General features: G+C 29.8%; 105 protein-coding genes, 3 pseudogenes and 1 riboswitch (2 of these 109 running past the window's edge). Of the genes and pseudogenes, 20 read left to right on the plus strand and 88 right to left on the minus strand.

Features of this window, described 5'->3' with window-relative positions; translation table 11 throughout:
• Positions 1-1,787, plus strand: the 3' portion of a protein-coding gene (gene thrS, locus PTZ02_RS16365) for a threonine--tRNA ligase (protein ID WP_274228855.1). It extends 151 nt beyond the left edge of the window; the window shows 1,787 of its 1,938 coding nt (coding positions 152-1,938); its start codon lies beyond the left edge, outside the window; its stop codon occupies positions 1,785-1,787.
• A gap of 41 nt (positions 1,788-1,828) precedes the next feature.
• Here the strand turns inward: thrS and PTZ02_RS16370 are convergent, their stop codons facing one another.
• The 21 genes from PTZ02_RS16370 to PTZ02_RS16470 form a co-directional block, all read right to left on the minus strand.
• Complete coding sequence (locus tag PTZ02_RS16370) at positions 1,829-3,040, minus strand: homoserine dehydrogenase (protein WP_274228856.1); 1,212 nt, start codon at positions 3,038-3,040, stop codon at positions 1,829-1,831.
• Between the two features lie 55 nt (positions 3,041-3,095).
• Positions 3,096-4,373 carry an O-acetylhomoserine aminocarboxypropyltransferase/cysteine synthase family protein gene (locus tag PTZ02_RS16375; RefSeq protein ID WP_274228857.1) on the minus strand — a complete coding sequence of 426 codons (1,278 nt, stop codon included), beginning with the start codon at positions 4,371-4,373 and terminating at the stop codon, positions 3,096-3,098.
• A 158-nt stretch (positions 4,374-4,531) separates the two neighbouring features.
• Positions 4,532-4,667: riboswitch (SAM riboswitch) on the minus strand.
• 91 nt (positions 4,668-4,758) lie between these two features.
• Positions 4,759-5,325, minus strand: a complete 567-nt coding sequence (locus tag PTZ02_RS16380) for a 5-formyltetrahydrofolate cyclo-ligase (protein ID WP_274228858.1) — start codon at positions 5,323-5,325, stop codon at positions 4,759-4,761.
• Between the two features lie 34 nt (positions 5,326-5,359).
• Positions 5,360-6,034: an ABC transporter ATP-binding protein gene (locus PTZ02_RS16385; RefSeq protein WP_274228859.1), complete on the minus strand. Its 675-nt coding sequence runs from the start codon at positions 6,032-6,034 to the stop codon at positions 5,360-5,362.
• Complete coding sequence (locus tag PTZ02_RS16390; protein WP_274228860.1) at positions 6,034-6,786, minus strand: ABC transporter permease; 753 nt, start codon at positions 6,784-6,786, stop codon at positions 6,034-6,036. Before PTZ02_RS16390 ends, PTZ02_RS16385 begins: the two co-directional genes overlap by 1 nt.
• Positions 6,761-7,741 (minus strand): ABC transporter substrate-binding protein, encoded by a 981-nt coding sequence (locus tag PTZ02_RS16395; RefSeq protein WP_274228861.1) that lies wholly within the window; start codon positions 7,739-7,741, stop codon positions 6,761-6,763. Before PTZ02_RS16395 ends, PTZ02_RS16390 begins: the two co-directional genes overlap by 26 nt.
• 206 nt (positions 7,742-7,947) lie before the next feature.
• Positions 7,948-8,136: an EscE/YscE/SsaE family type III secretion system needle protein co-chaperone gene (locus PTZ02_RS16400; RefSeq protein ID WP_274228862.1), complete on the minus strand. Its 189-nt coding sequence runs from the start codon at positions 8,134-8,136 to the stop codon at positions 7,948-7,950.
• Positions 8,137-8,278: 142 nt separating this feature from the next.
• Complete coding sequence (locus tag PTZ02_RS16405; RefSeq protein WP_274228863.1) at positions 8,279-8,548, minus strand: hypothetical protein; 270 nt, start codon at positions 8,546-8,548, stop codon at positions 8,279-8,281.
• A gap of 82 nt (positions 8,549-8,630) precedes the next feature.
• Positions 8,631-9,503: an SDR family oxidoreductase gene (locus PTZ02_RS16410; RefSeq protein WP_274228864.1), complete on the minus strand. Its 873-nt coding sequence runs from the start codon at positions 9,501-9,503 to the stop codon at positions 8,631-8,633.
• A 157-nt stretch (positions 9,504-9,660) separates the two neighbouring features.
• On the minus strand, positions 9,661-9,900 hold the full coding sequence (locus tag PTZ02_RS16415) for an SHOCT domain-containing protein (protein WP_274228865.1): 240 nt from the start codon (positions 9,898-9,900) through the stop codon (positions 9,661-9,663).
• A gap of 89 nt (positions 9,901-9,989) precedes the next feature.
• A complete protein-coding gene (locus PTZ02_RS16420) occupies positions 9,990-10,859 on the minus strand; it encodes a Cof-type HAD-IIB family hydrolase (RefSeq protein ID WP_274228866.1) in 870 nt (289 codons plus the stop codon).
• A gap of 204 nt (positions 10,860-11,063) precedes the next feature.
• Positions 11,064-13,199: a sodium-translocating pyrophosphatase gene (locus PTZ02_RS16425; RefSeq protein WP_274228867.1), complete on the minus strand. Its 2,136-nt coding sequence runs from the start codon at positions 13,197-13,199 to the stop codon at positions 11,064-11,066.
• Between the two features lie 345 nt (positions 13,200-13,544).
• Positions 13,545-14,819: a glutamate-1-semialdehyde 2,1-aminomutase gene (hemL, locus tag PTZ02_RS16430; protein WP_274228868.1), complete on the minus strand. Its 1,275-nt coding sequence runs from the start codon at positions 14,817-14,819 to the stop codon at positions 13,545-13,547.
• 341 nt (positions 14,820-15,160) lie between these two features.
• The gene (locus PTZ02_RS16435) at positions 15,161-16,096 is read right to left on the minus strand and encodes a DUF4097 family beta strand repeat-containing protein (protein WP_274228869.1); all 936 of its coding nucleotides are present in this window, start codon (positions 16,094-16,096) and stop codon (positions 15,161-15,163) included.
• 4 nt (positions 16,097-16,100) lie between these two features.
• Positions 16,101-16,757 carry a permease prefix domain 1-containing protein gene (locus tag PTZ02_RS16440; protein WP_274228870.1) on the minus strand — a complete coding sequence of 219 codons (657 nt, stop codon included), beginning with the start codon at positions 16,755-16,757 and terminating at the stop codon, positions 16,101-16,103.
• Positions 16,750-17,091, minus strand: coding sequence for a PadR family transcriptional regulator (locus tag PTZ02_RS16445; RefSeq protein WP_274228871.1), 342 nt, complete (start codon positions 17,089-17,091; stop codon positions 16,750-16,752). The genes PTZ02_RS16440 and PTZ02_RS16445 overlap by 8 nt, the downstream gene beginning before the upstream one ends.
• A gap of 171 nt (positions 17,092-17,262) precedes the next feature.
• Positions 17,263-17,850, minus strand: a complete 588-nt coding sequence (locus tag PTZ02_RS16450; RefSeq protein WP_274228872.1) for a hydrolase — start codon at positions 17,848-17,850, stop codon at positions 17,263-17,265.
• A 13-nt stretch (positions 17,851-17,863) separates the two neighbouring features.
• The gene (locus tag PTZ02_RS16455) at positions 17,864-19,078 is read right to left on the minus strand and encodes a multidrug efflux MFS transporter (RefSeq protein WP_274228873.1); all 1,215 of its coding nucleotides are present in this window, start codon (positions 19,076-19,078) and stop codon (positions 17,864-17,866) included.
• A 98-nt stretch (positions 19,079-19,176) separates the two neighbouring features.
• A complete protein-coding gene (locus PTZ02_RS16460; RefSeq protein WP_274228874.1) occupies positions 19,177-20,007 on the minus strand; it encodes an AraC family transcriptional regulator in 831 nt (276 codons plus the stop codon).
• Positions 20,008-20,099: 92 nt separating this feature from the next.
• A complete protein-coding gene (locus PTZ02_RS16465) occupies positions 20,100-21,647 on the minus strand; it encodes a DUF4179 domain-containing protein (RefSeq protein WP_274228875.1) in 1,548 nt (515 codons plus the stop codon).
• A gap of 1 nt (position 21,648) precedes the next feature.
• Positions 21,649-22,212: a sigma-70 family RNA polymerase sigma factor gene (locus PTZ02_RS16470; protein ID WP_274228876.1), complete on the minus strand. Its 564-nt coding sequence runs from the start codon at positions 22,210-22,212 to the stop codon at positions 21,649-21,651.
• Between the two features lie 282 nt (positions 22,213-22,494).
• Here PTZ02_RS16470 and PTZ02_RS16475 point away from each other — a divergent pair, with 282 nt between their 5' ends.
• Complete coding sequence (locus PTZ02_RS16475) at positions 22,495-22,836, plus strand: hypothetical protein (RefSeq protein ID WP_274228877.1); 342 nt, start codon at positions 22,495-22,497, stop codon at positions 22,834-22,836.
• A 102-nt stretch (positions 22,837-22,938) separates the two neighbouring features.
• Here the strand turns inward: PTZ02_RS16475 and PTZ02_RS16480 are convergent, their stop codons facing one another.
• The 15 genes from PTZ02_RS16480 to cysC form a co-directional block, all read right to left on the minus strand.
• Complete coding sequence (locus PTZ02_RS16480) at positions 22,939-23,925, minus strand: ketoacyl-ACP synthase III (protein ID WP_274228878.1); 987 nt, start codon at positions 23,923-23,925, stop codon at positions 22,939-22,941.
• 144 nt (positions 23,926-24,069) lie between these two features.
• Positions 24,070-25,038 carry a porphobilinogen synthase gene (hemB, locus tag PTZ02_RS16485; protein ID WP_274228879.1) on the minus strand — a complete coding sequence of 323 codons (969 nt, stop codon included), beginning with the start codon at positions 25,036-25,038 and terminating at the stop codon, positions 24,070-24,072.
• A complete protein-coding gene (gene cobA / locus PTZ02_RS16490) occupies positions 25,035-26,507 on the minus strand; it encodes a uroporphyrinogen-III C-methyltransferase (RefSeq protein ID WP_274228880.1) in 1,473 nt (490 codons plus the stop codon). The genes hemB and cobA overlap by 4 nt, the downstream gene beginning before the upstream one ends.
• Positions 26,508-26,517: 10 nt before the next feature.
• Positions 26,518-27,390 carry a hydroxymethylbilane synthase gene (hemC, locus tag PTZ02_RS16495; RefSeq protein WP_274228881.1) on the minus strand — a complete coding sequence of 291 codons (873 nt, stop codon included), beginning with the start codon at positions 27,388-27,390 and terminating at the stop codon, positions 26,518-26,520.
• Positions 27,387-28,061 carry an NAD(P)-dependent oxidoreductase gene (locus PTZ02_RS16500; RefSeq protein ID WP_274228882.1) on the minus strand — a complete coding sequence of 225 codons (675 nt, stop codon included), beginning with the start codon at positions 28,059-28,061 and terminating at the stop codon, positions 27,387-27,389. Before PTZ02_RS16500 ends, hemC begins: the two co-directional genes overlap by 4 nt.
• The gene (gene hemA, locus PTZ02_RS16505) at positions 28,016-29,221 is read right to left on the minus strand and encodes a glutamyl-tRNA reductase (RefSeq protein ID WP_274228883.1); all 1,206 of its coding nucleotides are present in this window, start codon (positions 29,219-29,221) and stop codon (positions 28,016-28,018) included. The genes PTZ02_RS16500 and hemA overlap by 46 nt, the downstream gene beginning before the upstream one ends.
• A 353-nt stretch (positions 29,222-29,574) precedes the next feature.
• Positions 29,575-31,125 carry a nitrite/sulfite reductase gene (locus PTZ02_RS16510; protein WP_274228884.1) on the minus strand — a complete coding sequence of 517 codons (1,551 nt, stop codon included), beginning with the start codon at positions 31,123-31,125 and terminating at the stop codon, positions 29,575-29,577.
• Positions 31,126-31,271: 146 nt separating this feature from the next.
• Positions 31,272-33,104 carry a GTP-binding protein gene (locus PTZ02_RS16515; RefSeq protein WP_274228885.1) on the minus strand — a complete coding sequence of 611 codons (1,833 nt, stop codon included), beginning with the start codon at positions 33,102-33,104 and terminating at the stop codon, positions 31,272-31,274.
• 15 nt (positions 33,105-33,119) lie between these two features.
• Complete coding sequence (cysD, locus tag PTZ02_RS16520; RefSeq protein WP_274228886.1) at positions 33,120-33,920, minus strand: sulfate adenylyltransferase subunit CysD; 801 nt, start codon at positions 33,918-33,920, stop codon at positions 33,120-33,122.
• Positions 33,921-33,935: 15 nt separating this feature from the next.
• Positions 33,936-34,664, minus strand: coding sequence for an ABC transporter permease (locus tag PTZ02_RS16525; RefSeq protein WP_238884143.1), 729 nt, complete (start codon positions 34,662-34,664; stop codon positions 33,936-33,938).
• Positions 34,642-35,481, minus strand: a complete 840-nt coding sequence (locus PTZ02_RS16530) for an ABC transporter ATP-binding protein (RefSeq protein ID WP_274228888.1) — start codon at positions 35,479-35,481, stop codon at positions 34,642-34,644. Before PTZ02_RS16530 ends, PTZ02_RS16525 begins: the two co-directional genes overlap by 23 nt.
• A 22-nt stretch (positions 35,482-35,503) precedes the next feature.
• Positions 35,504-36,532, minus strand: a complete 1,029-nt coding sequence (locus tag PTZ02_RS16535) for an aliphatic sulfonate ABC transporter substrate-binding protein (RefSeq protein WP_274228889.1) — start codon at positions 36,530-36,532, stop codon at positions 35,504-35,506.
• Between the two features lie 13 nt (positions 36,533-36,545).
• Positions 36,546-36,860 (minus strand): 4Fe-4S dicluster domain-containing protein, encoded by a 315-nt coding sequence (locus PTZ02_RS16540; protein ID WP_274228890.1) that lies wholly within the window; start codon positions 36,858-36,860, stop codon positions 36,546-36,548.
• Positions 36,850-38,532 carry an adenylyl-sulfate reductase subunit alpha gene (locus tag PTZ02_RS16545; RefSeq protein ID WP_274228891.1) on the minus strand — a complete coding sequence of 561 codons (1,683 nt, stop codon included), beginning with the start codon at positions 38,530-38,532 and terminating at the stop codon, positions 36,850-36,852. Before PTZ02_RS16545 ends, PTZ02_RS16540 begins: the two co-directional genes overlap by 11 nt.
• A complete protein-coding gene (cysC, locus tag PTZ02_RS16550; RefSeq protein ID WP_274228892.1) occupies positions 38,522-39,166 on the minus strand; it encodes an adenylyl-sulfate kinase in 645 nt (214 codons plus the stop codon). Before cysC ends, PTZ02_RS16545 begins: the two co-directional genes overlap by 11 nt.
• A gap of 473 nt (positions 39,167-39,639) precedes the next feature.
• Here cysC and PTZ02_RS16555 point away from each other — a divergent pair, with 473 nt between their 5' ends.
• Both PTZ02_RS16555 and PTZ02_RS16560 read left to right on the plus strand, forming a co-directional pair.
• Complete coding sequence (locus tag PTZ02_RS16555; RefSeq protein WP_274228893.1) at positions 39,640-40,671, plus strand: phosphodiester glycosidase family protein; 1,032 nt, start codon at positions 39,640-39,642, stop codon at positions 40,669-40,671.
• A 13-nt stretch (positions 40,672-40,684) separates the two neighbouring features.
• A complete protein-coding gene (locus PTZ02_RS16560) occupies positions 40,685-41,725 on the plus strand; it encodes a hypothetical protein (protein ID WP_274228894.1) in 1,041 nt (346 codons plus the stop codon).
• A 78-nt stretch (positions 41,726-41,803) separates the two neighbouring features.
• Here PTZ02_RS16560 and PTZ02_RS16565 read toward each other — a convergent pair whose 3' ends face one another.
• Positions 41,804-43,051 carry a DUF445 domain-containing protein gene (locus tag PTZ02_RS16565; RefSeq protein ID WP_274228895.1) on the minus strand — a complete coding sequence of 416 codons (1,248 nt, stop codon included), beginning with the start codon at positions 43,049-43,051 and terminating at the stop codon, positions 41,804-41,806.
• Positions 43,052-43,307: 256 nt separating this feature from the next.
• Here PTZ02_RS16565 and PTZ02_RS16570 point away from each other — a divergent pair, with 256 nt between their 5' ends.
• Positions 43,308-44,651 carry an MATE family efflux transporter gene (locus tag PTZ02_RS16570; protein WP_274228896.1) on the plus strand — a complete coding sequence of 448 codons (1,344 nt, stop codon included), beginning with the start codon at positions 43,308-43,310 and terminating at the stop codon, positions 44,649-44,651.
• A 29-nt stretch (positions 44,652-44,680) separates the two neighbouring features.
• On the opposite strand, the gene PTZ02_RS16575 is transcribed toward PTZ02_RS16570, so the two are convergent.
• The 4 genes from PTZ02_RS16575 to PTZ02_RS16590 form a co-directional block, all read right to left on the minus strand.
• Positions 44,681-45,583 carry a TraB/GumN family protein gene (locus PTZ02_RS16575; protein WP_274228897.1) on the minus strand — a complete coding sequence of 301 codons (903 nt, stop codon included), beginning with the start codon at positions 45,581-45,583 and terminating at the stop codon, positions 44,681-44,683.
• A gap of 96 nt (positions 45,584-45,679) precedes the next feature.
• The gene (locus tag PTZ02_RS16580; RefSeq protein WP_274228898.1) at positions 45,680-46,351 is read right to left on the minus strand and encodes a hypothetical protein; all 672 of its coding nucleotides are present in this window, start codon (positions 46,349-46,351) and stop codon (positions 45,680-45,682) included.
• The gene (locus PTZ02_RS16585) at positions 46,344-46,892 is read right to left on the minus strand and encodes a sigma-70 family RNA polymerase sigma factor (RefSeq protein WP_274228899.1); all 549 of its coding nucleotides are present in this window, start codon (positions 46,890-46,892) and stop codon (positions 46,344-46,346) included. Before PTZ02_RS16585 ends, PTZ02_RS16580 begins: the two co-directional genes overlap by 8 nt.
• Positions 46,893-46,926: 34 nt before the next feature.
• A complete protein-coding gene (locus tag PTZ02_RS16590) occupies positions 46,927-47,598 on the minus strand; it encodes a hypothetical protein (RefSeq protein WP_274228900.1) in 672 nt (223 codons plus the stop codon).
• A 167-nt stretch (positions 47,599-47,765) separates the two neighbouring features.
• Here PTZ02_RS16590 and PTZ02_RS16595 point away from each other — a divergent pair, with 167 nt between their 5' ends.
• The gene (locus tag PTZ02_RS16595) at positions 47,766-48,254 is read left to right on the plus strand and encodes a DUF6803 family protein (RefSeq protein WP_274228901.1); all 489 of its coding nucleotides are present in this window, start codon (positions 47,766-47,768) and stop codon (positions 48,252-48,254) included.
• 53 nt (positions 48,255-48,307) lie between these two features.
• Here PTZ02_RS16595 and PTZ02_RS16600 read toward each other — a convergent pair whose 3' ends face one another.
• From PTZ02_RS16600 to PTZ02_RS16610, 3 genes are all read right to left on the minus strand, one after another.
• Complete coding sequence (locus tag PTZ02_RS16600; protein ID WP_274228902.1) at positions 48,308-48,814, minus strand: peptidase M56; 507 nt, start codon at positions 48,812-48,814, stop codon at positions 48,308-48,310.
• A 169-nt stretch (positions 48,815-48,983) separates the two neighbouring features.
• Complete coding sequence (locus PTZ02_RS16605) at positions 48,984-49,223, minus strand: hypothetical protein (RefSeq protein WP_274228903.1); 240 nt, start codon at positions 49,221-49,223, stop codon at positions 48,984-48,986.
• 145 nt (positions 49,224-49,368) lie between these two features.
• The gene (locus PTZ02_RS16610) at positions 49,369-50,754 is read right to left on the minus strand and encodes a hypothetical protein (RefSeq protein WP_274228904.1); all 1,386 of its coding nucleotides are present in this window, start codon (positions 50,752-50,754) and stop codon (positions 49,369-49,371) included.
• A gap of 201 nt (positions 50,755-50,955) precedes the next feature.
• On the opposite strand from PTZ02_RS16610, the gene PTZ02_RS16615 reads away from it, so the two are divergent.
• From PTZ02_RS16615 to PTZ02_RS16630, 4 genes are all read left to right on the plus strand, one after another.
• The gene (locus tag PTZ02_RS16615; RefSeq protein ID WP_274228905.1) at positions 50,956-51,822 is read left to right on the plus strand and encodes an SDR family oxidoreductase; all 867 of its coding nucleotides are present in this window, start codon (positions 50,956-50,958) and stop codon (positions 51,820-51,822) included.
• 141 nt (positions 51,823-51,963) lie between these two features.
• Positions 51,964-53,286, plus strand: a complete 1,323-nt coding sequence (locus PTZ02_RS16620; RefSeq protein ID WP_274228906.1) for a spore germination protein — start codon at positions 51,964-51,966, stop codon at positions 53,284-53,286.
• Positions 53,287-53,312: 26 nt separating this feature from the next.
• Positions 53,313-54,416 (plus strand): GerAB/ArcD/ProY family transporter, encoded by a 1,104-nt coding sequence (locus PTZ02_RS16625; RefSeq protein WP_274228907.1) that lies wholly within the window; start codon positions 53,313-53,315, stop codon positions 54,414-54,416.
• Positions 54,416-55,537: a Ger(x)C family spore germination protein gene (locus tag PTZ02_RS16630; RefSeq protein WP_274228908.1), complete on the plus strand. Its 1,122-nt coding sequence runs from the start codon at positions 54,416-54,418 to the stop codon at positions 55,535-55,537. Before PTZ02_RS16625 ends, PTZ02_RS16630 begins: the two co-directional genes overlap by 1 nt.
• Before the next feature lie 56 nt (positions 55,538-55,593).
• Here the strand turns inward: PTZ02_RS16630 and PTZ02_RS16635 are convergent, their stop codons facing one another.
• The 9 genes from PTZ02_RS16635 to PTZ02_RS16675 all read right to left on the minus strand — a co-directional run bounded on the left by PTZ02_RS16635 (position 55,594) and on the right by PTZ02_RS16675 (position 63,356).
• Positions 55,594-56,178: an undecaprenyl-diphosphatase gene (locus tag PTZ02_RS16635; protein ID WP_274228909.1), complete on the minus strand. Its 585-nt coding sequence runs from the start codon at positions 56,176-56,178 to the stop codon at positions 55,594-55,596.
• A gap of 15 nt (positions 56,179-56,193) precedes the next feature.
• Positions 56,194-56,766, minus strand: coding sequence for a phosphatase PAP2 family protein (locus tag PTZ02_RS16640; protein WP_274228910.1), 573 nt, complete (start codon positions 56,764-56,766; stop codon positions 56,194-56,196).
• Between the two features lie 203 nt (positions 56,767-56,969).
• Complete coding sequence (locus PTZ02_RS16645; RefSeq protein WP_274228911.1) at positions 56,970-57,383, minus strand: EamA family transporter; 414 nt, start codon at positions 57,381-57,383, stop codon at positions 56,970-56,972.
• 27 nt (positions 57,384-57,410) lie between these two features.
• Entirely contained in the window at positions 57,411-58,790 is a 1,380-nt protein-coding gene (locus PTZ02_RS16650) for a sensor histidine kinase (RefSeq protein ID WP_274228912.1), read from the minus strand.
• 2 nt (positions 58,791-58,792) lie between these two features.
• A complete protein-coding gene (locus PTZ02_RS16655) occupies positions 58,793-59,473 on the minus strand; it encodes a response regulator transcription factor (RefSeq protein WP_274228913.1) in 681 nt (226 codons plus the stop codon).
• A 242-nt stretch (positions 59,474-59,715) separates the two neighbouring features.
• Complete coding sequence (locus PTZ02_RS16660) at positions 59,716-60,300, minus strand: class I SAM-dependent methyltransferase (RefSeq protein WP_274228914.1); 585 nt, start codon at positions 60,298-60,300, stop codon at positions 59,716-59,718.
• Positions 60,301-60,416: 116 nt separating this feature from the next.
• Positions 60,417-60,830 (minus strand): Rrf2 family transcriptional regulator, encoded by a 414-nt coding sequence (locus PTZ02_RS16665; protein ID WP_274228915.1) that lies wholly within the window; start codon positions 60,828-60,830, stop codon positions 60,417-60,419.
• 155 nt (positions 60,831-60,985) lie between these two features.
• Entirely contained in the window at positions 60,986-61,924 is a 939-nt protein-coding gene (locus PTZ02_RS16670) for a carbohydrate kinase family protein (protein WP_274228916.1), read from the minus strand.
• Positions 61,917-63,356 (minus strand): glycoside hydrolase family 32 protein, encoded by a 1,440-nt coding sequence (locus PTZ02_RS16675; protein WP_274228917.1) that lies wholly within the window; start codon positions 63,354-63,356, stop codon positions 61,917-61,919. The genes PTZ02_RS16670 and PTZ02_RS16675 overlap by 8 nt, the downstream gene beginning before the upstream one ends.
• Before the next feature lie 176 nt (positions 63,357-63,532).
• On the opposite strand from PTZ02_RS16675, the gene PTZ02_RS16680 reads away from it, so the two are divergent.
• Entirely contained in the window at positions 63,533-63,982 is a 450-nt protein-coding gene (locus tag PTZ02_RS16680; protein WP_274228918.1) for a DUF3888 domain-containing protein, read from the plus strand.
• Positions 63,983-64,009: 27 nt separating this feature from the next.
• On the opposite strand, the gene PTZ02_RS16685 is transcribed toward PTZ02_RS16680, so the two are convergent.
• The 10 genes and pseudogenes from PTZ02_RS16685 to PTZ02_RS16730 form a co-directional block, all read right to left on the minus strand.
• A complete protein-coding gene (locus tag PTZ02_RS16685; RefSeq protein ID WP_274228919.1) occupies positions 64,010-64,513 on the minus strand; it encodes a hypothetical protein in 504 nt (167 codons plus the stop codon).
• Between the two features lie 158 nt (positions 64,514-64,671).
• Complete coding sequence (locus tag PTZ02_RS16690) at positions 64,672-64,827, minus strand: hypothetical protein (protein WP_238884365.1); 156 nt, start codon at positions 64,825-64,827, stop codon at positions 64,672-64,674.
• A 386-nt stretch (positions 64,828-65,213) separates the two neighbouring features.
• Positions 65,214-65,684, minus strand: a pseudogene (locus PTZ02_RS16695) (DUF2971 domain-containing protein); the annotation flags it as partial.
• 12 nt (positions 65,685-65,696) lie between these two features.
• Positions 65,697-66,104 carry a hypothetical protein gene (locus PTZ02_RS16700; protein ID WP_274228920.1) on the minus strand — a complete coding sequence of 136 codons (408 nt, stop codon included), beginning with the start codon at positions 66,102-66,104 and terminating at the stop codon, positions 65,697-65,699.
• A gap of 344 nt (positions 66,105-66,448) precedes the next feature.
• Entirely contained in the window at positions 66,449-68,020 is a 1,572-nt protein-coding gene (locus tag PTZ02_RS16705) for a hypothetical protein (protein WP_274228921.1), read from the minus strand.
• Positions 68,021-68,560: 540 nt separating this feature from the next.
• Positions 68,561-69,415: a restriction endonuclease gene (locus PTZ02_RS16710; protein ID WP_274228922.1), complete on the minus strand. Its 855-nt coding sequence runs from the start codon at positions 69,413-69,415 to the stop codon at positions 68,561-68,563.
• A 329-nt stretch (positions 69,416-69,744) separates the two neighbouring features.
• On the minus strand, positions 69,745-71,610 hold the full coding sequence (locus tag PTZ02_RS16715) for a TnsD family Tn7-like transposition protein (RefSeq protein ID WP_274228923.1): 1,866 nt from the start codon (positions 71,608-71,610) through the stop codon (positions 69,745-69,747).
• Positions 71,611-71,622: 12 nt separating this feature from the next.
• On the minus strand, positions 71,623-73,308 hold the full coding sequence (locus PTZ02_RS16720) for an ATP-binding protein (protein WP_274228924.1): 1,686 nt from the start codon (positions 73,306-73,308) through the stop codon (positions 71,623-71,625).
• Between the two features lie 134 nt (positions 73,309-73,442).
• On the minus strand, positions 73,443-75,569 hold the full coding sequence (locus PTZ02_RS16725) for a hypothetical protein (protein WP_274228925.1): 2,127 nt from the start codon (positions 75,567-75,569) through the stop codon (positions 73,443-73,445).
• A 17-nt stretch (positions 75,570-75,586) separates the two neighbouring features.
• Positions 75,587-76,378 (minus strand): TnsA endonuclease N-terminal domain-containing protein, encoded by a 792-nt coding sequence (locus PTZ02_RS16730; RefSeq protein WP_274228926.1) that lies wholly within the window; start codon positions 76,376-76,378, stop codon positions 75,587-75,589.
• Between the two features lie 377 nt (positions 76,379-76,755).
• On the opposite strand from PTZ02_RS16730, the gene PTZ02_RS16735 reads away from it, so the two are divergent.
• Positions 76,756-78,666, plus strand: a complete 1,911-nt coding sequence (locus tag PTZ02_RS16735) for a TnsD family Tn7-like transposition protein (protein ID WP_274228927.1) — start codon at positions 76,756-76,758, stop codon at positions 78,664-78,666.
• Positions 78,667-78,971: 305 nt separating this feature from the next.
• On the opposite strand, the gene yyaC is transcribed toward PTZ02_RS16735, so the two are convergent.
• The 3 genes from yyaC to PTZ02_RS16750 form a co-directional block, all read right to left on the minus strand.
• Positions 78,972-79,532, minus strand: coding sequence for a spore protease YyaC (yyaC, locus tag PTZ02_RS16740; protein ID WP_274228928.1), 561 nt, complete (start codon positions 79,530-79,532; stop codon positions 78,972-78,974).
• Positions 79,533-79,859: 327 nt separating this feature from the next.
• Entirely contained in the window at positions 79,860-81,539 is a 1,680-nt protein-coding gene (locus PTZ02_RS16745) for a P-loop NTPase fold protein (protein WP_274228929.1), read from the minus strand.
• A gap of 329 nt (positions 81,540-81,868) precedes the next feature.
• The gene (locus tag PTZ02_RS16750; RefSeq protein ID WP_274228930.1) at positions 81,869-82,399 is read right to left on the minus strand and encodes a type II toxin-antitoxin system PemK/MazF family toxin; all 531 of its coding nucleotides are present in this window, start codon (positions 82,397-82,399) and stop codon (positions 81,869-81,871) included.
• A 701-nt stretch (positions 82,400-83,100) separates the two neighbouring features.
• Between PTZ02_RS16750 and PTZ02_RS19715 the strand changes: the two are divergent.
• Positions 83,101-83,214: pseudogene (locus PTZ02_RS19715) on the plus strand (DUF3888 domain-containing protein); the annotation flags it as partial.
• 172 nt (positions 83,215-83,386) lie between these two features.
• Here PTZ02_RS19715 and PTZ02_RS16755 read toward each other — a convergent pair.
• Complete coding sequence (locus tag PTZ02_RS16755; RefSeq protein WP_274228931.1) at positions 83,387-84,427, minus strand: hypothetical protein; 1,041 nt, start codon at positions 84,425-84,427, stop codon at positions 83,387-83,389.
• A 140-nt stretch (positions 84,428-84,567) separates the two neighbouring features.
• Positions 84,568-85,227, minus strand: coding sequence for a hypothetical protein (locus PTZ02_RS16760; RefSeq protein ID WP_274228932.1), 660 nt, complete (start codon positions 85,225-85,227; stop codon positions 84,568-84,570).
• 387 nt (positions 85,228-85,614) lie between these two features.
• Here PTZ02_RS16760 and PTZ02_RS16765 point away from each other — a divergent pair, with 387 nt between their 5' ends.
• Positions 85,615-86,802 (plus strand): helix-turn-helix domain-containing protein, encoded by a 1,188-nt coding sequence (locus tag PTZ02_RS16765; RefSeq protein WP_274228933.1) that lies wholly within the window; start codon positions 85,615-85,617, stop codon positions 86,800-86,802.
• A 1,150-nt stretch (positions 86,803-87,952) separates the two neighbouring features.
• Positions 87,953-88,189 carry a hypothetical protein gene (locus PTZ02_RS16770; RefSeq protein ID WP_274228934.1) on the plus strand — a complete coding sequence of 79 codons (237 nt, stop codon included), beginning with the start codon at positions 87,953-87,955 and terminating at the stop codon, positions 88,187-88,189.
• An 83-nt stretch (positions 88,190-88,272) separates the two neighbouring features.
• On the opposite strand, the pseudogene PTZ02_RS16775 reads toward PTZ02_RS16770, so the two are convergent.
• The 4 genes and pseudogenes from PTZ02_RS16775 to PTZ02_RS16790 all read right to left on the minus strand — a co-directional run.
• Positions 88,273-88,455, minus strand: a pseudogene (locus PTZ02_RS16775) (HU family DNA-binding protein); the annotation flags it as partial.
• 531 nt (positions 88,456-88,986) lie between these two features.
• Positions 88,987-89,643, minus strand: a complete 657-nt coding sequence (locus tag PTZ02_RS16780) for an ABC transporter ATP-binding protein (protein WP_274228935.1) — start codon at positions 89,641-89,643, stop codon at positions 88,987-88,989.
• Positions 89,644-89,709: 66 nt separating this feature from the next.
• Positions 89,710-91,017, minus strand: coding sequence for an ABC transporter permease (locus tag PTZ02_RS16785; RefSeq protein ID WP_274228936.1), 1,308 nt, complete (start codon positions 91,015-91,017; stop codon positions 89,710-89,712).
• A 2-nt stretch (positions 91,018-91,019) separates the two neighbouring features.
• Positions 91,020-92,102 carry an ABC transporter permease gene (locus tag PTZ02_RS16790; RefSeq protein WP_274228937.1) on the minus strand — a complete coding sequence of 361 codons (1,083 nt, stop codon included), beginning with the start codon at positions 92,100-92,102 and terminating at the stop codon, positions 91,020-91,022.
• Between the two features lie 132 nt (positions 92,103-92,234).
• On the opposite strand from PTZ02_RS16790, the gene PTZ02_RS16795 reads away from it, so the two are divergent.
• Both PTZ02_RS16795 and PTZ02_RS16800 read left to right on the plus strand, forming a co-directional pair.
• Positions 92,235-92,633 carry a hypothetical protein gene (locus tag PTZ02_RS16795; protein WP_274228938.1) on the plus strand — a complete coding sequence of 133 codons (399 nt, stop codon included), beginning with the start codon at positions 92,235-92,237 and terminating at the stop codon, positions 92,631-92,633.
• 167 nt (positions 92,634-92,800) lie between these two features.
• Positions 92,801-93,103 (plus strand): hypothetical protein, encoded by a 303-nt coding sequence (locus PTZ02_RS16800; RefSeq protein WP_274228939.1) that lies wholly within the window; start codon positions 92,801-92,803, stop codon positions 93,101-93,103.
• Here the strand turns inward: PTZ02_RS16800 and PTZ02_RS16805 are convergent.
• The 16 genes from PTZ02_RS16805 to msrB form a co-directional block, all read right to left on the minus strand.
• Positions 93,065-93,379 carry a hypothetical protein gene (locus PTZ02_RS16805; RefSeq protein ID WP_274228940.1) on the minus strand — a complete coding sequence of 105 codons (315 nt, stop codon included), beginning with the start codon at positions 93,377-93,379 and terminating at the stop codon, positions 93,065-93,067. The two genes, PTZ02_RS16800 and PTZ02_RS16805, sit on opposite strands and share 39 nt — an antisense overlap.
• Before the next feature lie 203 nt (positions 93,380-93,582).
• Entirely contained in the window at positions 93,583-93,738 is a 156-nt protein-coding gene (locus PTZ02_RS16810) for a hypothetical protein (RefSeq protein WP_274228941.1), read from the minus strand.
• Positions 93,739-93,962: 224 nt separating this feature from the next.
• A complete protein-coding gene (glmS, locus tag PTZ02_RS16815; RefSeq protein ID WP_274228942.1) occupies positions 93,963-95,789 on the minus strand; it encodes a glutamine--fructose-6-phosphate transaminase (isomerizing) in 1,827 nt (608 codons plus the stop codon).
• Between the two features lie 603 nt (positions 95,790-96,392).
• Positions 96,393-97,553 carry a mannitol-1-phosphate 5-dehydrogenase gene (locus tag PTZ02_RS16820; RefSeq protein ID WP_274228943.1) on the minus strand — a complete coding sequence of 387 codons (1,161 nt, stop codon included), beginning with the start codon at positions 97,551-97,553 and terminating at the stop codon, positions 96,393-96,395.
• 1 nt (position 97,554) lies between these two features.
• The gene (locus tag PTZ02_RS16825) at positions 97,555-97,998 is read right to left on the minus strand and encodes a PTS sugar transporter subunit IIA (protein ID WP_202769293.1); all 444 of its coding nucleotides are present in this window, start codon (positions 97,996-97,998) and stop codon (positions 97,555-97,557) included.
• Positions 97,999-100,053 (minus strand): BglG family transcription antiterminator, encoded by a 2,055-nt coding sequence (locus PTZ02_RS16830; protein WP_274228944.1) that lies wholly within the window; start codon positions 100,051-100,053, stop codon positions 97,999-98,001.
• Positions 100,054-100,091: 38 nt separating this feature from the next.
• Entirely contained in the window at positions 100,092-101,495 is a 1,404-nt protein-coding gene (locus tag PTZ02_RS16835) for a PTS mannitol transporter subunit IICB (RefSeq protein WP_274228945.1), read from the minus strand.
• A gap of 442 nt (positions 101,496-101,937) precedes the next feature.
• Positions 101,938-102,945, minus strand: a complete 1,008-nt coding sequence (ilvC, locus tag PTZ02_RS16840) for a ketol-acid reductoisomerase (protein WP_274228946.1) — start codon at positions 102,943-102,945, stop codon at positions 101,938-101,940.
• 19 nt (positions 102,946-102,964) lie between these two features.
• The gene (ilvB, locus tag PTZ02_RS16845; RefSeq protein ID WP_274228947.1) at positions 102,965-104,635 is read right to left on the minus strand and encodes a biosynthetic-type acetolactate synthase large subunit; all 1,671 of its coding nucleotides are present in this window, start codon (positions 104,633-104,635) and stop codon (positions 102,965-102,967) included.
• Between the two features lie 41 nt (positions 104,636-104,676).
• A complete protein-coding gene (gene ilvD / locus PTZ02_RS16850) occupies positions 104,677-106,335 on the minus strand; it encodes a dihydroxy-acid dehydratase (RefSeq protein WP_274228948.1) in 1,659 nt (552 codons plus the stop codon).
• Positions 106,336-106,343: 8 nt separating this feature from the next.
• The gene (leuB, locus tag PTZ02_RS16855) at positions 106,344-107,426 is read right to left on the minus strand and encodes a 3-isopropylmalate dehydrogenase (RefSeq protein WP_274228949.1); all 1,083 of its coding nucleotides are present in this window, start codon (positions 107,424-107,426) and stop codon (positions 106,344-106,346) included.
• A gap of 27 nt (positions 107,427-107,453) precedes the next feature.
• Positions 107,454-107,942, minus strand: a complete 489-nt coding sequence (gene leuD / locus PTZ02_RS16860) for a 3-isopropylmalate dehydratase small subunit (RefSeq protein ID WP_274228950.1) — start codon at positions 107,940-107,942, stop codon at positions 107,454-107,456.
• Positions 107,943-107,955: 13 nt separating this feature from the next.
• A complete protein-coding gene (leuC, locus tag PTZ02_RS16865) occupies positions 107,956-109,218 on the minus strand; it encodes a 3-isopropylmalate dehydratase large subunit (RefSeq protein ID WP_274228951.1) in 1,263 nt (420 codons plus the stop codon).
• Positions 109,219-109,233: 15 nt separating this feature from the next.
• A complete protein-coding gene (gene cimA, locus PTZ02_RS16870; protein WP_274228952.1) occupies positions 109,234-110,826 on the minus strand; it encodes a citramalate synthase in 1,593 nt (530 codons plus the stop codon).
• Between the two features lie 36 nt (positions 110,827-110,862).
• Entirely contained in the window at positions 110,863-111,378 is a 516-nt protein-coding gene (ilvN, locus tag PTZ02_RS16875; protein ID WP_238884352.1) for an acetolactate synthase small subunit, read from the minus strand.
• A gap of 544 nt (positions 111,379-111,922) precedes the next feature.
• Entirely contained in the window at positions 111,923-112,378 is a 456-nt protein-coding gene (msrB, locus tag PTZ02_RS16880) for a peptide-methionine (R)-S-oxide reductase MsrB (protein ID WP_274228953.1), read from the minus strand.
• Between the two features lie 97 nt (positions 112,379-112,475).
• On the opposite strand from msrB, the gene PTZ02_RS16885 reads away from it, so the two are divergent.
• The 3 genes in view from PTZ02_RS16885 to PTZ02_RS16895 are tightly spaced (at most 35 nt apart) and all read left to right on the plus strand, a layout consistent with a single transcriptional unit that may run on beyond the window.
• Positions 112,476-114,005, plus strand: coding sequence for a spore germination protein (locus PTZ02_RS16885; protein ID WP_274228954.1), 1,530 nt, complete (start codon positions 112,476-112,478; stop codon positions 114,003-114,005).
• A 35-nt stretch (positions 114,006-114,040) separates the two neighbouring features.
• Positions 114,041-115,234, plus strand: a complete 1,194-nt coding sequence (locus PTZ02_RS16890; protein ID WP_274228955.1) for a Ger(x)C family spore germination protein — start codon at positions 114,041-114,043, stop codon at positions 115,232-115,234.
• 26 nt (positions 115,235-115,260) lie between these two features.
• On the plus strand, positions 115,261-115,343 hold the 5' end (the start) of the coding sequence (locus PTZ02_RS16895; RefSeq protein ID WP_274228956.1) for a GerAB/ArcD/ProY family transporter. Its footprint extends 1,021 nt past the window's final position; the window shows 83 of its 1,104 coding nt (coding positions 1-83); the start codon lies at positions 115,261-115,263; the stop codon falls past the right edge of the window.

The following is a 115,343-nucleotide window of genomic DNA, read 5'->3' on the forward strand; positions in this document are numbered from 1 at the left end:
TTAATTCAGATTGCGAGCTTTCTATTTGCACATTTGATTCTCAAGAAGGAAAGGCTGCTTTTAGACACACAACATCACACATTTTAGCTCAAGCAGTTAAAAGACTGTATCCTGATGTTAAACTTGCTATAGGTCCTTCAATTGAAAATGGATTCTATTATGATTTTGATAAAGAAAATAATTTCTCTCAAGATGATTTAGATAAAATTGAAAAAGAAATGAGTAAAATAGTAAAAGAAGACTTACAAATTGAGAGATTCGAGCTTCCTAGAGCAGAAGCCTTGAAATTGATGGAAGAAAAAAACGAACCATATAAGGTAGAACTAATAAATGATTTACCAGAAGATTCTATAATTTCTTTCTACAAACAAGGTGAATTTGTAGATTTATGTGCTGGCCCACATTTAATGTCTACTAAGACAATAAAGGCTATAAAAATTCTAAGATCTGCTGGTGCTTACTGGAGAGGCGATGAAAAAAACAAGATGCTTTCTAGAGTATATGGAACATCTTTCACTAAGAAGTCTGATTTAGATGCACATCTTGAAGCACTTGAAGAAGCTAAGAGAAGAGACCATAACAAACTTGGTAGAGAACTTGGTTTATTTACTACTAATGAAAGAGTTGGTCAAGGACTTCCATTATTAATGCCTAAAGGTGCTAAGATAGTTCAAATACTTCAAAGATGGATTGAAGATGAAGAAGAAAAAAGAGGTTATGTATTAACTAAAACACCTCTAATGGCTAAGAGTGACCTTTATAAAGTTTCAGGACACTGGGATCACTACAAAGATGGCATGTTTGTACTTGGTGATGAAGAGAATGATGATGAAGTCTTCGCTTTAAGACCAATGACTTGTCCTTTCCAATATACTATTTACAATGCTGAACAACACAGTTATAGAGACCTTCCTATTAGATATGCTGAAACTTCTACTCTATTTAGAAACGAAGCTTCAGGTGAAATGCATGGTCTAATAAGAGTAAGACAATTCACTTTAGCTGATGGACACTTGATAGTTAGACCTGATCAATTAGAAGAAGAATTTAAAGGTGTTGTAGACTTAATAAAATATGTTATGACTACTTTAGGTATCCAAGATGATATCACTTATAGATTTTCTAAGTGGGATCCAAACAACAAAGAAAAATATATTGATAACCCAACTGCTTGGGAAGAAACTCAAAATATAATGAGAGAGATTCTTAATCATCTTCAAATAGACTATACTGAAGCTGATGACGAAGCTGCTTTCTATGGACCAAAGCTTGATATTCAATTCAAGAACGTTCATGGTAAAGAAGACACTATCATAACTGTACAAATTGACTTTGCTCTAGCAGAAAGATTTGGAATGACTTATGTAGATAAGGATGGAAACAAAAAACTTCCATTTATAATTCACAGAAGTTCAATTGGTTGTTATGAAAGAACTTTAGCTATGTTAATTGAAAAATATGCTGGAGCTCTACCAACTTGGTTATCACCAGTTCAAGCTAAAATACTTCCTATCTCTGATAAATATAACGATTATGCTAATGAAGTAGTTAAAAGTCTAAGAGATAAAGGTATAAGAGTTGAAGCTGATTATAGAGCTGAAAAGATAGGTTATAAAATAAGAGAAGCTAGACTTGAAAGAGCTCCATATATACTAATTGTTGGAGAAAAAGAAGAAGCTAATAAAGAAGTTTCTGTTAGAAGTAGAAAAAATGGAGAAGAGGGTGCTATTTCTTTAGAAGAGTTCAAGGCTAGAATTGTTAAAGAAGTAGAAGAAAAGAGTATTTAATTCCACTATTATAAAAGAAGAGACACAGGTCTCTTCTTTTTTTATGATACTTTTGGAAGTCTGCTATATGAATTTATTTTTCCTTCTTTAATTAATGCATTTAACAGTTTAATAATTTCTATTTCACTTTCTATTTCTAAGTAGAATGCAATTTCATCTTTTTTTTCACCAACTAATTGAGCTTTACTGAACTTGTCTCTAACAGCCTTTATTGCACTCCTCTTATCATTTGTATTCATTCTTATAAGTAGGGATGACTTATCATATATCGTTTCCTTTATAATCACTTCTTCCACATATTTAGTTGGAAGTTCTCCTCTTCCCTTTATTATATCTAAAATATCACTATATACAGCTGATGCAGTAGGTAACATACCTGCACCTTTTCCAATAAAGCTTACATCCCCAACTGCATCTCCATGAAATATAACTCCATTTACTTCATAATTTATTTGTGAGAATAAACTATCCCCATCAATTAGTGCTGGTTCAACTGATGCATATACTTCGTCCTTAACTTTTCTACTGACTGCAATTAGTTTTATCTGATATCCGAGTTCCTTGGCATATATAAAATCCTGCCTTTCCAAGTTTGTTATTCCTTTGGTATTTATATCTTTCCAAGAGATCTTTTTCTTGTAGGCTAAGGTTGATAATATTGCTAATTTTCTAGCTGCATCATATCCCAGAACATCTGACTCTGGATTTGCTTCTGCAAAGCCTTGCTTTTGAGCCTCTCTTAATGCTTTACTATAGCAAAGATTTTCCCTACTCATTTTAGTTAATATAAAATTTGTAGTTCCATTCAGTATACCTGTTATGCTTTTTATTTCATTTCCCTCCAAGGATTCAAGCAAAGGCTTAAGTAAAGGAATACCCCCTCCTACTGAAGCTTCGAATTTTAGATTAACACCCTTTTTTCTTGCAAGGTCAATTAGCTTTCCCCCATACTCTGCTATCAAATCCTTATTTGCCGTTACAACATTTCGCCCTAAGCTTAAAGCCCTTTTCACAAAGTCATATGCTGGATTTATTCCACCCATCACCTCAACAACTATGTCTGTATCTTTGCTAAAAAATTCTTCTATATCCGTTGTTAGTATTTCACTAAATTTTTTATTTTTATGCTTTTCAAAACTTCTCACTAAAATAGACACTACTTCTATATTCTCTAACTTGTCTTTATTATTTTCTAATAATTCAATTAATCCTGTTCCTACCACTCCATATCCTAATAAAGATATCCTAACCATTATAATATAGCCCCTCCGTACAATTACTTGTCTACAATATTAAATTTTATAGTAATTATAGTAAATTTAATGCCTGCTCAAAATCTCTTATTAAATCCTCTGTATCTTCAATACCAACAGAGATTCTCAAAAGATCTGGACTTACTCCACTTGCCTTTTGCTCCTCCTCTGAAAGCTGAGCATGAGTTGTACTTGCTGGGTGTAAAATATAAGTTCTTGCATCACCTAAATTAACAACTAGGGTCGCAATTTCTAAGTTTTTAATAAGCTTCTTCCCTTCTTCTACCCCTCCTTTAATACCAAACGTAAGTACTCCACTTGCTCCACCCTTAAGGTATTTTTGAGCTCTTTCATATTGAGAATTTCCTTCTAAGTATGGATAGTTAACCCAAGAAACCTTTGGATGCTGAGATAGAAATTCAGCTAACTTTAATGCATTTAACGAATGTCTTTCCATTCTTAAGTGTAAAGTCTCTAGTCCTAAATTAGTTAAAAATGCATTAAATGGACTAGGTGCCGCCCCTAAATCTCTTAATAAAGTTACTCTTGCCTTAACTGCATATGCAGCTTTTCCAAAAGCCTCAATATATTTTATACCATGATAACTTGAATCAGGCTCTGTGAATTCCGGAAACTTTCCATTTGCCCAATCAAAATTTCCTCCATCTACAATTATTCCCCCAACTGCAACAGCGTGCCCGTCTGAATATTTAGTTGTAGAGTGAACAACTATATTAGCTCCAAACTCAAATGGATTGCACAAATATGGAGATGGTACTGTATTATCTACAATTAATGGCACCCCAATTTTTTTTGCTACCCTAGAAAACTTATCTAAATCTAATATATTCAAGCCTGGATTCCCTATTATTTCTCCATATATAGCTTTTGTATTTTCTTTAGCTAAGGCTAGTATTTCCTCTTCACTTGCTTCAGGATCTACAAATGTTACATCAATACCAAATTTTCTTAAGTTAATATTGAATAAATTAAATGTTCCCCCATAAAGAGCAGATGTTGATATAATATGATCCCCTGCTTTAGCTATATTGGCTATTGCATAAAATATAGCTGCTTGACCTGAGGAGGTTGCTACAGCTGCAACGCCTCCTTGCAGTGCTGCATACTTTTCTTCGTAGGCAGCTATAGTTGGATTACTTATTCTTGTATAAAGATGTCCTTCTGCTTCTAATCCAAATAATTTTGCAACATGATCTGGATCTCCTTGTTGGTAACTAGTACTTTGAAATATTGGTAAAACCCTTGGTTCACCTGGATTTGGCTTATACCCTCCTTGTACTGCGATTGTTCCCAAGCTAAAATTTTTACTCATTAAAAAAAGCCCCCTTTTTATTATAAGGTGGCCTCTTACCAAACATAAACAGCTATCATCATTACTGCTGCTTATCTTATAGTAAAAAAAGCTATTTCTACTATAAGATAAGTAGAAATAGCTAATAAAGCATAATTATATACGCAAAATTACTCTTTCTCTTATCTATCAGGATAACCAGAATTTAACTAAGAAAATTTCTGTACCTGCAGGATTTAGCACAATTCTAACTTAATGAATGTTAGCTGTTGCTAGGTTTCATAGGGCCAGTCCCTCCACCATTCTTGATAAAAGACCATCGATTATTTAATTAATTATATTATAATGGTAAAAAAATAAAATGCAACTATTTTTTTGAAAAATATTGCATTTCTATATTAAATATTTATAGAGTTTTACAATCAATTATTTCATTCTCTGTAATAATATAATTCACCTTAATATCAAAGCTTTCTTGTGGTAATTCTTCTAAGACTTGAAGCGAAAATGCGAGTACTACTTTAGGAATCTTTAGATCCGTTTTTTCCAAAAACTTATCATAATATCCTCCTCCATATCCTACCCTTTCTCCACTTCTTGTAAATGCTACCCCTGGCATTATTATCAAATCTAACTTTTCATTTAGTTCCTCATTAGATTCTGGTTCTAATATCCCCCAAAATCCAGGTTTTAGTTCACCTATAGATTTAATTCTAATTACCTTCATTTCTTTATTTTTGTTATCAATCTTAGGAACATAAACTCTTTTATTTTTTTCTAAAGCATCTTTGATTAAATTCATTGTTTCAACTTCGTTCCCAAAACCTACAAAAATAAAAATGCTGTTTGATAGATTATACAAATCAAAATTCATTAAAAGTTCTTTAATTTTCACATCATATATTTTTTTTATGCCTGCATCAATTAAATCTCTTTTTTTAATTATATTTTCTCTAATTAATTTTTTCTCCATAACTCAATCCTCATTTTTACGATATTACAGTTTATTAGTCCATTTCAACTATTTCTAGTATTTCTTTTTTAGATATGTTACTATTCACTTTTCTTTTAATTTTAGTTGGTTTATCTGTTAATATATATATTTCGTCTCCAAGCTCTAAACATTCATCTATGTCATGAGTTACAAAAATCACTGTCTTTTTTTCTTCATTTTGTATTGTCTTAAAATCTTTTATAAGTTTATTTTTATTCTTTACATCTATAGTTTTAAATGGCTCATCCATGATAATTATTTCTCCACCGTAAGATAGAGCTCTTGCAAGACTAACTCTTTGTTTCATTCCGCCACTTAGCTCATTAGGATAGAAATTTAAATATTTATCTATACCCATCATTGAAGTGTACTTATATATTAATTCTTTTCTCTCTTCTATTTTATACTTCTTTTTAAGAACAATTTCTATATTATCCTTAGTTTTAAGCCAAGGTATTAATCTATCTTCTTGAAAAACGAAACTTATTTCTTTTTCATCAAAACCAACTACATTTCCCTGGTAATCCTTATCTATCCCTGAAATTATATTTAACAACGTACTTTTCCCACAGCCAGAAGGTCCTAATATACATGTTATCTTCTCTTCTTGAAACTTTATAGAAATATCATCTAGGACACGTAAATCACCAAACTCTTTTATCACGTTTTCCAAATAAAAATCACTCATTAATTAAAAGTCCTCCATCTTTTAGTCATTAGTTTAATTATAGATTCTATAAATAAAACAAAAATAACTAAAATTACTATCCAACTAAAAACTCCTGCAGTATTTAACTGCATTTTTTCCATTTGAATACTTGTTCCTACTCCATAGTTAGGTTGTCCTAGCACTTCACCACCTATAACCATCTTTAAACACAATCCTATCACTGATGAAAGCACCCCAAAAACACTTTTAGCCATACTTGGAATGTAAATATATCTAATACTATCAGTTATTCCTACCTTATACACCTTTGTCATAGAAATTACGCTTTTATCTATACCAACAATCCCTTGAATAACTGCTTCATAGATAACTGGAAATACAACGATTGAAGCAAGTAAAATGGGTGCTTTTTCATTTGTAAGCCAAATTAGAGCAAGTACAATTATTGCCATAGTAGGGACAGTCTCTAAAAGTGCCATGGTAGGTTGTAACATCTCAAGTATTTTCTTATTTAAGGCTGCAATTATTCCTACTATTGAAGCAAAAATTAAAGAAATTACAAATCCCAATATACACCTTTGTAATGTTGCCATTAATGTATAAGCAAATGATTTATCACTAACTATAATCTCTAATGAATCTAGAGTTTCTCTTGGAGAAGGCAATATAATTGCATTGCTTAATATATCGCTAACAATCCACCATACTAATATTAGTAATGCAGTTCCAATTAGCATATATTTTTTATTTTTTATAATATGCATTATCATCTGGTATTTTTTCTCCTATTGTCTTTGGTGCATTTTCCATTAGCACCTTAAAATAAATATTATAATCTTTCTTTAAATCCTCTGCATCTGCAAATTTAATGTTTGCTCTTTTTAATGCTTGAGATAAGTCTTCCTTTTTAACACCAATTCCTAGTTCCTCAACATAATCTCCTAATTCCTTTGGATTTGTATTAGTCCACTCACAGCTTTCTCTGTATAAATCAATAAATTTATCTACTGAAGTTTTATAATCCTTTGCTACTTGATTTTTTATTATTAAAGAACTTTGAGGATATCCATTTTCAGAGGAATTTAACTTTTTCCATTCTTCATTTAAATCAAGTAATATTTTAGTATCTGATTTTTTCTTTAATATTGTTGAAAGCATTGGTTCTGGTACTACTGCAGTCTTAACTTTTCCTGATATAAAATTTGGAGCAAGTTCGGTAGAACCGTTAAGATAATTAAACTTCACATCACTATCTGCATTAATTCCTTTTTCTTTTAAAATATATCTTAATACTATATCTGGAGTAAGTCCTTTACCTATTGTTGTTAACTCTTTACCCCTTAAATCTGAAATATTGTTGATATTGTCATCTGTAATTGCAAAGAATGAACCCCAAGTTCCACCTGCTGCAATTTTATAGCCCAGCTTTTTGTTATAAGCTTGGGCTGCCAAGTTAGATGGAACTATCGCAATATCTGCATCTTCAGATAATATTTTTGAAGTTAAACTATCTGTTGTTTTTTCTATAGTAAATTGAATATTAACATTTTTATCAAGAGTCTTTGTTTCCTTCAAAAGTTTACTCATAGATAAAGCTGGAATTCCATCTGGAACTACCACCTTTAAGGTAACTTGCTCTTTACTTATCTCATTCTTTTTTCCACAAGCTACAAAAGTTGTTGTAGCAACTAATACACTTAATGCAATTAAAATAGCCTTTTTCATCTTTTGTCCTCCTAAAATCAAGACACATAATTCTAATTTATATAAAGTTGTAATTTTTGTACCAAGTTCATTATATCATACTTTTATGAAATATACTGGTAATTAAGTAACTTGTAAACAGAGAAACTTTACTTTACCATATTGATTTAATTATTATAAATTAAAAGAGCATCCTCATTTTTTGAGATGCTCTTCATTATCTACGCTTATGATTCTTTATATGTATTTATTGTATCTTGAGCTTTAGTTAAAGCTCCATCAACTGCATTAAATGTATCTTGTATTTTTGTTCTATTCTCTGGTTTTTCTACACTTTGTAATGCATCTTGTAAACAAGTTCTAGCACTTTGTAAGTCTTTTAAAGAAGATTGAATGTGTTCTTTTGCATTCTTCATTTTTTATCCCTCCGTAAAATAATAATTATGTTGTTAATACAATATTATTATTCTCAAAGAGATGTTAATAATACTATGCAATAATTAGTTATTCTTATATAAAATGAAGGTGTGAAATTTCTTCACACCTTCTAAAGTATCACTATTTACCTGCTAATTTCCCATTTGGACCCTTGGCCTTCTTAATAAAATATATAGCAGCTTTTATTACTCCAATTGCTATAAGTAAAATTCCTGCTCCAGCAGCAACAGATAAAGAATCTTTATTCATACCTTTTCCGCCGTAATATACAATAATACCCAAACATATCCATAGAAGAGCTGGCGCTTTAGTTTTTGAATTATCGGGTTTCTCTTCTTTTACTACCTCTTCATTAGCACGTTCTTTTTTTGTTCTACTTTTTTTACCCATGTTTTACCCCCATCTAATAGACATAATCTTCATCAAGATTATTATATCATAGCAAATTAGAAGTAAATATGAGTTTTAAAAATTATTTTTTTAGTATAAGACTATAGTCTTTCAAACATTGATTTATACCCTCAATAGTGGATGAAAAAATTAATCCATGTTCTTTTGCTTTCCTTGTATCTAATCTAACATCTCTTGGTGAATCTTTATACTTTTCTACATCTTCTACTAATACTTCATCTATTCTATTTTCTAAACCCATTTCCTTTAATATATGCTTAACTACTTCATATCTGCTTAGATTATTTTCACTTCCCAAGTGGTAAGTACCATAAGGAATCTTAAATAACTTATTAATATTCTCTAACATTTCATCAACATAAGTCATACCTCTAAATTCTCTTGGGGAAGCATATATTTTATCCCCTTTTAATAAGCTTGTTACAGTTTCCCAAATTATATTAGATGCCATATTTCTTTTTTTATCTGGCATTCCCATAAGCCAAGTAAATCTTACAATCCATAATTCATCTAGAATCTCTTTTAGTAGCCCTTCTGCTTCAAGCTTATTTTGCCCATATACAGTATCCGGAATTGCTTTATGCTCTTCGCTATATGGACCTGCTTCTGGATTTCCATTAAATACTTGTTCTGAACTTATAAATACTAATTTTGCTCCAACTTCTTTACACGCTTTTCCTACATTTATAGCTCCTTCAACATTTATCTTATGAGCTTTTTCAGGATGTTTATTACAAAAATCTGTAACTGCAATAGCAGCAGCATGTATTACATAATTTGGTCTTTCTTTCTTAAATAATTCAAATACTTTCTCTTCGTCTGTTATATCTAATTCATCTATATCTGGAGATAAAATATTGTATTGATCTTTAAACCTTTCAGCAAATCTACTTGCAAAGAATCCTGTTCCTCCAGTTAATAAAATCTTTTCCATTGTATCCCTCCATTTTATTATCATTTATTATTGTTTATTATTGTTTAATATTATTTTATTACGAATTCTCTTCTTTTTCAATACTATTTTTAAAATAAAAATAGATTTTAGATAAAATTATCTTTATCTAAAACCTACTCAATTACTCATACTTATTTTATTTTTTTCTTATAAGTTCTGATTTTCTAAGATATTCTTCCTCAGATATTTCACCTTTAGCTAGTCTTTCCTTAAGTATATTAAGAGAACTCTCCTCTGTATCCTTTATAAAATTATTTTTATTGATCATTCTAATAACAAAATAAATAGCCAATGCAACGAGTATCAAACATATTATCATGAAAATCCATCCCATATGAAATCCACCCATTATAATTCTTCCATCATATCGCCCCATTATTTTCACCGTCCTTTATATTAATTGTATATATAATTATAATAAACCGATATGAAAATATTATGAATTATTATCTTATAAGTTCTTCTCTATTTTGTACTATTTAATATAAACTTATCTATAACTTGTGCAACTCCATGTTCATCATTTGATACTGTTACGAAATTTGCTTGTTCTTTTAGTTCATCTATGGCATTCCCCATCGCTACTCCTAGTCCAGCAGCCTTTATCATTCCTAAATCATTTAGATTATCTCCTATTGCAATAATTTCTTTAGGATTCACACCAAGCTTTTCTCCTAATTGTTCAAGTGCTGACCCCTTGTCCACACTTTTGTGCACAAACTCTAAATTATTTTTATATGATGAAGTGATGCTTATATCCTCTATTTTACCAATCTTCTCTTTAATTATATCAAGTTTTTCTGCACTAGAAGACTTTACTTCCATTTTACATACCTTCAAGTTATTAACTTTTATGTAGTCTATTATATCTTCTACAATAAGACTATTACCATAAGTATGCTTTTTCATATCCTCTACTATTTTAGCTATTTCATCCTTATCACTAGAATATTGCTCTGCCAGATTTATAAAGTCTTTTTGGTGATTTCCTAAAGGCTTACATAATGTTTCATTGCTAGTATATATTTGATATAATATGTCTTCCTCTTCAAAAATTTTTATTGCTTCGCATACACTATCAAATTCTATATAATTTTCACAAATCATATTAAAATTTTCATTATATATTTGGGCACCATTTAATGCTACTGCATAACAATTAAAATTATGTTCTTGAACAAATGGCTTTATTAGTTTATATGGTCTTCCAGAAACTATTCCAAAATGAACGCCTTTTTCCTGTGCCTTTTTTACTGCTTTTATGTTTTCTTCAGATAATTCATGCTCTGAATTAAGAAAAGTACCATCCATATCAGTTAAAATTAATTTATACATTCCAATTCCCCTTTTTCTTCAATTAAGTATATACTAATTATAAATTAAAATTGCTTTTTTGATTTTCTTAATATGAAAAGATTGTAAAAAAATCATAAAAACTATAGATTTTCTAAAGAGTAAAAGGATTGAAATAACTCATAGACTTTTAAAAAATCATAAAGTGAGTTTACTTCAATCCTTTAATCATTCCCCTAAGAAATCTTAACTAAATAAAGCTACGAAAACTAATGTTATTGTACTAATTAGCTTAATTAATACATGAAGTGATGGACCTGCTGTATCCTTAAATGGATCTCCCACTGTATCTCCTACAACACTTGCTTTATGAGCCTCCGACTTCTTTCCTCCAAAACTTCCTAATTCTATATATTTCTTTGCATTATCCCACGCACCACCTGCATTATTTAAAAACAATGCCATTACCACACCTGCTATGGTGCTTATCATTAAGAAGCCACCTGCTGCTTCTTTTCCAAGTAAAACACCCACTAGTACTGGAGTTGTTATTACTAGTATTCCTGGAAGGACCATTTCCTTAAGAGCTCCTTTTGTAACTATATCAACACAACTAGCATAATCAGGTTTAGATTTACCTTCCATAATTCCAGGAATCTCTTTAAATTGCCTTCTTACCTCTACTATAATGTATTGAGCTGCTCTTCCAACTGCTCTAATAGCTGTTGAGCTAAATAGAAATACTAACATAACTCCTATAAAACCAGCTATAAATACTTCTGGTTTACCAATATCAATTGAATACCATGATTCTAATGGTTGTCCTAATATGCTTTTCACTTGATCTAAATAGGCTGAGAATAGTAAAAAGGTAGCTAATGCAGCTGATCCTACAGCATAACCTTTAGTTAATGCCTTTGTAGTGTTACCACAAGCATCTAATCTATCTGTTACTAGTCTTACCTCTTCTGAAGCTCCTGACATTTCTGCAATACCTCCAGCATTATCAGTTATAGGTCCAAAGGTATCCATTGCAAGAATAAATGCACAGGTTGATAACATCCCCATTGTTGCAATAGCAGTTCCATACAATCCAGCATTAGGAATATTACCAAGAGCTGCATTGCCAAGTTTATAAGAAATAAAAATAGCAATGGATATAAATATTACAGGCAATGCTGTTGATTCCATCCCCATAGATATACCAGTTATAATATTTGTAGCTGGACCAGTTTCACAGGATTTTGCTATTTCTTTTACTGGTCTATTATTTACTGATGTATAGTAGTTAGTCAATAGAACAAATGCATAGCCTAAAATTATTCCTGTTACTGCACATCCATAAAGCATCCAAGTGTTAACCTCACTTCCATCTGGAAGAGTTCCAGTTAACATATATTTTACGTTAAAGATTAGGAATATAAGAACTATTATAGTGGTTATTCCATAACCTTTATTAAGTTCCTTCATTGGATCTTCATCCTCATTCTTAACTTTTACAAAAGCTATTCCCACTATGGACGCAATTATCCCTAATGCACGTGCTACAAGAGGAAACAATATTCCCTTAACTCCAAATATAGGATATAGCGCTACCCCTAGTATCATAGCTCCAACATTTTCTGCGGCTGTTGATTCAAATAAATCTGCACCTCTGCCTGCGCAGTCACCAACATTATCTCCAACTAAATCTGCTATAACAGCTGGATTTCTTGGATCATCTTCTGGAATTCCAGCTTCAACCTTACCTACTAAATCTGCTCCTACGTCAGCAGCCTTTGTATAAATTCCTCCACCTAATTGTGCAAATAACGCAACTAATGAAGCTCCAAATCCAAAACCAACTATGAGTGATGGAGCCTCTTTTATTAGAGTATCATTACCTGATGCTCCTCCAAATAATAAAAATAGTGTTGAAACTCCAAATAACGATAAGGTAGTTACAGCTAGTCCAGTAATTGCACCACCTCTAAATGCTATTTGTAGAGCTTTATTTAACCCTTTCCTTGCACCCTCTGCTGTTCTTACATTACAATTAACAGTCATATACATGCCTATATAGCCAGATATAGCTGAACATAATGCACCCATAACAAATGCTACTCCAGTATGCCATGCTATGCTGGTAGCATCACTGCTTCCCTTTGATAAATTAGCAAAGTAATTGGCTCCTGTAATTATAATAAGAACTATTATAGCTATTATAGCAATAGTTTTATATTGTCTCTTTAAAAAAGCCATTGCTCCTTCTTTAATAGCATTAGATATCTCTTGCATTTTAGGGTTTCCTTTTTCTTGGCTAAAAATGTACTTAGACAGAAAAATAATGGCTAGTACTGCAATTAGTGTTACCCCATAAATTATGCCGAAATAGATAGTCATGTTTAACATCCCCTTTAAATAAGATTACTTCTTTGAAGTTATTTTTATAAATACAAAAAGATACTTCATTCTAGCTCTCAAAGCAACCTTACGCAGAGGAAATGTGGAGGAGGTGTTCAAAAGACATGATGAAATATATTTATGTATTTTTTATTTATAAGATTTTAACCTGGAAGTTAAAACCCTATATACTAATTTATTATTAAAATATTAAAATATTAATAAATTAACAAAAGATGAACCCAATAGTTAATACACCTACTTTTTACGTAGGCTAATTCACTATAGATTCATCTTCATTCGTACTTAAATATACTTCATTAGTTGTTTTATACTAACTTATTTTTATCCCTCAAAACTCTTAAATGCTTCTATAAATTTATCTATATCTTCACTTGAATGCTTTGCTGAAAGAAATAATGCTTCAAACTGTGAAGGTGGCATATTTATACCTTTTTTTATCATGTGAATAAAATATCTTTTAAATCTATCATTATCACAATTCTTAACATCAGCATAACTCTCTACAGTTTCTTGCTCAGTAAAGAATATAGTAAACATTCCTCCAGCTCTATTTATAACTACTGGTATTTTATTTTCTTTAGATGCTTCTTTTATACCCTGCTCTAATCTATCTCCGATTTCTTCAATATGCTTATATATCATCGGATTTTCATATAATTTCTTTAAAGTTGTTAATCCTGCGGCCATTACTATTGGATTACCAGACATAGTTCCAGCTTGATAAACTGGGCCAATTGGAGATAACATTTGCATTATTTCTTTTTTGCCGCCATAGGCACCAGAAGGAAGTCCCCCTCCCATTATTTTTGCATAAGTAACAAGATCCGGTTTGATATCAAAAAGACTTTGCGCACCTTTATATGCTACCCTAAATCCACTCATTACCTCATCAAAAATCAGCAAAGCCCCATGTTTATCACAAAGAACTCTTAATTCTCTCAAAAATTCTTCTTTTGCTACAATTACTCCCATATTGCCAGCAACAGGCTCTATAATAACTGCGGCTATATTATCCCCTTGTTCCTCAAAAATCTTTCTTATACTTTCGATATTGTTATATTCTGCAACCAATGTATTTTCTACAGTTTCGTTTGGTATTCCAGCACTCCCTGCTATTCCTGCAGTTAAAACTCCTGATCCAGCTTCAACTAAAAAACCTTCAAAATGACCATGATAACAACCTGAAAATTTCAAAATTTTATTTTTTCTTGTATATCCTCTTGCTAGTTTTACAGCACTCATGGTAGCCTCAGTACCTGAGTTAACCATTCTTATCATTTCAACATTATCAACTGTCTCACATATAAATTTTGATAACTCTAATTCAAGTCTTGTTGGCGCACCAAATGCTATTGCATTGCAAGCTGTTTTGGAAATAGCCTCTACTACATCTTCATCGCAATGACCTAAGATAAGTGGACCCCATGCTAAAACAAAATCTATAAATTCATTGCCTTCTTCATCATATATGCGTACACCTTTACCTTGCTTTATAATTGGTGGATTCATATCAAACCCATTATAAGCTCTTACTGGGCTATTTACTCCACCAGGCATATATCTTTTAGATGCTTCAAATATTTCGTTATTATTCATAATCTTTAGTGAATCAGATTTCTAAAAGGTTTTAAGTTCAACTAATAACTTATTCATGCCTGAAAATGTCCAGAAACCTACATTTTCAAACAAGTATAAGTTAAGTTTCCTATAAAAAACCTATATAATCCACTCACTAAATTCACCGCCTTCCTAAAATATAAGTCACAATATTTCTTAGCCATATGCCTCTCATTAATTACCATAATAATTATATCACTTGTAAATTTATTAATACCACCTTTTCTTATATTGTTATTTTAACTTTAAGTAGCATTATTTTAGTTTTTCAAAAAGATAACCTCAAAATACTTAAATTTTGAGGTTATTTACAAAAACTATTAATCAATCGAAATATTTATATCACCTGAGGAAGTATCTACTTTTAATTGTTTGTAAGGATCACTTCCTACCTTTGCCGTTGCCTGATTTCTTTTTTTATTACTATAACTTAAATCAAAGTTTGATTTTATATCTCCAGAAGTACATTTCCCCTCAAAAGAGAAACTCATTTCCTTTGGCATATTGACCTTAACATCTCCTGAGGTTGCTGTAATATCAGACTTATCATTTATATCTTTATAACCTACTTTAATGTCCCCAGATGAGGCTTCAATATTTCCAGAACCTGAAAGGGAAGATATTCTTATATCACCTGATGAAACATTTATATCATAGCTTTTTCCTATAAGACTATTGACATCAATATCACCTGATGAAGCCTCTAAATCTACTTTATCAGCCTTTATTTCACTATTGCATTTAAACTCTCCTGAACTTTGACTAAAGGATACTTCTTTAAGATTTATATCATCATTTACTATTATATCTCCAGAAGAAGATTCTACTGAAAGATTGCCACTGTACTTCTTAGGAACATAAACTTCTACTTCGGATCCAAAATTTCCAAAACCAAATATAAAAAATTTAAGATGATTTCCTCCTTTTTTTATATTTATAGTATCTCCATTTTTCTCCATTGTGAATTTTTCTTCTTCCTTCAAAGTTCCATAAGCTTTTTGAACAACTTTTATATCATCCTCATCAGTAGTATAAATTGATATATCGTCACTTGAAAAATCTACATTTACTTTTTTAGCATCTTGCAGAGACATTTCTTTTGTTTGTTGAACTTTTCTATCACCACTATGGAATACGATCATTCTGTAAAAGTTACCCTTTCCTCCAGCAACTATTCCAAATATAAGTGCCCCTGTAAGTGTTATAGCAATTATTCCCCATATAATTATGCTTATTACTTTTAATTTCTTCTCCATATTATCACTCCTTTAATTGAAAACTTAGAGTGATAATTCTTTCTATTGCAGCTCCTACAATAAATATAATCCAAGAGAACGCCCATGCATTAAAAACAAAACTTATTAGTAAATATATTGCTACTATCAAAGTCCAAACTATTGACTTTATTGACTGCATAACTCCATTTTTCTTTCTATTAGTTGATTTCCATTCTTTAAACTCTTCAACCATTGTATTATCTTCTTTAATATATTTAGGCTTTGACATTGCATTATAGATTATTAGTCCAGTTGCTACAGCATCTATAGTAAGCATTAAAGATACAGATATAGCATCATTTATTCCCAAAAGCTCATTACATATTAGAAGAACAACTACACTCATAATATATAGTCCTACAGAAACAGATATTATAAGCGCAGACTTTTGTCTTTCCTTCCTCATTTCTTCATAATTAAAAACATCATTTTGCTTTAAACCTCTTATCAATTCCTCTACATCGCCAACACCAGACATAGCAGAATTTATAGCTTCATTTTCACTCTTTCCTTGCTCAATTAAATCATTATATCTGTCTATTAAGTTAGCTAAAACTTCTTCTTTTAATTCATATGCTCTATTTGTTCTAGGGGCATCTTGAAAGAGTTCCTCCACCCTTTCTCTTAATTTTTCATACATTTTTCTTACCTCCATTAATCAAACTATCAATTAATTGCTTGGATTCATTCCAATCCGTACGATTTTGTTCTAACGCTGCTAACCCTAATTTAGTTATGGAATAGTATCTTCTTCTCGCTCCAGTTGTTTGGTCTCCCCAATATGAAGTTATTAATGATGACTGTTCCAACCTTCTGAATGCTGAATAAAGAGTTGCCTCTTTTAATTCATATTTATTATTTGTTTTCTCTTGAATAGACTTATTTATTTCATAACCATAGCTGTCTTTTTCCTCTAAATGAGCTAATATAATACTTTCTGTATGTCCTCTTATTATATCTGAAGTAATAGACATACCCTCACCTCTTTATCTAAAATTTTACTTTTGTTACTTTTTATTCTGTACTTATATCATAACTACATATACCTCGCCTGTCAAGGTATATTTGAAATAAAAGTATATAATTTTCAAAAAAAATAAATAGCCTACACATTCTACTGTATAGGCTATCTACAAACGCTTCGTTTATTTAACTAAATTTATAATTTCTCTTGTATTTCTGACCTTCCCTATTCTTGGAAAGATATATTTACATACATAATCATGCTCTTCTTTACTTATAGCTGTCATTGCATCTTCGGCAAAGACTTGATTATATCCTCTTTGGAATGCTTCTCTTGCAGTAGTATCTACTCCTATTCCAGTTGATATACCGCACAATACGATTGTATCTATTCCTCTTCTCCTTAATTGCAAATCAAGATCTGTTCCGTAAAACGCTCCCCATTGTCTTTTGGTAACTAAATACGTATCATTAATATCTGCTAACTCTGGGACAATCATATCCCACCCTTCACTGTGCTTAACTGCACTTCCTTGCATATCTGTTTTGGGCTTTAACATGTCCTTCCCATCTAAAGTTGAAACTCTTACTAGTACTACAAATCCATCCCTCTCTTTAAATGCTTTTGCTAACTTTACTGCATTACTAACAACAATTCCCCCGGTATGTGGTTTAAGTTCTCTATTTGTAATTCCATTTTGAAGATCTATTACAACCAATGCTGTTGATTTTAGATTAATAAATTCATTTTCAGCTTTATCTTTTTCCACTTTTTACGTCCCCCTATACTGCTTGGCTTTTTATAACTGATTTTGTCTCAAACCTTTTAAATACTTTCTTATATACCCACAATGCATTTATTAATAGTAGAGTACTCGTAACAAAGAATACATATTTAATTCCCATTAGTGAAGCTACCTGCCCTCCTAATATAGATCCGCAAAATACTCCTAAATATTGAGCTGACATATTAAATCCAAATACTCTTCCTGTTATGAAATCTGGTGTTATTTTTTTTACGAATGCATTAATAGATGGATTTAAACCTGCTGTAGCTAAACCTAAAATAAATCTTAATGCCATAAGCTGCCATGGACTCTTAACGAATGCTTGTGGTATAAATACTACACCTGCAACTATAAGGGCTATTAACATTACTTTTTGAGATCCGATTTTATCTGAAAGTTTACCAAGCCTTGGTGCTGCTAAAACACTAGCTAACCCAGATGCAGAAAATGTTGCTCCTGAGATTAATGCAACATGAGCAGAATTTCTAGATAACTGCGTAACGTATACTGTTACTATTGGCTCTATTGAATAGAGAGCTAATTGAAGTATAAATGAAGTTATAAACATTGTTATAATTAAACTGCTATTTGGAATACTTGCCCACACTTCTTTCATAGTAAGTGTTTTTTCTTTAGAGGGGGTGAAATCTTCTTTTACAAAAAATAGTGTTGTAATAAAAGCTATCATCATTAATCCTCCAGTTATATAAAACACCCATTGAGTTCCAAGTATTTCTTCCACATATCCTCCTAGCATCGGCCCAAGTAATGAACCTGAAACAGATGCCGTAGAAAGAGTTCCCAGTGCCCATCCTGCATGTTTTTTATCAGTTTGGGTTGCTATTAAAGTAGTACATGCGGTGCTATACCCAGTGATTACCCCTTGCAGTAATCTTAAGCCTATCAATTCATATACATTGTGTACAAAACCCATACTAAATATTACAATTGACATTCCAAGACTCGCACGTAGTAACATTGGTTTTCTTCCGTACTTATCTGCTGCCTTTCCCCATATTGGTGAAAAAATAGCTGATATTATAAATGTAACTCCAAATGCAATCCCAGATAATTGTTCTATAAATTCTACATTATTAATACCTAGATGTTTTATGTATATCGGCAATACTGGTGCTATCTGACTCATGCCTATTGCAGTTGCAAACATACCTACCCAACAAACAACTAAATTTTTTCTCCAAAGATTCATATAATATAATCCTTTCTATGTATAGTTCTTCAAATCATTGATGTGATGATTATATTATAATTATAAGATCACTACCCCTGATATCTCCATGCATTATATTAGACTCCATGGACATTTTTGCTATAAAATTCTGATGGACTTATTCCTTCTATTCTTTTAAAAATTCTGCTAAAGTAGAATTCATCTTTAAAACCTAAAACTTCTGCCACTTCCTTAACTTTTTTATCCCCATCTATAATAAGCTCTTTAGCCTTATCGATCTTCATCTTATTAAAAAATTCTATTATAGAATAACCTGTAATTTCTTTAAAGGATCTTGATAAATATGTAGGCGACAGTTTAACTAATTCTGATAATTCATTAAGTGTTACCTTTCTTTTTATGTTTTCATTTAGATAAGAAATTATATTATTAACTTTTAAAGCAGTAGAATAATTAGATTTCTTTCTCTTTATATTTTTTAATATTTCATATAATAACTCTTGCAATATTGTCTTTGATGCAAATTCATATCCCAATAATTTTTCATCCCAAAGACTAGTTAATTTTCTAAATAAAATATCTATAGTATAATAATCCATTAATTTTTCCATTGAATTTAGAGGGAGTAACTCATCACTCCCCTTAGTTACCCAAGCATCTTCTGAATAACTTAGTTCTACATAGTTGAAATGAACAGATAAAAAGCACATTGGCAATTTCTCATCTACCTCTATAGTGTGTGTCATGCTAGGATTAAAATAAAACAACATCCCCTTTTCAATTCTATATCTTTTATCCTCTATAGAAATATAACCTTTTCCACCATTCACTAGCAAAAGCTCATGATGATTGATTCTTCTAGTTAGCTTTTTCGAGAAATCTTTTTTCTCATCCACAAATCTATGGTTACAATAATGTATATTGAAATATAAATTATTTAACTTCATATAATTCACCTCTTTATTAAATACCTTTATTATATAAAAAAATACATATAATCTGAATATATTTATATCCAAACTATATGTATTAAATAAAACTAATTGAGATTTATTTTAATTGAATCCTTTAAATCCACCTCATAGAAACTATCATATTTAGGTACTGCAAGATATGCATCATCAGAAATTATCCCTTTAAAAGTATAATTATTTCCACTAACTGAATAATTTTTTAATCCTCTATCTGGTTTCTTAAATTCTTCTGGATCTCTTTTAACTTCAGATAATTCAAACTCCTTTTTCTTATCAGTTAAATTATTAATCAAGTATCCATATCTCTCTTTATCTTTCACCACGAAAATATTATTTCTATGAATTATATCTAAGCCTTTAAATGAAATATTTATCTTTGTATACTTATCACTTTTATGAATTGAATTAATTACAATAGCACTACCTTTTCCTTGAGGTATTTCTTTACCTATCTTTAAGTCTCCTATCTTAATCCACTCATAATCATTTATATCATAATTAATTATATCCTTCTTTTGAAGTATTGGAACTATGGTTATTGAGCTCGGAATTTCCTTTGGAGCTGTGAATCTAGTATATCTTTTATATACATCTTTTCCATTACTATTCTCTTCATGTAAAACTCTCTCTACTTCTGGGAACAACTCTTCTCCCTTATCTGTTACAAATACATAATTATATAATAGGCTTGTTGATTTTTCTCCCATTATTTTATCCTTCCACTTTCCTTTTTCCGTTACCATTGTATTTTCAATCGTAGTTCCAAATGGAGAAATAATAATCTTATCTAAATTCAATTTCATATTGTCTTGTATTTTTAATGTCCCTGCATTATCTATTCTTGTCGTTTTTGCTATAAGTTGATCCTTTGAAGCACTAAACTTAAAACTCCAATTTCCTTGTGTCTTCCCTATACTATCTATATTAAATTCTATATTTACTTTTTTATCTATTTGATAATTAGATAAATCCCATCTAGCTAGTCCAACATATTCCCCATATTCCTGTAAAGCATCTTCCGATGTTCCTCCTAATTTATTGGGTATTTCTCCAGTAGATATTAGTTCATCATCATAAATTTTATAATCTTTATTAACATTTTCTTTTTCTAGCAACTTTTGATTTCCGTTTATCTGTACTCCATTGATTGTCAATGTTGCTTTATCTATCACATTAGATGCGTCAAAGCTCTTATTACTTTTAAGTTTGTAGTTTAGATATAAATAATTCCCATCATATACTGCAGAATTAAGTGTAATAGCAATTCCTTTATCTTCTGACTCTATGTTAAGATTTTCTTTATATTTTGAGTACTCAGGATTAATGAAAGTTGAATTTTCTTCTAAGAAATTAAGAACCGTCCCTACCACTGGCATACTCTTTGCTAAAGCTGGATTTTCAATCATAAAAATCGAACCTATTACCATTGCAAGCCCAACAGCAACTGGTATTTTCCCCAACTTAAGTTCTCTTTTAAATTTAAAATTATCTTCTGATTTTCTGAAATTCCTAATTAATCTTTTCTTCGTCATATCTGATATATTTGCATCAATTGCTTCGTATTTCTCCACATCCATATCTACTTCATTAAAAAATTCATATAAATCATTCATTTTAAATAACCTCCACATAAGAATCTTTTAATTTCCTTCTTAAAACCTTCATACTTCTACTTAGATGTGTATTTACATTTCCTCTAGTAAGTCCTAATTCATTTGCTATCTCTTCCACTGACATCTCTCTAAAATATTTTTTCAAAAATATATTTTTGTCTAATTCGCTTAATTTATTTATGTGAGTTAGTATTTCATCCTTAAATTCCTTCAAAATCAATCGTTCTTCTACATACTCATTCCCTACTATATTTAAATCATCAATATTATCTAACAATCTTAATCTTGCTTTTTTTCTACTATAATCAATAGACTTATGCCTTGCTATAGCACAAATCCAATTTTTGAATTTCTGTTCATCGCCAAAAAACTTATCTATATTTCTCCATATGGATAAAAAAATATCATTTAAACATTCCTCAATATAGTCACCATCTCCATAACTACCAAGCACAGAGTAAACTACTTTATTAAGTAAGTTACTGTATTTCTCTATTGCCAAGTCCATTGCCTTAGAATTTTTTCTTCTTAGTTCTTCTACAATATCTTCACTCTTAAGCTTCATACAATCCTCCCATAAATAAAATTCAAAACTTCTTTTATAAATTTTTTCATTATATATATTAGAACGATATAAATATCCTTATAATTACATATTTATTATTATTTTTTATTATTTTAGTAACCACAAAGTCACAAAATACTATGTTAAATCAATACTATATTTATATTAAATATTTTATCTAAATTTATATATATATTTGTAATATTATGAAAATTATTGTAAAATATTTAATGTAGGGACAAACCTACTATTAATATTTATTAAGTAAAGGGGAATGAATCAATGAGTAACAAATTTAATTTCAAAGCTGACAGCTCAAGCAAAACTTTATTTATTAATGTAAGAGGATCATTTACAGAGGAAGACGGCAAGGCTTATATAGCAGAATATCTTAATCAAGTAAAAGCTATAGATGCAAAATCATATAAGCTATTTCTTGATTGCACAGAATTAAATGTAACTTCTCAAGATTTAGCTGCTATGCTTCAAGGCTGCTTCGAAATGTATAAAAATGATGGTTTTAGCAGTGTTCAAGCAAAAATCGTTAATAATGCAGTTTTAAAAATGCAACTTAATAGACTTGCTAAAAACGTTGGACTATCAAACTTCGAAGTCGTTTCTTAGTTTAAAACTCAGTACATAACTTTTTATAATAAAGCCTTTTATGCCAAAAAACTCACAATGCCTCTTACTTATTTCAAAGGCATTGTGAGTTTTTTGGTTAAACTAGTATTTAAGCATTATAGCACAGGTTGTCCAATTAGTTCCCACAGACCATAAACAAACATTATCCCCTCTCTGTATAGTTCCACTTTTAATTCCTTCATACAAAGCTATAAAAGGACTGCTTGTACCAGTGTATCCATATTTATTTCCAATGTATATATATTTACTCAGGTCTTCCCCCATTGCCTGCGAACAAGATGTTATTATCGGAAATGCAAATTGTGAGAAGCAATATGCTTTTATATCTTCTATCTTCATATTATGTCTATCTAATAACTTGTGTACACTTTCATTCGCAAACTCTCCTATGAAACTTCCATCAAAAGGAGTCCAATGTAATTGTCTATCGTAAACTGAGCTATCATATATTTTAGACAATCCGCAAGCAGGGAATTTTACTAAATCCCACTCTTCTGAATTAGTCTTGTATACACTATCAATAAAACCTGACTCTTCATCAGTTTTTTCTATAACCATAGCACATGCTCCATCTCCAAAAACAGGGTATGTCATCTCATCATCTTTTCTGCAGTGTATGGATGTATAATCGGCTCCTATTATTAAAGCTCTCTTTGTATGTTTATTATTTTGCAAATATCTTGCTGCATTATCGAAAGCCACAAGCATTCCAACACAGTTAGTATTACTATCTGTGCACATAGCCTCATCTTTTCCTTCTATATACTTATGAACTATAAGTGCTTGAGTTGGGAATGAATATTCTGGCATCTGGCTAGAAAAAATGATGCAATCTATATCTTTCCCTATAATTCCAGCTGACCTCAATGCCTTTTTTGCTGCTTCAATCCCCATAGTTAGGGTATTTTCCTTATCATTTTCAATTAAATACCTCTTTTCCTTACCAAAAGCCTTCAACATTCCAGCTATATCTTTGTCATATTTTTTGAAATGTTCTATAAAGAACTCATTTCCTACAACATTCTCTGGATGATAAACTTCTATAGATTTAATTTTTACATTATTCATAATGCACCTCCATTTTTTTAGTTGCGTAATATTATTATATTAAAATTTTAATTAAAAATCCATATATAACCAGATAATTTGTAATATTTTCTTATATAAAACAAAATCCCCCATACCTTACAAGGTATGGGGGTATTAATTTCTTTATTTATTATTTATCCACTTACTAGCTTCTATCGCATAATATGTTATTATTATGTCTGATCCAGCTCTTTTCATTGATAATAGCATCTCTAATGCAGATCTTTTTTCATCTAACCAGCCCATTTTAGCTGCTGCTTTTATCATGGCATATTCACCGCTTACATTATATGCTGCTATAGGGTAATTAAAGGTATCTCTCGCCTTTCTTATTACGTCCAAGTAAGATAAGGCAGGCTTAACCATTACTATGTCTGCCCCTTCTTCTATATCCTGTTCAATTTCTCTCATAGCTTCGTTTAGGTTACCAGGATCCATTTGATAAGTTTTTCTATCTCCAAATTCTGGCGCTGAATTAGCTGCTTCTCTAAAAGGTCCATAGAATGCTGAACAATATTTAGCTGAATAAGCCATTATTGGTATGTGCTTAAATCCACCTTTATCTAAAGCTTCTCTAATTGTTGCAATTCTTCCATCCATCATATCTGAAGGCGCTATCATATCTGCTCCAGCTTTAGCATGTGATAAGGATATCCTTGCTAAATATTCAAGAGTTTCATCATTTTCAACATCACCATTTCTTATAATTCCGCAATGTCCATGGCTTGTATATTCACACATACAAACATCAGTTATAACTAAAATACTATTATTTAATTCTTTAATTTTCCTAATAGCTTTTTGTACTATTCCATCATCATCATATGCTGAACTTCCACATTCATCTTTATGATCTGGTATACCAAAAATCATAATTCCTCTTACTTTAGCCTCTTCTATCTCATTAACTAATTCATCTAACTTATCAATTGAGTAATGAAAGTTTCCTGGTAGGGAACTAATTTCTTTTTTAATATTTTCTCCTTCTACCACAAAAATTGGATATATAAAATCATTAGAAGACAGACTATTTTCTCTTACTAAATCTCTTATTGTTTCACTTGCTCTTAATCTTCTTCCTCTTTTAATCACTTCATTTTCCTCCATACTTCAGTTATTTTATTCAACAGCCCGTCTTGACTATGCTCTTCACAAACTAATGCATCTATTTCTTTTTCCTTAAGAGCCTCAAGTGTTACTGGTCCAATTGCAATACATATTTTCTTCTTTATCTCATTAACATCCATCATTTTAATAAGATTATTCACCGTAGTTGGACTCGTAAATAACACTATATCTACTTCTTCAAAAGCCTTTATATTCTTCATATCCCCTTGTACTGTTTCATAAATTCCTACCTTATCTACATGAAGTCCTAATTTACTTATTTCCTCAGAAAGATAATCCTTTGCTTGCACAGAACCTGGTATAAGCACCTTTTCATTAGGCTTTAAGTCTTTTTCCATCACCTTAAATAACCCTTCGCTTAAAAAATCCTTGGCAATTCTATCAGGAAACACGCCTCTTTCTTTTAATGCTTTTGAGGTAGCCTTACCTAATACGCTAAAGCTAGCTTTTATGTTTCTTAGGTCATACTCTCTGTTTCTTAAATAATCAAAGAAATAGTTCACTGCATTTACAGAAGTGAGTACAATATGATCATATTCTTTTAATTGATCCTTATATTGGTCTAAATTATAGGACATGTCCTTAAATTCAATAGAATTTAATTCTGTTACCTCTGCCCCTAAATCTTTTAGCTCATTTTTAATTTTAGTTGCTTGCTCCTTTGATCTAGTAACACATATATTTGCCCCAAAAAGAGGTAACTTCTCATACCAATTTAGCTCATCATTTAACTTAACAACTTCTCCAACTACAATTATGCATGGAGACTTTAATCCAGCTTCTACAGTCTTCTCATAAATATCTTCAAGGGTTCCAACAACTTTCTTTTGTTTGGATGACGTTCCCCTCATTATTACAGCTGTCGGTGTTTGAGCTGCTTTACCATTTTGAACAAGATTATGAACAATATTATTTAGATTTTCTAGTCCCATTAAAAATACTAAAGTACCATTTTCTTTAGCTAAACTACTCCAATTAATTTTCAGTGTGTTAGCTGACATACCAGTAATAACATGGAAACTTTGAGACATCCCTCTTTGAGTTATAGGTATTCCTCCATAGCCTAGCACTGATATTGCAGATGTAACACCTGGTATTACTTGAAACTCAATACCTTCTTTTATAAGTTCTAAAGCTTCTTCTCCGCCACGCCCAAAAACATATGGATCTCCGCCTTTTATTCTTCCAACAATATGCCCTTCTTTAGCTAACTTAACCAACATGCTATTAATCTCATCTTGAGTTTTATAATGACATCCTGGCTCCTTACCACAATAATAAACTTCACAATCTTTATTTAAGAAGTTTAAAATATTACTTCCTACGAGTCTATCATAAAGTACCGCAGTACATTCTTCTAACTTTCTTTTTCCTTTTAGAGTAATTAATTCTTCATCTCCAGGCCCAGCCCCTATTAAATATACTTTTCCCATTTTGTCCTCCTTAGCCTAATAGAATTTTTTTAGCTAATTCTTCTCCAAGTCTTATATTTTCTTCCTTATGCCCTAAAATATCCTTTTTAACTATTTTCCCATTTACCTCATAGGTTCCAATCAAATATAATTCATTACCATTAATCTTTCCGTAAGCTCCTATTAGAGAATGACATCCTCCATTAAGGGTTCTCATAAAGCTTCTTTCTGCTTCAACTTCACATCTTACTTCCTTATTATCTAATTCCTTAAATAAATGTTTCTTATCGCTGTTTACAAGTGTTTCAATTCCTAATGCTCCTTGACCTACTGCTGGCAAAAAAGTTTCTGCATCAAAATAATTAGTCACTATATCATCAATACCTAAGCGTTTAAGCCCTGCTGCAGCTAAGATAATTCCATCAAGCTTTTCCTTATGCATCTTCTCAATTCTTGTTTGCACATTGCCTCTTAATGGTAGTATTTCTATATCACTTCTTAAAGCTTTTAATTGAGCTGCTCTTCTAATGCTACTCGTTCCTATTCTAGCTCCTTTTTTCAAATGCTTAAATTCAACTCCATCACTTGAAATAAATGCATCACGCACATCTTCTCTTTCCGGAATAGCAACTATTTCAAAAGCATCTCCTAATGCAAAAGGTACATCCTTCATACTATGAACTGCAGCATGAGCACTTAAGTCCAATAGAGCAAGTTCTATTTCCTTAGTAAATACACCTTTTCCACCTATTTTATCTAAAGTTACATCTAATCTTTTATCGCCTTCTGTAACTATTAACAGCTTTTCACCTAAAATATTATGCTTCTCTTTTATTAGTTCCAAAATCTTATCTGCTTGAGCCTGCGCTAACATACTCTTTCTTGTAGCTATAATTAAACTCATATCAAATCCTCCAGTAACTTACATATTATTTCTTGTGGAAAAAATAATAGAAGCACCTCTTTTCCTAATTTTTTTTGCCACATATATCTAAAATCTTCTGTAGCTATAAAGTCTATTATTTCTCTTTTATAACTTGTTAATTCCTTTGCTCTTTCCCTTATTTTATTTATTACTCTAATAAATTCATCATACTCAGATATATTATCTTTGAATGCTTCTTTAAGCATTAACGCTGCTTTAGGATTCCCGCCTTTTGTATTTAGGGCGAAGGATATATTTTTGAGCGTTCCTTGCACTGGCATAGCCGCCATTCCATTTCTATAATTTCTACAATCAATATATATTTTACTTAATATATCACAATCATTTGCTATTCTCTCAGCCACTTCATTATCATCAACTGCAATAACAATTATATGTTTATCTATAATAAACTCCTTGTTATATTCTCCCCTAGTAAGCACTACCCCTTTATTTTTAAGGCTATTTACTTCATCCGAAAAATCTTTTGATAAAATTTGCACTTTACATCCAGATTCAATAAAGCTTTTTCCTTTAATGAATGATGCTTTTCCTGCTCCTATTATCCCAACTTTTAGTTTCTCTGTTAATAAGGAAATAAACATTAATTCTGGACATTCATAAATATCTTCTCTATTATTCTGAGACATTCTTCCTCACATCCTTTAAGCTTCTCCTCTTTTAAAACTTCAATAGCTCTATTTACATAGAAATCAGAAGTGCTTTTAATAAGTTTGCTTGCAAGCTCCTTATGATTTTTTGTGCTAAATTTATTGTTATAAGTTGTTATTCTATCACTTGCTACCTGATTTCCAGCTTCTTTTAGTTTCTTTATATATGGTGTTATCTGTCTTAATGAGTACCACTCACTAAATTCCCCTATATGCTTCTCGATAACATATCTTTTTGACTCCATTCTCTCTTTTCTAAGCTGCTTATTTTCTTCATCTATAAGACCAATTTTATCAATGTCATAAAGTTCACTATTTCCTCTTAGCCCTATACTTTCATCAATATCTCTTGGAATAGCTAAATCAAATAACAAGTACTCCTTATCCCTATCTAATTCATGTTCCTTTAATACAGTATGAGGTGCAGAAGTACAACTTATTACACATTCCACTTCCGTAAGCTTATAATTTTTTTCCTGAAAGTTAATAACTTCAACTCTTGAGTCTTCTATATCTAAAACTGAATTTTTATCTCTTACAACTATGTAAAGTTTCTCTATATTATGTGAAAGAATATATTTCACAGCTAATGAACCCATATCTCCATAACCAATTACCATAAATCTTTTCACACCTTGATCCATCGCTTTATTAACTGCAATTGATGAATATGATACTGGGATTTCATATAACTTTGTTTCATTTTTAAATTCCTTTCCACAAGTAATAGCTTGTTGAAATAATCTTTGAAGTGGTCCATTTATACTTTTTATTTCTAATGCCATTTCATAAGCATCCCTAATCTGTCCTAATATCTGATCTTCTCCCACTATTTTAGAATGAAATCCACTGGCTAACTCCATAATATGTTTAGTTACTTTCTCATCTTTTATATGAAAGATATATTTTTTAAGTTCTCTCTCCCAATTTAGGCTATTAAATAATATATCTATTATCTCTTTTTCTGTATTATCACAATTAAAGTATATTTCAGTTCTATTACAAGTACTAATTATTACTACTTCATTTAAAAATTCTCTAAGTTTCAACATTTCTTCTTTTAGTTTCTTACTTCTTATATTAAATTTTTCTCTTATCTCCTGAGATACATTTTTAGAAATTCCTAATAACTGAATCATCTGATACTCCTTGCCAAATATATATAATGCAAAAATCATATTACATCTCATGGTCCAACTCTTAGTTGAAACGTCTAAAAGCTTAACAGTGACATGTAAATTCTTTAATGCATTATATATATTATAGAAATTTAATTTCTGTCAAACCTTTTATACTTAATTTTATATCAACTGTATCAAATTTAAAAGTTTATCCTTTTTATTTCCATGAGAAATATAGGGTTTTTGATAGGAAACTTAACTTATACTTGTTTGATATCCGGCATGAATAAGATAATAGTTGAACTTAAAACCCTATATTATAAATTCTTCGTAAAGAGTAAAAAGGCCTGCCAAGCAAGCCTTCCTATTGATTATACTGAATATTTTTCAAATATCCCATTAAGTTCTTCTTCTCTATTTTCTAACCATGCATAGAAATCTAAGTTACCACCATCTATTTTCTTTGCAATATCTAATAAAAAGTTCGGAACTTCTTTTTCTGGTATATCTCCATAATACTTGCCTAATTTAGTTTTTCCTACACCTAGCGCTCCACCTATATGCACCTCAAAAACGTTAAGTGATTCATTATCTACTCTTTTTAATTTTCCTGAAAATCCGATTTCCCCTATCTCATGAACTCCACATGAATTAAGACATCCAGATATATGAACACTTGGCAGAATATCTTTAGTAATTCCTTCTTTTCTAAAAGTATCTATTATCTCTTTTAAAGTACCTTGTCCGTTTAATGCTCCTATTTGACAAGTAGGAACTCCAATACAAGCAACTGATTGTTCTATTCTACTTTCACCGCCAACTCCTTGAGTTAATTTAAGGACTTTTTCAGCTTCAGCTGAATTTAAATTTCTAATAAATACGCCTTCTGTCATAGATAATCTTACTTGAACTTCTTCTATATTTTCTATTTCATCTATAAGTGCTTTTAATGTTTCTCTTTTTAATTGTCCTCCTATCGGATGGAAGTATACACTATATAGCCCCTTCTGTTTTTGAGGGAAAAGTCTAGGATGTTCTATATTACTTTCTTGTCCCACTTTATTCCCCTCAATAGCTTCTACATTTAGATCTAAACTTTCTTCTTTTTTAACTTCAGCTAAATGGTGTTTATAACATTTTATAAACTCATCTTCACCCATTCTATCTAATATATATCTTATACGAGCTTTTGCAGGATTATTATAATCTCCCTCTGCAATAAATAATCTAGTTATTGCTTCTACATGATATAAAACATCCTTTGGATGGGCTAATTCTTCTGCCAAAACAGCAAGCTTAGAATTTCTTCCAATTCCTCCACCAATATATACATTAAAATATTCTCTTCCATCCTTATTAACTGCAATAAACCCTTGATCTACAACTGTAGCATGTGATAAATCTTCATTATTATTAGAAAATGAAACTTTCAATTTTCTTGGAAGTTTGTATGAGTTTATTTTTCTAAGAAAATGCTTATTTACTGCAAGAGCATAGGGAGTTACGTCAAAGCTTTCTCCTATTTCAACTCCTGATAAAGGTGAAATCGCCACATTTCTTGGGAAATTTCCACCTGCACCTCTAGTGTAAATGTCATTTTCCAATGCTTCCTTCATAATTTCACAAATTTCATCAATATTTAATCCATGTAATTGTATTGCTTGTCTAGTAGTAAGATGAATTGTAGGCAACTTATACTTTTCCGAAAAATTATATATTAATTTAAGCTCATCTTTTGAAATCACACCTGATGGAGTTCTAAGCCTTATCATAAACTCATCACCTTTTCGATGAGCATATACACCCATTCCACCTGAGGCTTTTTTAAATGCAGACTTAGTAATCTCGCCATTTAGATATTTGTGTCCTACTTTATTAAACTCAACTATTTCCTCTAAAAGAACTTTCTTCAACTCTTCCATATATATCACCTCTATCTAATTTCCTTTTCAATTATAAAGTATACTTCTCTTAAAACAATAAGTAAAATTAATATTATAAATGATAATAATTAATAATCTTAATTATTTACACGCTAAAAGTTATGCGCCTATATGGCGCATAACTTCTATAGCTTTAAGACTTCCAATATAGCTTGAGCCTTTTTATCTGAGTTAAATTCTGCATCATCTATATATAATGAAAGTGTTGGATAATCAGATTTCTCATATAAATATTCTTTTACACTTTCACCTTTAAATGCATTTGGATTTCTCTTTTCACATATTTCAGAGGATGCTTCAACAAATATTTCAGTATAGCTTTCTTTTCCTATTATATCCTTTGCATATTCCCTATCTTCTTTAAATCTGCTTACTGCAGAAACTATAGTTATAGTTCCGCTATCCGCAAAAAGATTGGCAACTTCAGCAATTCTCCTCGTTTGTTCATATGCATCTTGTCTTTCAAAGGATAAGTCTGAGCTTAAACCAAATCTTATATTTGATGAATCCAGATAATAAACCTTTTTGCCTAAATCAAACAACTTCTTTTCAAGTTTTACAGCTATTTCATTCTTACCACAACCAGGTAGTCCAGATAACCATATTACTTTTCCTTTTTGATTAAGTTTTTCTTCTCTTTCTTTTCTAGTAACAAGTCTCTTTCTAATTGCAAGATTATTAGTCTTAAGTTCTTTTATTTCCCTTCTTAAAGAATCTTCAACTCCTGATATAATTCCACCACCGCTTATATCAAAGCCATCTATAATTACAAATCTTCCTGTAGCTTGCAACTTAGAAAACTCATCAAAACTTATTGCATGCTTTGTTTTTAATGTAACTTCAGCTACATCATTCTTATTTATTATAGACAAATCTTTTTTACTCTCTAATGTTGCAGCATCTATCACCTTATTTATAGAAAGTACTTCAAACTCTACTTCCTCAGTAGCTAACTTAAGCTTATATTTTTTATTTGCGTACAAAGGTTGTTTTCCAAGCCAAAATATATTAGCATTAAATACATTTGATACTATTACAGGCTCATCCTTATGACAGATTATTTCTCCTCTTTTATTAAAGAACTCATCTTCAACTGTTATACCTACAGACATCCCTGCTGTAACTACATCTGTTTTATCTTTTTCTTGCCAGAATTCTATAGTTTTAACTTTAGTTGTTTTTCCGCTAGGATATATTGTTATTTCGTCACCAGCTTTTAGTGTTCCAGCCTCAATTCTTCCTGCTATTATTCTTCTAGAGTCAAACTTATATACATCTTGAATAGGGAACCTAAGTGGCTTGGACTCAATACCTTTTTCCTTTTCGATTATATCCATTTCTTCAAGGATAGCATTACCTTTGTACCAAGATAACTTTTTAGATCTTGTAACTATATTTTCTCCATGAAAAGCTGAAATAGGAATATATTTCTCTGGATAAATATTAAGGTTATTTAAGAATTCATTGAACTGTACTTGAATCTCATTAAATCTTTCCTCAGAATAATCCACTAAGTCCATTTTATTTACGGCAACATATACCTTTTTAATTCCTAATAGTGAAAGTATATATCCATGTCTTTTAGATTGTTCTTGTATCCCTTCCTTAGCATCTACCACTAAAATTGCTGCCTCAGCACTAGCTGCTCCTGATATCATATTCTTTAAAAATTCCTTATGTCCAGGTGCATCAATAATTACATAATCCCTTTTCTTTGTAAAAAATTGAATCATTGTAATATCTATTGTGATACCTTGCTTTTGTTCTTCCTCAAAAGCATCCAAAAGATATGCATATTCAAAAGACTTTCCTTTCTCTGCTGATATCCTTTTTACTTTTTCAATAGCCCCAGATGGAAGAGAATCTGTATCATAAAGTAATCTTCCAATAAGAGTTGATTTACCATGATCTACGTGTCCAACAACAACTATATTTAAATTATCCCTTGTATTACTCACTTTACTTCCTCCATCCTACATATATCCAGATTTTCTTAGTTTTTGTAATGCATGAGCATCTTCTTGATCCTGTGCTCTACCTGATCTTTCTGTTTCTTTAGTATTCTTAAGCTCTTCTATAATCTCATCAATAGTTGTTGCATTAGATTCTATAGGCTTTGTACATGGCGCACATCCCAAGCTTCTATACCTCTTACCATCTTTTGCAAAATACAAATCAATTAGTGGAATATTTTCTCTTTTTATATACTCCCACACATCAATTTCAGTCCAGTTTAATATTGGATGAACTCTTATATGATTTCCCTTCTTGAAATCTGTTTTAAATTGATCCCATAGTTCTGGAGCCTGGTCTGTATAATCCCATTCTGATTCTGCATTTCTTTCACTAAATATTCTTTCCTTAGATCTTGAACCTTCCTCATCTCTTCTAACCCCTACTATAAGACCATCAAATTCTTCTCTTTTTGTAATTTCATTAAGTGCATCTGTTTTTAGAGCTTTACAACAAACTAATCTACCTTGTTCTGGTCCCATGCCTTCCTCTATCGCCTTATGGTTTGTATTAACTATTAAGTTTAGATTATAATCCTTAGCCACCTTGTCTCTAAACTCAATCATTTCTGGAATTTTATATTTTGTATCAACATGTATTAATGGAAATGGACAGTTTCCGAAAAATGCTTTTTGCGCTAACCATAACATTACTGTAGAATCTTTTCCTATAGACCAAAGCATTCCTAATTTTCCCAGGTGCTTGTAGGCCTCTCTTAATATATAAATACTTTCTGCCTCTAATCTGTCTAAATGATCCATTTTATTGCCCCCTCTTTATTTGCTTTCTAAACCACATCTATATCTTATGTTTTCTTCTAGTTTACCGAAGATAAACTTATCAAAGGTAAGTCCAAGTACAATGATTACCACCATAACGGCCATAACTTGACTTATATCGGCTAAATCTCTTCCAACCATAAGCACTTGTCCTAACCCTTTTGTCGCTGACAGCATTTCACCTGCCATTAACCCCCTCCATGCGAAGGACCATCCTTGTTTCATTCCTGCTACTATTGATGGAAGAGCAGATGGAATAACAACATTCCAATATAATTTAAAGCCCTTAGCCCCCATGGTGCTTGCAGCCTTAACATAGATAGGATTAACATTTTTAATACCAGCTTCTGTTGCCATTGCAATTGCAAATATTGATCCAACTGCTATAACAAATATAATAGATTTTTCATTTAAACCAAACCAAAGTATAGCAAATGGTAACCAGCAAATACTTGGTAAGGTTTGAAGTCCCAATATCAATGCACTAAAGTTCTCATCTAAATATTTATACCTTACTATCAGCAGTCCAAGTGCAAGTCCAATAATTAGTGAAACTAAATATCCCTCTATTAACCTTTTCAAGCTAACTACAACGGCAATTCCTAATGTGTTATCCTTAATCAAACTCCAAATTGACTTTATTACATCTATTGGAGATGGGAAGGTGTATGGTTTCCATATGTGTAGTGTATCTACCCCTACTTTATAAACCAGCTCCCAAATCATTATCAAGCCTATATAAAACAGAACTTTCTTTAATACTCCAATCACTATCGTACTCTGCTTTTGCAACCTTCTCCACCTCCTCTTTAAGAACACTCATTATCTCTGATGTTATTTTTGCAACATCTACATTTCCTTCTTCTCTAGGTCTACCTAATTGTATTTTAAACTCCTTTTTAACTTTGCCTGGATTTGCTCCCATAACTATAACTCTATCTCCTAAAAGAACAGCTTCTTCCACATTATGAGTAACAAAAATTATTGTTTTTTTAGTTTCCCACCAAATTTTTTGAAGTTGAAGTCTAAGAATACTTTTAGTCTGACTATCTAAAGCTGAAAATGGTTCATCCATTAAAAGCACTTCAGAATCAAGTGTAAGAGCCCTAGCTAAAGCTACTCTCTGTCTCATTCCTCCTGATAACTGATGTATATATGAATCTTGAAATTTACTCAAATGAACCATTTTTATATATTTTAGAGCTTTTTCTCTTCTTTCTTCCTTAGGAACCCCAGCTATTTTCATACCAAATTCCACATTATCTCTAACCTTAAGCCATGGAAATAGTGCAGATTCTTGGAACATTACTGCTCTATCTACTCCAACACCTTTAATTTCTTGGTCATTTAAAATAACCTTCCCATCCGTAGGTTTCTCAAGTCCCGCAATAATATTAAGCAGAGTTGATTTTCCACAACCTGATGGTCCTAAAAGACATATGAATTCTCCTTTTTTAAAAGAAAGATTAATATCTTGCAAGGTATGAGTTTCACTACTCTTAGAAATAAATTTTTTGCTTACTGCTTCAATTTTTAAACTCACCTTTTCACCCCATTCTCCCCACTTATTTAATTTCTTCTTTTCCTTTTTCTTCTAATACTTTATTTAGTATTGTTAAATCAAACAATCCAGTATCTGCTGGTTTTTCTTTTATAAAGCCTGCATTTAGTGATAAATCTATCATCTCTTTTGTAGCCTCAGTTTCTGGACTATTTGTTACTGTAATTCTCTTAAATGAAGTATCAAGAATATCCTTGGATATTGGTTTTTTAGTTAAAGCTTCAATTTCTTTATTTGCGATGTTTCCAGCTTCACTTTGATTTGCATTTATATAATCTGTAAGTTCAACGTGAGTTTTAAGGAACTTTTCAACTACGTCTGGATGATCTTGAAGAAATTCTTTTCTTGCAATCACAACTGCTGTTGGATATTTTCCCTCTCTCCAGATCTGATTATAATCTAATACTAAATTTGCTCCTGATTCCTTCTCTAACCTAGCTCCCCAAGGTTCTGGAACTAAAGCTGCATCTATTTCACCTTTCTCGATTAATGTCTTAATATCAGGATTCTCGGCTTGTACTATTTCTACTGTTCCACCTTTAGTTTTATCTTTTAATCCAGCTTCTTGCATAAGATATCTTAAGCTTAAATCTTGAGTATTACCAAATTGAGGTATAGCTACTTTCTTACCATCCAAATCCTTAACTGATTTTATTGATGTTCCTTTTCTTGAAACAAGAACAGCTCCCGCATCAGTGGAACCTGCTATAATAACAACATCCCCTTTTGATTTAGTAAATCCATTAATAGCTGGTCCCGGTCCTATATAGCCTAAGTCTAATTCTCCTGCAAGGAATGCTTCAATCTCTGATGAACCAGCATTAAATTGCTTCCAATCAATGCTTATCCCATCTCCTAATGCTTTTTGATAATCACCTCTGTTTTTCCCTACTAAAGCTTGCGAATGTGTTAAATTTGGGAAAAAACCAACTCTTACTGTTTTAAGCTCCTCATTCTTTTTGGAGCTGCAGCCTGCTAAAACTCCTATTGTTAATATTGCGCTTAAAACAAGTCCTAAACCCCTTTTCTTCATTTTTATATCCCCCTTAATATTTATTTGACTCTTTTCTATTGGTTGTTATTACGGTTTCTTTACCTTCCTTATCGATAATATGCCAATTCAAATCTTCTTTTTTTTGCTTAACAAATAGATAAGCACCTTTTCCCCCAATATCTTCGCCTAGAAAATAATGAATTGCATTTACTGGGCATTCTTTAAGACAGGCAGTACAACCCCAACAATCTTTTTCATACTTTATATAAGATTTACCTTCTTCATTTTTATAAATAAGATTTCCAGGACAAACTTCTAAGCACTTTCCACAAGCAATGCACTTATCTTTATCAATTTTAATGCTCATAATTTTCATCCTTTCCAACCAAATCTCTTAAAATAACTTTTACTTTTCCATGTTCATATACTGAATTTACATACTTAAGCCAGTTTTCATCATCCTTTTCTGGGAAATCTACATTTTCTTCATAACATTTCCATCTTGTTTCTTTTCTTGCACGCAAATGCTCTATTACCACCCTAGCAACACCAAGCCTATCTATGATTTCATGTATGAATAATAGTTCATGTGCATCATTTGCTCTTAATTTTTTAGCTTTCTTTGAAAGAATATCTATTTTATCTCTTGCAATTTCGAGACCTTCTTGGGAATACCTATAGTACTTTGAAATCCCACCAGCATACTCATCCATAACTGACTGCATTTCATTCTCTAATTCTTCTGTTGTGTATTCACCTGCTTCATTAGTAAAAAACTGATTCACTTCATTCAGTTTCTCATTTATCTCTTCTTCGTTAGGCTCGACATTATTTAAGTTTTTAATAAATTCAAGTGCTGTTTCAGTAGCAATTTCTCCCTCAGCAAAGCACCCTGTAACATATTTTTTCGGGCTTCCTCCTGCAACATCACCAGCAGCAAATAATCCTTCTAAAGTTGTCCTTCTTTTAGTATCAACCCAATAGCCACTAGCTGTATGTCCACCTACAATGTATGGCTCTGTCCCCTCTATTTCAACATTTTCAGTGGAGGGAGATGTATTATTTTCTATCCACTTCAATGTTTGACTAGGTGCCATATTTAAATATGCTTTTAATAAATCTTGTTCTTGCTCTTTTGATATTCCCTCAGTTTTTAAATAGCATGGCCCAAGTCCATGTATATTTTCCATTAAAGTTGAGTGTAATCTATTTATGGTAGTTGCCTTTCCATATTTTTTTACATATTGCTCTCCTGCTTTATTTACTTGAGGTGTTCTTATTCCTTGAGCAATTGTTCCAGTTGGAGCTATTGTATCTTTGCATCTAAGCGCTATGAATCTCATTTCAAAAGTTGTCATTTCTGCTCCTGCTCTAATTCCCATAGCATATCCGGCTCCAGTATTAAATGGACTGTACCACATTTTATGTCTAGAAAAACCTGGGTTATTAGGCTTGTATATCCCTGCTGCACCACCAGTTGTACATATAACTGCTTTCGAATATATGCTATAAAACACTTTCTCTTTAATAGAAAAGCCGTATGCTCCTATTACTCTATTATCCCTAACTATATAATCAATAATATTTAATCCATTTATTACTTTTATATTTTCTCTTTTATTTACAGCATCTGCTAATATAGGCTTTATATTTTCTCCGTTTATTTTTATACTTCTTTTTCCCCTCGACTGATACTTTCCCTCTTCATTTTTTAATATAGTAAGTCCAGCATCCTCTATATCTTTGGTTACACTATTTAGCCTTTCAGCAATTGTGTATACTAAGTCTTCTCTTATTACTCCGCTAAATTCCTCTTTAACATATTCTAAAAAAGACTCAGGAGTTTCCCCTTCTGTAATATAAGCATTTAATGCATTTACACCAGCTGCTAGGCATCCACTTCTTTTTATATTTGCTTTTTCTGCAATAACGATGTTTATATTTTTATCTTCACTTGCTTTTATCCCGGCAAATGCTCCTGCTGCTCCCCCACCTATAATTAAAATATCTGTTTTAACGATCTTACTATTAAGCCTCATTTCTTCCTCCAGCTAGATAACCTATTATCTTATCAACACATTCTTCTATAGAATTCAGGTGGGTGGATACAGTTATTTCTGGGTTTTGGGGTATTTCATATATGGAATCAATTCCTGTGAAATCCTTTATTTTCCCTGCTCTTGCTTTCTTATATAATCCCTTAGGATCTCTTTCTTCACAAATTTCTAAAGGACAGTCAATGTATACTTCTATAAAATCTTTATCTATAAGTTCTCTAACTCTTTCTCTATCCTCATTAAATGGTGAAACAAAGGTTGCAATGGTTATTATACCTGCATCAACAAAAAGCTTTGATATTTCACCAATTCTTCTTATATTCTCTATCCTATCTTCATTAGAAAAGCCTAAATCTTTATTTAGCCCATGTCTTACATTATCTCCATCTAGGGTATAAGTAAGTTTTCCTAAATCATGTAGTTTTTTTTCTAAGACAGAAGCAACAGTGGATTTTCCTGAACCAGATAGTCCCGTAAACCAGATAAGTTTCCCTTGCTGATTAAGCAATTCTTCTCTATCTCTTCGCGTCACATTCATGTCGTGCCAAACTACATTTGATGATTTAATCTTTTCTTCATTGAATATTTTCAGTGCCCCATTTACCTTAATATTCATTAGTATCCCCCTTATTTATATTTTACCTATTGGAATACTATGAATTATATATCTAAAATACCACTTTGTCACTATACTATCTACAAATATAACAATTTGTCATTTATACCCTTTCATCAATTATCAAACACATCCCTTTAACTCCAGTATTCCCATTAGAAAACATATAAATATCTTAATTTACGATTTCATTATTTTACATGCATAAAATTATCTATTTATCATTCTTATAATTAGTGAAATTTATTTGCCTATCATTATCTAATTACATAACGATAAATAAAAGGTATAATATTTAGTGATATGTCCTAAGAACTTTTTTCCATATGTAATATGATTTTTGCATTATATGTAATAAAGAAATAATAAAATAGTAATCAATTTTTAAAACTTTTTATACGAAAATAAGTTAGAATTGTATTTATATGGTTTATGTAATGTAATATTTCTAGAAATAAACAGGAGAGTGGCTAATGACAACTAATACGAATCTAAAAATGAAAAAGAAACGTAGGAACAAAAAGAAGAAATCTCCATGGAAAAGACTCTTTTTTCTTATAGCATTTACTTTATTATTCACAATTGTTACAGGTCCTTTTATTTTACTTTATGGCCCTTTTAACAATGCAAAAAAAATATATGTTGGCTCTGCTATGAATACCTTAAGTCATCAATACTTAGCTACAGCCTTTTTATCTCAAGATAAAATAAATGAAATACTTTCTTCAAGTGATGATTCAACTGATAATATGCCCGCAAATGCATCAGTTGTAAATGTAAATAAAAAGGCTGATGATTCTATCGAGAGATACGATTTTGAAGGTAAGAGATTTAAAGGATATATGCTTGTAATTAACGATCCACATAGAGTTAAGGTTGCTTACACAGGTAGTCTAAATAAGCAAGGGGAAACTACTTCTCAAATGGCCGAGAAAAATGATGCTGTTGCTGCAATTAATGGTGGTGCTTTTATTGATCAATCCAGTACAGTATCAAGTTCCGGAAATGGAGGTACTCCAACTGGATTAATAATGTCTGATGGAAAAATCATTTTTTCAGACTTAAAATCTAATTCTACTAAATCAGTATGTATGGCAATAACTGAAGACGGCACACTACTTGCTGGAGAATATTCAATTAATGATTTAAAAAACAAGCATACAAGGGAAGCTCTATCTTTTGGTCCTGTTTTAGTTTCTGGAGGAAAAGCCCTCCCCCTATCAGGCAAAAATGCTTCTCAGGGTATGGCACCAAGAACAGCAATTGGACAAAGAGCAGACGGTTCTATTGTAATGGTAGTAACAGACGGTAGAAGTATACTAGATGGAATGGGAGCTACTATGAATGAACTTCAGAAAATTATGCTTAATGAAGGCAAATGTGTTACTGCTATAAATCTAGATGGTGGTAAATCTGCTACTATGTATTTAAACGGAGAAATTATCAATACCTTATCAAATGGTTTAGGTGAAAGATCAATAGTTTCTTCAATTATTGTAAAGTAAAGGAGAAGAAGCTATGAAAAGAAATATTAAAGCTTTATTGGCATGTGCAGTGTTATCACTAATTCTTCAATTTATAGTCCTTATTTGGCTTGATAAATTCTATCTTAAGGAAAATGCCAATGTTAATGTAAAGGAAGTTAGTGTAAACAAACCACAAGAGCAGCCTGAAAAGAACGTTGATTTACCTAATGACATGAGCACTCTGCAAGTATCCTATAATGGTAAATTCTTAGCATACATAAAAGATTCAGAACTTAAAATCATTAATTCATCTACTGGGGAAGAAAAAAGTTTTACCAATGAAAATCAAGATGAAATATCATATTTCACTTGGCTTCCAGATAGAAATATTATGTTAGTATCAAAAAAAGAACGTACTAACAAAGGTAAAATGTTTACCCTATATAATTATGACGCTGAAAAGAATGATGCACAAAAAATTTCTGATATAGCTGCTGCTCAAACTGGTAGTAAAATTAATTCTATTAAAGCATCTACAATTACTGGCGTTACGTATATTGAAATCAAAAGTAGTTCTAATAAAGCATCTGTCTATAGAATGGATATAAATCAGACTTCTTCAAAGAAAATAGATCTTCAAAGTTCTTCTTTAACAGGTATATTTGTTGTACCAAGAGAAGAAAGACTTATTTATCAAGATCTTAATGGGAAGATATACCTGACTCAACCTAAAGCTAGTTTAACTATTTCACATGGAATAAAAACCAAAGTTCTAGGGATCGATAATGATAGTACTGTATATTTAGGAGAAGTAAATAATGGAAAAATTGTTAAAGTCCTCTACGGATCATTAAATAGTAAGAATACTTCTCAGTGGGAATCTAAAGAATTAACTACTGCTGCAGATGAAAAAGATATTTATATTACCAGTTCTGGAAAAATATTAATTAACTATAGTAGTAGTAATACTCTATTAGATTTAAAGGAAAATAAGAAAATGAACTATGAAGGTACCTTTATTTCCGTCTACAATAAAGGAATAACTACTTCAATAGACGATAAATATCATAAAACAGATTTTTCAAAACTATAAATTAAAACTAATCTGAATAAAAAAACCTTCTACCCTAAAAAGTAGAAGGTTTTTATTTACTATATTCTATTATAAATTTTAAATTGCTAACTTTATAAGGCCTAATGCTATTCCTATAATAAATCCGCATATAGCTCCATTAACCCTGATCCATTGCAAGTCATTTCCTACTTTATCTTCTATAAGTTCAATTAAGGTTTCTGTCTCTAATTTTTCTATGTTTTCCTTAACTAGCTTACCAATCTTACTATGATTTTTGTCTGCAAAACTCACAATTTGCTCTTGAATATATGTTTCTATCTTATTTATCAATTCCTTATTTTCTAAAAGATTAGCTAACATATTATCTATTAGTGGCAATAGTTCTTCTTCAATATACTCCACATCACTGAAATAATTTAAAACTGAATTTATTGTAGTTTCTATTTGTTCTTGCATAAATTCATTAAATCTACTGCTTTCAGTTATATTCACCTTTATATTATCTACTGCTGTAATAAGTTCTTCATTATCCTTTCCATTCACGATACTTTTTCTTATGGATTCAAGAATCATGAGTCTACTTCTATTATCCTTCTCTTCTAAGTCATTTAATATAAGTACAATACAATCCTGTATTATCTTACCTACTTTTTCTTCTCCAAGTGCTCCAATTGCTGCACTAATTGTATATTTCATTAATGGGTTAATTTCTATTTTACCAATAGCTGAAATTGCAGAACTTCCAATTTCATTCTTTATGCTCTCTTTCTTAACTTCAATTTTTATTCTTTCAACTAATACATCTAAAACCTTTTGTTCATAATTATTTTCTAGACATGCATTAGAAAGAAGTTCTATCAAGCTTTTAGTATCTACTTCATTTATCTTTTCACTAATCATTTTATTTAGATATATTGCTACTTTATCACTTGGAATTGAATCAGCTATATTTTTAGTTATATTTATTACTCCTGATTTTACATTATCAGAATACAAATTTTTTCTTAATAAATTCAAAGTCTTTGAAACAATTTCTAGTTTGCTTACCTTATCTATTATACTTGATTTATTTAAAAGATCATTTTCTACTATTGAAACCAATGAATTAGTTATTCTATCACGATTTTGCGGTAATATAGCTGTATGTGGAATATGAATTCCTAAAGGATATCTAAATAAGGCTGTTACTGCAAACCAGTCAGCAAGTCCTCCTACAAGACCTGCTTCAAAACCACTTTGAAGCAGTACAATGGCTGTACTATTTCCCGAAATCATTGTAGCTATAAAGCCTATTAACATAATTATTAACGATATTGATGCCATTTGATTTGTTTTTGCTTTCATAATCTAATACCTCTTAAACTTTTGTAATTTACTTTAGATGAATCGCTATTCATCTAAACATAATTTAAATTATAGCACAAAGAAAATAAATTTTTAATATTTATAGTTATATAACAAGTTTAGCTCCTTCATTTAACTAAGTGATGTTTTTCCCTGATTATTTACATGGCAGTAAGGTTGATTATATTTTCCTTTATTATATAATTGATTTATGCGTAAGAATAAACAATAAAGGAACTCATTAACAGGTGATGAAATGAAATGGATACGAAAAGACGTTATTAACTTAACTATCCCCATACTTATGGAACAATTATTTGTTATGTCAATGGGAATGATAAACACTATGATGGCAGGTCATATAGGCAAAGAAGCAGTTTCGGCAATTGGTATGGTTGATTCTATCAACAATATTTTTATTGCTTTTTTTTCAGCTTTGGCTGTTGGAGGAATGGTTGTTGTTGCACAATTTGTTGGACAAGGCAATATAAAAAAAGCAAATGCATCTATGAAACAAGCTTTATATTCTGGTCTTCTAATATCATTTCTAATAACTATAACCATGTTTATTTTTAAAGGCTTATTGGTTAAACTACTCTTTGGTGCTGCTGAGCAAGAAGTTATTAACTCCGCAGATATATATCTATCTATTACTCTATTAACTTACCCACTAATCACTACTGATCTTATTGCAAATGGAATACTTAGAGGTGCCGGTGACACCAAAACACCTATGAAAATTACGATATTTATGAATATATTAAATGTATTTTTCACTTTTACATTCATTAATATAATCAAGTTAGGAATTGTAGGAGCTGCACTTGGAATTGCTTTAGCTAGAACTATTGGTGCACTAATAATCCTAGGTGTACTGCTTAGAGGATCAAGCATATTAAAATTAACTGAGATTAAAAAATTCAAGTTTGATAAAGAACTTTTAAGACCAATCTTCTCAGTTGGACTACCTGCAAGTGTTGAATCACTACTATTTAATGGTGGTAAATTAATTACCCAAATCTTTATAGTTGATATGGGTACAATTGCTATTGCATCTAATGCTATAACGAGTTCCATTGGCGGAATGCTTAATATCCCGGGAAATGCTTTTTGTACAGCTGCTACAGCTCTTGTTGGACAACATATGGGAAGAGGCGAAACTAAAGAAGCTCAAAATACTTTAAATTACATTACTAAGCTATCAACTGTTTCTTTAATTATATTATCCTTAGCATTTTTACCATTCGCAGGGGTTTTCCCAAGACTATATACAAGTAATGCTGATATAATTAAACTAACAGCTCATGCGTGTATTTTATATGTAATATTTATACCAGTTTGGTCTATATCCTTTGTACTTCCTTCAGGTTTAAAGGGAGCTGGAGACGCAAAATATACAATGATGACCTCTATGATCGGTATGTGGGTTTTTAGAATAACTCTTGGCTATATACTAGGAAATATTCTCCACTTCGGTCTTATAGGTGTATGGATGGGAATGTTTATTGATTGGTCAATTAGAGGATGCTTATACTTAATCAGATTTAGAAAAGGTAAGTGGAAAGAAAAAGTTGTAATTAAAAGAGCCATTGCTAAATAAAAAGAAGGGATATGGAAAATCCCTTCTTTTTATTCTAATCTTGTAACAGTATACCCTTTATTTTTTAATAATGTTACAAGTCCATCTTCACCAACTACATGTTCTGCTCCTACCACGATAAAATATTTATCATTAGTTTTTAAGAACTCTTCTATCTTGGTCTCCATGTTTAGATTTCTTTGAGTAACTGCAGCATTATAATAATCCCTAAACATTTTATCTCCAGATTTCACTTCATCATTCATCTTTTCAACATATTCTGTATCCCCATTTACTACAGCTGTATACAAATCATGAAGCTGCTTTTTAGTTTCTGATAGCTTAGTAAGTTTCATTAAGCTCTCATTTTGAAATTCATCATCACCAAAACTAATTGCTTTATATTGTGTATCAAAATCTTCTAGGGAAACAATTGCCTTATTATCACTTTTTGCTCTTGTTATAAATATCATATCAAGCCCATTATCAGCTTTAAATCCAGAGGCTGAGTATTGCAATGCTGATATTGTTGTTTCAAGTGCCCAAGGTTTAAGTTTAGATATTTCTCCATTATATTTTGCACCGACCTCTTCTAAAAGTTTTGTAGCATATTCTTTAGTTTCTGGTTTTAAGTGCTTGTCTAAATTATCTCCATCATTATAACGGGATTCTTTTGAGAGAATATCACTTATCCCTGGGTCCGTAATATCTATTTCTACTCCTAATTTATTGGATTCTTTATATGCACTTTCAACTTTATCTGAAAACTTAATTTTATCATTTCCAAGATGTATTGAACCTCCAATGTATAAGTATTTACCATCCTTTTCTACCTTGTAGAATATTCCCTTCACTTCTTTCAGTTGATCAGTTTGTTTACCACAGCCAAAGGCAATGCCAGCAAATAATACTATACAAGTAAAAACAGATATCAAGCGAATTACTCTTTTCATTTTATTCCCTCTCTCACAAATATTTCTTACATACCCTATACTTATTATTCTCCCGAAACTGTAATTATCTGTCACTGCTTTTAAAATTTTAGATTTTCACCTAAACATATTTAAGGTATCCCTACAGTACGAGAAAGTGCCATATATAAAAGAAGCCAGAAAAATTATCATGAAAATTATAAATATAATCCTTTCTGATTTACTCATTCTAGTTTTTTTATATTCTTCAATAGCAACCCCTTTTTCATCTCTTAAATACCTTATTATTTCTAAAAAAATCTTCTCGTTTTCCTCTCCATATGGGCTAGGCTTTACTATATTTATTTCATCAAATTTTAATCCTATGGTCTTATATCTTTCCCATGTATCCACTAAACCTACTAAATCACTTATTTCATAAATACACTCTTCTAAAATGTTATAATAAAGACCTAACTTAAACATGTATATTCTCTCATCAGTTACGAATAGCCCTAAATATACTATTCGATCAGGCGCCATCAAACCTCCAACATATTTCTTGTCTTGCATGTAGCTCTGAAGTGCTATCATCTTATATTTTATAATTTCAGACTTGTCTAACTTAGACTTTACTATTTGCTCTAATTCAATATAGGCTATTTTTCTTAATACCTTGTCATTCTTAACTTTATATATATTTTCACCTATGGTTTCTTTCGTCTCTATTGCTTTATACTCTAAGTCTTTTATTTCTTCCTCTGAATAGTAGTTAAGATTTAATAATTCAAGTAGTTCCCTATCATTCATTTATCTCACCTACTATCTTCTGAATCTTCTTTTTTGCTCTAGATATCCTGGTGTAAATATACTCTTCAGAATACCCTAAAGACTCTCCAATTTCCTTTATTGGAACTCCGTCAAGATATCTTTTAATAATTATAAGCTTGTCCTTCTCCTCTAAATTGCTTAGCAATTCATTTATAAGCTCGATATTTTCAATTCTTTCTAATTCATGATTTTCTTCATTACTTACTTCATCCATATATTCAATATTACTAGAATGTCTTAAATTTTTTCTTTTAATATCTAATGCCTTATATTTTGTTACAGATATTAGCCATGATTTAAAACTTCCCTTTTCCTTATTAAAACAATCTATATTAAACCAAATTGCTGTAAATACATCATTATAACATTCTTCTATGCACTCTTTTTCATGAGCTTCTTTCAAAATATTCTTAGCGATATAATAAACCAAGTTACCGTATATATTCATTAGCTTACTTAAGCATTCTTTATCTTTTCTTAAAATACCCTTTATAAGCTTTTCTTCATTTACATTATCCATATTACCCTCCACATGAATTCTTGCTTAAATAGTTTCACCACTTTAAAATATCCAAGACAACTTTAATATTATCAATAATAATTCCTAACATTGCACCAACAGCAATTAGCCCCATTATTATTAAGAACAACCCTATCTTCTCATCCTTATATGGTTTAAATTCTGCATTAGTTTTTTCCCTTAAATACTTTATCATTTCAATTAATATCTTTTCATTTTCTTCTCCGTATGGCCTTGCTATAATATCAATACCTACATTAAATTTAAAGCCAATACTTGAGCACTTCTCCCATAAATCTATAAAGCTTTCAATATCACTTATCTCCTTAACATATACTTCTTCTAATAAGTTATAAGTACTATCCATCTTAAACACAAATATTCTTATATCTGTTACGAATAGTCCTAAATATATTGTATTTCTTGCTCCCATGCCTCCAATATCTGTTATAAATATTTCTTTTTGTCTATAACTTTGAAGTGCTATCATCTTATATTTAATTTCCTCATTATCCTTTAATAGCGACTTAACTTTTCTCTCTAATTCTATAAATGTTATTTTTCTTAATACCTTATCATTTTTTACATAATATAAATCCTCACCTATGCTATTTTTAGCTTCAATTGCCTTATTCTCTAAATCATTTATCTCTTCTTCAGAGTAGCTGATGGAATTCAAAATTTTTAGTAATTCTCTATCATTCATTTATTCATCTACCCCCTTTATACTTATTATTCGTATGAATTTGTAACTATCTGTCAACCTATGTGTAAAATTTTTACTTGATAATTTTTGGAAATGTGAACAATCTACATAAGTTCTTCATATCTTTTTAATATTATATATCTATAAATGAAATGGAGGTAATAATTATGAACATGACTCACTATATGTCTTTACTGGCTAGCAATCAGCCATGGAACTTAATTATTTTTATGGCAATACCAGTAATATGTGCTGAAACACTTACAATTTCAGAATTCTTTATTATCTTTAACAGAATTCAATCAGGTGGATTAAGAGCACTTAATAAAGTTGTTGGAATATTTGCTGGATTATATTTCACAGGAATTTTCGTATATTTATTTACTACAGCAGTTATTCCACTTACAACTACTGGTGGATGGCATACTTGGGTAGACGTAGTCGCTGTTGGCTTCTACTTAAGTGGAGTTATTTTCCTTTTACCTATTTCTCTAATGGAATTAGGTATAATATTTAGAAACAGAACTGCAGAAGAAAAAATGAGAACTCACTTTATTCTTGTTGGTGGTTTCTTAGTTGTAGCTCACGTTGCTATGATATTTGGTATGGTAAATCCAGAAATCATAAACACTATGTCAACTATGCCAAGCATGTAATTTCCATAAATAAAAGGATGACTATGAATTATAAATAATTCTAGTCATCCTTTTTATGATATAAACTTTAAAGTTTTGGAAATACTTTCGATATGGTTTTTATCTGCCCAAAGAATAAAATAGTAATATGCTTCATTATCTATAGTAATTGCTTTAGGATATTTAACTATTAATTCTGCTTGATTACTAAAATCTTTAGACTGATCACTTGAAGGCATTATTAACCTCGCTTCTTCTCCATCAATAGTAATCTTTATTATTTTAGGATTACTTCCAAAAGGCTCTAAAATATGGGTTGCTTCATTTTTAGCTACTTCATCTATGCTTAAATCTTTTCCTGTAGATGCAGAAATCTGAAAGAAACCATCTTTTCCTTCAAACTTGTCACTATAACCAGCACTTTTACTCCAATCCTTATTATAACGTAAGGATATATTAAATTTCTTACTCTCATAATACTTAGTATTCTCTTTAGCCATTACCTTATTACTTATACATAAAAGGAATACAAAGATTAGAAGTATACCAAAAGGTAAATATATTTTAGCTTTACTTTTCATTGGTTTTTATTCTCCTAATATTTTTATTTTATATAGTTTATTATTTCTTTATAGTTTAGGATTTATTGATAATTCTTATAAAAAAATGACTCCTTAAATTTGAGTAGTCATCTTTTATTTCTATACTTTCCACCTCTTAAGAACTTTTATTTCACTTCTTCTGGCATTTCTACTCCATATCTATTATAATTTCCATAGCAACTTCTGGTTTGTCTTTTCTCTTTTCTTCTATTTTCTCTATATTGGCTGCTATCAATAAATCTTCTATTAAAACAAATACCTTTTCTTTTTGCGATAATTCTTCCAATTCACCTTCGAAACAATCTTCTGGGGGTATAAATTTATATACCCCATCTGGTACCGTGAAAACTATTTCTCTTATTCTTTTTAAAATATCATTATTATCCATAAATACCCTCAATATTAAGCTCTGCCTTATTCTTTATTATACATTTATTTCTTTGTAATATAATAAAAAATCATGGAAAGCATAAGATTTCTCTTAATACCTCTCATGATTTTTATAATCAATCTAAATTACAGTTTTTAACATGTTAGAAAGGACACGGATTTAAGCAATCTAAGCTCAAATTAACTTCAACCTCTGCTGTAGCTGGAAGTGTTCCTGCACCTAAGAATATTTGTGCTTCTGGATCTGTAGGTGTTACATCAGTTACTGAATTGCTTATAGTAGATGTTCCAACTACACTATCAGATATAATTTTCATTCTTACATGTCTTGCTACCGCACCATCTGAAGGTACATTAAGCTCTTCACAAGTTATTAATATATTTGCAGGGCCAGTAATATTAGTATCTAATGGTACTGGATTTCCACTTGGTACAAAGCTAGCATTGCATCCTGAAAAATCAGCGAATTGTACTGTTACCCCTGCTGGAATGAAAAGTTCATCCTTAAAATCTACTAAAACACTTGGTGAAGGCGGTACAGCTAATAATACAATTCTAAAATCAACATGATTTCTCTCTGAAACTATACAACACTTAATAGTAGAAACTTCAGCAACATTTATTGTAAGCTCTGTACTATCGCTACTTGATGTGTTTGTTGCTGATGCATGAGCAGTATTATTTATGGTGTAAATTCCAGGTTGTGTGATTCCAATTATTGGAATAGAGTAAGTTACATCTACAAAATTACCTGGGCCTATAGTTCCTAAATTTCCACTTATCTTAACTTGCCCAACTGTGCTCTTATCTACTACTAGAGTATTAGGGTTAACAGTTATTGTCCCAATTGTGAGCTGAGAAGGAATAAAAATTGTATCCAAGAATTGAACATTATTAAGAGCTGCATTCCCTATATTACTAACTCTTACACTATAGTTTAAAGTAGCCTTATTATTAACTATAGTTACGTTACTTTCTTTATTTACAGCAAGTTTACCTTCTGGATTGCACTCTGGAACTAAAAAACAATCACAATTAAAGGTTATTACACTAGTGGCTGCTTTTACTTTAATGGGCTGAATGGCTTCAGGATAATTTCCAACTAGAGTAAGTCTATATTCTACAGATATACCTTTATCATATCTACCTGACACTTCTACTTTTAGCCATTGAAATCCCAAAGGGGCTACTCCAAAGTTTGGATCAGTAGTACTTAAAGTAAATGGAACAGCTGTAAATTTTCCTGTGCCATCAAGTTTTTCTTCAACAGTAATATTGGGCGAATGGATACTCTGACAAATAGGAATTACAAAATTACTTATGGCTCGTGTAGTCCCTGCGCAATCAGTAATAAACTTATAGCTCCAAAATGAACTATTTAAATCCTCTACATAAGCGGGGTTATTTACTACTTCTCCATTAGGGAGCTCCTGGCAATCTGGTTGTATAGCTGAAATACCATTTTGTGGTCCACAACAACATCCTATTGTATATGGTATTAATGAACAAGGTCTGGCTGTATCAGCCATAAATACTCACTTCCTTTATAAAATTCACCTTAACATATTATATTAACTGAGATCAGTAATTGTTACATAAGAATATTATGGATTATCATCATTTTTACTATTTATATAAAATTCCATGCTTTATTATCTTTAGTATAGTGCACGACTCAATATCAAATGAATACTTTGTTAATATACTATTTATCTTAGGAGAAAGAATAAATGCCTTCATCATATAATCCATATCATTTACCTAACTCTTTTCCACCACAGCATCAAGCCACCCAGCCAGGCATCGAAGCAATTATGTTTCCTAAACCAATATCAGAACCCCCTTTAAAAAATCCTATAAATAATAAGAAATTATTAAATAAAGTAGCTCTAATTACTGGCGGCGACAGCGGTATTGGAAGAGCTGCAGCTTATGCACTTGCAAATGAGGGCGCAGATATTGCTATTGTATATTTAAATGAACATATAGATGCACAAGAAACAAAAAATAAAATTGAACTAATGGGTAGAAAGTGCATTATAATGCCAATTGATGTCTCAATAGAAGAAAATTCGAAATTAATAATTAATGAAGTAATTAGACACTTTGGTAAACTAGACATTCTTATAAATAATGCAGGCGTAATATATCCTACAAATAACTTAGAGGATATTTCTTCTGCTCAACTAGAATATACTTTTAGGGTTAATGTATTTTCTTATTTCTATTTAACAAAAGAAGCTTTGCCTTATTTAAATACTGGAAGCTCAATAATCAATACCTCTTCTATAGCAGTTTTTAAACCTTATCCCATAGCCCCTGATTATCAAGCTTCAAAGGCTGCAATCACTGCTTTTACTAAGGCAATGGCATTAATATTAATGCCTAGAGGCATTCGTGTTAATAGCGTTGCACCTGGGGAAGTATGGACTCCTTTAATCCCCTCTGCCTTTGACCCTTATTCAGTATCTACCTGGGGGCAATCTTCTCCAATTGGAAGAGCTGCTCAACCTTTTGAAATGGCTCAAGCATTTGTATTTTTAGCTTCTGATGACTCCAGTTATATGTCTGGACAGACTCTTAATATGTACAATTAACCTTCATCTTTCGATTTTTTTATATTAAAGATAGTGGCTTGACCATTATCTTTTTTCATATAGTTATTAAGTTAGTATAAATATTTTTAAGTAGGAAAATATAAAAAAATAAAACTGTTATTTAAATAAAGAGGGAGATATATGAATAAGATTAATGACATAAAGGACTGGTTAGATGTTCAATTATGTAATTCAGCTGACGCTGAATTTAGAACATTAAATTACAATAAAAAGAAGGCTTATATTTGTTTTATTTCTAGTATTTGTGACTTAGAAAATATTATGAAAACACTCATTACTCCTTTTTTTAATATGACAAGCTACGAAAACTTTCAAAATTATCTTATTTCATTACCAAAATGCACTATCTCAACTGATAAAAACTTTATACTAAATAAAATCTTGCATGGTTCCGTTGCTATATTACTTGAAAATGATATTTATATATTTGAAGCAAAAAAGTTTATGGAGAGTGATATATCCGATTCCTCTAGTGAAACTGTAACCCAAGGTCCTAAAGATAGCTTACAAGAAAACATAGAAACAAATCTCAACTTAATTCGTAATCGCTATAACCAAAAATATTTAACTGTAGAACAGCATATGCTTGGCGTAGAAAATATACCTTCAGTAATTTTATATAACAACCAATTAGTTGACTATAAAATATTAGATGAGCTAAATAAAAAGATTGATGAGTTTTATGTTAAATCCATAAATTCAGTTCAAAAAATTCATAAGGATTTTATGAAGAAAAATTCAATACTTTTCCCAACAATTATGGTTGTAGATCGAACTGACCGAATAATCAAAAATATTGAAGATGGTAAAATAATTATGTTAGTACAGGGTAACCCTTATGCCCTAATTTTACCTTCAGTATTTTTTGATTTTATGACTTCTATGGATGACTATTACCAACTTCCAGCTGTTGGCACATTTCTTCTTATCCTTAGATATATAAGTGCTTTTTTAGTAATCTCTTTACCTGGACTATATGTTGGTTCTACCTCGTATAATCCGGAAATTTTCAGATATGAATTTGCAATTTCTATAGCAACTAGCCGTGTAGATTTGCCTTATCAGTCATTTTTAGAAGTGCTTTTCATGTTAATTATTATGGAATTATTATTGAATTCATCTACCAATCTGCCTAAAGGTACAGGATCAGTAGCTACAACTGTAGGTGGATTAATTCTTGGTCAATCTGCTGTAGCTGCTGGTTTAGCAACTAATATAATGGTTATTATTATATCTACTATAATAATTTCTTACTACATACTACCAGCAAATTCAATAAACCGTGCCATAAGCTTAAGTAAATATATTGTGTTAATCTTTTCCGTATTTTATGGGTTAATAGGAGTTATTATTGGCTTCATTGTTATAATATTTTATTTAGCTAGTATTAGAAGTTTTGGCAAACCATATTTACAACTGTTCTTTTCTAAAAATAAAACATGACATTTAGCCATAATGGAGGCGCTTTAATGAAACGCTATTTTTTTTATCTTGTATTTATAAACTCTATCAATAATATAATAATTTTTCTACCAAGAGTTATTCTGCATGATCAATACCATGGTTCAATTATGGCTATCATTTTCTCAATTCCTTTTGGTACAATATTGCTCTATTTATTTATGAAATCAATTATAAATTTTCCTAATAAGGCTTTTCCTGAAATATTATCTATTACCTTACCTAGGTGGGCTCAAATTAGTATTATGTTATTTATTTGTTCTCTATGGTATATATCAGGTTTTTTTATGTTACTAGCTTTAATTCAGATGGTTCAACGTTTTATCTTTTTCAAAATGTCAGAATATATATTATTAGCTGTTCTAGTACTTGTGCTACTTTGGGCCATCCGAACAGATGGATTAACTATATTTCATTCACTAGAAATATTTTTAGTTATCATAGTTCCTATGATTCTATTTATTTTTGCTAAAGCTATATTTAATCATTACTTTTCTTGGGATTCATGCCTTGAAGTTGTAACTCATACTTTTTCTATACCAACATTGACATCGTACGCTGTAACAACCTATATGTTTACTGGATATACCGATATGCTTATTTTCAATAAATTCTTTAATAAAGAAAACTTTCAACTAAAACACATATGGATATTTCCTTTAGTTGAGCTATTTTTACTAACATTTGCTTTTTTTATACCTATTGGTTTTTTAGGTACCCAGCAAGCATCTTCTTTTAATTATCCTTGGTTAGCAGCTACTGATTGCATTAGCATAAAAATCGGAGTAATTGAACGTACTCTGTTCATATATATACTACTTTTCTTTTTTACAGCTATAATAAACATTATAATACATTGGTATGTTTCCTTCGAACTAATTAATGATATGTTTAAATTTCAAATTAAGCCTAATAAAATTCAAAGAATTCATTGGTACATATTAAGTGCCTTTGGTATAATTCCATTTTTATTAATAGGCGTATTTAAAAATGAAGAAGCACTATTCTCTTCTGGAACTGTATGGCTCATACTTAGACTTTTTGCAGAACTTATTGTGGTCGGCTTAGTAATACTAACTGCTTATAGAGCAAAAAAGAAAGGAGCTACTTAATGCGTATTTTAAAGTTTCTTTTTATATCAATATTCCTAACTCAAATACTTTTATCTTCTAGTGGATGCAGCAGTACTAAAGAGATTGATAAAAGAGCTTTTACAGCTTGCATTGGCATCGATAAGGGAGAACAGGATATGTATCGCTTTAAAATAACCCTAACCCTGGCACTTCCTGAAAAACAAACGGTAGACTACTTGAATCTAACAGCTGAAGCAAACACCTTAGATGAAGCAATTGATGTGCTCAAAACTGAAAGTAGTAAAGATATTGATTTTAGTTATGCACAAATTATTATGCTTGGAAAAGATTTAGCCTCAGAAGATTTAGCAGTTGCAATGGATTGGCTTATACGTATAAAAGAAATTCAAAAAATTTCTTATCTTGTCATAGGTGAGCCTAGTGCAAAGATTGTCTTAGATAAACGAGCTCAACTTCAAAAAAAGGCAGGAAAAAATTTATTATCTATGAATTCATTAATACTTGCATTTGATGGTACAGGTGTGGAATCGAATTATATCACTCAAGTATATCTATTTGATTTTTATCGTAGTATAACTGAGCTTGGAGTTACTCCATTTCTTCCAATTATTAAAGTTCAACAAGATCATTTTAAAATTAATCAACTTGCTTTGTTAGAAAAGGATAAATCATTAAAAATTAAGACAATATTTTCTCCAGATGAAACAAAAATATTTAACATGATATACAATAACAAAAATCATTTAAGGCTTGATATAAACACTCCTGAAAGAAATTTTGTAATAAATGTTCAAAATGTAAAATATAATTATTATATTGATTCAACTAATAAATCTCATCCTAAATTACAGTATAATGTAAAGATAACTGGAATTATTGCAGAATCTACAACAACTCAGTTACCAATAGACTTAAATTCTTGTGAGGAATTATCATCGGAAGTACTGAGAAAGCAAATACTAAAGATGTTAAAAAAAATCCAATCAGAGAATCTCGACCCAATAGGATTTGGACTACGATATCGCTCAAGAAATTGGAATAATTCTACGAAATTCGAAGATTGGAATAAATTATATCCAAGTATAGATTATGAAGTGAATTTAAAAATGAAATTAGAGTCATCAGGATTGGTTAGATAAATAAATATATAAAGCCATACATTTTCAGAAAATGAAAGTGTATGGCTTTAGTTTTTTTAATTATTATATAACTTTTTTGATTTAAACTTCACTAAAATTTTATTTTCAATTCTTTCATATAAGCTTCCAATCATATCTCTTAACTTTATGTTATAAATATAGTTTGTTATGAAAACTATAATATAGGCTCCTATGATATCAAGCGGATAATGATGTCCTACATACACCCTTGAAAATCCTACAATTACAGAAAGTATAGTTAATATTACACTCAGTAATTTACTATAATTTTTAAGTCCTAACGCTATACTCATTGTCCCAGTTGCATGATCACTTGGAAATGATGCATCTGATGTATGTCGGAATAGTAAATTCACTTTATTATGTACAAAAGGCCTATCAACATAATAGATACTTCCAACAATAAAACTTATTACTAAGTTAATTGAAGTTAAAACAATTGTATTTAAAGCAACTTTTCTATATTCTATCTTATTATTTATCATACCTAATATAAATATTATTGCAGTTACTGCCATAAATATATACGGCATATCTTTTGAAAAGAAAATCATTATTTTATCAATAAACGTATTCTTATTTGCTAGATCATTTATTAGTCTAAAAAATTCTAAATTCATCTTTAATTATCCTTTCTACACTATGCTTTTGTACAAAATAGCAATCTTATCAATATATCCACTTTGTATCATTATAAAAATTAATTTTGAACACATTATTCCTATTAAAATTCCTGCTATAACATCTGTTGGATAATGCACGAAGAGATATAACCTTGATAAGGCTATTAAAAATGCTATTCCAACAAATATCAGCTTATACTCACTAAAATATATAGATAGTACTTCTGCTACAGCAAATGAAGATAAAGTGTGCCCTGATGGAAAGGAGTAAGATAATGGCTTTGCTATTAGAAGTTCCCTACTACTATAATCACAAGGCCTAACCCTCCTTACTATATGTTTTACTATTCCTTCTCCTATTAGCGTGCTAACAATTAATGTTAATATTACTATATTTCCAATTAATCTATAGGGCTTGTTTACTATTAAAAGTGCCGCTATCATAATCCATATGATTCCTAAGTTTCCCATGGTCGTTACTATTGGCATTAATCTATCTAAATATTTATTTTTTAAATACTTTCTGATAATATATAAACCATAATTATCGAATGTATTTATTTTTCTTAATACATTAAAATACATCTAATCACCTCTCTTACATAGTAACTTGTGTATTTTCTCCACTAATGACTAAATAACACTGACATCTATTTATGTTTTAGATTATGTACTCTATAGATTAAAATCAGATTAAAATAACATTAGATTCATCTTGGAATTTGGTTATGCTCAATAATAAAAGCACCTAGACCATAAAGTCTAAGTGCTCAAATTTTAATATTAACTTAAAATAACATTACAAATATTCCTGCAGTTATTAGTAAACTTGCAATTACTGTTTTTAATGTAAATTGCTCCCCTAATATTATAAAAGATAAAATTAATGTAAGTACGATACTAGATTTATCAATAAGCGCAACATCCGATACTTTACCTATAGATATTGCCTTATAATAAAATACCCACGATAATCCAGTAGCTAGTCCTGATAAAATTAGAAAAATCCAATTTTTCTTAGATAAACTTGCCAGTCCATTTTGTGATCCTGTCGCAAATACTATCCCCCAGGCTAAAACTATAATTACAATAGTTCTAATTGCAGTAGCTAAATTTGAATCAACACCTTTTATGCCTACCTTTGCAAGTATTGAAGTTAGCGCTGCAAATACTGCAGATAATATGGCAAATAGTTCCCACATTTTTCCCCACTCCTATGTTCTTTTAATTCATACTTTAAATCTTACAGATATACTTGTTCCTATTCCTTCTTCACTTTCTACCTCTATATCTCCTTGATGCATTTCCACAATCCATTTTGCAATTGATAGACCTAATCCAGTTCCACCTTTATCCTTTGATCTTGACTTATCTACTGTATAAAATCTATTAAATATATTTTCAATTTCTTCTTTTGGTATTCCTATACCATTATCGCTTACGGTTATCTTTACATTTCCCTCTTCTAGCTTTGAACTTATATCAATCTTTCCCTGCTTCGATGTAAATTTAACGCTATTATCAATAAAAATTCTTAACAATTGCTTTATCATTTTATAATCTGCTAATATTTTTACTTCATCATTGCTTTTGTTTTCTATTATATGGTCTTCAGCTATTAATCTACTTTCCTCAACTACTTCATTAATTAGCTCATTAAGCTGGAATTCTTTTTTTTCTATTTTTTGACTGCCACTATCACCTTTAGCTAAAAATAAAAGTTTTTCAACTAATGCCACCATGTTATCTGTTTCAAATCTTATTGCATGAATTGATTTTTCTAGAGCCTCCCTATCATCTTTTCCCCATCTATGGAGTAAGTTTGCATATCCTTGAATTACAGCTATAGGTGTTCTGAGCTCATGAGAAGCATCTGATACAAATTGCGTTTGTTTATTAAATGATTCTTGGAGTCTATCTATCATATTATTAAATGTATCTCCAAGCCTTTTAAGTTCATCTTCTGGGCCCTTTACATCAATACGTTCTTTCAAGTTATTAATACTTATATTATCAGCAGCTTTAGTTATATCATCTATTGGCTTTAGCATCCTTTTGCTTAACACATAACCTAATATAATTGATGCAATCATCCCAATAAAATCAGCCACTGCCATAAATATAAATAAAATCTGTAAAAAGTCATATTCACTATCCATGTCTTTTACAATTTGTATATAGAGTACTCCATAGGCATTATTATCTAGCTTAACATTCTCATATAGTAAACGCCTATCCCCTTCCTCAACTTTCATTATCTTGTCATTAATAGCTCTCTCTTTATCTCTAATTCTAAACTTAAATTTATCTGTTGAATTTATTATAGTACCATTTTCTTGAATTATCCTTATGTGAATATCCTGCTTATAGGGAACATCTGATAAAATATCTTTATTAGCTAAGTCCACATCTTGACTTTGATCTAATACTTTATTTAAAACTATAGTTTTAACATCCTCAACCTCTTTATTGCCTTGATTATATAGATAATATTTTACCCCATATAAAATTGCAGCATTTAGAACCAATAAAATTAGTGAGAACATGAGGGCATATATAAGTGTTAACTTAACTGATATCTTTGCATTTCTAAGAATTTTTATTTTCATGATTAATCACCCTTAATAACATATCCTACCCCTCTAATGGTAGTTATTAGTTTCTCTTCAAAACTATCATCAATTTTACTTCTTAAATATCTTATAAATACATCTACTACATTAGTATCTCCTATATAATCATATCCCCAAACCTTTTGAATTAACTGCTCTCTTGTAAGTACAACATTCTTATTAACTAGTAGCATTTCAAGGAGATCATATTCTTTTTTTGTAAGTTCAATTTCTTTTTCAGCTCTTCTAACCTGATGGGTTCTATTATCCATGACAACATCCTTAAGCTTAATTATGCTATCTTTATGCTCTAATGACTTTCCTCTTTCATATACTCTTATTCTTGCTAAGAGTTCCTCAATGGCGAATGGTTTTGTAAGATAATCATTAGCTCCTACATCCAATCCTATTACTTTATCAGATATATCACTTTTAGCTGTAAGCATTATAATAGGAATTGTTGAAAATTCTCTTATCCTTTTACAAACCTCAATTCCATTAATAATTGGAATCATTACATCTAAAAGAATTAAATCATATTGGTTTTCCTGAGCTTTTTCAAACCCTTCTCTCCCATCGTATACTACTTCTACCTTATATCCTTCGTGGGTCAATTCCATTTCTACAAACATAGCCATCTGCTTTTCATCTTCGACTAATAGAATTTTAAAGTTTCTCATAAATTTACCCCTCCATAAGAAAATAGTGAGCAGATAGCTCACCACTCAATTATACTATATACCACTTTTTCAACCTTTACCATGTTTCTCTCTTTCTACTCTGTGGTTATTTTCTCCTCTATCATTTCCTCTTTTATTAATGCTCCTTAATTATTACTGTTATACTAATTTACTTGAATTAAAAAATACTAAAGATAAGATTAAAATCAGATTAAAACTTTATGTGATTATCTAAAACAATCTTACTTTTTTACGATAAAGATGTAGTGTGAATCATTTGGAAATACTTTTTGTGTTATCTTAAAGCCAGCATCAATTAGTTCTTTCTCCATTTCTAATGAAGAGATTCTTGGAGGCATTGGTTTACCTGCAATATGATTTTCTTTTTTTTCAATTTCAAAACATAAGAAATGTCCACCATCCTTAAGTACACGCTTAATTTCATTCAGCGTATTAGATAATGAATTAACCTCATGTAAAACTAATGAGGCAAGAGCAATATCAACGGAGTCATCTGGCAGCGGGATATTATCCAATCTTCCTTCTATTAATTTTATATTTGTAATATTCTTATCCCTGGCCTTAGTATCTAGTACATCTAATATTTTAGAATCCATATCCAGCGCATAAACTAAGCCATCAACCATTTGAGCTGCTGGAATTGATAGGTATCCAGTCCCTGCGCCTAAATCTAAAATATTATCATTTTTCTTAATATCTAACATCTGTAATATTTCCTCAGGCGGGAAATTTTTCATTCTTTCAACTCCATCTAAGGCTTCTATTTTTCTTTGTAAATAATCCATTTTTTTTTGAATTATGCTCATGTTTATTCATTTTTCCTTCTCCTTTAACTATTTTCATTTTAAACTCATATATTAAAGACATTTTATGTCTGTGATTAAAGCATAAAAAGCCAAGGTTAAGGCTTTTTATGTAAGTATTACTCCCTACACTCATTCTTACATACGGATTCCTGCACTACTTCGTATAATTTCTTATTCTGAAGATATGTCTCCAAAACACTTTCAGCTTCTGCCATCACTTTATCAATTCGGCACTCACCTTCTTCATGGAACTCACAATTAAATAATGCGCCAGTTCCTTCAGTAGCTTTTATAACGTCCATAAATGAAATGTCCTCTTTCTTTTTACGCAAAACATAACCGCCATTAACCCCTGAAGTTGATTGAATTAAATCTGCTTTTACTAGTTGAGTTAGGATTTTTGAAAGATATGGCGCAGATATATTAAAGTGCTTTGCTAGTGTTTGTAAGTTTAAATTATCAGTTTTATCATGCCTCATCATATATGCAAGAGTATGTAGTGCATAGTTTGTAGCTTTTGTGTATTTCATACTAATCACATCCTTAAAAGGTATTACAGAGTTTATTTGTCTTTAATTATATTTGTATTAGTTTCTTTTGTCAATCCATAAAAAGTGGCAAAACTATTAAATAGCCTTGCCACCATTTTCATCTATAATTAAATCTTTTTTAATTTTATAGTTACTTAATCCAACTCACATAATGTCGGCATTGATGCTATTGCTCCATAATTTGTGCACGTAATTGCTCCAACTTTATTAGCAAAAGCAACTATATCTTTCCATTCTTCAAATTTTATATTTTGTTTATCTTCAATCTCTGCAACTTTTTTTAATACAGCTCCTACAAATGAATCTCCAGCACCTGTTGAATCCACTTGTTTAATTTTAATAGATGGAATTATTGCACTTTCACCATTAACACTTAAATACGTTCCTTTTGCACCTAGCGTAATAGTTACAACTTTAGCACCTAGCTCATGTAATTTATTAACACCCGATTCTATATCTTTTTCTTGTGTTAATAAAAATAACTCTTCATCACTTAACTTAGTGAAATCACTTTCTTTTAAAAATTTAATGCTATCTTCAACAAACAACTCTAATTTATCTGGCGTTATTAATGCATCTCTATAGTTTGGATCAAATGATACATAAACATTATTGGCTTTAGCATGATTTAATAATTTGAAGTATGTCTTCTTTAATTCACCTTCTAAAAATCCTGTAGCTGAACCAAAATGAATGATATCTGAATTTGTTATCTTTGATAAATCAACATTATCAAATGAATATTCTCCATCACTCCCCCTTAAGAAATCAAAGTTCCGTTCTCCATCTTCATCAATTCCAACTAAAGCTATTGTCGTGCTACCTTTTTCTACTGTCATTTCAGTATTTATATCTAAGTCCTGCAAAAGCTCAATTAAATATTTTCCGAAGAAGTCATTTCCTACTTGCCCTAAGAAATAAGAATTACCTCCTAGCTTACAAATGCTTGCAGCCACATTTGCTGGGGCACCTCCAGCTTTCTTTTCAAATTTCTCTCCATTTTTCAAACCTTTATTATCAACACATACCATATCAATTAAAAGTTCTCCGATACAAAAAACATTATTACTCATATTTTATACTCCTTAAATTCCAAGTGTATATTTCATTTATTTTTATCATATTATCATTTTTAATTTGAATTTCTAATGCTTCCGTCTTAGCAAAGTACATTAATGTAGTTACTTCTAATCCATTTTGATAATATATTTCCATAATTGAATTATCAATAAACATATGTAATTTTAATTCGTTCTCAACTTTCAACTTAAACTTTCTTATTCCTTTTCCACCTAAGTACATATTATTTCTATCAATCATACACACCTGTGCTTCTTTATCATAAGACATTAATATATATTCATCATTAAACATAAATTTCAATTCAGTAAAATTACCTTCACTCATATCTAAATTTAATATTACTTCTACGCATCTCGAATCCAAATTTAATTTATAGCTATCACATATTAAGTTCTTTTCATTTATTACTTGAGACTGTCTTAAATTCTCTACTTCCTTGAGTGGTTTCTGATATAAAACATTATTTCTATACTCTATAACTCTAGGCATAGTTAATGCGTACATCCATCCATACTCAGCAGTAGGATATTCCAATTCTTTATCTGGTAACCCGATCCAGCCAATCATTATATTTTCATTATCATGTTTAAACACTTGTGGCGCATAAAAATCAAACCCCATATCTAATTCTTTAAATTCACAATGTTCCTTTAATTCAAGTTCTTTTAAATCTAGCTTTCCAATTACGTAACCTGATTGAAATATATTTTGATATTTAAATTCCTCACTTTCTATTCCTTGTGGAGAAAAGATGAATGCATATTTATTTTCGCTTACCTTAACCAAGTTAGGACATTCCCACATGTATCCGAACGCATTCATGTTAGTTTTCAATTCACCAAGCAATACCCAATTCATAGCATCTTTTGAATTATAAATCAAAACTTTTCCTTCTAAATCATTAGTTTGAACACCTAAAATCATATAATAATATTCATCTACCACAAAAATATATGGATCTCTAAAATGAGCTGTATAACCTACTGGTTGTTTCTCAATAATTACACCTTGCTTTTCGATAGTTCCATTTTTATGGTATGTAGCTACACATTGATAAGATTCTCTTTCATTATTTGAACCTTTCACGTTTCCTGTATAATATAGTTTCAATTCATCATCTTTAACCAATCCACAACCTGAGTAACAACCATCTTTATCAAACCAATCTTCAGGCTTTAAAATAAGTTTAGGTTTTGTATAATTAACAAAATCAGTTGTTGTAATTAATCCCCAATGCTTTGTTTTATGCTCACATCCAAATGGATTCCATTGATAGAATATATGAAACTTATTATTATAATAACTTAATCCATTGGGATCATTAATTAATCCAAATGGCATTTCAATATGGAAATTATTTCTCCATATATGCTTCTCTTTATTGCTATAACAATTATTCACTTTAATATTATTTTCATCCATAAATATACTTCTTTCTGATACTAATGTTCATTAAAAGATTAAATTATTAGCAAATTCATATTATTACCATTCTTTCCTACTATAGTATCATATTGTTTTAGATGCTTCAAATCAAAGTACATCCACATATTTTGTTTGAACTATGCAATATTAATATATATAGAGGTGATGACTTAATGAAGTTATTTAAAAATTTAATTTATTTTTTTCTTTGCTTATTTATACTTATTCAAATTCCGGCCATGAAAGTAAAGCCAGAAGTTTTAAATACTTCATATGGTGTTAAGAGTGATTCATCATTAAGTGATGATGCTCTTCGTTCCATATTATATCCTTATATTACGGACTCTTTAAGTAAATATTATGGAGGAATTGGACGTCAATTTGACTTATCTAAGGCTAAATTAACAGTAACTCAACCGGATCCTGAGCTTTTCACTTTTACTATTACTGTTCAAGTTGTTACATTTGTTGGACCTCATAATCCTCCATATGGTATAGAAACAATCACAATTGAAACTAGCCCATATGGAACTAGAGTTATAGATTTTAAACATGAGGATGAAAAATTACCTACTCACTTAAAAGTACACATCTCCAATATTTTGATTTGCTTAATTTGTTAATAGGTTTCAAGTATTTCTATCCTTCTTTTATATATTATTTATAATATTTATAACTTTATCTGGTGATTTTATAGGACCTCTAGAGGAATCTACATATTTCTCTTTAGTTCCATATTGGAAATAGTCGGTATTGGGGTTATTTTTAATATCTAAACTAAAATACAGTCTATAATATTTTATTGGCGAAAAGCCATTTGAATTTTTTATATCCATTTTTTGTTCTTCATTGTATATGAACTCTACTCCCAAATACTTCTTATTATCATTGACTGTTTTGTCGATATCAACACCGTCTTTTGCTACAGATATACTCTCCTTATCAATTCTATCATTAGTTAAATTAACTATTTTTTCAAAATTTGAATCACTAGATAGAATTTCTTTCTTATTTCCATCCTTATAGACTAGTATCTTATCAGGATTACCAATTATTTCATCTGATATTTTTTTATTATTAGTATTACTACATCCTATTAATACGAATAACATTATACTTAATACAGTACCTATAGAAAGAATAACCTTTCTCATACCCCTATCCCACCTTATTACAATTAAACTAATTACTTGCATATTTATTGTAACATTTATTTATCTCGAATAGGAAATAAGACTCTAATCAAAATATATAATTCCATATAAAAAAACACATTCTCAATCTCTTGAGAATGTGTCTTTTATCTTAAAATCTAATTTACTAACTTTTCAAGATCAGCTATTATCACATTAACTTTTTCAAGCTTTCCTATAGCATAATCTTTATCTCTTAGCCATTCGATACCCATTTCTAAGCATCTTTTTTCTTCTTTGTACTCAGCTAATAATTTTACTAATTCATTATTCATAAACTCACCCCATATGAATATTTAACCCTTGAATTAACTTACCATAATTTACTCGATTAAGAATTATAGTTGTATCTGCTAAATAAAGTTAGTAAATTTAGAGTGTGCTAAACCCTTTGTTTCTCTTAATCACTAATTTAATTACTTCTAATAATGTTAGTAAGTTTAACTTATTTTATTATCCTTTACATAAATATTAATTAAATATAGTTAGTAAGTGTAACCACATAAAGATGAATAATTATTAATCTTTATGTATATTCATACACTTTTCATATAAGATATCTACTTATTTATATACTTGACCCCAACTTACATACTAATAGTGTTTTATATTATTAAAATTCATTAAGGAATTTCGTCATTAAACTACTTATAAAAACTAATTATATTATCTTTTGAGGATTTAGCTCATAACTTAAAGCATACTCATCAAATCCCATAAAATAAATTGGTACATTTAGAGTATATGCTATATCTACTAGATATTTTTTATTAACTTCTGTACACTTATTCCAAATATATATAGCTTTAGGCATAGCTTGTATATATGGCATTCCTTTTGCGTTTGACGCTACAGAACATCTAAACTCATTTTCATAACTCCATGATTTATGTTTTAGACAACTGTAATAAGTTGAAACCCATATCAATGTTAAATCATCAATTAATATTCTTTTTTCTCCTAATCTTATTGATTCTTCCTTCTTATTTAACATATTTTCTACTTGGTTTCTCATTACTTCAGTAATATCAATTCGTTTATTTACATACTGTATTGGTAGCATACATGATCTTAATGAATCATTATATTTATCATTCATGTCATAAGCTACACAGAATCCTCTATGATTATTTGAATAATGTGCCTACATAGGCATACAATTAACCCCATTGCTTGTAAAACAAGATAGCCTATGAAATGATGAAAAATCCTCTATAAGTCTTCCATTACATTTCTTTAGTACTTCGTAGTCAATTAGACTTTCTACCTTGTAAAAAAATGCTTTATTATCAAACGGATCATTTAAACTTTTACTATCTGACATATACACCTTTTTATCTACTAAAGTTTGAAATCTTAGATTATTCTCATTACAATCCTCAGATAAAAAATAATATTTATACAGAATGTCCGGTATATGTAATCTAGTTATATCATATAAAGCTTTCATTACATCACCATTAGTCGGATTCTCTTTAATAAATTCAATTGCTTTTATATAATCCATTGGATTTTCTTTACGATATTTTTCAACATCAAATGTTTCTTCCATAAGTAGCCTCCATATTTTAATTTAAAAGCATCCTACATGCAGGTAGCGATGCTAGTCTAATCAATTGTGGATATTATGAAAAGATTATTTACTATACTTTTATATAATCAATAATATGTCCACTTTAGTAATGAGCTATTTAACTAAAATGGATGTCCACTTTCAAAATTTCATCTGATATCTTACTAATATAATTATGCTATTTATCAAACAATCATAATAATAATTACTTGGGACATAATAAGAATACATTTCGGATATATATTCTGCTTTCATTCAGCTTTCCGTTGATTATGTTCTGTCATTAAGCCATCTACTACATTTTAAAATTATATTAGTTCTGCTTAATCTTCTTCTTCAAAAATAGCAATATTTTCTTCAATTTTTAATCTTAAATAATTTATAATCTCAGCGTGAACATCTGATATATCTCTAATTATAAAATTTCTCAATTCCAAGTTTTCTTTATAAAAGTCCATATATGACTTCTTTTGGCAAGCTTTCTTTGCAACTTTGTTAGGCTTGTCGTTTTCTTTCTCTTTTGCATTATCAGGTATTAAATACCTATTGATGCTATTTTCTAGGTCACCTAACAAATCAGGTGAACATAGTATCAAATGATAATTTTGAAACCAATACTTCTCATCTTGGTTGGATTTTAAGATATTAATTTCTTCATTTTCAAATAGACCATCTTTGAGATAATACGAAATTAATATCTGATTATTAGAGTTAAGTACAACATTCTTCTGTTCTATTAGCAAATCTGTGAAATTCAATATTTTTATTGCATAATAAAAGTATAATTGTTCATCATTAAACGGTTCTTGAAGTATCTCTTTATATCTTATCTGGAAAAATTTGCGTATTCTAGTCTTATCAAAATCATTCATTATACTAAACTTATCAATAGCATATAGCATAGCCTCTGGAGAAAACTTAAAGATAAAGCATAACTGGTGATAATCATAATTCTTAATCTGATATTTATCAATAGGTAACTCTCTAAAGTATTTTGTTTTAAAGAAATTATTAATGAAAGTTTTTTTTAATTTATTATCCTCTAAATTAGACATTCTATATACTATTTGATTAATAAAATATAACTTATTATTATTTCTTTCTTCATCAAATCTAACATTACAATGAGCGATTACTTTTTTCCAATACCTGGCTACTAAATTGTAGTTATTAAAGGTTTCATAAGTGCTTATTTCTTTTTTAGACGCATTTCTTTCAAGTTCATATTTTTCCAATACTTTATCAAAAATTTTAATAATCTTCTCATTATCATTTTTATTGCAGAAGAAGTAAAAATCATCAGAAAAATAAGAGAAATCACATTGTATAAAGGAGTTTTCAATTTCTTTTTCTATATCTTTACTTATATTAGTTAAATTAACTTCTGCAAAATATAATGATAAATAATTTCCCATTATCAAACCGTTAGTTGCCCCTAAATTCATATTAGATAAAAATCGATCATTATGTTCTGGAGGAACAATATTATGAGTATATATTCTCCCATAGTATTCCTTTATGTCCATTTTAATCAGATTATCATATACACATAATCTTTCAAAATCTTCTTCTAATTGTCTATCATATTCTCCTGATGTAAAATCTCCAGTTTCAAGATTTGCTGATAAACGCTTATGCGAATAATCCATATCTTGAATTCTTTCAAAATACGGCATGTCCTTAAATTCTTCATATGCCCGTGCAAAATTTAAAATATTGGGCATTTTAATAGTACGATACTTATCATCTTGCTTTCTTATTCTAAAATTAAAAGGCTCAACCCAGCACAATTCTTCAAGTTCAAAGGAAGATATATTTTCGGGCAATTTAATATTGTCTATATCCAAGAAATTTTTTACTGGATTTTTGAAATTATACAAATTATTAAGTATCATTTTATACTCCTCGCTTCTCCTTATATTCTCTTTCAACAAAAATTCAATTTACTGTTTCATTTTACAAAAATAACTTTTTCATATTTATATATACCAGTCACATACTTAGTTTTATATTCATAACCTATCCATGCTATTATTTATGGATGAGTGTGGGCATTTGCTCATCATACCTCAAAATGAAAGTATGCTGACTTTAATAACATTCTTTCTGCAATTTGTCCAGTATTATTAAATGACAACGTACAAATAGGCTCTGTAGGAATTTACAAATACCTCTATAATTTAATGTATTTATATGCTTTTGTCATTATAATATCTCCTTTGACTTTCTTGAATTACTCAATATTTAATCTTCACTATTTATTTTATTGTATTTGGGCTAACAACTTTACTATAGAGTTAACTATGCAATTAAATATAATCTTTTCATTAGTTTAACTCCCACTAGGCTATCTTTCTATTATAAAAAAACAGTTCTATGATCTTAGCATTTGAACATATATTGATGTACCTATATCCTTTCATCCTCATAATAATTTATAATTCAATAGTATTTTTGAAAAAATCTCCTTCTTCTGCTAAGAATCGTACTTTTCTCCAAAGTATATCTTTAAAATCTAGCTTTCTTTGCAACAATATTACTAACTCTTGTACTGTCATCAATATGATATTTACGGTTCTTCCATTTGCAAAAGTTTCAATCGCTTCACTTGTATAACCTGAGAAACTAATAAATAGACCTCTTGTAAAGCCAGATTTTGATGATACTTTCTCATTAAATATTACTAAGTCACCTTTATCTATTTGTGATTTTGTCCACTTTGCTTCAAGCAAATATACTTCTTTGTTTAGTATAAAACTACCATCAATCTGCTCACCAGTTATTCTAAAACTACTTCTTGGCTCAAGTTCATTTTGTTTAAACAATTCAAACAAATACTTTTCAAAAGCAAATCCTCGCTTTTGATTATTATCAATAGATGTTAGCTCAACTAACTTCTTTAAGCTTTCCTCATAATTAAATATTACTTTAGTTGTAGTTACTTTACTAGATGATTGCTTGACAGTAATTTTCTTACCCATAAGTCTATTTGCAATCTCTACACAACTGCTGAATAGTTTCTTTTCCTTGTCATCTATTGAGATGTTATCTCTCATATAACTAAGTAATTCCATCAACAACTTTCCTACAATAACATTGTCATAATCCAAAATAATTTGTCTTAACAACTTTGCTTTTGATGCATACTCATACTTTTGGTAAATATCAATATTCATTACACTATAAATAAATTGCTGAAATTTTCTATTACTAAAATCCAAAACATAGCCAGAACTCATTCCAAAAAGTTTTTCAAATCTTTCCTGTTCATTAAAAGTTAATGTTGCCATAAACATCCCCCAATTTAAATCTTTCCTAATTATATTTTAACTTCTTTTTATAGATTTAATATTCATATGCTTTTGATATTAATTTCAATATTCTACAAATTAACATAAACTCCTTTTAAATACTAAAATTACACTCTATAAAATTAATTACACTATTTGTTAATCGATTTTTATAGCCAATCCCTATTACTGGCAAAATGCTTCGTATAATAAAAACGTGCCTTTCCTATAACTGCACGTTCTTAAATAATACGGACTATTCATTTTTCAAAATCATCATAACATTATTTTTTTAAATAATACTACAAAACTAGAAATATCTTATTAGTTCAAGAAATATCAACATAATTTGCTATAGCCCTCTCTATTTTTTGTTTAACTATTTCAGATATATTATTTTTTAGACCAGCTAATTTTCTAACTTTCCAACCGACAATACTTTCATTTCTATTTATCAAATCAGAACATACAGAATATACCCTTCTTATTTGATATTCCTCTACTGTCTCTTGTACACTTTCCAAATATTCCTTACATAATGGCAATTTATCAAGCTTTTTCTCTATATATGATAACTTTCCGACCCGTCGTCCTAAGAGTGTTTTGGTTATCCTTACTGTTTCTTGACTTCTTTTAATAGAATTATAGTCGTTCTTTAATAACATTAATAAAATATTATCTCTTTTTTCCCAATCTACCTTATTATATTCTTTGTGCCTATTTCTACGTGGTTCAGGAAGATTATCATGAAGCCAATCTCTATCATTTTTATATAACCATGCAAATTCTTTATATCTATTTAGTCTTATAGAGGAAATAGTCATACAAGGATTTTTTTCCATGAATTTAATAATACTATTTCTATAATTATTTCTTTCCCCAAAATTCATTTCATTTGTATTATCATTTTTTTCATTACCTATATTCATATCACTACAAGTCAAATTACTATATCTCAATTTTTCAGCATATTTAACTATTGTCTTACAATCACACCCCATTTCTCTAGACATGGCTCTTAATGACATATTACTCCTTAAGACCTCTGCTAATTTATTACACCAAACTGGCCCAAAATTTTTAATTCTTCCTACTTTATTCATATCTTTATTTACTTTTCTTGAATAAATAAAGCCACAATTCTCACATTTTACGGTTGCAACAAGTTCTCTTGTTTTGTAATCAGCAGTAATTTTAAACTTTGTCATATTGTTATCTTTATAATGATTGCACCAACGATTTAAACATAGATATACATTCTTCTTATTTGTATACATAATAAATTGTTCTATACTACCAACTAAAAAATCTATAAAAAGTATATGTCTTATAGGATGGATTTTTTGTTTAGGCTTTCGAAGCATAACCTTTAACCAATTACTTTCATTAGATATGCTAATTGGAGAACCCACATTAACTAAAAAATCATCACCATAATAATTAATAAAGTCATCCATAAGCTTTGACTGCTTTACATTATTATTTGCAGTTATATACCCTTTTTCAAACAATATATTATAGTATCTTTGCCGAATAGTATTCTGATCTAAGTGTAAACTCAAGTCATTTTCAAGTAGATATTTAACTTCTTGAGATATTTTCAATAATTTTAAATATACTTTTCTATCTGAAATATATTCTGGACTATCATCTATTTTTCTAATATCTATGTAATTAAAGCTTGCTTTACTTTTTAAGACATTCTTATATTCTTTTAATTTACAACAATGCTTTTCACATATGTGTACACCTTGAACCTGATGTAGCCTATGTATAAATGTTTCACCGTAATTAGTTATCTCAAACTTAACGCATTCTGGACAATAATATATGTTTTTCTTTTTGCATATACTACCAGCTATTATTCCAATCTTATGCTTTATTCCTTTACCGTCTTTAAATTTTATAATATCAATACATTCCTGTCTTTTTCCTATATCCATAAATGGAGAGTATAGTGGAAATAGTGTGTAATTCTTAATAATTTCGTTACTAGAATATCCTAAATTCTCGGGAATGCAATTACTAAATTTCTCAATATTACATGGGATGTCAATTACCGGGGTGACTGTAGACTTTCCAAATAGTTGTTTAAATAGAATTTTAGTGTTTCTATTTCCATCAGTTAGATGATATCTTCCTAATATGCTATATAAAAGTTCATCTTTATATAGGGCTGGGAAATCATAAATCATAATAATTACTCCTTACTGTATACCATCAAGTATATCTTTTTTATTTTCCTCTTGAAAGTTATCAAGCAAGTTCTTACTTTTTTTGATGTCACCATTTTTATTTGATCTTTTAGTCTGCTTAAATTTAATTTCTTTTTCAGTTTGTAGCTCTTCAACCAACATTTGTTTAGCAACTTCTCTTATTAAGACTCCTATATCTGTATCAAACCCTTTATTGCTAACTACTCTAATAGCAACTTTTTCTATTGTCTTTTTATCATATTGCATTGTAGTATTTAATCCAATAATTATACTATCAATGATCATTTGCTTATTAACACTTTCTTTAAATTTTTCATCGTTATAGATTTGATTTATTTTTTCTGTGGCCTTATTTCTTCCAAGATAATTTTCTATATTCATGTCTGGGGCCTTAATATCCTCACACTTACTAATTTCATTAGGGTCTCCAGATTCAAAGGCTTTTATTATTGCACCTGTTAGTTTAAATTTTTCATCTGCAACCCTATTGATTAGTTCTTCTGTTATTTTTTCTTCACCTGAAAATATTGCTTCAAGCTGAACTGCCATAAATAATTTATTGGCTCTATCAATTATACCTATTGTTCTTTTATACATTAGATCCTTTAATTTCTGTGTTAGTGGTGTTTTATTTTTTAGCCATTGATAATTCCAAAGAAATTCAATAAAGGTATCCCACTCGTTTTCTTTCTGTTTCAATCTAAGATACTCAATAGTCCCAATTCCTTCTGCCTTTCTACCATGTCTATATTGCTCCCCTAAAATTGTCTTACTTGCTTTATATGTTCCAATAAAAACGATCGGTATTTTAATAGTATTTGATAAAGTAACGAAGAAGTTAAATAATGACTCTCCATTATTAGTATGTCTAATATGCTGAATTTCATCAACAACTAGTACTCCAATACCATACTTTAATGCTAAGAATGAAATTGATGCAATCATTCTATCTACTAATGCACCTCTTTTAGAGTACTGATTAGTATATTTAGTTCCTAATAACAAATCAATCTCTTGAAAAAATTGGCTGCATACCCCAGAAATTTTTCCATTATAAGAGCAATCAACACGTATCCATGGTATCTGAGTAAAAACACCTTTGCTTTCACCGTAATCAATCACATGCCTTATAACCTGAGGATATTGAGAGAGAATATTATTTACTCCTGTTGTTTTACCTGAACCACTTGGCCCTATAATTAAACATCCCGTAGCTGAATTAGATGATATTGAACAATGAGTTATAAGTTCATTGTTCTCAATATTATCACTAAATAAGTTACTATTAGCTTTTTTAAGTGTCTTCAAATACTGAGGTGTATCAATTCTTTTACTAACATATCCATTCCTAATAATAATAGATAAATATTCATCAGTTAATAAATTTGATGATGTAGGCAGCACGTAATCAAGCAATCTAAATATAGAATGAATTCTATATTCATTAGAGTAATATCTTTCCTCTTCACTATAAACAGGAAATCTCTTCAGAAAATCAAATACTTGCTCAAAGTTCTTTATCGGTGGCAATGCTTCAATTAATAAATTTCCTTTATATTGTGGAAGTTCTTGTTTGATATATCTAGCCTCTATATGTTCTCTAAATAAGAACTTGCCTTCATTAATGTCTTCATATTGATTATTAGTAACACCCTCATAATACTTAGTTACTGGCATAACCTTCCTTCTAGTGATAAAGTGTACTGTAAGTACCACTTTCCACTAAAATTCACTTCCCTTCATTTTTATACTTTTATATTTAATAAGCCCTTAATTTTTCTTGGTTCTTATTTATCTTATTTATTTTAAAACTAATTTTTATTAAACATTTTATTTTTTATAAAATCAGATAAAACATCTCTTGAATTTTTTTTTATATTTTCAAATTTTACTTCATCATTCTCATCTAATCTCCCACTAATATTTCTATACTCCTTATTATTTACTGAACATTGTTCTTTTGTTAAAGATTGTTTCTCATCATAAAATGCTTTTTCAATACTCCTATTTTCATCTATGTCTTCAATTTTAACTTTACTGCCATTACTTTTTTTAACTGCTTCTGAAACAATCCCCTGTCTAATTTCCCTTTTATTAGCAAATAAATTATCATTTGCATCCCTATATACAGTTTCTTTTTTTACTCTAACTAACTCATCATACTTCTCAATTTCTTCTAAAGTTCTATTAATGTAAATGTCATTTGATGTCATACATCTATTTATCTGACACTCAATATATTTATTAGAGTTATTATTATACATCATTATGGAATTCATACAATCTGAATCATAAGCAATCTCAATATGCCTATTTTTATTGATTCTAGAAAACAAATTTTCTTTTTGTGCTATATCACAAGTATATAACATATTTTTATACTGTATCCCTTTCTCAGTTATTGAAGCGTTCGCATGTCTTAATAAATAATATCTCAATTTATCCTCTGGTTGACTTCTTAACTTTCCCTTCTTATTTTTGATTCCCCAATTCCATATTTCATTTGCCACTGGGGAAACACCTGCCCAAACGAGCTCTTTTTCAAGGGGGTAATTATTCATAACTTTTGCATTTCTCTCTAAAACTGCTTCAATAACAATTTGGGTAAATTCATAAATATCCAATTTTGCATCCTTTCTGTAATCCTTCTGACCACGTTCTCTATACTTATTCATTATTATGCCTGGTAAGTCATGTTTAATCATATATTCAATTATCTTAAATTTTTGTTCAACTGTACCTTTTGCACTTCCAATATAAGAAGGTGCATATTCAATCGAAACTTTAAGATATTCTACTAAAAGGTCAGAATTTTTAGCAATGAATCCTCCCCTATCCGCCATAATTATTTGTGGTGATCCAGTTACATTCCACTCATCTTCAGGTAACTTTATACCAAAATAGGCACAGTACTTTTCTTTATCCTGAAAAGTATTATAAAGCAACTTTGCATATCCATTCCAAGAATCTTGATGTAACCCAACGTGTATTCCAGTTACTTTAGTTGAAAAAACATCCACAGCAAAGTATACCACTGGTTTTCCTATACCTAAGTTTCTATCAATCCTATTTACTAGGTATATAGGAAATACTGTTGAATCTACTTGATACCTTAGTCCTGGGCTATATGACTCATATACTGAATCAGAACTCAACCCTCTAACATTATTCTGGTAGTTCTTCTTCCCCTTTCTGTCATATTCCATCTTATTTTTATCTATATTCTGATTGAACCAATTATAAAATTGATCAAATGTGGGTTTCTCATACCACTTCTTTCCTTTATAATTATCAGCAATAATATTATCAAATGTTTTGGTAATTGGCATTTTATCATTATATCTGTAATATCTATTAATCCCATATTCAAAATTCTTTTTATCTTGTAAATCTAGTATTTTCCCTTCGATTCCAGTAATCTTTGATGATACACTCTTTCTACCCGGCTTTTTTATATAATTTCTGTCTTTACTCTTTCCACAATTATCATAGTTATCTGATAATGAATCCTTGGTTCTTCCTCCTTGCCAATACCTTCTTAAATAGTCATAAACACATTTCTCTGAGACATTATATTTTTCTATGGCTTTTTTAACAAACTTTCCTCTATAATTTCTATAAAGACATAGAGGAATATTTTCAACATTGTCAATTTCACTTACAATCTTGTATCTGTTATTTAATTGTTCTTTTCTACTTTTGGATAAAGTATCTTCATTTATAATCTTATAAAAATCTTGATTAGGAAGGATTGTGTATATTCCATCTTTGAAACCTCTATTTATATCTTTTAAAGTTCTTATATTAATTTTTAGTTTTCTAGTCAACATTTCAATACAGAAGCAATTCTCTTGAGACACTTCAATCCATAAAACCCTTTCGACTTCATTTGTATTTAAATTTTTCAGTATATCATTATTTTTTATAAAACTCTCCATATGTACACCTCTATAAATTATAGCCAAACATCCATATCATAATAATTAAATTTTTTTCTAAAATTAGCTTTAACTTCTTTGTGAGTTAGGAGATATTTTAAAAAGCTAAGACCTTCCCCTTCACACCATCCCATAACTCTTTCAAATTCACTTGTTGTTTTAATAACATTCATATTACTTTTAGAAAGCATATCTTTAAATTTTTCAATTAGCCATTTTAACTCGATATCATTAAGATTCATTGCGTCATTCCAAAAATAATCTTGATAAATGCTGTATATATTTCTTCCTATCACTTTGCTTTCTTCATTGTGAGTTATTACTCCCCAGTCAATCCCTTTTTTACTCCAAAATTCTTTTTCTATTAGCAATTTTTCTTGAGTTCTTCTTTTTTGGTAGTCCTCCTCTGTCTTTAATGTTCTTACAATTTCTTTTACACCTATATCACATTTAACGAGAATATTAAAATCTGATGTTAATACAGTTTTCTCTTCTCTATTTATTTTGTATTTAGGAGGATGTAACACATTTAACCTTTCAGCAATCTCCAAAGTTTCATTGATTGGCAATAGCGGAAATTGCTCCCGTATATCAAGTACATTATCTTGCATCTGCAGTATTAAAAATGCCCACAATTCCCCATCTGACAATAAATAATGTACTCTATTATGTTTCCATCCCAATATTTTGTGACAACGTCCATCTGATGGTACCTCATGAGGTAATATCCACGGTTTATATTCTAATCCATATCCTTGCCCCCTCTTTTCCCGTAGTCTTGCTTTATCCGTTTTTCTAATTTTGGTCATCTAACACCTCTAAAGAAATTACTATATTGATTTTTTTATGATTTTGATCACTATATATCACTATTGAACATAGTTGTTGCCAATATCATTATGCTCGATATAAAAAAATGGCAAAGTATTTTAGGGCATGCAAAATATACTCTTTTAGAGTTGTAAATTTGCAAAATCCTAGAAATACTATGCCATAGCAATAAATTTCTATTTTTATTTATTAACCTTATTTGAAATTTTATTCAACATTTATAGAATTTTTTCATTCATAGAAGCTATCTCCATAACAAATCCTTTATATATTAATTATTCTAGATTATTAACATTTGTTAGTCTTTAAAGAATATAGATTAAAAAAATGAAAAGAATATATACATATATATTAAATGGAAAGGGTGTTTTGTTTGATTGATTTTATTACAACACCATATAATGACGAGATATTCTATAGTTGGTTTGGGCGTTATAATGAATTGACTGGTTACAGATCTAATAGGCATACAAACTATAACCTTCTAGGCATACAGCATGATTACATAACCCTCCAATATCCTCTAAATTTAAATTTTCTATGCTCTAATCTTCCGGACGCTTTGAATATTTTTCCTGACGATATTATTAAAAATAATACTTCTTTTCCTTTTTATAAGCCGTTTCTAAGAGACAGTCAGTCAAAGTATATAATAAAAGCAATGCAGTTTGGAACTAAAGGGATTGGAAATAAATATCCTTCTATTTTATTTAGTGATAAAGTTGTTAAAGTTTGCTCTCAATGTGTTGTTGATGATGAAAAAAAATATGGTGAAGCTTATATACATAGATCTCATCAGATTCCATGTTGTTTTATATGTCAATATCATAATATAATTCTTGATTATGTAGATCTATCTGATTCTAAATATACAAACAGGTATTTTGTAATCAACAACATTATAGATCAAGCAATCCCTTTGAATATAAATGATGATATATATAATCAACTTCTGGGACTTCAGTCTGATATTATCTGCTTATTAAATGCAAACATTAATAATTACAATATTGAAAGAATCTTGAATATGTATAAGCAGAAACTACTTATAACTGGCTATTCAAGTAATAAAGGAATCGTTAATCACAAAAAATTAGTACAGGATTTTTCAACCTTTTATACGGATGATTTCCTAACCTTTGTAAATTCTAATATTACAGAAAGCTCTAATACCGATTGGCTTTATGGAATAAGTCAAAACATTACTTTTAATCTTAATCCTATAAAACATTTATTAGCTATAAGATTCTTATATGGTGGATTTAATAATTTTATAAACTCAAATGAAGAATATCTACCGTTTGGTCAAGGTCCTTGGCCCTGTTTAAATATTGCTTCTGAACATTATAAAAAAGACATGATTTCTTCATATAAATTAAAAAAATCCACACATGACTCAACTTCTTACGGTGTATTTGCTTGCAAATGTGGGTTTACTTATACTAGAAAATCTAATGAGCAAATGCTAGATAACCGCTATACTTTTAAGTCAGTTATTAACTGGGGTATAGAATGGGAAAATAAAGCTACTAATTTGATTATTACAGAAAATTATTCTATAAGACAGTTGTGTTCTATTCTAAATTGTAGCTTTGGTAAGATAATGTCACATGCCACCAAAAATCAATTGCTTCATCACTTGAATACAAAAGTTAAGTATAGACCAATAAAAGACATAGTAAGAGAAAATGCTGACTTATTAGAGCGCCATAAAGATGTTATTCTCAAATTCATACGTGAGCATAAAGATATGTCTAGACGAGAGATATTTAAGGTCTTACATAGAGAATGTAATACAGTTTTAGCAAATGACAAAGAATGGTATGATAATATAATGCCTCCAAAAAAAACTTTTTACGAGCATAAAGAACAGGTTGATTGGGCAAACAGAGACTTAGAGTTGAGTAACACAGTACTAATAGCTATAAATGACATTAAAGAAAATACAGATCTTAAAATCACAAGGCCAAATATATCCAAGAGAATCAATTACCACCTTACTTCAATATTAAACAATTTAACTAAATTACCAATTACAAAAAAAATTATTGAAGAATCCTATGAAACAAGAGAAGAATATCTTATTAGGAAAATTGATTACACAGTAAAGAATTCAATTAAAGATAGTAATATTCTAACAGTTCATCAGTACATCAAAAAATTAGGTTTTCGGAAAGAAATGACTCCTTATCTACGAAATTATTTAGCAGAATCAATCAGAAAATTTTCTGACAATGAATTAAATAAACCTCCTTATTTAGATTAATTCTGAATAAGGCTTGAAATTATAGAAAGATAAGGACTGGGAATACTCTATAGAAGTATATTATGATATATTAAAAAATTTCATAATGAGCCTATTAAGTATGCTTCCTTATTTGCATCCTTAATAGGCTCTCTTTTTATTGCTTTAAGAATGATTCTATTGTTGTCTTTACATATCAGAATCCGTTCAAAGTATGACTATGAAAAACCAATAATTTTCTATCTCTGCATGATATATAATTTCTATTTATGTTTACCGTCAAATAATTCTCTCCTATCATTTTCTGAAATTCTACAGAGTTTAGTCTAACATTTCATAAATGACTTTATTATTCCTTTCGCAATTTCAAAGGCCATATCACTAAGAAACTTCATATCTACATAATATCTAACAACGTCTAATTCTAATTCACCCATAATACCTTGAATCGATATATCCCCTACATATGCATGATTCTTACCTATCCCTTTTCCTGCAATTAATCCACTATCTTTTATTATTATTTTACCAACATCTTCTTTGGCTGAAAGAGATGCATCAATTGCTATTAGAATCTGTTTAGGATGTTTAGTTCTAATAATCTTTATTTTTTCATTTATATTCTTTGCATTTATTGGGTCTGTTAAGGTTCCATAGATAGGAATATCAAAATCTTTATTTTCTTTTAGAATAGAACCTATAAATGGACCTAATGCATCAACACTATGAGTCCTATTAGTTCCTATACATACAAATACAACATTTTTATTTTGTATTACGTTAAAATAATCAGTTATTTTTGTATATGTATCTTGTACATAATATATTCGTTTTGAATTATTTTTTCTCTTTGCAAAAAACTTCATGTTTGCGATTTTGTTAATCATTTATTTTACTCCAACCCAAAGTATTTCTATGTTATTTAAAGATATTATACCAATAAATATTCTTAACATGTTATAGAAAAATTAAACTGGTTGATAACCCATTCTGTAATAAATACTCTTTATAGTTAACAGCCTTTTAAGGCTACATGTTATTAAAACAATTTATATACTTAATTTCAATATTCAAATTAAATCAATAAATATTTGTAAAGTTGGTCTTTCTTTATTGATTAAGATAGTTTTACATGCAATGTATGGGGGAAAATATGCAAACCATTTATCTATGGTATGGTGTTTCTTATCCCTAATAATCGTGAGTTTACTTATTTAATTTTGCCACATTACATACAAGTCTCTCATATATATATGCTGCTTATTTTCAAATGCCTCTTTTACTGTTTCGTCTATTCTTAATTCATATTCTTTATATACGATATTTCTATCACTAAGATATTTTTTCATGTCACTATAACTAGCTATGCATTCATGATTCCATGAAAATCCGCTTACATTTACAAATGCAGTTGAACATAAATTATTATTTGTTAGTATGACAGCGTGATAACTAATATTATTTATAGTTTCATATGTTACCTCTTGTCTAAAAATTAATACAGCGTCTAACTCAGTTCTATGCCATGTAATGATGTCTAATAAATCACCCATCTCTGATGTAGATAATTCCTCTATTCTATATCTATTCCTATCCATCACCCTAAATTCTTTAGGCTTATATATTTTTAATATTTCATTCTCTAAAGTATCTGATTTAACATAATATAATTCCTTATCATCTTCCTTTAAAATATATCTGCCATTTATATAATCAATATATTTTGACGTTTTTAACAATTCAATAATTCTATCAATAATGATATTTATATTAGATATAAATGTATGTTTATCTTTTATATTGTTAATTTCTTTATCAGTTAAATATGTACTTATCTTTAATATATTAAAGATGTCAAATAAGAATTCTTTAAGTATATCTTTTAACGGCTCTGGTGAATTCTTGTAAATATTACTTGCCTCTGTCTCATTTATAATATTCCAAATACTATTTGAATATTTATAAAATTCATCATTCTCTTCAAATGTTATAATCCTCCTATAATTTCCAAGTGTATAGCAATAACTTTTTTTCACACTTTCAATATTATTAAATTCTTTTATTTTAGGGGATATAACCAAATACTCTTCCCAAGATAATAAAGGTAAGTATATAAATCTATTAAATATATTCATATACTTTTTATCATACCTTATATTAATATACTTTTTAGTATCACATACCATAAAATATACAAGTCCACTTTCTAAAAATAATTCCTTATTTTTATCTAATAATATGTCGAACTCATTATCAGATAACTTATCAATTTCATCTAAAATTATTACGATTCCATTATCATTAGATAGTTCTTTTAATATAGAAATTAGTTCTTTGATATTTTTTTCTTGTTTTTGTATAGGTGTGCTAATAACTTCATAAATAATTTCATTTTTTTTATCTTCTTCAATAGTTAAGTTATTTGATAAATTAATATCTATATATTTTTTTATATTAATTCCAAATATTCGTTTTAATTTATTTGTTTCTTTTTCTGTAATTTTTGATTCAAAAGACCTTTTAATCAATACTTCATTAAATATTTTATACTTTAATCTGTTTATCTTTTCTCTACATCGCTCTGCATTTTTTAAACCTCCATCATTTATTAAACTATCTATATGTATAATAATTTCACTAATTAAATCAAAAGAACTATCAAGTACATTCAAGTGTATAAAAGTTCTATTATTTATATATTTATCTTTAAATAAGTTTATAAATGTTGTCTTTCCTACTCCCCTCATTCCGGATATTACATGAATTCCTTGTATATATTGCCCAATAATCTCATTCAACTTCTTTCGCTTATTTAATATTCGAGATGAATAATTTGCTAAGTGAATTTCTTCCTTTTTTAACGCATTTACACTATACTTACGATTTAATGCCATACTATCACATCCTTATATATTTAATACTATAATTATACATCATATTGGTTTATTCTTTGTTATTTACTATATTCTGTTAATAAAATATCCATAACTCACTCATCTCAATATTTTAATAAAAAACCTCACTTAGCTATGATTCTTTATATCATAGCTAAGTGAGATTTTTAACATATAAAAAATCCCTCTATAACTGAGGGACCATAATAAATGTTTATACTAATTTTAATTTTGCCGACTACCCGCCAAGGTAATCACAACTGTATTAATATATATTATTCTATACTAATAATATTGTTACACTTTCTTATAATAGTATTTCTTTTATTTTATATCTTATTAATTTTTTTTAAGTAAGCAACCTTACCTTCTAAGGATTTAATTGTATTATCTCTCTTTTTAAGTAGATTACTTAGTCCAAATATATTTAATAATTTTATGTCAACCTCATCTATCTCTTTTGTTATAGTACATACCTTCCTAGAAACTATACGTTCCTTTCCAATAGTCTTTATTTGACCTAAATCTATCGCTCCGCATAAAAACTTCGCTTGTCCATTTTCATCTTTATACGGATACTCATTAGTTATTTCTACTTGAATATCTGATATAGTTATTGGACTACTAGAAATTATTGCACAAGTAAATACTGGTGATTTAAAGTTATATGAATTTGATTGCAATACTATACATGGCCTTAATTTATTCTCTTCACTCCCTATATTTTCACCTAAGTCAACAAAGTAAACTTCCCCACGCTTAACTGTCCAATTTCTTTGATAACTCTTCCCAGTATTATAATATAATTTTTGAGAAACCCAATGCATTAATTTCTGGGCTCTAGATAAATCTGTATTCATGTCACACCATCTTTCATAATATTTATTTCCAGTTTAATAAACTATTACTTATAAAAATAAAAATCCCCCAATAATATTGAGGGATACCAATAGATCGCCAAATCTATTATAACTGAATTATATTATACCGATCATCCGCCAAGACAATCATATCTGTATTTATATATTATAACAATAATATTAGTGTGTCAATATAAAATCTATTGTTTTTTTCTACTTATTTATGATATGATTCACCGTATCAGCAGCATTTGTAGTTTTTAATCTTAATTTCAAATATTTCTTTTCTATATCAACTTCCTCTAAATCATCTGTTTCTGAGTTATATACTTCTTTATAACCTATGAATTCTATCCATATCTCATATATAGTCTCTGATTTAGAAGTTTTATTAATTGCATCTATTATTTATTATTATCAAGATGTATCTCATTTTTAATCAATAATAACTTTCTACAGTCTAAATGATCAGTAAACTTCTCTCTACATTCATTATAAAATTCATTTACTTTTGTCTTTATATATTCTTCTAGCTCTATAATACATTTATACTCCACGCGAATATGTTATTTAAATTATGTAATATTAGTATATATGGAGGAACTGGCTCTGACTTTAATTTCTATAAGTCTAAAATTTCGATAACTCAACCAGATTCTAAAAAATTCACTTTTATTATTACTGTTTAAGTTAATACCTTTTATGGACCTCTTAATCCTCCGTATGGAATAGACACAATCACAATTGAAATTAGTCCAACAGGAACTAAAGTCATAGGTTTTAAGCACGATGATGAAAAATTACCTCATCACTAAAATTATATTAAGAAAAATTAATTGCCACTTTATTTATTTGAATTATCAAAAACAGATTGCTATGGGAATTAAAAAGACTAATTCTTAAAAAATTGACCCAATTTATTCTTTTTGTATTTTAAGTATACATATCTTATAATTATATTTAACCTAAGTACAAAATTAATATATCCTAAAAATCGTACTTTTTTAACTGATAGATTTTAGCTCTAAGCATTTTTAATTTTTTACCATACCCATTTATGTTAGTTGTATTACAAGAAGAAACATCTTCTATTTCTTTTTGTATAGAATTAATAAGCGCATATAGTTCCTCATCAGAATTAGTCATTTGACGAAATATTTTATCAAAGAATTTTTTCCTTTTATAGTTAGGAATAAACTTTCTACACACCTTTAAAAACTTAAATATAATTACTTTCCATGAACTACTAATTTCTGATGGCGTAATTGTTCTACTTTCTATTTTATCAATAATACTATTTATATCTGTAATAAGATTATCTACTACAATACTTCTCTTTTTCCTATATTTTTGCAATAAATAATCAAAAATAATAAATGCTAAAACACTTTGAACAATTGCATCTAATAATAATGGTACTGTAGAAATATAGTTATCATATGTTTCATATTTTTGAATAATTGCATAATAAGCTAAATTATCAATTTGCATTCCAGTAAACTGAGATAATACATCAAGTATATAAACTAACCCAGCAAACCAATAAAATTTATTTCTCCAATTAAATTTAACTACACAAATATAAATTATTATTAAAGCACTTATGAAAAAACCAGACTTAACAAAGTTATCATCTAATGAAGCTATTTTTTCAGAATATGAAAAAAAATCATCAACTGTTAATTCATTTTTATCTAAATATTCCATATACAATTTATTAGCCATTATACTTTTTTTAATCTTATACTTGTTTTTATTGATTACCTTACAAAAAGTTTGAATTCTTCTATCTGCTTTTACTTCACTTAAATCAACTATACTTATTGAATCTATCACTTTCGTACTTTCATTAATTTCACTGTTAAAAAATATATTAGTATCTGCTCTTCCTCCAGTAGCATACCTTTGATATGTCTGAGGGAAAAAATTATTTATTGAATATAACCCAAAATATATAGCTATTGTTAATGGAATAAACAATACCAACATTATACATAACATAAAAACCTTATAAGCTGATTTATTCATGTTTTGTCATACCTTTCATATATAAATTTAAGCCATTGAAAAAGTATTGTATTTAATAAAACTATTTTAATCTTCATTATCAAAGATTCAATTCCATTAATAAATACTTATTCAACGGCTAAATATTACATTGTTGTTTTTTAATAGTTATATTTTACTACAAACTCCGGGTCATTTTGATATGCAAAACTTATTGTTGCCCTTCTAGATTGTGAACTGACAGAAACTTCTTCCTGCAATTCAGCATTAGATGGTATAACAGTACCTTTTGTTTCTTGTTGGTTAATTTTAGCTCCTATTGGAGTTAATACAGTAACTTGCACTCTTCCACCTGGACTTAATATTAATGTATCAAAAGGAAGCAACACTTGAAATTCAAATGTTGGAACTTGAACTCCATCTAATGGATACAATTTATAATCATAGGTTAATAAATAAGTATTTGTTGCACTAGGCACAGGATTTAATTGAATCTTTTTCAGAATTGATAAAAGTAATAATCTTGAAGAATCATTAATTACCTCTTGCAAATTTCCACTTAATGCTTGTTGTTTTATATCGTCAACCCCATTTAATAAAGTCGCTTCACTTTGTGGATACATCTTAAGATTTGAAATCTTAAAAATTTCTAATACTGCTGGTGGAACTGTTGACCCATTTGGCACATACCAAGCAGCTTCTGAAGAAATTGGTTCATCAGTTACTAACAAAGTTTCAACATGAACAGTGTCATAACCAGCACCATATTGTGATGTTCCAGTGATAATAGCAGTTAAATCTTGTAGTTTTATATTTGACATCTTTACACCTCATATTAATTTTATTTAAGATATAAAAAGACATAAAATATCATACAAAAATATAAACCAAAAGCTCCTTATCTATTGATTTATTAGATTCAATCCGATATAATTAAGCATGTATAACAAAAAAATACTAGATTGTTTTTATTTTTGTAGTAATTTTATGAAAACCTAAGTTTGCAGACTTGGGTTTTTTTAATTTTTATCTTATGTATAAAGATTACCATAATTATCATGTGAATGCAATAATAAAGTTAATTTTTTTTAACTTACACTATCTATTCTATTATCTTTTACAACTTATATGTTAAAAAAATTAAACATTTGTATGTTGCAAAATTACATTCTTATGTATATAATGATATTATTAAAGGAGTGATTATTGTGAAAATATCTGAAGTTATTGGGAACAATATTGAAAAACTAATGCTATCTTATAACATAACAGCAATTGAACTTTCAAAAAAAATAGGTGTTACAAGGCAAACTTTTTCTAACTATATTAATGGAAATAGTATTATTGATAGTGAAAAACTTAAATTGATAGCTGAATATTTTGGTAAATCCTTGGACTACTTTTTTATTAATGAAGAAATAATGGCCCCATTAATGTTCAGAGCCACAAATCCAAAAGAAACCATTGATAATGATTCTCTTATAGAATTGCAACAATATATAAATGATTATTATGCCCTATTAGAAAACTTTGGTGAGAATATAATTTATACACCAGAACAATATAACTTATCCATTCAATTAAATTCTAAAAATGTTTTAATTAGCGACCCTGCACTTAATTTTAAAATATTTAATTATAAATTGCCTAAAGAACTAGAAATCATCATTGAAAACATTGCATATGAACAAAGAAAAAAACTGGGGATTGAGGAATCAATTGGTTCAGAAATCATTTATGCTATAGAATCCAGTGGTATAAAAGTATTATTTAAGAAATTAAGTAATTCTAATTTATTTGGTGTTTCAGCTCTAAGTTCTGACAAAGGATTTTTTATTTTAATTAATGATTCTGATGAAATTACCGAAGAACGTAAAATATTTAGTTTACTTCATGAGTATGCACATATTTTATTACACAGAGAATGTTATACTAATAATATTTTATATAATAACTATGGTGATAAAAAAAATATTTTTGAAGCTACAGCTGATGCTTTTGCAGGATATTTTCTCGTTCCAAGGTATATTGTAAAAAAATATGAAGAAATTTTAAATAGACGTCCTCTTTTACTTGGTGACTTAATTACTTTAAAACAAAGATTAGGTGTTAGTTTAGGTGCCTTTACAATGTCCTTATATAGATATGATTATATAACACAATCTGTCAAAGGTCAGATATTCGATATTCTTGCAAAAAAAGGATACTCGAAATCTGAACCTAGCTCAATATTAAAACTTGAAAAAAATAGAATCTATAATAATTTAATCAGGTCTTCATTTTTAAAAGAGTTCATAACACTAGATAAAGTTGCTTATTTACTTGATGTAGATATTGAAACTGCTATTGCTATAACAGAAGAATGGAAAGCTGATAGTGCCTATATAATTTTATAAAATTATATAGGCACTATCTTTGTTAAGCGTAACTTGAAAATTAATTATCAAGTTAAACTTAGTATTTATTTGGACTCTTACGTATATGTTCCTCACAATTAGATTTTATAAGAATACTTATCTATATTTAATTGATTTGTGCTCAAGTCTTCAAATTCTTTTTTAAGTTTCATACCATCGCTCTCTAAATGCTAAATTTCAAATTCAAACACTTCACCTGATCTTTCTATGCTAAGGATTTTGCCCCAAAACAAATCAAATTGTTTTGGTATTCCAGGATAAATATCGGTTTAATTTCCCATATATCGATATAACATAGATAACATTGCATCATCCTTCAAATTATATATATTCTTGTTTGAATCAGTACTATAATTATCTTTAGTTAGCTTAGCACTAATCAATAATACTGGATACATATAAAATATAGTTGATAACAAACATAAAGCACATTAATTTCTTTAAATTTCCCATTTGCTCTCCTCCTTTTCATTTATTAAAATCTCACATTTATAATAAATTACACACAAAATTCTATTACTAATAGTAGTTAATATGTTAGTTAATGTTATATACAATAAAGTTTGTATATATTAATTTTTAGGACTGTGATAATATCTATATTTCGTATTGTACATATTACAATAAAATTTGTTTATATTTTTATTGAATCTAATTAAAACAAAAGAAATCATACAATAAAGTTCGTTTATCTTTCACCTGTTTTTATTCTATTTTATTATTCCATTTGATTTTAAAAGTCATTTTGTTTTTGGCAACTTTTCTAATTTATTATATAGTGGGTATTTTATTTCTCTACCTATAGATGCCATAGTTACCTTCTTCTTAATATTTTTCTTATTAACCTCATCACTAGTTATCATATACAATTAGGTATGTTTAAATTTATTCCTATAACAAAGATAAACGCTATGCTTTGCCTCTACATATTACAATAAAGTGTATTTTAAAATTAATTCAGCTGGATTAAAACAAAAAACTTATACAATAAATTTGGTTTATTTGTTGGTTTTTATTTGTAATATATAAATATATTTTCAATTTATACACCTAAAAATAGACTTATCCATATTTATCCTCTATAATTATATTGTGCACAAATATTTTTTATAGAAAGGAGGTCACTATAATGAACCAAGAGGAAATTATTTCTAAAGTAAATCAATTGCAATCTGAATATAACGACCTTGAATCTCAAATTAACGAGTTAGCAGATGAGCAAGAAGCCATTTTCTATGGAAGGATTAAAGTTGCAAACCGTGACTCCGAATTGAATAGGCTCTATAAACAAGAAAGTGATTTGAAATTTAAGAAAAATGAAAAGAGAAAAGAATTGAATTATTACAAAAATCTTAGGGAAGAATAATTTTAAAATAAGGTGTGAATAAAATGTATCTTTTTTCAAAATAAGAGAACACATAGTACAAATAGACTATGTGTTCTTTTTGATTATTTGCTAACTTTTTCTTTGAATTCTTTTCCTGCTTTAAAAACAGGAGCCATTGTTGCAGGAATTTTGATAGCTTCCTTGGTTCTAGGATTTCTTCCTTCTCTAGCAGCTCTTTCTCTTGTTTCGAATGTTCAGAATCCAACTAATTGAACTTTATCCCCATTAGCTAGTGATTCTTCTATCATATACAATTAGGTATATTTAAATTTATTCCTATTAACGAAGATAAACGCTATGATTTGCCTCTACATATTACAATAAAATGTATTTTAAAATTAATTCAGCTGGATTAAAACAAAAAACTTATACAATAAATTTAGTTTATTTGTTGGTTTTTATTTGTAATACATATATCTTATATTAAATTATCCTGTTATTTTTTAACACTAATTTTATATTAGGTAACTTTTCTAGATAATCACTAACAGAATGCTTTACTTCATTTTCTTGTTTAGTATAAAAACTATAATTTCATCTATTAACCTTAAGTCTGTCTATTTTTTATTGTCTTAATACCCAATCCTTCACTTATTATATCGCATTTGTTTGCCTCTTTATATTATATATTCTTCTACTTAACCTTCACTTTATTTCTAATATTATTAATTTTAAAAGTATATCTATATTTGATGACTGCAAAAAAGAGAGCTTGCTTAGGATTCAAATTACGCGTCTCCTAAACAAGCTCAAAAATAATAACTAATAAAATCCTTCTATTCTAATATTTTTCCATCATTAATAATGATTTTTCTATCACATTGATTTGCTATATTAACATCATGAGTTACAATTATTACAGTGTATCCTTGCGAATTAATATCCTTTAACATATCCATTATTAATAATCCTGTTTTTTGATCTAATGATCCTGTTGGTTCATCAGCTAGTATAATTTCCGGATTATTAACTAAAGCTCTTGCAATAGCAACTCTTTGCTTTTGCCCTCCTGATAGTTCATTCGGTGTTTTAGTAATATGCTTCCCTAATCCTACTTTCTTTAAAAAATCTATGGCACTATTTTTTATATGCTTGTCTTTTTTTTGAGAATAAATAAGAGGAATTGAAACATTTTCAACTAAATTATAATCATTAAGAAGGTTAAAATTTTGAAAAATGTATCCTATTTTTTTATTTCTTATATTCGCAAGCTTCTTAGACGAAAACGTACTTACAACTTCATCATCTAATTGATACTTTCCCGAAGTAGGTACATCTATGCACCCTAATATATTTAACAATGTTGATTTTCCTGAACCAGAAGGCCCCATAATAGCAACTAGCTCACCTTTTTCTATAGTTAAATTTATATTATCTAAAGCTTTGGTAAAATCATATTTTTTATTTACATCTATTAATCTAATTAAACTCATATTTATCTTAAAACCTCCTATTATTTATAATTAATATAAATCTGCAGAAAATAAATTACTTTAAATCTACTTGCTCTTTAATAATTCAACTGGCTCCATTTTTCTTATAATTAATATCGGTTCAATAGATATTATTATCGTAAGTATACATATGATTAATATATTAACTAGTAATTGAATTATATTAAATGTACTAATTATTGTTTTTATATCAGTTTTTATATATAAAAATACATAAGATAAAATCATAGATGAAATACTAATTAATCCTATCTCCATAAATACTTCTTTACATAAATTAGATACTGTTGCTCCTAGGCAAATTCTTATTCCAAATTCTTTTTTTCTTCTATGCAACTCACCTATAATTATGCTTATAATACCAATAACAGAGATTAATGTTACTGTAATTCCTAAAAACAAAGAATTTTTCAAATCGCTTTGCAGATTTGATTTAATTCCCTCGTAATCTTTTTTCAATGAATATGATGATACATATAACCCAGTATTTTTAAGATTATTATTAATTGTATCTTCAACTAACGAAACTTTTGAATTGTCATACATTTCAACAAATATTCCCAAATCATTTATGCTTAATCCAGTACTAAAATCATCTACCCCTTTAACCGTTGGAATTACAACCAAAGAATCAGAGTATACAACATTCTCAATAAAATTGCTTTTTGCTAATAAAGATGGTATTGAGTGTTTGTCCATTATGCCTACAACCTTAAACGTTACATTAACTTGCTTAATTCCACCATTGAAACTTGAAGCATCATAGATATATGCAGAATTATGAAAAGTATCTCCTATATGAACCTTATCTTTATAATCTAAACCAATTAATATAGGAATTTCTTCATGTGTATAATCTACATTAAAATCACTTGCTTTTAATCCTCTTCCCTCTTTCATCTTTATACTATAACTATTTATAAAATCATTATTTACAAGAATCTTACTTGTATACTGATAAAATTGTTTGTATTGACCTTGTAAATTTAATTTCCAATACTTTTCATTAGCTTTTTGATCTAATCCATCAATCTTCAATGGAAAGGTAAAAAACACCTTTGCATTCCTTATAGTCCCATTATCTTTTAAATTATCAAAAGTTGTCTCTAAGTTACTAAGCTCTCTATAATGTTTGAAGTACTCTTTACTTTCTTGCCCATTTTTATTAGCTGCCTGCTTAATAACAAAAGTATTTTTATAGTTAAATAAATTTGCAAAGTTATTTTCTTTTACTTTCTTATCAATTACTATAGAAGATGCTGAAGTGACCATATATAATCCAAAAGATAATTGCAAAATTATCAGGATAAATATCAATTTTTTTCTCCTAATTGATTTGAACACATTTATCATATTTATTCCTCCGCTAGTGCTTGTGATGGTTGAATCTTTAATAAATACATATATACTGGCAATGCAGATATATACGCTGTAACTATAGAAAGAAGTAATGCATAAATAAAATTGCTCTTATATAGCGCTATACTAACATTAAATATGCTACCATTATTCACCTTATAAAGAATAGTTTGTACTAATAAAGCGAGAATCATTGACATAAGCGATATTATTGTTAACTCTGAAAAAAGAATGTTAAATATATTTTTGTTAGTTGCACCCAAAACTTTCCTTATAACAATTTCTCTTTTTCTAGTCTCTAGCCAAAGCGATGATATATTAATGGAATTCAATAATATTATTACTATAATCACCAATGATACCTTAAAAAGATACTGGTATTCTTCGCTATTGTCATTAACAACATATGGTGAAACAGTAAGCTTAGCATTGCTACTATATTCCTTAATGCTTGCTTCAACCTTATTTAGTGCCTTGGTGATCGCCGTCTGTTCACCGTTAATTTTAATCACTAAGTCATTGTCACTTAGATTAATATTTTCAACACATTCTAAAAAGACTTTTTTAGGAACTACTATTTTTTGTTCTCTTTCATTTGTTATACCACTTTCAATTAATACAAATTCTTTTGAATCTCCCTTAGTGTTAAATGTCTTAAATGAGTATTTATTATCTGATACATCAATGGTCGAAGAAAATATTGCTTTATTTGAATTAGATTCAAAATCTACTTTTGAAAAAAAACTTCCTGATTTCATATTTACAAACGGTTTTAATCCTTTATTTATGAAAGTAGTAGACAAAGTAAAATTTTCACTTTTATTCAATTTTACCCCCTTCGATACTTCTAGTGAAATATCATCATCTTTAAGTAATTGTTCCAATTTCAAAAGATCATAATTATTACAATCACTAAATGATAAAATCTTGTTATTATCAGAGTTAAAATATTTTGCTTTTAATTTTTGTTCTTCTATTACTGAATTACCTATTGAGAATGATAATATAGCTAGAGTATATGCAATAATAAAAAAAGTGGTAGTTAGTTTTCTTTTAAAAATTGATTTTAGTATTCTCATAATTATCCTCCTATAACCCTAGTAATAATTATACATATTTTTTACAAATTTGCAATTCTTAAATAATATTGACTTTATATTATATTTATGTAATAATTTGGTTGTAAATATAATATATAAGGGGGATAATCAATGAAAAAAGGATTAAAAAAATTTATAGCGGCATCTGCATTGAGTGTTCTACTTGTTCCAAGTGCACTAGCTTATGCAACTCCACCTTCTAAAACAACTGTTTATTTCAACTCGACTAGTAATAGGTATGAAGACTGCGTAATGGTATCTGGTTCTAGCGCATATGCATGGTCTGATTCTTATCTAGATTCAGGAGTAACTACTGTCAAGGCATACGCTTTACCTAGTGAAGGTACTTGGACTGACGACTACGGTAGATACTGGGCTGAAGCTCAAAGTTATGGTGGCAATTCTAGTGGTAGAGCCCGTTCTGAAGCTCATTTACCAAGTGGTACTTTTGCTCAACATGAGAGAAAGATGCCTTTTAACTCAGAATTTTTCTATAATGCTAGGTACTAAATCAATTTCAAGGTATTGATAAGTAGTACAAAAAGTATGTTTCCTTTATGGCAGACATAAAAAAAAATATGTCTCCCACAAAGGAGGCATACTTTTTTTAGTTCAAAATCTAAAATTACATTTAAATAGAAATTATTTGCAGTTAAATGTTCTTTGAAAGCAAGATTATGAATAAAAAAAGATTATCTATCTTACTAGCAGGATTAGTAATACTTTCTAATCTTTCAATGAGTAGTATAAAAGTTTCTTCTAAAACTCAGTCCGAAGTTCAAGATGAAATTAAGTCAAATAATGAAAAAATCGAAGATCTTCAAAATGATAAAAATACTATTCAGTCAAAAGAAAATCAAGAGCAAGATAAATTAAAAGAAGTAAGAAAAAAACTATTTGACAAAAATACTCAACTTAATACTATACAAGCCAAATACTTCCTAATGCACTTTTTCAGTTTTAACATATTTGTTCGCTAACTCTGTAAACCCTTTTATTCCACCTGATAATTTCATTATTTCACCGAATGCACCAAACAAATATAAAAACATTACTATATACACACTTTCTTCACTTGACGCTGATTTAACTAAATGTTCTATAGCTATAATACATCCATTAATTATATTACCTCCACCTAATAGTATTCCACCAGATAGAATTCCTATTATGAGAGATGCTATTATTCTCTTCGTAGTCATAGCTAAGATAATAACTATAATTGTTATAAATAAAGAAATTAATCCTTGACTCATATAGTACACATCCTTATCAGAAATTTTAATATGCTTATTCTCCCCGATAAATATATAATTACTCATATTATCAAAGATTGCATTAAATAAGTTATTTATTGTAGAAATGCATTTATCGTTACTTTGCACCTAACATCGATGCAAAGTAAAAAAACACACATCCTCAATCTCTTGAGAATGTGTGTTTTCATTTTATCATTAATCTAATTTACTAACCTTTCAAGATCAGCTATTATCACATTAACTTTTTCAAGTTTTCCTTTAGCATAATCTTTATCTCTTAGCCATTCGATACCCATTTCTAAGCATCTTTTTTCTTCTTTGTACTCAGCTAATAATTTTACTAATTCACTATTCATAAACTCACCTCATATGAATCTTCTATTATTAAATGAATTATTTAATTTAAATAATATGAGAATACACAAATTCAGTTTAAACAAACCTTATTGTATATAACTGTACATTTATGCAATTATTAAACTAGACTGAAGTTACCATCTTTATTAAAACTTACTAACTTAATTACATACATACCAACTTTATTTAGTCGACACAATAGTGTTCTTGTGTTTAGCTATTATTATTCAACTGTTACTGATTTTGCTAAGTTTCTTGGCTTATCAACATCGCAGCCTTTTCTTACTGCAGTATAGTAAGCTAATATTTGAAGTGGAACTACTGAGTATACTGGTGCAAGTATTGGCATAACTCTTGGGATATAAACTGTTTCATCTACAGTTTTCTCAATGTCTGGATGTCCTTCCATTGCTATTCCTAATACATTTGCTCCTCTAGTTTTAACTTCTCTTATATTACTTACCATCTTATCAAATATATCTTCTTGAGTTGCAAGAGCTATAACTGTGATTCCTTCTTCAATTAAGGCTATAGTTCCGTGCTTTAACTCTCCACCTGGATAAGCTTCTGAGTGGATATATGATATTTCTTTTAGTTTTAATGATCCTTCTAATGCTACTGCATAGTCTAGACCTCTTCCTAAATAGTAAACATCTTTTTCTTTATATACTTTATCAACGAATGTTTTTATCTTTTCGATATCGCTTAATATTTCAGCAACACCTTCTGAAAGATCTAGTAATCCGTCTTTTATTTTGTTAATTTCAGTTTCTCTTATAGTATTCTTAACTTCTGCCATATATAAAGCTATTATATATAATGCTATTAACATAGTTATATATGCTTTTGTTGATGCAACTGCGATTTCTGGACCAGCCCATGTGTAGAATACATCATCAGCTTCTCTTGAAATTGAGCTACCTACAACATTAGTTATAGCTATTATTCTAGCTCCCTTATCCTTAGCTAATCTTAATGCTGCTAAAGTATCAGCTGTTTCTCCTGATTGGCTTATACAGATCATTAATGTTTTATCAGTTATAAGTGGATTTCTGTATCTGAATTCAGATGCATAATCTATTTCTACTGGTATCTTCGCTAATCTTTCGATTACATATTTTCCAACAACACCTGAGTGATATGCTGTACCACATGCAATTATATAAACCTTGTCAAATCCTTCGATTTGCTCTTTAGTTAAGTGAATACCATCAATTTTAATCTTTTCACCTTTAACTATTCTTGAAGTTAAAGTATCTTTTATAGCTTTTGGTTGTTCATATATTTCCTTTAACATGAAGTGCTCATATCCGCCTTTTTCAGCAGCATCTATATCCCATGTTACATGGAAAATTTGTTTATCAACCTTGTTTTTATTTTCATCATAAATTGTTATTCCATCCTTAGTCATAACAACAAATTCTTTATCTTCTAATAAATAAACGTCTCTTGTTTGACCTAATACAGCAGGAATATCTGAAGCTATGAAGCTTTCATTTTCTCCAACACCTATAACAAGTGGACTGTCTTTTCTTACAGCAACAATTTTACCTGGATCTTTTTCTGATATTACGCCTAATGCATAACTACCTTCCATTTTCTTTGTTGCTTTCATAACAGCATCTTCAAGATTTCCTTCAAAATAGTAATCTACTAAATGAGGTATAACTTCTGTATCTGTCTCTGATACAAATTTATATCCTTTAGCCATTAGCATCTCTCTTAAAACTATATAGTTCTCAATTATTCCATTGTGAACTACTGCTATGCTTCCATCTTCATTGCAATGAGGATGTGAGTTTACATCTGAAGGTTCTCCATGAGTTGCCCATCTTGTATGACCTATTCCTATACTGCTTGTAAAGTCACTACTTGCAACTCTTTCCTTAAGGTTAGATAGTCTACCTCTGCATTTTTCTACCTTGATATCATCATTCTCTAAAACAGCTATTCCTGATGAATCATAACCTCTGTACTCAAGTTTACCTAACCCCTCAATTAAAATCGGAGTTGCTTTCTTTGGTCCTAAATATCCTACTATTCCACACATAAATAATTCTTCCTTTCATACTAACTATTTTTAACCATAATTATATGAAATATTCTATAGGTGGAAGGCTTTTTAGTAGATGAACCACTACATAAAACCTAAAAACCTCTCCGAAAATTTTATTTTTTCAGCAAGTTACCATATTAAGTTTTTTGTGCGGCTCTTCTCAGAATTTTATTTTTTCAAAAGCTTGTACTTTTAAAATGGCAAAACTCTGGGAAGCTTTAAACTCCATGTTTAAAACTTCCTAGTACCTAGCTGAATTTGTTCTAAGAATTACTTCTTAGGTTTGCCAGCTTTTAACGGTAGTACTTATACCGTGGGGCACCCGCTGAATTTTCGATAATCCCCAACCTCGTCAAGTTAAATACTTAAACACCGATCTCATGTATTTAACCTCTAGCGCTTTAATATTTAATTATTTACCTATGTCCCTCCTTCTTTTTCTTATTTTTCTATAATTATGGTTTTTGTCCAAGCCTCCACAATTCAATATATTATACTATATAATATTTCATGTCAAACTATTTGTTACTTTATTAACTTTTAAATAATAATAGGGTTAAAAATCCTATTATGGATTCTTAACCCTAGTTATAAACTCTATTTTGTAAATGAAGCTTTTACTTCTTCATATTTACTTACTATAGCATCTACTAATGGGCTATCTATATCTAAGCTTGTTATATCTGCAACTGCTTTTTTAATTCCATTAGCTTTAATATTAGATTGTACTTCTTGAGATTTTTCATCTTCAGCATAATCAAATAATAAACCTGCAGCTATACCAGTTAATATGTTTTCTCTTTCGATATTAAGCTCATAGCAAAGTCTTAATGGAGTTATTAATCTATCATTTCCAGATAACTTTCTTATTGGGTCACGTCCTACACGGAAAACTTCATCTTTTAGATATGTGTTTTCAAATCTACCTATTAATTTTTTAGAATAAGCAGTTAAAGCTTCAATATCTATTTTGTGTTTTTCACTTAAAGCTTTTACAGCTTCAGCATGGAACCCAACAATAACTTTCTTAATTGCTTCATCTTGAATTGCTTCATGGATGTATTTATATCCCTTTAGGTCTCCTAAATATGCAGTGGTAGCATGTGCTCCATTTAAAAGGAATAATTTTCTTTCAAGGTATGGTCCTAGATTATCTACATATTCAGCACCATTAACATTGCCATTTACTTTTACTTTATTCTTTTCTATATCCCATTCATAGAAATCTTCAACAGCAACATCTATTGGAAGTTCTTTTTCAATATCTACATTAGGTACAATTCTATCAACTGCACTGTTAGGGAATCCAACATATTTGTCTAGGTTTGCTTTAAGCTCGTCACTAGCACCTTCTAATATTCCACCTTTTAGAATATCTGTAGCCATTAATGCATTTTCACATGCAATAATATCTAATTCTTTTTTATTAGTTTCAAATCTTTTTTCTAAAAGTGTCTTTAATAATCCACCAGTGCTCTTTAAATTGTTCGCACCTATAGAAGTAGTTATTAAATCTGCTTCTTTAACTACCTCTTCTAGACCAGCCATATCATGTAAATGTACAGCTTTTACACCTTCTATTTTTTCTTTATTTTCAGAAGTGCTTAATGTTATTACTGTGTATTTTTTATATTCATTAATTGCATTTACTAAAAAATCTGATATATCTACAAAAGTTACTTCGTAGCCTGATTTTGATAATAAATAACCAATAAAACCTCTTCCAATATTTCCAGCTCCAAAATGAACAGCTTTCATATTACATTTCACCTTCTTCTTCTATGATTCTCATTATTTCGGCTTCAGTTTTTGCATCAATTAACTTTTGAACATTTTCTTCATATTGTACAGTTAATGCGATTTGAGAAAGGAAAGCCATATGATCGTCTCCTTTTCCTGCTATACCTATAACTATATATGCGATGTTTCCTTCACCAAAATCAACTCCGTCAGGATATTGTAATATAACTATACCTGAATCTAATATTTGTTTCTTGTATTCATTCATTCCATGAGGAATTGCTACTCCATTTCCCATGTATGTTGTAACTTCATTTTCTCTAGCTTTCATGCCTTCGATATAATTTTCATTAACATATCCTCTTGAAACTAGTAACCTTCCTGCTCTTTCTATAGCCTCAAATTTAGATTCTGAAGAGAGATTAAGCATAATATTTTCTTCAACTAAAACACCCTTATTCATTCAATTGTCCTCCTCTTTATTTACAATATTAATTAAATTATTTCTAATATCAGTTATACTACCTATCTTTAATGTTTCAACAAATTCTTTTTGCTCTATTAATGAAACACTAATTTTTCCTAAAAGTTGTAAAATGTAATTACTTTCATTTTGTCTTGCAAGTAAGACTAAAAAAGTTCCTACTTCTTCTGTTGAAAAGCCTATACTAGACATACGAATTGGATCCTCAACTCTGTATACCCCTACAAAAGGAGTAACCATTTCATCACATCTTGTATGAATTAAAGCTATCCCGCTTCCTGGAACAACTACATTACCTTTTTCTTCTCTTTTAAGTATGCCATTTATAATTGCATTTTTATCATGAGTTAAATCAATCTCATATATATCTTCTACAATAAAATTTATCAAATCTGCAAAAGAATCAACTTTTGTTTTTTTCAATTGAAAATTCTTAAGAATTGTATTGGCCAATTCATATTCAGAATTTGTAACCTCATCATCATCTAAAGAACTTGGTAACTGTACAAGTTTAACTTGATTATCAAGCTTGAAATCAAAAATAAAACTATTAACCTTCTCTATGTTTTCTTTTGTCATAAAAGGTGATACCACAATTACTTTATTCTTTATGCTTAAATTAATTGGAACGGTAGATAAAATTAAGTCAAAGCTTTCCTCTTCAAGTCTTCTACTAACATCGTTTATAGATGTAATAGCCAAATTTCCTATATCAGGGAAAAGCGCTTGTATTTTATTACATAAGATTCTTGCAGTTGCAATACCTCCAGGGCATACTACCATAGTTTTTATTTTCCTTAAAAATGCCTGCTGCCTCTGCAACGCTACATCTATATGCATTGTTATATAGCCAACTTCTTCTAAAGGTATTTTCAAATTATATCTAGAAAATATCAACTTACATTTATTATTGATAACCTTAAATAAATCTGTATAATGTTCCTTTATTTCACTTATAAGTGGATTTATAACAACTAGTCCCAAATTTAACATATAAAACGTTTGTTTTAAATGTTGTGACAGATCTCTTATTAGTTGGATATCATTCATTAAATCTACTTGTATTTTTTTTGATACCTCTGTCACTAATTCTAAAGCTAAATCCTCATAATTAATATCTGATTGAGTGAAATTTCCATTACTATTTAGGAAATAATTATATTCACTTAAATACAATGATAAATAAACTAACTCATCCTCAGGTAAGTTAATATTATTTTCAATTAAAGTTTCATTTATATTTTTTAATTTTTCATATACGTCTAAAGATTGTATTTCTTTTTTTATCTTTTCTGGCAATTCTATATTATCGCCATTTTCAGTTTTCTTAATTGATAAAAGAATTTGAATAAAAAGGCTAAAATATTTTACATCATTAACCTTAATATAACTGAATTTTGATTCTTGAAATGTTTCTCTAACTAAATTTATTATTTTTGTTCCAAAAATAATCTCAAAAAATGCTTTTACTGTTTGGTCTACTTTTTCATCGTATAGTATTGGTAATAAATCTTCATATGGCTTAAGCTCAAATAGAAGTTCTACCAAAGCAATTCTTTTATTCCATTCTGACCCTTCAATACTAATACCATGACTTCTTTTTCTAATTAAACATAAATTTTTAGTAAGTACCATATTCTCGATACTATCTAGGTCAAGACTAATGCTGCCCATAACTACATTAAATTTATGACTAAAATACGAAGCCTTAATTGGTTCCTTAGTTACAAGCAATTCACAAGCAATTATAATTTGCCTTTGTTCTTTATTAAATAACCACTGCATAGGAACTTGATTTAGAGAAACTTTTATCTCCTCAATCTTATCCTTGTTTCCTGACAAAGATAAATTCATATCCTCATCATTAAATATATTTACGCTATATTTTTTCAAACTTTTGTTTATTGAAGAAATTTCTCTTAATATAGTTCTAGTGCTTATATTTAATTGTTTATGAAGGCCCTTTATATTAAAGGGGCCTTCATTTAAAACTTTATTCAATATAAATTGCTGTCTAGGGGTGAAATTATTCATTTATACTCACCTAGCCTATAATTTATTTTTTCTAATTATTACTTTAATTGATTTACAAATTCGTCATATTTTGTACGATCTAAGAAATTCTTAACAGTTATGATCTTATCAGTTTTAGCTGATTTTCTAGCTCTTTCAGCTAAGTTTTCTTGTGTGAATACTACATCAGCATCTGCTGGTATAGCATCAACTGGAGTGTGTTTAACATCAATACCACTTATTCCAGCATCTTTTAATGCTTTCTTAAGTATTGATTCTCCCATAGCTGAAGATCCCATTCCTGCATCACAAGCAAATACGATTAATTTAATTCCAGCTTTTGAAACTGAAGGAACGCTTTGTCCTTTACTTTCAGCTTTCATTTCTTTAACTTTGCTTTGTGCTTGTTCTAAATCTTCTCCGCCTTCTGGATCTCTCTTAATTATAACTGCTGCTATTAAGAATGATACTACAGTACCAACAAGAACCCCTGCAAGAACTGGTAATAGTCCACCCTTAGGAGACATTGCTATAAGTGATATTATACTTCCTGGTGAAGGTGCTGATACAAGTCCTGCATGAGTTATTACGAATGTTAAATCTGCAGTTATTCCACCACCGATTACAGCTAATAATAAAGCTGGTTTCATTAATACATATGGGAAATAAATTTCATGTATTCCACCTAAGAAGTGAATGATGATTGCTCCTGGTGCTGATTGTTTAGCCATTCCTTTACTATATAGCATATAAGCTAAAAGTATTCCAAGTCCTGGACCTGGGTTTGGTTCTAATAAGAAGAATATTGACTTACCAACATCATGTGCTTGTTGAATTCCTAAAGGAGATAATACTCCGTGATTAATTGCATTGTTTAAGAATAAGATTTTAGCTGGTTCAACAACTATTGCTATTAAAGGAAGTAATCCTTTATCAGTTATTGCTTGAGCAGCATTACCTAAGCCAGTTGAGATTCCTGCAACGATTGGTTCTATATAAGTAAATGCAAATAATGAAAGTCCGCCACCTAGTATACCTGCTGAGAAGTTATTAACTAACATTTCAAATCCTGTTGGGATTTTTCCATCTACTAGTTTGTCAAACTTCTTGATTAACCATCCACCAAGTGGTCCCATTATCATGGCACCCATGAACATTGGAATAGAAGCTCCAACTACGATACCCATAGTTGCGATAGCACCTACTACTCCTCCTCTAGTATCATATACTAGTTTACCACCTTGATAACCTATAAGCAATGGTAGTAAGTAAGTGATCATTGGTCCAACTAATTTAGCCCAATATGCATTTGGTGTCCAACCAGTTGGTATAAATAATGCAGTGATAAGACCCCAAGCGATGAATGCTCCAATGTTTGGTAACACCATGCTACTTAAAAAACTACCAAATCTTTGAACTTTGCCTTTAAATGTAGAATTGTTTGAAGTATTAAGATTTTCCATTATGAGACCTCCTATAAATTTTTTAAATAATAATTATTTATTACACTTATTATATTAAATTATATCGTTTTCACTTTCAATTTAAACAATTTCAATTCTGTGATACGTTTTCAGTGACAATTTTAAAATTAATATAAATCCTAGCAAAAATCAACATTTGAAGGTCTACAAATGTACTTTTTTTCCAAAATGAAAAGTTTAAAAAAGGGTTGCTTTTTGAATTTTAGTACAAAAACTATGCATTATTTGCTTTTATTATGTTCAAATTTGATGAAAATATAATATGTATTTTATATTGCATATTGCTTTACATAAAATAAAAGACCTTTAAAAGGTCTTTTATAATTAAGTAATAATTTATTAAAAAAGCCTAGAGATTCTATATATCTTTTGGCGAAAGATTAGGGAGAAATTCCTATAATCTCTAGGCTAATTTAGCATTTTATTGTTCTAACTTCTTTTCATTTATCCAAGACATCATTCCTCTAAGCTCTTGTCCAACTTTTTCGATTTGATGCTCACTATTTATTCTTCTTGTTGCATTGAAATTAGGTCTTCCTACTTGATTCTCTAATAACCAGTTCTTTGCAAAGGTACCATCTTGAATTTCATGAAGAACCTTTTCCATCTCTTTTTTAGTTTCAGATGTAATAATTCTCTTACCTACTTGATAATCTCCGTATTCTGCTGTATCACTAATTGAGTATCTCATTAAGCTCATTCCACCTTGATACATTAAATCTACAATAAGTTTCATCTCGTGTAAGCATTCGAAATATGCATTTTCAGGAGCATATCCTGCTTCAACAAGTACTTCAAAGCCAGTTTTTATAAGTTCACTAACTCCACCACATAGAACTGCTTGCTCTCCAAATAAATCTGTTTCTGTTTCATCTCTAAATGTAGTTTCTAGAACACCAGCTCTAGCTCCCCCTATACCGTTAGTATAAGCTAATGCTAAATCTTTCGCTCTTCCTGTATAGTCTTGATGTATAGCAATTAAACATGGAACTCCTGATCCTTCAGTATAAGTTCTTCTAACCATATGTCCAGGTCCTTTTGGTGCTACCATAAATACATCTACGTTAGCTGGTGGCACTATTTGACCAAAATGAATATTAAATCCATGGGCAAATACTAAAGCCTTTCCTTCTGTTAAATTAGGAGCTACTTTTTCATTATATAGTTTAGCTTGCTTTTCATCTGGAATTAATATCATGATAACATCTGATGTTTTAACTGCTTCTGCTGTATCTAAAACTTTTAAACCTGCTGCTTCTGCTTTTTCCCATGATTTACTTCCTTCATATAGTCCAACTACAACATCTACTCCACTTTCATGAAGATTTAATGAGTGTGCATGCCCCTGGCTACCATAACCGATAACTGCTACTTTTTTTCCTTTTAATAGTTCAAGATTTGTGTCCTTTTCATAATACATTTTTGCCATTTTTAGTTCCCCCTCTTATTTATACATCTTCTTCATAGATTATTTGATTTATAAGTGCTCCTGGTGCTACCATAGGGAACACTTTCTTATCTTCATGAACTCTATAATCAATAACTATAGGTACAGAAGAGTTAAAAGCTTCTTTTAATGCTGGTTCTAGTTGTTCTTTTCGTTCAACTAAAAATCCTTTTCCGCCGTAGGCTTCTACAAGTTTAACAAAGTTTGTTCCTCTATTAATTGAAGTATGAGAATATCTCTCTTCATAGAAAAAGTTTTGCCACTGTCTTACCATACCTAAGGCATTGTTGTTTACTATTATTGTAACTACAGGTGCCTTTTGAGCATAGGAAGTTGCTAATTCATTGCAGTTCATAGCAAAGCTACCATCTCCTGCAATATTAATAACTAACTTATCTGGATTAGCTACCTTACAGCCAATAGCTGCTCCAAGTCCAAATCCCATAGTTCCTAGTCCACCAGAAGTTATGAATCTTCTTGGCTCTATATGCTTATAGAATTGAGATGCCCACATTTGATGTTGTCCAACTTCAGTTGTTACAATGGCTTCTCCATCTGTAAGTTCATTAATTTTACTAAATAAGAATTCAGGTGTTAATTCGTCATTTTCTTTGCTTCTGCCTCTACCATCTTCCTTATATATATTCATCTTGTTAATCCATTCTTTGTTATCTTTTTTATTTAGCAGCGGAATTAATTTTCTTAAACTTTCTTTTATATCCCCAATTAAGCTTGCATCTACTTTTACATTTTTATTAATTTCCGCTGGATCTATATCCAAATGAATAATTTTAGCCCCTTCAAGATTATCATTTGAACTAATAACTCTATCGCTAAATCTTGCTCCAATAGCTATTAATAAGTCACATTCCCAAGCACCCAAGTTTGAAGCCCTGGTACCATGCATCCCTATCATTCCTGTATATAATGGATGAGTTACTGGAAATCCACCCATACACATAAGTGATGCTGATGTTGGAGAATCTATTTTTTCTGCTAGTGCTATTAATTCTTCTGATGCCCCTGAACTTATAACTCCTCCTCCTGCATAAATAAATGGTCTTGAGGATTCGTTAATTAATTTTGAAACTTCTAATAAAGCTTCTTCTGTTATATGCTTATTGCTTCTTGTAACTTTAACGGGTTCCTTCTTAATATATACACCCTTTTGAGCTGTTATATCTTTTGGGATATCTACAAGCACAGGTCCTGGTCTTCCCTCTTGTGCAATTCTAAACGCTTCTCTTATAGTGTGAGCTAAATCATCAACATTCTTCACCATAAAATTATGTTTAGTTATTGGTAGAGTAATACCTGTTATATCTACTTCTTGGAAGCTATCCTTTCCAAGTAAAGGTCTTGTAACATTACCAGTTATAGCTACCATTGGAGTTGAGTCCATATATGCTGTAGCTATTCCAGTTACTAAATTCGTTGCCCCAGGTCCCGAAGTAGCTAAACAAACCCCAACCTTTCCAGTACTTCTTGCATATCCATCTGCAGCATGAGCAGCCCCTTGCTCATGGCAGGTTAAGACATGTCTTATTTTATCTTTATACTTATAAAGTGCATCATATATATTAAGAACTGCCCCTCCTGGATACCCAAAAATAGTATCCACTTCTTGTTCTAATAAACACTCTAATAGTATCTCTGACCCATTTAGTATCATATGCCCCCTCCTTTTATACTAAGTCCTAAGCAGTACAATTTTTATTTAAATATAGCTCCTTGGCTAGCTGAACTAACTAATTTTGAATATCTACCTAAATATCCATCAGTAATTTTTGGTTCTGGCTCTTTCCATTCTTTTCTTCTTGATTCAAGCTCTTCTTCTGAAACTTTAATTTCAAGCTTACCTTTTTCAATATCTATAGAGATAATATCCCCATCTTTAATTAATGCAATATTTCCACCTACTGCTGCTTCTGGGGATACATGTCCTATTGATGCCCCTCTTGTTGCCCCTGAGAATCTTCCATCTGTAATTAATGCTACTGATTTATCAAGTCCCATTCCTGCTATTGCCGATGTTGGAGATAACATTTCTCTCATACCTGGTCCGCCTTTTGGGCCTTCATATCTTATTATTATTACATCACCACTTTGTATTTTTCCTCCCCAGATTGCTGCTATTGCATCTTCCTCTGAGTCATAAACCTTAGCCGGTCCTTCATGTCTCATCATTTCTGGAAGTACAGCTGATTTCTTAACAACAGCCCCGTCTACTGCAAGGTTTCCTCTTAGAACCTGTATTCCTCCAGTTTGACTATAAGGTTTTTCTATAGGTTTTATTACTTCATAGTTAATAACGTGAGCTTCCTTAATATTTTCACCCAATGTCTTTGTTGTGGCTGTAATACAATCAAGATTTAGTAAATTCTTTTTAGAAAGTTCATTCATCACTGCTTGTATTCCGCCAGCAAAATATAAGTCTTCTATATGATTCTCTCCTGCTGGAGCTAACTTACATAAGTTTGGAGTTTTTGAACTTACTTCATTTATAATATCTAAATTAAGCTCAATTTTAGCTTCATTTGCAATGGCTGTTAAATGTAAGACCGAGTTAGTAGAACATCCTAAAGCCATGTCAACAGTTAGAGCATTCTTTATAGTTTTCTCTGTTACTATATCTCTAGGCTTAATGTCCTTTTCAACTAATTTCATTATTGCCATACCTGCATCTTTAGCTAATCTTATTCTATCTGAATAAACTGCTGGTATAGTTCCATTTCCAGGTAGTCCTAGTCCTAAAACCTCTGTTAAGCAATTCATTGAGTTTGCTGTAAACATGCCTGAACAAGATCCGCAAGTTGGACATGCACTACTTTCCATTTCCAATAAATCTTCTTCTGATATTTTATTGGAATTATATGCCCCAACAGCTTCAAACATAGTAGATAAAGATATTGAACTTCCTCTATATTTTCCTGCAAGCATAGGTCCACCTGAAACAACTACTGCTGGTATGTTTAGTCTTAATGCTGCCATAAGCATACCTGGTACTATTTTGTCACAGTTTGGTACAAGTACAAGTCCATCAAAGGAATGTGCCTTAACCATACATTCAATTGAATCGGCTATAAGTTCTCTTGTTGGCAATGAATATTTCATTCCCTCATGCCCCATTGATATACCATCACAAACTCCTATTGTAGGGAAAACAACTGGTGTTCCTCCTGCTAAAAGTACTCCACTTTTAGCTCCTTGAACTATTTTATCTAGGTGAACATGACCTGGAATTATATCATTTTGCGAAGTTACAATACCAATCATCGGTCTTTTCATTTCTTCATCTGAAAATCCTGCTGCTCTTAATAGTGATCTATGGGGAGCTTTGTCTGCCCCTATCTTTATTCTATCGCTTCTCATAAAATAAATTACTTCCCTTCTTTTATATATTTAACCACTAGTTCCCCCATTTCCTTAGTACCAACCAATTTATTACCTTCACTCATTATGTCTCCAGTTCTATATCCCTCTTCTAGAACTTTTTCTACTGCTTTTTCTATTACTGTAGCTTCATTTAATAACCCAAAGGAATACTTAAGCATCATAGCTGCTGATAATATTGTAGCTAGTGGATTTGCTATTCCTTTTCCAGCTATATCAGGAGCTGACCCATGAATAGGTTCATACATTCCGTTTGTACTCTCTCCTAAACTAGCTGATGGTAACATTCCAATTGAACCAGTAATCATTGAAGCTTCATCTGATAATATATCTCCAAAAATATTTGAAGTTACTATAACATCAAACTGTCTTGGGTTTTTAACAAGCTGCATAGCAGCATTATCAACATATTGTCTATCTAGTTCTACTTCTGGATAATCCTTGTGAACTTCATCCACTACTCTTCTCCATAATCTTGAACTTTCAAGTATATTTGCTTTATCAACTAGTGTAACTTTTTTCTTCCTTTTCATTGCAGTTTCAAATGCTATTTTCGCTATTCTCTTAATTTCTGAAGTACTATACTTTTCTGTATCTGATGCTGTTTCTTCATCTCCATTTTTAACTAGGCTTCTTTCCCCAAAATATATTCCACCAGTTAATTCTCTAACTACACAAATATCTATTCCATCCCCAATTATTGAATCTTTAAGTGGTGATGCATCTCTTAATGCTGAATGAAGCACTGCTGGTCTTAGGTTGCAATACAGTCCTAAGCCACTTCTTAATCCTAATAATGCTTGTTCTGGTCTTATTTTTGCAGTAGGATCATCCCATTTGGGACCTCCAACTGCCCCTAGTAAAACTGAATCACTATTTCTACATATCTCTAATGTTTCTTCTGGTAGAGGTGTCCCCTTTTCATCTATAGCTATTCCTCCAGCTAGTACATACTCATAGTTAAACTGATGAGAGTACTTTTCTCCTACTAGGTTTAAAACTTTTATAGTTTCATCTATAACCTCTGGTCCGATTCCATCCCCTGGTATTACTGCAATTTTATATTCCATAATTAACCCCCTATTTATTTAACCAACTTAGTTTTTGTTTTTTATATATTCAACTAATCCGTTGCTATTAATTATTTTTTGCATAAACTCTGGGAAAGGCTCTCCTTGGAATTCCTTACCTGAAGTTAAATTTTTTATGATTCCAGTATTAAAATCTACTTCTACTTGATCTCCTGCATTTATATTTTGAACTGCTTCTGGACATTCAAGTATTGGTAAGCCAATGTTTATAGCATTTCTATAAAATATTCTTGCAAAAGTTTTAGCAATTACACAGCTTACTCCACTTTCTTTTATTGAAATTGGTGCATGTTCTCTTGACGAACCACATCCAAAATTTTTATCTGCAACAATTATATCCCCAACTTGAACTTTGCTTGCAAATGTATCATCTATATCTTCCATACAGTGAGCTGCCAGCTCCTTTGGATCAGATGTATTTAAATATCTTGCTGGTATTATTACATCCGTATCAACATTATCTCCATATCTAAAAACTTTTCCGTTAGCTTTCATATTCCTTTACCCCCTATGCTACATCTTCTGGATTTGTTATTTTACCAGTTATTGCTGAAGCTGCTGCTACAGCTGGACTTGCTAAATATACTTCTGATTGCGTATGCCCCATTCTACCAACAAAGTTTCTATTAGTAGTAGATACACATCTTTCTTTCTTAGCTAATATACCCATATGTCCACCTAAACATGGTCCACAAGTTGGAGTAGAGAAAATTGCTCCAGCTTCTATAAATGTTTTAACTAGTCCTTCTTCCATAGCTTGAAGATAAATCTTCTGAGACCCAGGAATTACTATTGCTCTAACATACTTGGCTACTTTCTTTCCTTTTAATATTTCAGCAGCTACCCTTAAGTCCTCTATTCTTCCATTAGTACAAGAACCTATAACTACTTGATCTATTTTTATATCTCCTACCTCATCAATTGTCTTAGTATTTTCAGGTAGATGTGGGAATGCAACTGTAGGTCTTAAGGTGCTTAAGTCAATTTCAATTACCTCATCATATTCAGCATCTTCATCTGCTTCATACACCTTATACTCTCTAGTTGAATGTTCCTTTAAATATGCTACTGTTTTATCATCTACTGGGAAAATACCATTTTTTGCTCCAGCTTCTATAGCCATATTAGCCATAGTTAGTCTTTCATCCATTGATAAATATTTTAGTCCCTCTCCAACAAACTCCATAGATTTATATAAAGCTCCATCAACACCTATCTTTCCGATAATGTGTAGAATTACATCTTTACCACTAACCCATTTTGAAGGTTTGTTTTTAAGCACAAACTTTATTGCAGAAGGTACCTTAAACCAACACTTTCCGGTTGCCATTCCAGCAGCCATATCTGTTGATCCAATTCCTGTTGAAAATGCTCCTAATGCTCCATAAGTGCAAGTGTGTGAATCTGCCCCAATTACTACATCACCTGCAACTGCTAAACCTTTTTCAGGGATAATAACATGTTCTATTCCCATTTCTCCTATTTCAAAGAAATTAACTATTCCTTTATCTTGAGCAAATTCTCTAATCATTTTTACTTGCTCAGCAGCCTTAATATCTTTATTTGGTGTAAAATGATCTGGTACTATTGCTATTTTTTCTTTATCGAAAACTTCATTAATACCTATTTTGTTAAATTCCTTTACTGCTACTGGAGTTGTTATATCATTTCCTAAAACTAAATCCAGATTTACTTCAATTAATTGCCCCGCCTTTACTGATTCTAAGCCTGCATGTGCTGCAAGGATTTTTTGTGTCATGGTCATCCCCATTTAAATCATTCCCCCTTAAAAATATGTTCTTACATTTCTTTCAATATCTTTTATTAATTTATATTCAATGGAATCTACAAGAGCTATCCAGCTTGCCTCAATAATATCTCTAGATACTCCTACGGTAGTCCAATTTTCACATCCATCTGAAGATTCAATAAGAACCCTTACTGATGCTTCTGTAGCTGTACCTTCATCGAGTACTCTAACCTTGTAATCCACAAGTCTTATAAACTTTAATTGAGGATAGAATACTTCTAGTGCTTTTCTTAGAGCTTTGTCCAATGCATTTACTGGTCCATCTCCTTCTGCTGCTGTCATTTCATCCCTTCCATCAACATTTACATTTATAACTGCTGTTGAAGTGAAGTTAGCCTTTGATGATGGATGCTCTCCTATAACTTTAAAATTATTCAATTGAAAGAAAGGTTTGTATTTGCCTATTATCTTTCTTATTACAAGTTCCACTGTTCCTTCTGCACCTTCAAACTGATATCCTTGGTGCTCTAATTCCTTTAGCTTATCTATAATTAATTGAACTTCCTTACTATCCTTTGAGAAATTAGGAAACAATTTTTGAACTTCTTTTAGAATTGTGCTTTTTCCACTTACTTCAGATACTAGTATTCTTCTGCTGTTTCCAACACACTCTGGGTTTATATGCTCATAGGATTTTGGTTCTTTAACCACTGCATCTATATGCATTCCACCCTTATGAGCAAAAGCTGCACTTCCTATATAAGGTGTATCATCCCGAAGCTGAATATTTGAAATCTCTGAAAGCATCATAGCTGTAGATTTTAGATTTGATAACAATTCTTTTTCAATAACATCCTTGTTCATTTTTAACATTAATGTAGGTATTATTGAACTTAAGTTAGCATTCCCACATCTTTCTCCAATTCCTAAAAATGTTCCTTGAACATGATTTGCTCCAGCTTCCACCCCAATAATTGAATTCGCTACAGCTACCCCAATATCGTTATGACAATGTATTCCTATATTCTCATCTATAATTTCTTTTACTTCTGTTACAATATCAAATATTTCTTTTGGAGTTGTTCCTCCATTTGTATCACACAAAACTATCACATCAGCTCCTGCATTTTTTGCAGTTTTCAGTGTCTCAATGGAGTATTTCTTATTACTTTTATAACCATCAAAAAAATGTTCCCCATCAAATATGACTTCTTTTTGATGCTTTTTTAGATATTCTATTGATTCTTTTATTAATTTAAGATTTTCATCTAAGGTTGTCTTTAAAATCTCCTTTACATGAAAATCTGAGCTTTTTCCAAATATAGTTACTACTTCAGTTCTTGCTTCTAATAAATCTTGAAGATTCTTATCTTCCTTTACTGTTACCCCAATCCTTCTTGTGCTACCAAAAGCAACTAGCTTAGTTTTTTTGAGTCTTAACCCTTGAGCCCGTCTAAAAAAATCCATATCTTTAGGATTAGAACCTGGATTGCCAGCTTCTACATAATCAACTCCTAAATCATCCAAAGCTTTAACTATTTTAAGTTTATCCTCAACAGAAAATGATATCCCCTGCCCCTGAGCACCATCTCTTAAGGTTGAATCTAGAATAAATACTTTATTGCTCATGCTATTAACCTCTCTTACTTTTAATTCTTCTTAAAACTATGCTTCGAAGTATTCCCCATGAGAGCTTATGTCCTTTTCCCCTCTTTCAAGGGCTGCAAGACCTGTTCTTACCATTTCCTTTATTCCATATTCCTCCATAAGCTTTATAAGTGCTACAACCTTGCTTTCATCACCAGTTAGTTCTATAGTTAAAGTTTCCATGGAAATGTCAATTACTTTGCATCTAAAGATTCTAACTATTTCATTAATAGCAGCTCTTTGAGTGGCATCAGCTTTAACTTTAATAAGGACTAATTCTCTATATACTGCATCTTCCTGGTCAAGTTCTACCACTTGCTTTACATCTTCTAGTTTCCCCAATTGCTTTTTTACTTGTTCTAATGTATCCCCATCTTCAAACATAGTTATTGTCATTCTTGAGAATTCAGGATTCTCAGTTCTGCCAACAGTGAGACTATCAATATTGTATCCTCTCCTTGAAAACAATCCAGCAACTCTGCTCAACACACCAGAATAATTTTTTACTACTACTGATAAGACATGCTTATCCATATATGCCCCCCCTTTTTAATAAATTTTGTTATTACTAAAATCTATATTTGGATAAATAAAACCCACCCTTAATGATACAATCATAAGAGGTGGGAATATAAACATATCTTCCGCCTTAAATATAATATCACTCGGTTCTAACAAACCCTTGCTTTTAACGGGGCTTACCGGTAGTCGCCTACTTGTTACACCATTATAACTTTCAGGACTCTGCTCAGGAGTGATATTCATTTAGTAAAAGTATCGGCTCACAGCAACAACCGACTCTCTGAAACTTTCATCTCTAAATAAAGGTCTCCCTCGTAGCATTTATTTTTAAGGTCATATATTAAGTTTTAAATTTCTTATTGTTGAAATTATTGTACATTTATATAATAATTTCGTCAATACTTTATATTTTTTTTATTACATTTGAATTATTTTTTGTTTATAATTAACATTTTCACATTTTAGTTTTATTATATTAACAGTATCTAAATTTACAAATACTTTTATATTTTATAAAATTTTTCTAAAAATGCATCATATAATTTCATTTAAGTTTCTATAGTTTATTTTCAAATAATACTAAATATTCTCCATATCCTTCCTCCTCTAATTTTTCTTTTGGTATGAATTTTAACGAAGCTGAATTAATGCAATACCTTATTCCTCCTAACTCTTTAGGTCCATCATTGAAGACATGGCCTAAATGTGAATCTCCTTCTTTACTTCTTACCTCTACTCTATGCATTCCATGAGTAAAGTCTGCCTTCTCTTTTACAATTCCTTTCTCAATGGGCTTTGAGAATGCTGGCCACCCGCAGCCAGAATTATATTTATCTGTTGAGGAGAAAAGCGGTTCCCCTGTCACAATATCAACATAAATGCCTTCCTTAAAAAATTCATCATATTCATTTTCAAAGGGTTTTTCAGTGGAATTTTCTTGAGTAACTGAATATTGTAACGGAGTTAAATTTTTTTTAAGTTCTTCTCTTGAAGGTTTAGTATACTTTCCCATAAAATCACCTACCAAATTTATTTATTAATATTATACCAATTAGCATAAAAATTTATCTAAGTGAGCAACTTAATCTTAGTAAAGGGAGGGTAAGTTCATGAAATCATCCAACAAATCTTCTAAATATGACCCACAGAATGATAAAAACTTTAGCGGCAATTTATCCCAAGATTATAGTGAATTAAAACAAATATTAAATAACTGTTCAGATATTGTTTATAGAGAATTTAAAATCAACAAATCTTTTGATGCTCTGCTTATATATATAGATGGCTTCGTTAATGTTGAACAAATTGATATGAATATTCTTAAACCTTTACTAAACTATGATTTCAATAATATAAATAAATCTTCATTTAATTCAAATGAACTTAATAATTTTATAAGATCTCAAATAGTTTCAATTGGTGATGTAAATAAAATTATGTCTCTTCATGAAGCCATAGATAACATCCTTAAAGGTAATGCTATTCTTATTATTAATGGACTCCAAGAAGCTATTTCATTAGATGTTAAGAAATATGAGAAAAGAAGCGTAACTGAACCAGTTATGGAGCCTATTATTCGAGGTCCTAGAGATGGATTTACTGAGGATATAAAAACCAATTTAATCCTAATTCGAAAAAGACTGAAGACTCCTTCATTAAAAATGGAAAAATTTCTAGTTGGAAAGTTATCAAAAACAATTATATATGTGAGTTACCTAGAGGGAATTGCTAGTGATTCTTTAGTAAAAGATATAAGAGATAAATTAAGTAAGATAGATATAGATGCTGTACTTGAAAGTGGATATATTGAGGAATTAATAGAAGACAACCATTTTTCTGTCTTCTCTCAATTTGGTTATACCGAGCGTCCTGATAAACTTTGCAGCAGTATGCTTGAAGGACACGTTGGTATTCTTATTGATAATACTCCTGTAGCTCTTATGGCACCTCAAACTCTCTTTGAAACCATGCAAACTAGTGAAGATTCTTATGAAAGATATCTTCCAAGTACTATGATTCGTTTTGTAAGATACATTTTTTTAGGTTTAGCTTTTTCTTTGCCTTCTTTTTATATTGCATTATTAACTTTTCATCAAGGTATGATTCCTAAAAAATTATTATTTACCATATGGGCATCGAGAGAAAATGTTCCTTTTCCAGTACTTGTTGAGGCTATAGTAATGGAAATATTTTTTGAAGGACTAAGAGAGGCAGGTCTAAGATTACCCAGCGGTACTGGTCAAACTGTAAGTGTTGTTGGTGCTCTAGTTATAGGTGATGCTGCCGTTAAAGCTGGAATAGTATCTTCCTCAATGGTTATCATTGTTTCCATAACAGGAATAGCTTCCTTTATCATTCCTAGATATAACTTATCCTTATCAGTTAGAGTACTTAGATTTTTTATGATGATACTTGCTGGTACCTTTGGGCTATATGGAATGTTTATTGGTTTTCTTGTTGTATTAATTCACATGGCCAAATTAGATTCTTTTGGTATACCTTATTTATCACCATTAGCTCCTTTGGATTTATCCAGCCTTAAAGACGTTGTGGTTAGAGTTCCCTGGAGTTTTATGAATAAACGTCCTGAATATATAAATAAGAAAAACATTAAGCGAAAAAGTTCTACTAAAGATTAAACACTAATGCTTGTAAGTTTAGGAGTGAGTACATTATGAGGTATAAAAAAGTTTTATCTTTACTTTTTACATTCTTGATGATGTCTAATTTTCTAGTTAGTTGCTGGGATAAAAAAGAATTAGACCATCTTTTAATTGTTTCTGCCATAGCTCTTGATACTAATAAAGATGGTACAATTACTCTTACACTTTTATCTTCAATACCTAGGCAGACAACTAATAAAAGTGAAACTCCAGGTGGTCAAAGTAATACTATTTTAGTTTCCGCCGAAGGAGAAGATATAATTGATGCTTATAGGAAAATAGAAAAAAAATTATCTAGAGAAATTTTTTTATCCCAAACTGAATGTGTGATTGTAGGAGAATCTACTGCAACTTCAGGACTTTCTGATATTCTTGATTTCTTCTCAAGAGATCAACAAGTGCCCCTAAAAACATACATTTTATTTTCTAAAGGTAAGGCTTCTGATATTTTAGAGATAAAATCACCTATAGAAAATAATCCATTTGAAGAAATCAGCAAATTAGAAGATTTGAATTTATCTCTTAAGCTTAGATACAAAGATATATTATATTCCATGACTGAAGAAGGTGTGGAAGCAATAGCACCTGTAATACAAAGAATATCTTCTGTAGATTATAGCAGTCCAAATAACAAGGCATTATTATCAGTTCCAGGCTCTGCAGTATTTAAAGAAGATAAATTAGCTGGATTTATAACTGATAGAGACACAAGAGGAATTCTTTGGTTAAGAAATGAAATCAAAAATGGAATGATTACTGCAAAAGTTCCTAATGAAAAAGGCGGTGGTTTAATATCTGGAAGAATAGAGAGAGCTAAAACCAAGATAGAGCCTATATTAAAAGACGATAATATAGAATTCATTGTAAATATATCGGCTGAGGCTACTATATATGAAAGTTCATCGAAACTAGATCTTAGTAGCCACTATGCAATTCAATATGCTCAAGAAATGTATGCTAAAGCAATTAATGAAATGATTTATGAATCTTTAGACAAAGTGCAGAAGCAATATAAATTAGACGTGATAGGTTTTGGTGCAATAGTTCATGGCAAATACCCAAAACAATGGGATGCTGTTTTTAAAGATAACTGGAATAATGAATTTTCTAAATCAAAAATTATTATTAATACTAAGGTGAAAATATTTTCAACAGGATTTGATTCAAAATCAATTTTAAAAAAGGAGGAAGAACTTATAAAATAATATTTAAGTCTTTAAGGAGAATTAAAATGCAAAAGATTTCAAACTTCCAACTATTTTCTCTAATGGTTTTATATGAAATTGGAAGCACTATTATTTTTGGATTTGCAGC

The sequence above is a fragment of the Clostridium sp. 'White wine YQ' genome, from assembly GCF_028728205.1.
Taxonomy (GTDB): Bacteria; Bacillota; Clostridia; order Clostridiales; family Clostridiaceae; genus Clostridium_T.

Coding starts and splice junctions, on each gene's coding strand:
- PTZ02_RS16370 (WP_274228856.1), bottom strand. CDS start 3,040: ATGGTTAGGATATCTTTATTAGGATATGGAGTGGTAGGAACAGGATTA.
- PTZ02_RS16375 (WP_274228857.1), bottom strand. CDS start 4,373: ATGAGTAAAAATTTTAGCTTGGGAACAATCGCAGTACAAGGAGGGTAT.
- PTZ02_RS16380 (WP_274228858.1), bottom strand. CDS start 5,325: ATGGAGAAAAAATTAATTAGAGAAAATATAATTAAAAAAAGAGATTTA.
- PTZ02_RS16385 (WP_274228859.1), bottom strand. CDS start 6,034: ATGAGTGATTTTTATTTGGAAAACGTGATAAAAGAGTTTGGTGATTTA.
- PTZ02_RS16390 (WP_274228860.1), bottom strand. CDS start 6,786: ATGATAATGCATATTATAAAAAATAAAAAATATATGCTAATTGGAACT.
- PTZ02_RS16395 (WP_274228861.1), bottom strand. CDS start 7,741: ATGAAAAAGGCTATTTTAATTGCATTAAGTGTATTAGTTGCTACAACA.
- PTZ02_RS16400 (WP_274228862.1), bottom strand. CDS start 8,136: ATGAAGAATGCAAAAGAACACATTCAATCTTCTTTAAAAGACTTACAA.
- PTZ02_RS16405 (WP_274228863.1), bottom strand. CDS start 8,548: ATGGGTAAAAAAAGTAGAACAAAAAAAGAACGTGCTAATGAAGAGGTA.
- PTZ02_RS16410 (WP_274228864.1), bottom strand. CDS start 9,503: ATGGAAAAGATTTTATTAACTGGAGGAACAGGATTCTTTGCAAGTAGA.
- PTZ02_RS16415 (WP_274228865.1), bottom strand. CDS start 9,900: ATGGGGCGATATGATGGAAGAATTATAATGGGTGGATTTCATATGGGA.
- PTZ02_RS16420 (WP_274228866.1), bottom strand. CDS start 10,859: ATGTATAAATTAATTTTAACTGATATGGATGGTACTTTTCTTAATTCA.
- PTZ02_RS16425 (WP_274228867.1), bottom strand. CDS start 13,199: ATGACTATCTATTTCGGCATAATTTATGGGGTAACACTAATTGCAGTA.
- hemL (WP_274228868.1), bottom strand. CDS start 14,819: ATGAATAATAACGAAATATTTGAAGCATCTAAAAGATATATGCCTGGT.
- PTZ02_RS16435 (WP_274228869.1), bottom strand. CDS start 16,096: ATGGAGAAGAAATTAAAAGTAATAAGCATAATTATATGGGGAATAATT.
- PTZ02_RS16440 (WP_274228870.1), bottom strand. CDS start 16,757: ATGTATGAAAAATTAAGAGAAAGGGTGGAGGAACTCTTTCAAGATGCC.
- PTZ02_RS16445 (WP_274228871.1), bottom strand. CDS start 17,091: ATGTCTATTACTTCAGATATAATAAGAGGACATACAGAAAGTATTATA.
- PTZ02_RS16455 (WP_274228873.1), bottom strand. CDS start 19,078: ATGAATCTTTGGAGAAAAAATTTAGTTGTTTGTTGGGTAGGTATGTTT.
- PTZ02_RS16460 (WP_274228874.1), bottom strand. CDS start 20,007: ATGAAGTTAAATAATTTATATTTCAATATACATTATTGTAACCATAGA.
- PTZ02_RS16465 (WP_274228875.1), bottom strand. CDS start 21,647: ATGAATGATTTATATGAATTTTTTAATGAAGTAGATATGGATGTGGAG.
- PTZ02_RS16470 (WP_274228876.1), bottom strand. CDS start 22,212: ATGAAGCTTAAGAGTGAAGATATTGTAGAAGAACTAAGAAGAAAAAAT.
- PTZ02_RS16475 (WP_274228877.1), top strand. CDS start 22,495: ATGAGTAACAAATTTAATTTCAAAGCTGACAGCTCAAGCAAAACTTTA.
- PTZ02_RS16480 (WP_274228878.1), bottom strand. CDS start 23,925: ATGAATAATGTAAAAATTAAATCTATAGAAGTTTATCATCCAGAGAAT.
- cobA (WP_274228880.1), bottom strand. CDS start 26,507: ATGGGAAAAGTATATTTAATAGGGGCTGGGCCTGGAGATGAAGAATTA.
- hemC (WP_274228881.1), bottom strand. CDS start 27,390: ATGAGTTTAATTATAGCTACAAGAAAGAGTATGTTAGCGCAGGCTCAA.
- PTZ02_RS16500 (WP_274228882.1), bottom strand. CDS start 28,061: ATGTCTCAGAATAATAGAGAAGATATTTATGAATGTCCAGAATTAATG.
- hemA (WP_274228883.1), bottom strand. CDS start 29,221: ATGATTCAGTTATTAGGAATTTCTAAAAATGTATCTCAGGAGATAAGA.
- PTZ02_RS16510 (WP_274228884.1), bottom strand. CDS start 31,125: ATGGAAGAGTTGAAGAAAGTTCTTTTAGAGGAAATAGTTGAGTTTAAT.
- cysD (WP_274228886.1), bottom strand. CDS start 33,920: ATGGATCATTTAGACAGATTAGAGGCAGAAAGTATTTATATATTAAGA.
- PTZ02_RS16525 (WP_238884143.1), bottom strand. CDS start 34,664: ATGATTTGGGAGCTGGTTTATAAAGTAGGGGTAGATACACTACACATA.
- PTZ02_RS16535 (WP_274228889.1), bottom strand. CDS start 36,532: ATGAAGAAAAGGGGTTTAGGACTTGTTTTAAGCGCAATATTAACAATA.
- PTZ02_RS16540 (WP_274228890.1), bottom strand. CDS start 36,860: ATGAGCATTAAAATTGATAAAGATAAGTGCATTGCTTGTGGAAAGTGC.
- PTZ02_RS16545 (WP_274228891.1), bottom strand. CDS start 38,532: ATGAGGCTTAATAGTAAGATCGTTAAAACAGATATTTTAATTATAGGT.
- cysC (WP_274228892.1), bottom strand. CDS start 39,166: ATGAATATTAAGGTAAATGGGGCACTGAAAATATTCAATGAAGAAAAG.
- PTZ02_RS16555 (WP_274228893.1), top strand. CDS start 39,640: ATGACAACTAATACGAATCTAAAAATGAAAAAGAAACGTAGGAACAAA.
- PTZ02_RS16560 (WP_274228894.1), top strand. CDS start 40,685: ATGAAAAGAAATATTAAAGCTTTATTGGCATGTGCAGTGTTATCACTA.
- PTZ02_RS16565 (WP_274228895.1), bottom strand. CDS start 43,051: ATGAAAGCAAAAACAAATCAAATGGCATCAATATCGTTAATAATTATG.
- PTZ02_RS16570 (WP_274228896.1), top strand. CDS start 43,308: ATGAAATGGATACGAAAAGACGTTATTAACTTAACTATCCCCATACTT.
- PTZ02_RS16575 (WP_274228897.1), bottom strand. CDS start 45,583: ATGAAAAGAGTAATTCGCTTGATATCTGTTTTTACTTGTATAGTATTA.
- PTZ02_RS16580 (WP_274228898.1), bottom strand. CDS start 46,351: ATGAATGATAGGGAACTACTTGAATTATTAAATCTTAACTACTATTCA.
- PTZ02_RS16585 (WP_274228899.1), bottom strand. CDS start 46,892: ATGGATAATGTAAATGAAGAAAAGCTTATAAAGGGTATTTTAAGAAAA.
- PTZ02_RS16590 (WP_274228900.1), bottom strand. CDS start 47,598: ATGAATGATAGAGAATTACTAAAAATTTTGAATTCCATCAGCTACTCT.
- PTZ02_RS16595 (WP_274228901.1), top strand. CDS start 47,766: ATGAACATGACTCACTATATGTCTTTACTGGCTAGCAATCAGCCATGG.
- PTZ02_RS16600 (WP_274228902.1), bottom strand. CDS start 48,814: ATGAAAAGTAAAGCTAAAATATATTTACCTTTTGGTATACTTCTAATC.
- PTZ02_RS16605 (WP_274228903.1), bottom strand. CDS start 49,223: ATGGATAATAATGATATTTTAAAAAGAATAAGAGAAATAGTTTTCACG.
- PTZ02_RS16610 (WP_274228904.1), bottom strand. CDS start 50,754: ATGGCTGATACAGCCAGACCTTGTTCATTAATACCATATACAATAGGA.
- PTZ02_RS16615 (WP_274228905.1), top strand. CDS start 50,956: ATGCCTTCATCATATAATCCATATCATTTACCTAACTCTTTTCCACCA.
- PTZ02_RS16620 (WP_274228906.1), top strand. CDS start 51,964: ATGAATAAGATTAATGACATAAAGGACTGGTTAGATGTTCAATTATGT.
- PTZ02_RS16625 (WP_274228907.1), top strand. CDS start 53,313: ATGAAACGCTATTTTTTTTATCTTGTATTTATAAACTCTATCAATAAT.
- PTZ02_RS16630 (WP_274228908.1), top strand. CDS start 54,416: ATGCGTATTTTAAAGTTTCTTTTTATATCAATATTCCTAACTCAAATA.
- PTZ02_RS16635 (WP_274228909.1), bottom strand. CDS start 56,178: ATGAATTTAGAATTTTTTAGACTAATAAATGATCTAGCAAATAAGAAT.
- PTZ02_RS16640 (WP_274228910.1), bottom strand. CDS start 56,766: ATGTATTTTAATGTATTAAGAAAAATAAATACATTCGATAATTATGGT.
- PTZ02_RS16645 (WP_274228911.1), bottom strand. CDS start 57,383: ATGTGGGAACTATTTGCCATATTATCTGCAGTATTTGCAGCGCTAACT.
- PTZ02_RS16650 (WP_274228912.1), bottom strand. CDS start 58,790: ATGAAAATAAAAATTCTTAGAAATGCAAAGATATCAGTTAAGTTAACA.
- PTZ02_RS16655 (WP_274228913.1), bottom strand. CDS start 59,473: ATGAGAAACTTTAAAATTCTATTAGTCGAAGATGAAAAGCAGATGGCT.
- PTZ02_RS16660 (WP_274228914.1), bottom strand. CDS start 60,300: ATGAGCATAATTCAAAAAAAAATGGATTATTTACAAAGAAAAATAGAA.
- PTZ02_RS16665 (WP_274228915.1), bottom strand. CDS start 60,830: ATGAAATACACAAAAGCTACAAACTATGCACTACATACTCTTGCATAT.
- PTZ02_RS16670 (WP_274228916.1), bottom strand. CDS start 61,924: ATGAGTAATAATGTTTTTTGTATCGGAGAACTTTTAATTGATATGGTA.
- PTZ02_RS16675 (WP_274228917.1), bottom strand. CDS start 63,356: ATGGATGAAAATAATATTAAAGTGAATAATTGTTATAGCAATAAAGAG.
- PTZ02_RS16680 (WP_274228918.1), top strand. CDS start 63,533: ATGAAGTTATTTAAAAATTTAATTTATTTTTTTCTTTGCTTATTTATA.
- PTZ02_RS16685 (WP_274228919.1), bottom strand. CDS start 64,513: ATGAGAAAGGTTATTCTTTCTATAGGTACTGTATTAAGTATAATGTTA.
- PTZ02_RS16690 (WP_238884365.1), bottom strand. CDS start 64,827: ATGAATAATGAATTAGTAAAATTATTAGCTGAGTACAAAGAAGAAAAA.
- PTZ02_RS16700 (WP_274228920.1), bottom strand. CDS start 66,104: ATGGAAGAAACATTTGATGTTGAAAAATATCGTAAAGAAAATCCAATG.
- PTZ02_RS16705 (WP_274228921.1), bottom strand. CDS start 68,020: ATGATACTTAATAATTTGTATAATTTCAAAAATCCAGTAAAAAATTTC.
- PTZ02_RS16710 (WP_274228922.1), bottom strand. CDS start 69,415: ATGGCAACATTAACTTTTAATGAACAGGAAAGATTTGAAAAACTTTTT.
- PTZ02_RS16715 (WP_274228923.1), bottom strand. CDS start 71,610: ATGATTTATGATTTCCCAGCCCTATATAAAGATGAACTTTTATATAGC.
- PTZ02_RS16720 (WP_274228924.1), bottom strand. CDS start 73,308: ATGCCAGTAACTAAGTATTATGAGGGTGTTACTAATAATCAATATGAA.
- PTZ02_RS16725 (WP_274228925.1), bottom strand. CDS start 75,569: ATGGAGAGTTTTATAAAAAATAATGATATACTGAAAAATTTAAATACA.
- PTZ02_RS16730 (WP_274228926.1), bottom strand. CDS start 76,378: ATGACCAAAATTAGAAAAACGGATAAAGCAAGACTACGGGAAAAGAGG.
- PTZ02_RS16735 (WP_274228927.1), top strand. CDS start 76,756: ATGGAAAGGGTGTTTTGTTTGATTGATTTTATTACAACACCATATAAT.
- yyaC (WP_274228928.1), bottom strand. CDS start 79,532: ATGATTAACAAAATCGCAAACATGAAGTTTTTTGCAAAGAGAAAAAAT.
- PTZ02_RS16745 (WP_274228929.1), bottom strand. CDS start 81,539: ATGGCATTAAATCGTAAGTATAGTGTAAATGCGTTAAAAAAGGAAGAA.
- PTZ02_RS16750 (WP_274228930.1), bottom strand. CDS start 82,399: ATGAATACAGATTTATCTAGAGCCCAGAAATTAATGCATTGGGTTTCT.
- PTZ02_RS16755 (WP_274228931.1), bottom strand. CDS start 84,427: ATGAATAAATCAGCTTATAAGGTTTTTATGTTATGTATAATGTTGGTA.
- PTZ02_RS16760 (WP_274228932.1), bottom strand. CDS start 85,227: ATGTCAAATATAAAACTACAAGATTTAACTGCTATTATCACTGGAACA.
- PTZ02_RS16770 (WP_274228934.1), top strand. CDS start 87,953: ATGAACCAAGAGGAAATTATTTCTAAAGTAAATCAATTGCAATCTGAA.
- PTZ02_RS16780 (WP_274228935.1), bottom strand. CDS start 89,643: ATGAGTTTAATTAGATTAATAGATGTAAATAAAAAATATGATTTTACC.
- PTZ02_RS16785 (WP_274228936.1), bottom strand. CDS start 91,017: ATGATAAATGTGTTCAAATCAATTAGGAGAAAAAAATTGATATTTATC.
- PTZ02_RS16790 (WP_274228937.1), bottom strand. CDS start 92,102: ATGAGAATACTAAAATCAATTTTTAAAAGAAAACTAACTACCACTTTT.
- PTZ02_RS16795 (WP_274228938.1), top strand. CDS start 92,235: ATGAAAAAAGGATTAAAAAAATTTATAGCGGCATCTGCATTGAGTGTT.
- PTZ02_RS16800 (WP_274228939.1), top strand. CDS start 92,801: ATGAATAAAAAAAGATTATCTATCTTACTAGCAGGATTAGTAATACTT.
- PTZ02_RS16805 (WP_274228940.1), bottom strand. CDS start 93,379: ATGAGTCAAGGATTAATTTCTTTATTTATAACAATTATAGTTATTATC.
- PTZ02_RS16810 (WP_274228941.1), bottom strand. CDS start 93,738: ATGAATAGTGAATTAGTAAAATTATTAGCTGAGTACAAAGAAGAAAAA.
- glmS (WP_274228942.1), bottom strand. CDS start 95,789: ATGTGTGGAATAGTAGGATATTTAGGACCAAAGAAAGCAACTCCGATT.
- PTZ02_RS16820 (WP_274228943.1), bottom strand. CDS start 97,553: ATGAAAGCTGTTCATTTTGGAGCTGGAAATATTGGAAGAGGTTTTATT.
- PTZ02_RS16825 (WP_202769293.1), bottom strand. CDS start 97,998: ATGAATAAGGGTGTTTTAGTTGAAGAAAATATTATGCTTAATCTCTCT.
- PTZ02_RS16830 (WP_274228944.1), bottom strand. CDS start 100,053: ATGAATAATTTCACCCCTAGACAGCAATTTATATTGAATAAAGTTTTA.
- PTZ02_RS16835 (WP_274228945.1), bottom strand. CDS start 101,495: ATGGAAAATCTTAATACTTCAAACAATTCTACATTTAAAGGCAAAGTT.
- ilvC (WP_274228946.1), bottom strand. CDS start 102,945: ATGGCAAAAATGTATTATGAAAAGGACACAAATCTTGAACTATTAAAA.
- ilvB (WP_274228947.1), bottom strand. CDS start 104,635: ATGATACTAAATGGGTCAGAGATACTATTAGAGTGTTTATTAGAACAA.
- ilvD (WP_274228948.1), bottom strand. CDS start 106,335: ATGAGAAGCGATAGAATAAAGATAGGGGCAGACAAAGCTCCCCATAGA.
- leuB (WP_274228949.1), bottom strand. CDS start 107,426: ATGGAATATAAAATTGCAGTAATACCAGGGGATGGAATCGGACCAGAG.
- leuD (WP_274228950.1), bottom strand. CDS start 107,942: ATGAAAGCTAACGGAAAAGTTTTTAGATATGGAGATAATGTTGATACG.
- leuC (WP_274228951.1), bottom strand. CDS start 109,218: ATGGGGATGACCATGACACAAAAAATCCTTGCAGCACATGCAGGCTTA.
- cimA (WP_274228952.1), bottom strand. CDS start 110,826: ATGAGCAATAAAGTATTTATTCTAGATTCAACCTTAAGAGATGGTGCT.
- ilvN (WP_238884352.1), bottom strand. CDS start 111,378: ATGGATAAGCATGTCTTATCAGTAGTAGTAAAAAATTATTCTGGTGTG.
- msrB (WP_274228953.1), bottom strand. CDS start 112,378: ATGGGAAAGTATACTAAACCTTCAAGAGAAGAACTTAAAAAAAATTTA.
- PTZ02_RS16885 (WP_274228954.1), top strand. CDS start 112,476: ATGAAATCATCCAACAAATCTTCTAAATATGACCCACAGAATGATAAA.
- PTZ02_RS16890 (WP_274228955.1), top strand. CDS start 114,041: ATGAGGTATAAAAAAGTTTTATCTTTACTTTTTACATTCTTGATGATG.